108 protein-coding genes, 1 tRNA gene and 4 pseudogenes (1 of these 113 cut by a window edge) are annotated in these 112,583 nt (G+C 65.1%); 40 read left to right on the top strand and 73 right to left on the bottom strand.

Features of this window, described 5'->3' with window-relative positions:
* Positions 1 to 410: 410 nt before the first annotated feature.
* Together HWX53_RS07690 and HWX53_RS07685 are read right to left on the bottom strand one after the other, a co-directional pair.
* Complete coding sequence (locus HWX53_RS07690) at positions 411 to 557, bottom strand: hypothetical protein (RefSeq protein WP_175940177.1); 147 nt, start codon at positions 555 to 557, stop codon at positions 411 to 413.
* A 21-nt stretch (positions 558 to 578) separates the two neighbouring features.
* Positions 579 to 1,976 carry an 8-oxoguanine deaminase gene (locus HWX53_RS07685; RefSeq protein WP_347879151.1) on the bottom strand — a complete coding sequence of 466 codons (1,398 nt, stop codon included), beginning with the start codon at positions 1,974 to 1,976 and terminating at the stop codon, positions 579 to 581.
* 439 nt (positions 1,977 to 2,415) lie between these two features.
* On the opposite strand from HWX53_RS07685, the gene uraH reads away from it, so the two are divergent.
* Together uraH and HWX53_RS07675 are read left to right on the top strand one after the other, a co-directional pair.
* Positions 2,416 to 2,769: a hydroxyisourate hydrolase gene (uraH, locus tag HWX53_RS07680; protein WP_175940175.1), complete on the top strand. Its 354-nt coding sequence runs from the start codon at positions 2,416 to 2,418 to the stop codon at positions 2,767 to 2,769.
* Between the two features lie 90 nt (positions 2,770 to 2,859).
* Complete coding sequence (locus HWX53_RS07675) at positions 2,860 to 4,053, top strand: urate hydroxylase PuuD (RefSeq protein WP_175940174.1); 1,194 nt, start codon at positions 2,860 to 2,862, stop codon at positions 4,051 to 4,053.
* A gap of 54 nt (positions 4,054 to 4,107) precedes the next feature.
* Here HWX53_RS07675 and ltaE read toward each other — a convergent pair whose 3' ends face one another.
* From ltaE to guaB, 23 genes are all read right to left on the bottom strand, one after another.
* Complete coding sequence (gene ltaE, locus HWX53_RS07670) at positions 4,108 to 5,127, bottom strand: low-specificity L-threonine aldolase (protein ID WP_175940173.1); 1,020 nt, start codon at positions 5,125 to 5,127, stop codon at positions 4,108 to 4,110.
* Between the two features lie 118 nt (positions 5,128 to 5,245).
* Entirely contained in the window at positions 5,246 to 5,746 is a 501-nt protein-coding gene (locus tag HWX53_RS07665; protein ID WP_175940643.1) for an ureidoglycolate lyase, read from the bottom strand.
* Positions 5,746 to 6,756 carry an allantoicase gene (alc, locus tag HWX53_RS07660; RefSeq protein ID WP_175940172.1) on the bottom strand — a complete coding sequence of 337 codons (1,011 nt, stop codon included), beginning with the start codon at positions 6,754 to 6,756 and terminating at the stop codon, positions 5,746 to 5,748. The genes HWX53_RS07665 and alc overlap by 1 nt, the downstream gene beginning before the upstream one ends.
* A gap of 31 nt (positions 6,757 to 6,787) precedes the next feature.
* Positions 6,788 to 7,309, bottom strand: a complete 522-nt coding sequence (gene uraD, locus HWX53_RS07655) for a 2-oxo-4-hydroxy-4-carboxy-5-ureidoimidazoline decarboxylase (protein WP_175940171.1) — start codon at positions 7,307 to 7,309, stop codon at positions 6,788 to 6,790.
* Positions 7,306 to 8,262 (bottom strand): allantoinase PuuE, encoded by a 957-nt coding sequence (gene puuE, locus HWX53_RS07650; protein ID WP_175940170.1) that lies wholly within the window; start codon positions 8,260 to 8,262, stop codon positions 7,306 to 7,308. Before puuE ends, uraD begins: the two co-directional genes overlap by 4 nt.
* A 135-nt stretch (positions 8,263 to 8,397) precedes the next feature.
* Complete coding sequence (locus HWX53_RS07645) at positions 8,398 to 9,132, bottom strand: aspartate/glutamate racemase family protein (RefSeq protein ID WP_175940169.1); 735 nt, start codon at positions 9,130 to 9,132, stop codon at positions 8,398 to 8,400.
* Between the two features lie 69 nt (positions 9,133 to 9,201).
* Complete coding sequence (locus HWX53_RS07640; RefSeq protein WP_175940168.1) at positions 9,202 to 10,704, bottom strand: NCS1 family nucleobase:cation symporter-1; 1,503 nt, start codon at positions 10,702 to 10,704, stop codon at positions 9,202 to 9,204.
* Between the two features lie 329 nt (positions 10,705 to 11,033).
* Positions 11,034 to 11,789 carry a GntR family transcriptional regulator gene (locus HWX53_RS07635; RefSeq protein WP_175940167.1) on the bottom strand — a complete coding sequence of 252 codons (756 nt, stop codon included), beginning with the start codon at positions 11,787 to 11,789 and terminating at the stop codon, positions 11,034 to 11,036.
* 298 nt (positions 11,790 to 12,087) lie between these two features.
* Positions 12,088 to 13,011, bottom strand: coding sequence for a muramoyltetrapeptide carboxypeptidase (gene ldcA, locus HWX53_RS07630; protein WP_244140052.1), 924 nt, complete (start codon positions 13,009 to 13,011; stop codon positions 12,088 to 12,090).
* A complete protein-coding gene (gene tadA / locus HWX53_RS07625; RefSeq protein ID WP_175940165.1) occupies positions 13,005 to 13,586 on the bottom strand; it encodes a tRNA adenosine(34) deaminase TadA in 582 nt (193 codons plus the stop codon). Before tadA ends, ldcA begins: the two co-directional genes overlap by 7 nt.
* Positions 13,583 to 13,981, bottom strand: a complete 399-nt coding sequence (locus tag HWX53_RS07620; RefSeq protein WP_175940164.1) for a DnaJ family domain-containing protein — start codon at positions 13,979 to 13,981, stop codon at positions 13,583 to 13,585. Before HWX53_RS07620 ends, tadA begins: the two co-directional genes overlap by 4 nt.
* A gap of 251 nt (positions 13,982 to 14,232) precedes the next feature.
* Complete coding sequence (locus HWX53_RS07615; protein WP_175940163.1) at positions 14,233 to 14,982, bottom strand: ABC transporter ATP-binding protein; 750 nt, start codon at positions 14,980 to 14,982, stop codon at positions 14,233 to 14,235.
* On the bottom strand, positions 14,979 to 15,848 hold the full coding sequence (locus tag HWX53_RS07610) for an ABC transporter ATP-binding protein (protein ID WP_244140013.1): 870 nt from the start codon (positions 15,846 to 15,848) through the stop codon (positions 14,979 to 14,981). The genes HWX53_RS07615 and HWX53_RS07610 overlap by 4 nt, the downstream gene beginning before the upstream one ends.
* Before the next feature lies 1 nt (position 15,849).
* Positions 15,850 to 16,761, bottom strand: coding sequence for a nickel transporter permease (gene nikC / locus HWX53_RS07605; protein WP_175940162.1), 912 nt, complete (start codon positions 16,759 to 16,761; stop codon positions 15,850 to 15,852).
* A gap of 46 nt (positions 16,762 to 16,807) precedes the next feature.
* Positions 16,808 to 17,878 carry an ABC transporter permease gene (locus tag HWX53_RS07600; protein WP_175940161.1) on the bottom strand — a complete coding sequence of 357 codons (1,071 nt, stop codon included), beginning with the start codon at positions 17,876 to 17,878 and terminating at the stop codon, positions 16,808 to 16,810.
* A gap of 4 nt (positions 17,879 to 17,882) precedes the next feature.
* Positions 17,883 to 19,472 carry an ABC transporter substrate-binding protein gene (locus HWX53_RS07595; RefSeq protein WP_175940160.1) on the bottom strand — a complete coding sequence of 530 codons (1,590 nt, stop codon included), beginning with the start codon at positions 19,470 to 19,472 and terminating at the stop codon, positions 17,883 to 17,885.
* A 15-nt stretch (positions 19,473 to 19,487) separates the two neighbouring features.
* Positions 19,488 to 20,051 (bottom strand): D-alanyl-D-alanine dipeptidase, encoded by a 564-nt coding sequence (ddpX, locus tag HWX53_RS07590; protein ID WP_175940159.1) that lies wholly within the window; start codon positions 20,049 to 20,051, stop codon positions 19,488 to 19,490.
* A 96-nt stretch (positions 20,052 to 20,147) separates the two neighbouring features.
* Positions 20,148 to 20,708, bottom strand: coding sequence for an RNA 2',3'-cyclic phosphodiesterase (gene thpR, locus HWX53_RS07585; protein WP_175940158.1), 561 nt, complete (start codon positions 20,706 to 20,708; stop codon positions 20,148 to 20,150).
* Positions 20,709 to 20,883: 175 nt separating this feature from the next.
* Positions 20,884 to 22,131 carry a type II toxin-antitoxin system HipA family toxin gene (locus HWX53_RS07580; protein WP_175940157.1) on the bottom strand — a complete coding sequence of 416 codons (1,248 nt, stop codon included), beginning with the start codon at positions 22,129 to 22,131 and terminating at the stop codon, positions 20,884 to 20,886.
* Positions 22,124 to 22,462, bottom strand: coding sequence for a helix-turn-helix transcriptional regulator (locus HWX53_RS07575; protein ID WP_175940156.1), 339 nt, complete (start codon positions 22,460 to 22,462; stop codon positions 22,124 to 22,126). The genes HWX53_RS07580 and HWX53_RS07575 overlap by 8 nt, the downstream gene beginning before the upstream one ends.
* Before the next feature lie 362 nt (positions 22,463 to 22,824).
* Positions 22,825 to 24,408, bottom strand: a complete 1,584-nt coding sequence (gene guaA / locus HWX53_RS07570; RefSeq protein ID WP_175940155.1) for a glutamine-hydrolyzing GMP synthase — start codon at positions 24,406 to 24,408, stop codon at positions 22,825 to 22,827.
* Positions 24,409 to 24,568: 160 nt separating this feature from the next.
* The gene (locus tag HWX53_RS07565; RefSeq protein WP_175940154.1) at positions 24,569 to 25,399 is read right to left on the bottom strand and encodes a hypothetical protein; all 831 of its coding nucleotides are present in this window, start codon (positions 25,397 to 25,399) and stop codon (positions 24,569 to 24,571) included.
* Positions 25,400 to 25,454: 55 nt separating this feature from the next.
* On the bottom strand, positions 25,455 to 26,915 hold the full coding sequence (gene guaB / locus HWX53_RS07560; RefSeq protein WP_175940153.1) for an IMP dehydrogenase: 1,461 nt from the start codon (positions 26,913 to 26,915) through the stop codon (positions 25,455 to 25,457).
* A gap of 195 nt (positions 26,916 to 27,110) precedes the next feature.
* Here guaB and HWX53_RS07555 point away from each other — a divergent pair, with 195 nt between their 5' ends.
* Positions 27,111 to 28,085 (top strand): DMT family transporter, encoded by a 975-nt coding sequence (locus tag HWX53_RS07555; RefSeq protein WP_175940152.1) that lies wholly within the window; start codon positions 27,111 to 27,113, stop codon positions 28,083 to 28,085.
* Between the two features lie 12 nt (positions 28,086 to 28,097).
* On the opposite strand, the gene HWX53_RS07550 is transcribed toward HWX53_RS07555, so the two are convergent.
* Complete coding sequence (locus tag HWX53_RS07550) at positions 28,098 to 28,427, bottom strand: RnfH family protein (RefSeq protein WP_175940151.1); 330 nt, start codon at positions 28,425 to 28,427, stop codon at positions 28,098 to 28,100.
* Positions 28,424 to 28,861 (bottom strand): type II toxin-antitoxin system RatA family toxin, encoded by a 438-nt coding sequence (locus HWX53_RS07545; RefSeq protein ID WP_175940150.1) that lies wholly within the window; start codon positions 28,859 to 28,861, stop codon positions 28,424 to 28,426. The genes HWX53_RS07550 and HWX53_RS07545 overlap by 4 nt, the downstream gene beginning before the upstream one ends.
* 131 nt (positions 28,862 to 28,992) lie before the next feature.
* Here HWX53_RS07545 and smpB point away from each other — a divergent pair, with 131 nt between their 5' ends.
* Complete coding sequence (smpB, locus tag HWX53_RS07540) at positions 28,993 to 29,442, top strand: SsrA-binding protein SmpB (RefSeq protein WP_175940149.1); 450 nt, start codon at positions 28,993 to 28,995, stop codon at positions 29,440 to 29,442.
* A gap of 51 nt (positions 29,443 to 29,493) precedes the next feature.
* On the opposite strand, the gene HWX53_RS07535 is transcribed toward smpB, so the two are convergent.
* The 3 genes from HWX53_RS07535 to ppsA form a co-directional block, all read right to left on the bottom strand.
* A complete protein-coding gene (locus HWX53_RS07535) occupies positions 29,494 to 30,420 on the bottom strand; it encodes an SPFH domain-containing protein (RefSeq protein ID WP_175940148.1) in 927 nt (308 codons plus the stop codon).
* A gap of 40 nt (positions 30,421 to 30,460) precedes the next feature.
* The gene (locus HWX53_RS07530; protein ID WP_175940147.1) at positions 30,461 to 30,889 is read right to left on the bottom strand and encodes an NfeD family protein; all 429 of its coding nucleotides are present in this window, start codon (positions 30,887 to 30,889) and stop codon (positions 30,461 to 30,463) included.
* Positions 30,890 to 30,982: 93 nt separating this feature from the next.
* Entirely contained in the window at positions 30,983 to 33,400 is a 2,418-nt protein-coding gene (gene ppsA, locus HWX53_RS07525) for a phosphoenolpyruvate synthase (protein ID WP_175940146.1), read from the bottom strand.
* 440 nt (positions 33,401 to 33,840) lie between these two features.
* On the opposite strand from ppsA, the gene HWX53_RS07520 reads away from it, so the two are divergent.
* The gene (locus tag HWX53_RS07520) at positions 33,841 to 34,659 is read left to right on the top strand and encodes a pyruvate, water dikinase regulatory protein (RefSeq protein ID WP_175940145.1); all 819 of its coding nucleotides are present in this window, start codon (positions 33,841 to 33,843) and stop codon (positions 34,657 to 34,659) included.
* 1 nt (position 34,660) lies between these two features.
* Here HWX53_RS07520 and HWX53_RS07515 read toward each other — a convergent pair whose 3' ends face one another.
* The 16 genes from HWX53_RS07515 to rpsB form a co-directional block, all read right to left on the bottom strand.
* Positions 34,661 to 35,437 (bottom strand): RNA methyltransferase, encoded by a 777-nt coding sequence (locus HWX53_RS07515; protein ID WP_175940144.1) that lies wholly within the window; start codon positions 35,435 to 35,437, stop codon positions 34,661 to 34,663.
* A gap of 24 nt (positions 35,438 to 35,461) precedes the next feature.
* Positions 35,462 to 36,166, bottom strand: coding sequence for a ribonuclease HII (rnhB, locus tag HWX53_RS07510; protein ID WP_175940143.1), 705 nt, complete (start codon positions 36,164 to 36,166; stop codon positions 35,462 to 35,464).
* Positions 36,163 to 37,329: a lipid-A-disaccharide synthase gene (gene lpxB / locus HWX53_RS07505; RefSeq protein WP_175940142.1), complete on the bottom strand. Its 1,167-nt coding sequence runs from the start codon at positions 37,327 to 37,329 to the stop codon at positions 36,163 to 36,165. Before lpxB ends, rnhB begins: the two co-directional genes overlap by 4 nt.
* Positions 37,330 to 37,341: 12 nt before the next feature.
* On the bottom strand, positions 37,342 to 38,130 hold the full coding sequence (gene lpxA, locus HWX53_RS07500) for an acyl-ACP--UDP-N-acetylglucosamine O-acyltransferase (RefSeq protein WP_175940141.1): 789 nt from the start codon (positions 38,128 to 38,130) through the stop codon (positions 37,342 to 37,344).
* A gap of 45 nt (positions 38,131 to 38,175) precedes the next feature.
* Entirely contained in the window at positions 38,176 to 38,640 is a 465-nt protein-coding gene (gene fabZ / locus HWX53_RS07495) for a 3-hydroxyacyl-ACP dehydratase FabZ (RefSeq protein WP_175940140.1), read from the bottom strand.
* 119 nt (positions 38,641 to 38,759) lie between these two features.
* Complete coding sequence (gene lpxD / locus HWX53_RS07490; protein ID WP_175940641.1) at positions 38,760 to 39,851, bottom strand: UDP-3-O-(3-hydroxymyristoyl)glucosamine N-acyltransferase; 1,092 nt, start codon at positions 39,849 to 39,851, stop codon at positions 38,760 to 38,762.
* A 30-nt stretch (positions 39,852 to 39,881) separates the two neighbouring features.
* Positions 39,882 to 40,421 carry an OmpH family outer membrane protein gene (locus tag HWX53_RS07485; protein WP_175940139.1) on the bottom strand — a complete coding sequence of 180 codons (540 nt, stop codon included), beginning with the start codon at positions 40,419 to 40,421 and terminating at the stop codon, positions 39,882 to 39,884.
* 73 nt (positions 40,422 to 40,494) lie between these two features.
* On the bottom strand, positions 40,495 to 42,807 hold the full coding sequence (gene bamA / locus HWX53_RS07480) for an outer membrane protein assembly factor BamA (RefSeq protein ID WP_175940138.1): 2,313 nt from the start codon (positions 42,805 to 42,807) through the stop codon (positions 40,495 to 40,497).
* A 77-nt stretch (positions 42,808 to 42,884) separates the two neighbouring features.
* The gene (rseP, locus tag HWX53_RS07475; protein ID WP_175940137.1) at positions 42,885 to 44,267 is read right to left on the bottom strand and encodes an RIP metalloprotease RseP; all 1,383 of its coding nucleotides are present in this window, start codon (positions 44,265 to 44,267) and stop codon (positions 42,885 to 42,887) included.
* A gap of 7 nt (positions 44,268 to 44,274) precedes the next feature.
* Positions 44,275 to 45,492 carry a 1-deoxy-D-xylulose-5-phosphate reductoisomerase gene (locus HWX53_RS07470; RefSeq protein ID WP_175940136.1) on the bottom strand — a complete coding sequence of 406 codons (1,218 nt, stop codon included), beginning with the start codon at positions 45,490 to 45,492 and terminating at the stop codon, positions 44,275 to 44,277.
* Between the two features lie 19 nt (positions 45,493 to 45,511).
* Entirely contained in the window at positions 45,512 to 46,324 is an 813-nt protein-coding gene (locus HWX53_RS07465; protein ID WP_175940135.1) for a phosphatidate cytidylyltransferase, read from the bottom strand.
* Positions 46,318 to 47,100 carry a polyprenyl diphosphate synthase gene (uppS, locus tag HWX53_RS07460; RefSeq protein ID WP_175940134.1) on the bottom strand — a complete coding sequence of 261 codons (783 nt, stop codon included), beginning with the start codon at positions 47,098 to 47,100 and terminating at the stop codon, positions 46,318 to 46,320. Before uppS ends, HWX53_RS07465 begins: the two co-directional genes overlap by 7 nt.
* An 84-nt stretch (positions 47,101 to 47,184) precedes the next feature.
* Positions 47,185 to 47,745: a ribosome recycling factor gene (gene frr, locus HWX53_RS07455; RefSeq protein ID WP_159835988.1), complete on the bottom strand. Its 561-nt coding sequence runs from the start codon at positions 47,743 to 47,745 to the stop codon at positions 47,185 to 47,187.
* Between the two features lie 104 nt (positions 47,746 to 47,849).
* On the bottom strand, positions 47,850 to 48,563 hold the full coding sequence (pyrH, locus tag HWX53_RS07450) for a UMP kinase (protein WP_159835987.1): 714 nt from the start codon (positions 48,561 to 48,563) through the stop codon (positions 47,850 to 47,852).
* A gap of 250 nt (positions 48,564 to 48,813) precedes the next feature.
* Positions 48,814 to 49,695 (bottom strand): translation elongation factor Ts, encoded by an 882-nt coding sequence (tsf, locus tag HWX53_RS07445; RefSeq protein ID WP_175940133.1) that lies wholly within the window; start codon positions 49,693 to 49,695, stop codon positions 48,814 to 48,816.
* Between the two features lie 134 nt (positions 49,696 to 49,829).
* Entirely contained in the window at positions 49,830 to 50,582 is a 753-nt protein-coding gene (gene rpsB, locus HWX53_RS07440) for a 30S ribosomal protein S2 (RefSeq protein ID WP_087043768.1), read from the bottom strand.
* Positions 50,583 to 50,969: 387 nt separating this feature from the next.
* On the opposite strand from rpsB, the gene map reads away from it, so the two are divergent.
* The 5 genes from map (at position 50,970) to HWX53_RS07420 (ending at position 57,308) form a co-directional block, all read left to right on the top strand.
* The gene (map, locus tag HWX53_RS07435) at positions 50,970 to 51,779 is read left to right on the top strand and encodes a type I methionyl aminopeptidase (protein WP_175940132.1); all 810 of its coding nucleotides are present in this window, start codon (positions 50,970 to 50,972) and stop codon (positions 51,777 to 51,779) included.
* Positions 51,780 to 51,869: 90 nt separating this feature from the next.
* Complete coding sequence (locus HWX53_RS07430) at positions 51,870 to 54,455, top strand: [protein-PII] uridylyltransferase (protein ID WP_175940131.1); 2,586 nt, start codon at positions 51,870 to 51,872, stop codon at positions 54,453 to 54,455.
* A 250-nt stretch (positions 54,456 to 54,705) separates the two neighbouring features.
* Positions 54,706 to 56,205, top strand: a complete 1,500-nt coding sequence (locus HWX53_RS28025; RefSeq protein ID WP_347879150.1) for a hypothetical protein — start codon at positions 54,706 to 54,708, stop codon at positions 56,203 to 56,205.
* Positions 56,124 to 56,855, top strand: a complete 732-nt coding sequence (locus tag HWX53_RS28020) for an rRNA pseudouridine synthase (protein ID WP_347879149.1) — start codon at positions 56,124 to 56,126, stop codon at positions 56,853 to 56,855. The genes HWX53_RS28025 and HWX53_RS28020 overlap by 82 nt, the downstream gene beginning before the upstream one ends.
* A gap of 216 nt (positions 56,856 to 57,071) precedes the next feature.
* Positions 57,072 to 57,308 carry a hypothetical protein gene (locus tag HWX53_RS07420; protein ID WP_175940129.1) on the top strand — a complete coding sequence of 79 codons (237 nt, stop codon included), beginning with the start codon at positions 57,072 to 57,074 and terminating at the stop codon, positions 57,306 to 57,308.
* Between the two features lie 61 nt (positions 57,309 to 57,369).
* Here HWX53_RS07420 and def read toward each other — a convergent pair whose 3' ends face one another.
* The 5 genes from def to HWX53_RS07395 form a co-directional block, all read right to left on the bottom strand.
* A complete protein-coding gene (def, locus tag HWX53_RS07415) occupies positions 57,370 to 57,903 on the bottom strand; it encodes a peptide deformylase (protein ID WP_175940128.1) in 534 nt (177 codons plus the stop codon).
* A complete protein-coding gene (gene ligA / locus HWX53_RS07410; RefSeq protein WP_175940127.1) occupies positions 57,900 to 59,978 on the bottom strand; it encodes an NAD-dependent DNA ligase LigA in 2,079 nt (692 codons plus the stop codon). Before ligA ends, def begins: the two co-directional genes overlap by 4 nt.
* Positions 59,979 to 60,156: 178 nt before the next feature.
* A complete protein-coding gene (locus HWX53_RS07405) occupies positions 60,157 to 61,422 on the bottom strand; it encodes a cell division protein ZipA C-terminal FtsZ-binding domain-containing protein (protein WP_175940126.1) in 1,266 nt (421 codons plus the stop codon).
* 125 nt (positions 61,423 to 61,547) lie between these two features.
* Positions 61,548 to 65,063, bottom strand: coding sequence for a chromosome segregation protein SMC (gene smc / locus HWX53_RS07400; protein ID WP_175940125.1), 3,516 nt, complete (start codon positions 65,061 to 65,063; stop codon positions 61,548 to 61,550).
* 123 nt (positions 65,064 to 65,186) lie between these two features.
* Positions 65,187 to 66,143, bottom strand: a complete 957-nt coding sequence (locus HWX53_RS07395; RefSeq protein WP_175940124.1) for a DMT family transporter — start codon at positions 66,141 to 66,143, stop codon at positions 65,187 to 65,189.
* A gap of 203 nt (positions 66,144 to 66,346) precedes the next feature.
* Here HWX53_RS07395 and dapC point away from each other — a divergent pair, with 203 nt between their 5' ends.
* The 6 genes from dapC (at position 66,347) to cls (ending at position 72,629) form a co-directional block, all read left to right on the top strand.
* Positions 66,347 to 67,573, top strand: a complete 1,227-nt coding sequence (gene dapC / locus HWX53_RS07390) for a succinyldiaminopimelate transaminase (protein WP_175940123.1) — start codon at positions 66,347 to 66,349, stop codon at positions 67,571 to 67,573.
* Between the two features lie 48 nt (positions 67,574 to 67,621).
* Entirely contained in the window at positions 67,622 to 68,449 is an 828-nt protein-coding gene (gene dapD, locus HWX53_RS07385; RefSeq protein ID WP_175940122.1) for a 2,3,4,5-tetrahydropyridine-2,6-dicarboxylate N-succinyltransferase, read from the top strand.
* A gap of 2 nt (positions 68,450 to 68,451) precedes the next feature.
* On the top strand, positions 68,452 to 68,823 hold the full coding sequence (locus tag HWX53_RS07380; protein WP_175940121.1) for an ArsC family reductase: 372 nt from the start codon (positions 68,452 to 68,454) through the stop codon (positions 68,821 to 68,823).
* Positions 68,824 to 68,930: 107 nt separating this feature from the next.
* Positions 68,931 to 70,070, top strand: coding sequence for a succinyl-diaminopimelate desuccinylase (dapE, locus tag HWX53_RS07375; protein ID WP_175940120.1), 1,140 nt, complete (start codon positions 68,931 to 68,933; stop codon positions 70,068 to 70,070).
* A gap of 32 nt (positions 70,071 to 70,102) precedes the next feature.
* Positions 70,103 to 70,987: a 50S ribosomal protein L3 N(5)-glutamine methyltransferase gene (gene prmB, locus HWX53_RS07370; protein WP_175940119.1), complete on the top strand. Its 885-nt coding sequence runs from the start codon at positions 70,103 to 70,105 to the stop codon at positions 70,985 to 70,987.
* 148 nt (positions 70,988 to 71,135) lie between these two features.
* Positions 71,136 to 72,629: a cardiolipin synthase gene (gene cls, locus HWX53_RS07365; protein ID WP_175940118.1), complete on the top strand. Its 1,494-nt coding sequence runs from the start codon at positions 71,136 to 71,138 to the stop codon at positions 72,627 to 72,629.
* Positions 72,630 to 72,634: 5 nt separating this feature from the next.
* On the opposite strand, the gene HWX53_RS07360 is transcribed toward cls, so the two are convergent.
* Complete coding sequence (locus HWX53_RS07360) at positions 72,635 to 73,126, bottom strand: glutathione peroxidase (RefSeq protein ID WP_175940117.1); 492 nt, start codon at positions 73,124 to 73,126, stop codon at positions 72,635 to 72,637.
* A gap of 154 nt (positions 73,127 to 73,280) precedes the next feature.
* Between HWX53_RS07360 and HWX53_RS07355 the strand changes: the two genes are divergently transcribed.
* Together HWX53_RS07355 and HWX53_RS07350 are read left to right on the top strand one after the other, a co-directional pair.
* Positions 73,281 to 75,227 carry an ATP-binding cassette domain-containing protein gene (locus tag HWX53_RS07355; RefSeq protein ID WP_175940116.1) on the top strand — a complete coding sequence of 649 codons (1,947 nt, stop codon included), beginning with the start codon at positions 73,281 to 73,283 and terminating at the stop codon, positions 75,225 to 75,227.
* A 21-nt stretch (positions 75,228 to 75,248) separates the two neighbouring features.
* The gene (locus HWX53_RS07350; RefSeq protein ID WP_175940115.1) at positions 75,249 to 76,274 is read left to right on the top strand and encodes a CaiB/BaiF CoA-transferase family protein; all 1,026 of its coding nucleotides are present in this window, start codon (positions 75,249 to 75,251) and stop codon (positions 76,272 to 76,274) included.
* 2 nt (positions 76,275 to 76,276) lie between these two features.
* On the opposite strand, the gene HWX53_RS07345 is transcribed toward HWX53_RS07350, so the two are convergent.
* The 3 genes from HWX53_RS07345 to alr all read right to left on the bottom strand — a co-directional run bounded on the left by HWX53_RS07345 (position 76,277) and on the right by alr (position 79,213).
* Positions 76,277 to 76,540, bottom strand: coding sequence for a DUF2866 domain-containing protein (locus HWX53_RS07345; RefSeq protein WP_241269851.1), 264 nt, complete (start codon positions 76,538 to 76,540; stop codon positions 76,277 to 76,279).
* A gap of 158 nt (positions 76,541 to 76,698) precedes the next feature.
* Complete coding sequence (gene radA, locus HWX53_RS07340; protein ID WP_175940113.1) at positions 76,699 to 78,087, bottom strand: DNA repair protein RadA; 1,389 nt, start codon at positions 78,085 to 78,087, stop codon at positions 76,699 to 76,701.
* 55 nt (positions 78,088 to 78,142) lie between these two features.
* On the bottom strand, positions 78,143 to 79,213 hold the full coding sequence (gene alr, locus HWX53_RS07335; RefSeq protein ID WP_175940112.1) for an alanine racemase: 1,071 nt from the start codon (positions 79,211 to 79,213) through the stop codon (positions 78,143 to 78,145).
* Positions 79,214 to 79,515: 302 nt separating this feature from the next.
* Here alr and lplT point away from each other — a divergent pair, with 302 nt between their 5' ends.
* The 8 genes and pseudogenes from lplT to HWX53_RS07300 form a co-directional block, all read left to right on the top strand.
* Positions 79,516 to 80,823, top strand: a complete 1,308-nt coding sequence (gene lplT, locus HWX53_RS07330) for a lysophospholipid transporter LplT (protein WP_175940111.1) — start codon at positions 79,516 to 79,518, stop codon at positions 80,821 to 80,823.
* Positions 80,824 to 80,887: 64 nt separating this feature from the next.
* The gene (gene thiM, locus HWX53_RS07325; RefSeq protein WP_175940110.1) at positions 80,888 to 81,703 is read left to right on the top strand and encodes a hydroxyethylthiazole kinase; all 816 of its coding nucleotides are present in this window, start codon (positions 80,888 to 80,890) and stop codon (positions 81,701 to 81,703) included.
* Between the two features lie 2 nt (positions 81,704 to 81,705).
* On the top strand, positions 81,706 to 82,353 hold the full coding sequence (thiE, locus tag HWX53_RS07320; protein ID WP_175940640.1) for a thiamine phosphate synthase: 648 nt from the start codon (positions 81,706 to 81,708) through the stop codon (positions 82,351 to 82,353).
* A gap of 8 nt (positions 82,354 to 82,361) precedes the next feature.
* Positions 82,362 to 83,174, top strand: a complete 813-nt coding sequence (gene thiD / locus HWX53_RS07315) for a bifunctional hydroxymethylpyrimidine kinase/phosphomethylpyrimidine kinase (protein ID WP_175940109.1) — start codon at positions 82,362 to 82,364, stop codon at positions 83,172 to 83,174.
* Between the two features lie 80 nt (positions 83,175 to 83,254).
* Positions 83,255 to 83,368, top strand: a pseudogene (locus HWX53_RS07310) (bifunctional hydroxymethylpyrimidine kinase/phosphomethylpyrimidine kinase); the annotation flags it as partial.
* An 86-nt stretch (positions 83,369 to 83,454) separates the two neighbouring features.
* Positions 83,455 to 83,562: pseudogene (locus HWX53_RS27585) on the top strand (bifunctional hydroxymethylpyrimidine kinase/phosphomethylpyrimidine kinase); the annotation flags it as partial.
* Positions 83,563 to 83,628: 66 nt separating this feature from the next.
* A pseudogene (locus HWX53_RS07305) lies at positions 83,629 to 83,739 on the top strand (bifunctional hydroxymethylpyrimidine kinase/phosphomethylpyrimidine kinase); the annotation flags it as partial.
* A 232-nt stretch (positions 83,740 to 83,971) separates the two neighbouring features.
* A pseudogene (locus HWX53_RS07300) lies at positions 83,972 to 84,073 on the top strand (bifunctional hydroxymethylpyrimidine kinase/phosphomethylpyrimidine kinase); the annotation flags it as partial.
* 119 nt (positions 84,074 to 84,192) lie between these two features.
* On the opposite strand, the gene HWX53_RS07295 reads toward HWX53_RS07300, so the two are convergent.
* From HWX53_RS07295 to tsaB, 4 genes are all read right to left on the bottom strand, one after another.
* Complete coding sequence (locus HWX53_RS07295; RefSeq protein ID WP_175940108.1) at positions 84,193 to 85,176, bottom strand: DUF1853 family protein; 984 nt, start codon at positions 85,174 to 85,176, stop codon at positions 84,193 to 84,195.
* The gene (locus HWX53_RS07290) at positions 85,173 to 86,258 is read right to left on the bottom strand and encodes a uracil-DNA glycosylase family protein (RefSeq protein WP_347879153.1); all 1,086 of its coding nucleotides are present in this window, start codon (positions 86,256 to 86,258) and stop codon (positions 85,173 to 85,175) included. Before HWX53_RS07290 ends, HWX53_RS07295 begins: the two co-directional genes overlap by 4 nt.
* A gap of 211 nt (positions 86,259 to 86,469) precedes the next feature.
* Positions 86,470 to 86,961: a ribosomal protein S18-alanine N-acetyltransferase gene (gene rimI / locus HWX53_RS07285; protein WP_175940106.1), complete on the bottom strand. Its 492-nt coding sequence runs from the start codon at positions 86,959 to 86,961 to the stop codon at positions 86,470 to 86,472.
* Positions 86,958 to 87,782, bottom strand: a complete 825-nt coding sequence (gene tsaB, locus HWX53_RS07280) for a tRNA (adenosine(37)-N6)-threonylcarbamoyltransferase complex dimerization subunit type 1 TsaB (protein ID WP_175940105.1) — start codon at positions 87,780 to 87,782, stop codon at positions 86,958 to 86,960. The genes rimI and tsaB overlap by 4 nt, the downstream gene beginning before the upstream one ends.
* A gap of 198 nt (positions 87,783 to 87,980) precedes the next feature.
* Between tsaB and HWX53_RS07275 the strand changes: the two genes are divergently transcribed.
* The 3 genes from HWX53_RS07275 to aceA all read left to right on the top strand — a co-directional run bounded on the left by HWX53_RS07275 (position 87,981) and on the right by aceA (position 92,026).
* Positions 87,981 to 88,250: an acyl-CoA-binding protein gene (locus tag HWX53_RS07275; protein WP_175940104.1), complete on the top strand. Its 270-nt coding sequence runs from the start codon at positions 87,981 to 87,983 to the stop codon at positions 88,248 to 88,250.
* Between the two features lie 438 nt (positions 88,251 to 88,688).
* A complete protein-coding gene (locus HWX53_RS07270) occupies positions 88,689 to 90,335 on the top strand; it encodes a DEAD/DEAH box helicase (RefSeq protein WP_175940103.1) in 1,647 nt (548 codons plus the stop codon).
* A gap of 383 nt (positions 90,336 to 90,718) precedes the next feature.
* The gene (aceA, locus tag HWX53_RS07265) at positions 90,719 to 92,026 is read left to right on the top strand and encodes an isocitrate lyase (protein WP_175940102.1); all 1,308 of its coding nucleotides are present in this window, start codon (positions 90,719 to 90,721) and stop codon (positions 92,024 to 92,026) included.
* Between the two features lie 90 nt (positions 92,027 to 92,116).
* Here the strand turns inward: aceA and HWX53_RS07260 are convergent, their stop codons facing one another.
* Together HWX53_RS07260 and HWX53_RS07255 are read right to left on the bottom strand one after the other, a co-directional pair.
* A complete protein-coding gene (locus HWX53_RS07260) occupies positions 92,117 to 92,551 on the bottom strand; it encodes a universal stress protein (protein WP_175940101.1) in 435 nt (144 codons plus the stop codon).
* Positions 92,552 to 92,653: 102 nt separating this feature from the next.
* Positions 92,654 to 93,568, bottom strand: a complete 915-nt coding sequence (locus HWX53_RS07255; RefSeq protein WP_175940100.1) for a LysR family transcriptional regulator — start codon at positions 93,566 to 93,568, stop codon at positions 92,654 to 92,656.
* A 139-nt stretch (positions 93,569 to 93,707) separates the two neighbouring features.
* On the opposite strand from HWX53_RS07255, the gene HWX53_RS07250 reads away from it, so the two are divergent.
* The 3 genes from HWX53_RS07250 (at position 93,708) to HWX53_RS07240 (ending at position 96,595) form a co-directional block, all read left to right on the top strand.
* Complete coding sequence (locus HWX53_RS07250) at positions 93,708 to 94,517, top strand: haloacid dehalogenase type II (protein WP_175940099.1); 810 nt, start codon at positions 93,708 to 93,710, stop codon at positions 94,515 to 94,517.
* Between the two features lie 42 nt (positions 94,518 to 94,559).
* Positions 94,560 to 96,170, top strand: coding sequence for a malate synthase A (aceB, locus tag HWX53_RS07245; protein WP_175940098.1), 1,611 nt, complete (start codon positions 94,560 to 94,562; stop codon positions 96,168 to 96,170).
* Between the two features lie 164 nt (positions 96,171 to 96,334).
* A complete protein-coding gene (locus HWX53_RS07240; RefSeq protein WP_175940097.1) occupies positions 96,335 to 96,595 on the top strand; it encodes a DNA-binding protein in 261 nt (86 codons plus the stop codon).
* A gap of 6 nt (positions 96,596 to 96,601) precedes the next feature.
* Here the strand turns inward: HWX53_RS07240 and HWX53_RS07235 are convergent, their stop codons facing one another.
* Positions 96,602 to 96,892 carry a putative quinol monooxygenase gene (locus tag HWX53_RS07235; protein ID WP_175940096.1) on the bottom strand — a complete coding sequence of 97 codons (291 nt, stop codon included), beginning with the start codon at positions 96,890 to 96,892 and terminating at the stop codon, positions 96,602 to 96,604.
* Between the two features lie 478 nt (positions 96,893 to 97,370).
* On the bottom strand, positions 97,371 to 98,573 hold the full coding sequence (gene bamC, locus HWX53_RS07230; protein ID WP_175940095.1) for an outer membrane protein assembly factor BamC: 1,203 nt from the start codon (positions 98,571 to 98,573) through the stop codon (positions 97,371 to 97,373).
* A 398-nt stretch (positions 98,574 to 98,971) separates the two neighbouring features.
* Between bamC and HWX53_RS07225 the strand changes: the two genes are divergently transcribed.
* On the top strand, positions 98,972 to 99,430 hold the full coding sequence (locus HWX53_RS07225) for a DUF2844 domain-containing protein (protein WP_175940094.1): 459 nt from the start codon (positions 98,972 to 98,974) through the stop codon (positions 99,428 to 99,430).
* 17 nt (positions 99,431 to 99,447) lie between these two features.
* A complete protein-coding gene (locus tag HWX53_RS07220; RefSeq protein ID WP_175940093.1) occupies positions 99,448 to 100,752 on the top strand; it encodes a DUF3443 domain-containing protein in 1,305 nt (434 codons plus the stop codon).
* Positions 100,753 to 100,809: 57 nt separating this feature from the next.
* Here HWX53_RS07220 and pcaC read toward each other — a convergent pair whose 3' ends face one another.
* From pcaC to HWX53_RS07190, 6 genes are read right to left on the bottom strand one after another with little or no spacing between them, the layout of a single operon-like run.
* Positions 100,810 to 101,202 carry a 4-carboxymuconolactone decarboxylase gene (pcaC, locus tag HWX53_RS07215; RefSeq protein ID WP_175940092.1) on the bottom strand — a complete coding sequence of 131 codons (393 nt, stop codon included), beginning with the start codon at positions 101,200 to 101,202 and terminating at the stop codon, positions 100,810 to 100,812.
* Positions 101,199 to 101,993, bottom strand: a complete 795-nt coding sequence (pcaD, locus tag HWX53_RS07210) for a 3-oxoadipate enol-lactonase (protein ID WP_175940091.1) — start codon at positions 101,991 to 101,993, stop codon at positions 101,199 to 101,201. Before pcaD ends, pcaC begins: the two co-directional genes overlap by 4 nt.
* Positions 101,994 to 101,997: 4 nt before the next feature.
* The gene (locus tag HWX53_RS07205; RefSeq protein ID WP_175940090.1) at positions 101,998 to 103,374 is read right to left on the bottom strand and encodes a 3-carboxy-cis,cis-muconate cycloisomerase; all 1,377 of its coding nucleotides are present in this window, start codon (positions 103,372 to 103,374) and stop codon (positions 101,998 to 102,000) included.
* 5 nt (positions 103,375 to 103,379) lie between these two features.
* Entirely contained in the window at positions 103,380 to 104,582 is a 1,203-nt protein-coding gene (gene pcaF / locus HWX53_RS07200; protein WP_175940089.1) for a 3-oxoadipyl-CoA thiolase, read from the bottom strand.
* 37 nt (positions 104,583 to 104,619) lie between these two features.
* On the bottom strand, positions 104,620 to 105,276 hold the full coding sequence (locus HWX53_RS07195) for a 3-oxoacid CoA-transferase subunit B (RefSeq protein ID WP_175940088.1): 657 nt from the start codon (positions 105,274 to 105,276) through the stop codon (positions 104,620 to 104,622).
* Between the two features lie 12 nt (positions 105,277 to 105,288).
* Positions 105,289 to 105,990, bottom strand: a complete 702-nt coding sequence (locus HWX53_RS07190) for a 3-oxoacid CoA-transferase subunit A (protein WP_175940087.1) — start codon at positions 105,988 to 105,990, stop codon at positions 105,289 to 105,291.
* 219 nt (positions 105,991 to 106,209) lie between these two features.
* Between HWX53_RS07190 and HWX53_RS07185 the strand changes: the two genes are divergently transcribed.
* From HWX53_RS07185 to HWX53_RS07160, 6 genes are all read left to right on the top strand, one after another.
* Positions 106,210 to 107,028, top strand: coding sequence for an IclR family transcriptional regulator (locus HWX53_RS07185; protein WP_175940086.1), 819 nt, complete (start codon positions 106,210 to 106,212; stop codon positions 107,026 to 107,028).
* A 21-nt stretch (positions 107,029 to 107,049) separates the two neighbouring features.
* Positions 107,050 to 107,973: a LysR family transcriptional regulator gene (locus HWX53_RS07180; protein ID WP_175940085.1), complete on the top strand. Its 924-nt coding sequence runs from the start codon at positions 107,050 to 107,052 to the stop codon at positions 107,971 to 107,973.
* Between the two features lie 43 nt (positions 107,974 to 108,016).
* Positions 108,017 to 108,907, top strand: coding sequence for a LysR family transcriptional regulator (locus tag HWX53_RS07175; protein WP_175940084.1), 891 nt, complete (start codon positions 108,017 to 108,019; stop codon positions 108,905 to 108,907).
* Positions 108,908 to 109,010: 103 nt separating this feature from the next.
* A complete protein-coding gene (locus HWX53_RS07170; protein ID WP_175940083.1) occupies positions 109,011 to 109,400 on the top strand; it encodes a hypothetical protein in 390 nt (129 codons plus the stop codon).
* A 95-nt stretch (positions 109,401 to 109,495) separates the two neighbouring features.
* Positions 109,496 to 109,572 (top strand) — tRNA-Pro (locus HWX53_RS07165).
* Between the two features lie 256 nt (positions 109,573 to 109,828).
* Positions 109,829 to 110,086 carry a hypothetical protein gene (locus tag HWX53_RS07160; RefSeq protein ID WP_175940082.1) on the top strand — a complete coding sequence of 86 codons (258 nt, stop codon included), beginning with the start codon at positions 109,829 to 109,831 and terminating at the stop codon, positions 110,084 to 110,086.
* Between the two features lie 6 nt (positions 110,087 to 110,092).
* Here HWX53_RS07160 and HWX53_RS07155 read toward each other — a convergent pair whose 3' ends face one another.
* From HWX53_RS07155 to pheT, 4 genes are all read right to left on the bottom strand, one after another.
* The gene (locus tag HWX53_RS07155) at positions 110,093 to 110,692 is read right to left on the bottom strand and encodes a short chain dehydrogenase (RefSeq protein ID WP_175940081.1); all 600 of its coding nucleotides are present in this window, start codon (positions 110,690 to 110,692) and stop codon (positions 110,093 to 110,095) included.
* A 127-nt stretch (positions 110,693 to 110,819) separates the two neighbouring features.
* Positions 110,820 to 111,203 (bottom strand): MerR family transcriptional regulator, encoded by a 384-nt coding sequence (locus HWX53_RS07150; protein ID WP_175940080.1) that lies wholly within the window; start codon positions 111,201 to 111,203, stop codon positions 110,820 to 110,822.
* Positions 111,204 to 111,286: 83 nt separating this feature from the next.
* On the bottom strand, positions 111,287 to 111,694 hold the full coding sequence (locus HWX53_RS07145; protein WP_159835930.1) for an integration host factor subunit alpha: 408 nt from the start codon (positions 111,692 to 111,694) through the stop codon (positions 111,287 to 111,289).
* Between the two features lie 47 nt (positions 111,695 to 111,741).
* Positions 111,742 to 112,583, bottom strand: the final stretch of a protein-coding gene (pheT, locus tag HWX53_RS07140; protein ID WP_175940079.1) for a phenylalanine--tRNA ligase subunit beta. It continues 1,591 nt past the right edge of the window; 842 of the gene's 2,433 nt are visible here — the last part of the coding sequence; its start codon lies off the right edge, out of view — the gene reads right to left on this strand; its stop codon occupies positions 111,742 to 111,744.

Genomic DNA, 112,583 nt, shown 5'->3' with positions numbered 1-112,583 from the left:
CCCACTTACCCGACGATCACGCTCGTCGCGCACTGCGACGACGCGCCCGTCACCTTGACACGCGCGTCGCGCCTTTAATGTGCCGCATTCGCCAATTCGCCCGCCAGCGCGTTATGCCGCTCGACCGCCGCGCGCAGATCCACCGTCGTCAAGCGCCCTTCCTTCACGACCACTTTTCCGTCGATGACGCTCGTCGCGACTTGCGACGGCGCGCGCCTCGCCTTGAGGCGCGCATTGCGCGTTCAGTGCGCCGCATTCGCCAATTCTCCCGCCAGCGCGTTATGCCGCTCGACGACCGCGCGCAAGTCCACCGTCGTCAGCCGCCCTTCCTTCACGACCACTTTCCCGTCGATCACGCTCGTCGCGACCTGCGACGGCGCGCGCCTCGCCTTGAGGCGCGCATTGCGCGTTCAGTGCGCCGCATTCGCCAGTGCGCCCGCCAGCGCGTTTTGCCGCTCGACGACCCCGCGCAAATCCACCGTCGTCAGCCGTCCTTCCTTCGCGACCACTTCTCCGTCGATCACGCTCGTCGCGCACTGCGACGACGCGCCCGTCACCTTGACACGCGCGTCGCGCCTTTAATGTGCCGCATTCGCCAATTCTCCCGCCAGCGCGTTATGCCGCTCGACCGCCGCGCGCAGATCCACCGTCGTCAGGCGCCCTTCCTTCACGACCACTTTTCCGTCGATGACGCTCGTCGCGACCTGCGACGGCGCGCAGAACACGAGCGCCGCGACGGGATCGTGCAGCGCGCCCGCGAACGCCGGCTGCGACAGGTCGAACGAGACGAAATCCGCCGCCATGCCGGGCGCGAGCGCGCCGATGTCGTCGCGGTTCAGTACCTTCGCCCCGCCGAGCGTCGCGATTTCGAGCGCTTCCCGCGCGGTCATGGCATCCGGTCCAAACCCGACGCGCTGGAGCAAAAGCGCCTGCCGCACTTCGGCGACCATCTGCGCGCCATCGTTCGATGCCGAGCCGTCCACGCCCAAGCCCACCGGCACGCCCGCGTCGCGCATCGCGCGGATCGGCGCGATGCCGGACGCGAGCCGCATGTTCGAACAGGGACAATGCGCCACGCCCGTTCCCGTGCGCGCGAAAAGCTCGATGCCCGGTTTGTCGAGCTGGACACAATGCGCGTGCCATACGTCATGGCCGACCCAGCCTAGGTCTTCGGCATATTCGGCGGGCGTCATGCCGAACTTTTCGCGGCTGTACGCGACATCGTTCACGTTTTCCGCCAGATGCGTGTGCAGCGACACGCCGTACCGACGCGCGAGCGCCGCGGAATCGCGCATCAACTCGCGGCTCACCGAAAACGGCGAGCACGGCGCGACGACCACGCGCAGCATCGCGTAGCGGCCTTCGTCGTGATACGTCTCGATGAGGCGCTGCGAGTCCTTCAGGATCGCGTCTTCTTTTTCGACGACCGAATCCGGCGGCAGCCCGCCGTCTTTCTGGCCGACGCTCATGCTGCCGCGCGCCGCGTGAAAGCGCATGCCGATCTCGCGCGCCGCCGCGATGCTGTCGTCGAGCCGGCTGCCGTTCGGATAGATATACAGGTGATCGCTCGATGTCGTGCAGCCGGAGAGCAGCAGTTCGGCCATCGCGGTCGTCGTGGAGACGGAGATCATCTCGGGCGTCAGATGCGCCCAGATCTTGTAGAGGTTCGTGAGCCAGCCGAAGAGTTCGGCGTTCTGCGCGGCCGGAACCGCCCGCGTCAGGCTCTGATACATATGGTGGTGCGTGTTGACGAGGCCGGGAATGACGAGATGCCCGCGCATGTCGAGCACGTCGTCGGCGGTCTGCGGAAGCTCGCTCGTCGGGCCGACCGCGACGATGCGGTTGCCTTCGATAAAGAGGCCGCCATCGGCGATTTCGCGGCGCTCTGCGTCCATCGTGACGAGCATGTGGGCGTTCTTGACGAGCAGGCTGCGGGGTGTCGCATTCATCGAATGTTCTCCGAAAACGGGTTGCATCAGGGTAAGAGGACCAGTGAAAGCCCCGGTTACCCAGCGTGGAACGCCGTCTTCGGGACGCGGCTCAATTGCGCGCGGTGTCACTGTCGGCAGCCAAAAACATGGCGGCAATCACGTGGGCGTCATAGTCGAGTTCAGCCCGGCGATATATTTGCGAATTTTGGCGCAGGTAGCATCGCAGCGAAAGCCGTGCAGATTGTCCGCGCGCCGTGGCTTTGCGGGAGCGGCGGCGCTCATGCGCCCGGCATTATCTTTCCTATCGCGGACGCACAGCGCGTCTCGAATTTCTACAATGCTGTACACGGCGCGCATCTGAAACGCCGACGGGTATGTAGCCACTGACGTGGAGCCTCGATCCGCCGCCGCCGCACGGTTCCCCACAGTGCGGATTTCGGATCGATGCGCGAGCCGGACATCGCACAACACAAGGAACATGCGAATGGGCAAGCTCACCACCCACGTCCTCGACACCGCGCACGGCCGCCCCGGCGCGAACATCCAAGTCGAGCTCTTCGCGCTATCCGGCGACACCCGGCGCGCAATCAAGACCACCCTGACCAACGACGACGGCCGCTGCGACGCGCCGCTGCTCGAAGGCGCGGAACTCGAAACCGGCGAATACGAACTCGTCTTTCACGCGGGCGATTATTTCGCCGCGCTTGGCGTGAAAGTGCCCGAACCGCGCTTCGTCGATCGCGTCGTGCTGCGCTTCGGCATCGCGGACGCCGCCGCGCACTATCACGTGCCGCTCTTGGTCTCGCCGTGGGCGTACAGCACGTATCGCGGCAGCTAACACGCGGCAGCTAACCCGCGCCAGACATAGCGATCACAGCACGCCGCGCATCGACGGCGTGCGCATAACGAATCGGTAGTGGAGGAGTTCATGGAAGGCTTTATCACCGACTGGCTGAACCTGGTCTTGCGCTGTCTGCACGTGATCGTGGCGATCGCGTGGATCGGCGAGTCGTTCTATTTCGTCGCGCTCGACAACAGCCTGAAACCGCCGCAGGACCCGAACGCGCGCCGGCGCGGCGTGTTCGGCGACTTCTGGCACGTGCACGGCGGCGGCTTCTATCACATGCAGAAGTATTCGGTTGCGCCGCAGGACATGCCGGAGAACCTGCACTGGTCGTTCTGGCCGTCCTACACCACGTGGATGTCCGGCTTCGGCCTCTTCTTCGTGCTGTATCTGCTCTCGCCGAGCACCTATCTGATCGACAAGAACGTGCTCGACATGGGACCGGTCGTTGCGGTGTCGGCGGCGCTCGGCTTTCTGATGGCCGGCTGGATCGTCTACGATTCGCTCTGCCGCCTGCTCGGCCACAACGACAAGCTGCTCGGCATCTGCGTCGGCATCTACGTGCTGATCGCGGCGTTCGTGGCGTGTCACGTATTCTCGGGCCGCGCGGCGTATCTGATCACCGGCGCGATGATCGCGACGATCATGTCCGCGAACGTGTTCTTCGTCATCATTCCGGGACAGCGCAAGATGGTCGCGGCAATGCTCAAGGGCGAGACGCCGAACGCCATCTACGGCAAGCGGGGCAAGCAACGTTCCGTGCACAACACGTACTTCACGCTGCCGGTCGTCTTCGCGATGCTGTCCAACCACTACGCGATGACTTACACGCACAAGTACAACTGGGTGATCCTCGTGCTCATCATGCTGGCGGGCGCGCTGATCCGTCAGTTCTTCGTGATGCGTCATCGCGGGCAGGTGCTGTGGTACATGCCGGTCGCGGGTCTCGTGCTGGTGCTCGGCGCATTCGCGTGGACGATGCCCGCGCCGACGGTGCCGGTCGCGCAGGCCGCTGGTGCGCCGACGATCAAGGTCGCCGACATTCAGCCGATCATCCAGCAGCGTTGCGCGGCGTGCCACTCCGCGCATCCGACGATGATGGGCAGCGCGCCCGCAGGCGTTCTCCTCGACACGCCCGCCGAGATTCGCCAGAACGCGCAGCGCGTGCATCAGCAGGCGGTGACGCTGAAAGCGATGCCGCTTGGCAACGTCACGCAAATGACGGATGCCGAGCGTCAGAAGATCGCTGCATGGTTTGACGGAGGCGCGGTGCAGTAAGCATCGCTGCCGATGCGAGACGGGCCGATCGGTTAGCGCCGATCGGCCCGTTTTTCATTGCGCGGCGAAGTAGGCTTTGACCGCGTCGATGACCGTGTCGATATCTTCGCGCGACACATCGCGATGCGTCACGAACCGCGATGCGTACAGCATCTGCGTGAGAATGCCGCGTTCCTTGAGCCAAGCTTCGAGCGGCGCGCAGTGCTTCGCGGGAATCTGCGCGAACACCATGTTGGTCGCTTGCGACTGAATCACGATTCCGTCGATGCCGGCAAGCCCCGCTGCGAGCCGCGCCGCGTTCTCGTGATCCTGCGCGAGCCCGTCGACATGATGATCGAGCGCGTGAAGGCACGCCGCCGCGAGCACGCCCGCCTGCCGCATGCCGCCGCCGAGCACCTTGCGCCAGCGGTGCGCGACATCGACGAGCGCCTTGCTGCCCACCAGCACCGAACCGACCGGCGCGCCGAGGCCTTTCGAAAAGCAGATGGAGACGGTATCGAACGGCGCGCACAGTTCGCTCACCGGCCGGTCCGACGCCACCACCGCGTTGAAGATGCGCGCGCCGTCCAGATGCGTCGAGAGGCCGCGATCGCGGGCCAGCTTCGTCGCCTGCGCCACGTAGTCGGCCCGCAGCACTTTCCCGCCGATGGTGTTTTCCAGCGCGAGCAGGCGCGAACGCGCGAAGTGGTCATCGATGGGCTTGATCGCCGCCGCGATCTTGTCGAGCGGCAACGAGCCGTCCGGCGCGTTCTCGATAGGCTGCGGCTGAATGCTGCCGAGCACCGCCGCCCCGCCGCCCTCGTACTTATACGTGTGCGCCGCCTGCCCGACGATGTACTCGTCGCCGCGCGCGCAATGCGCCATCAGCGCCGCGAGATTGCTTTGCGTGCCGCTCGGAAAGAACAGGCCCGCTTCTTTGCCGGTGCGCTCCGCGAGCGTGGACTGGAGCTTGAGCACCGTGGGATCGTCGCCCCAGACGTCGTCGCCTACTTCGGCGGCTGACATGGCGGCGAGCATCGCCTGGCTCGGGCGGGTGACGGTATCGCTGCGTAGGTCGATCTGGCGTGCTGGCATCGTGAGTCGCTTGGTCGGAAGTGAGCGGCATAGTGTAGCGCGCAACAAAAAAGACCGGCCATGCTGCGCCGGTCTTTCCGTGACTGCTATGGGCAATACGCGCAATACGCGCGACGACTCAGCGCAGCGCCTCTTGAGTCAGCCACAACGACTCTCTCAGGTCCTGCTCGTTCAGATTCAAGCCTTCCCCGCCGCGATCGACGACGATGAAATCGCTGACCTTATCCAGCGCAATCAGCGGATGATGCCAGACGCCTTTCGCGTAGTTCACGCCCTGCCAGCCGCGCGTGACGAACGCGCGGATCTGCGATTCGTCGAGGTCTCCCGCCGGCGCGACGACCACGAGATACGGCCGCTCATCGAGCGGAATGAACGCCTGCGAGCCGAGCGGATGACGCTCCATCATCTTTACTTCGAACGGCAGCACGCGCGGCTGTCCGCGAAAGAGATTCACGAGCGTGCGGCCGCCCTCATCCGTCACGTCGACCTTGCAGAGATCGTGAAAGCGGATCGTCGTGCCGAGGTTGATCGGGATCTGCTTCGCGCCGTCGAGCTCGATCACATCGCCGAAAGGCTCGAACGCCGCGCGCGTCAACGGTTCGATCGCGAGCGTCTTCATCATGCAAGCGTTCCGAAAAGACGCAGGCGCGACACGCCGCCGTCCGGGTAGATGTTGAAGCGCACGTGCGTGACCGGGCCGAGCGCCGCGAGTTCGGACTCGAAGAAATGCTGCTTGTCCATCTGCAGCTTCTGTTCCGACAACAGCACCGGCCAGAACATGGCCTGCGTGACGAGCGAGCTGTCCGTGCCGCCCTTCACATACGCCGCCTGCAAAGAGCAGCGGTCGGGGAAATTGCCCTTGAAGTGTGCGGTATCCACTTCGACTTTCTTGATAATGCCCGGCTGCGCGAGCGCGACGATACACCAGTCGTTGCCCGGCTCGCGGCGGCGGCGGGTTTCCCAGCCATCGCCCATATTGACGCCGCGGCCCGGCATCAAAAGCGTGGACGCGAGACCGAAGTGCTGGTTGTTCGTGCCGACCATGTACGCGCCGTTTTCCATCGCGGCGAGATCGAACAGTTCATTGCGATCCGCGTTGCGCCAGTCGAGTTGCGGCTGACCGTACACCCGCAAACGCGCGATGCCGCCGTCCGGATAGATGTTCACGCGCAAGTGCGTGAACGGCTCGGCCGAGGCGACATCCAGATAGTGATGGCTATTGCCCTGCAGCGTCGTGGACGGCACGATTTCCGTCCATTGCGTGGACTGGCTCGGCGCGCCGTCGGCGACATGCGCGCCTTCGATCGACGCCGCCGGCGGGAAGTTGCCGGTGAAGTGGCTCGTGTCCAGATCGATGCCCTTGATCACGCCCGGCCGCGCCAGCTTGACGATGCACCAGTCGTAGCCGGTCGTGCGCTTGCGGCGCGTTTCCCAGCCGTCCATCCACTTGCCGTGCTCGTCGTATTTGCCGGGGATGAACACGGCCGGCTCGGGGTTCAGCATGCGTTCCTTCGGCGCGAAGAAATCGTCGCTCGCCTCGAGTGCCTGCGCGCCCAGACGCGGGTCCGCGAGATTCACATAGCGGCGCGTGAAGTCGGGCGCGTTGGGATCGAGTGTCGGAATTGCCATTGTCTTCGTCCTATTGTCGTTGCAAGGGGGATCAGGCGCGGATCAGGTCGTCGAGCCTGAAGCGCGCGATCCGGTAAATCTGGTCGAGACTCGTGCGAAGCTCCTGGTCGCGGTCATGATTCACGCGCGCCTCGAAGTTCGCGATGATGCCGTGACGGTCATAGCCGCGCACCGCGAGAATGAACGGGAAGCCGAACTTCTCGCGATACGCCGTGTTGAGCGACTGGAGCTTGTCGAACTCTTCCTGCGTGCAGAGGTTCAGCCCCGCGCCGCTCTGCTCACGCGTCGATTCAGCCGTCAGTTCGCCGCGCACCGCTGCCTTGCCCGCGAGTTCCGGGTGAGCGTTGATGAGCGCGAGTTGCTTTTCTTCGCCCGCCGTCTCCACCGCTTGCGACATGGTCGCGTGCAATGCGTCGATGCTCGAAAACGGGCGCTTGGCCGCCGCGATCTCCGCAACCCACGGCGAATGCTCGAAGATGCCGGCGAGCACGGTCACGAACGCGTCGGCGGGCATGGTGTTGAGTTGGTCGAGTGTGGTTTGCATCGCCTTCATGCCGCCGTCCCGTTGTCTGCCTGCGTTTGATCGTAAGGGTGATGTTCGCGCCAGTGCCGCGCGATATCGACGCGACGCGTCACCCACACGCGGTCGTGCTTTTCGATGTGATCGAGAAACTTCTGCAGCCCGCGAAGACGCCCCGGCCGGCCGAGCAGCCGGCAGTGCATGCCGATGGACAGCATCTTCGGCGCTTCGTCGCCTTCTTCGTAGAGCACGTCGAACGCGTCGCGCAGGTAGGTGAAGAAGTGGTCGCCCGTATTGAAGCCTTGCGGCGTGGCGAAACGCATGTCGTTGGTATCGAGCGTGTACGGCACGATGAGTTGCGGCGTGCTCTTGCCGTTGCCGAGCTCGACGTCCATCCAGAACGGCAGATCGTCGCCGTAGTAGTCCGAGTCGTACAGAAAGCCGCCGTATTCCGCCACCAGCCGATGCGTGTTCGGACTGTCGCGGCCCGTGTACCAGCCGAGCGGCCGCACGCCCGTCACACGTTCGATGGCTTCCATGCCGAGACGCATATGCTCCGCTTCGCGCTCCGGCGACATGTCCTGATAGTGAATCCAGCGATACCCGTGGCACGCGATCTCATGCCCCAGTTCCACGAACGCCCGCGAAAGCTCGGGATGCCGCTCCATTGCCATGCCGACGCCGAACACGGTCAGCGGCAGGCCGCGCTTCTCGAACTCGCGCAAGATGCGCCAGACGCCTGCGCGCGAGCCGTATTCGTAGATGGACTCCATGCTCATGTGACGCGCCGGATACGACGCCGCGCCGACGATCTCCGACAAGAACTGCTCGGAGCCGGGATCGCCGTGCAGCACGCAGTTTTCGCCGCCTTCTTCGTAATTGAGCACGAATTGCACGGCGACGCGCGCACGCCCCGGCCAGTTCGCCTGCACGGGATGGCGGCCGTAGCCGATCAGGTCGCGTGGATAGTTCGGATCTAGAGACATGGCTGGGTCAGGAAACGGGGCGTTGGAAAGCGGAATGTCGACGATTCAGTGTAGCGAAAACGCCCGGATGCGCCCATACAGCGGCGCAGATATTGCGGGTCACGTCACCGGTATGTGTCGATCGTTTCGGGGCGCTCAGCGCGGGCCGAAATCGGCGAGCACGCCGTCGTAGCGTTTCGGCAGCGGCCGCGCGAAGTCGCCGCGTTTCGCCGTATGCAGCCTGAGCGCGATGAGCGCCTCGGCCCACTTGACCGCCGCCGTCACGCCTTCGACGACCGGCGCGCCGATAGCGTCCTCCACTTCGCGGCAGAATTCCGCCATGCCCGCGCAGCCGAGCACGATGGCGTCCGAGCCGTCTTCGTCGAGCGCGCGCCGGCATTCGTCGATGATCGTCTGCCGCGCCGCCGAGCCCGGCTCGTCCAGTTCGAGCACCGCGACGTCCGTCGCACGCACGTTCTTGCAGAAGCGCGTCATGCCGTAGCGCTCGGCGAGATGCCATGCCATGCCGCACGTGCGCCGCAGCGTCGTCACGACCGAAAAGCCCGGCGCGATGACGCTCGCCGCGTGCATGGCCGCTTCCGCGATGCCGATCACCGGCCCGCGCGCCAGTTCGCGCGCCGCGTACAGCGCCGGGTCGCCGAAACACGCGATCACGTAGCCGTCGAAGCCCTGCCGCTCGCCCGCCTCCACTTCGGCGAGCAGCCCGAGCGAGGCAATGGCTTCGTCGTAATAGCCTTCGATGGAAGGCGGGCCCATCGTCGGGCTCACCGCGACGATTTCCGTGCCCGGCGCGGCGACCTCGCGCGCGCAGCGGGCCATCGATTCCGTCATGCGCTGCGTGGTGTTCGGGTTGATCAGTTTGATGCGCATTGCTGTCTCCTGCTCATTGCGTCTCTCCGTCCGCCGCAACGTGTCGCGGCGGCTCGGGTTCCCTTCACTTCAAGCCGCGTGCTTGCGATCCGCCAGCATCCAGTAGAACAACGCGCCAAGCCCCGCGCCAATGAACCACGAGAAGTTCGCGGCGCCTTCGAGCGAAGGCAGCATCACGCACAGAATCGCGATGACTGCGGCGGGCAAGAGCGCCATCACTGCGCGGCGATTCACGCCCTTCGTGTACCAGTACTTGCCGGTGTCGGACGTCGTGTAGAGGTCGTTCACCGCGAGCTTGCCGCGCTTGAGCAAATAGAAGTCGAGGATCAGCACGCCGTACAACGGTCCGATGAAGCTGCCGAGAATATCCAGCGTGTAGTGGATCACGGCGGGGTTGTTGAAGAGGTTCCACGGCGTGATGAAGATGGACGCGGTCGCGGCCATCATCCCGCCCATGCGCCAGCTGATGAGACGCGGCGCGACGTTGGAGAAGTCGAACGCCGGCGACACGAAGTTCGCCACGATATTGATGCCGATGGTCGCGATGGTGAACGTCAGCGCGCCGAGAATGACGGCCGTCGGATGATCGATGCGGCCCACCGTTTCGACCGGATCGGTAATCAGTTGTCCGAAGACCGGCAAGGTGGCCGCCGTCGTGATGACCGTCACGAGCGAGAACGCGAGGAAGTTGACCGGCAGCCCCCAGAAATTGCCGCGCTTCACGCTGCGAAAGCTCTTGCAGTAGCGCGAGAAGTCGCCGAAGTTCAGCATCGGCCCGGAGAAATAGGACACGACGAGCGAGATCGCGGTGATCATCACCGGCACGACTTCCATGCCGTGATACTTCACGCCGCCGAGGTTCAGCCCGATGTTGTGGATGCCCGCGCGCCACACCATGTATCCGGCGAGCCCGAACATCACGACATAGACGGCAGGTCCCGCGAAGTCGATGAACTTCTTGATCATCTCCATGCCGCGCCAGAACACGACCGCCTGCAACACCCACAGCAGCATGAAACCGGCCCAGCCGAGCGCCGACAGCCCGACGAAGCCGTAGCGATGCACGTCCGCATAAGGCATCAGCGACGGCACGAACTTCAGCACGACGATCACGAGCGCGCTGGAAGCCAGATACGTCTGGATGCCGTACCACGCCACGGCGATCAACCCGCGAATGACGGCGGGAATGTTGGCGCCGAGCACGCCGAACGTCGCGCGGCACGCAACCGGATACGGCACGCCCGCCACCTGACTCGGCTTTGCGATGAGATTGCACAGGAGATTCACGAGCCCGATGCCGATCAGAAGCGACACGAGCACCTGCCAGCTCGTCAGCCCGAGCGCGAAGAGACTGCCCGCGAACACATAGCCGCCGACGCTATGCACGTCCGACATCCAGAACGCGAAGATGTTGTACGCGCCCCACGTCTGATTTCTGAGCGGCGCGAGATCTTCGTTGTACAGACGATCGCCGTAGCCGGCGGGCAAGCCGGTATCGTGTTCGGAAGATTCGTACGGGGTTTCATAGGGCGGCAGTGCTGAACTGCCGGGCGTTGCACTGAACTGAGCCATGACCTCTCCTTGAATGGGCGGCTTGCGTCATGAAAAAGCGGCAATTGCTTGGGATCAAGCGTCGTCGGATACCTTCGCGAACGGGCTCGCCGCCACGCTCGCGCGGTACTCTTCGGATTTGCTCCATCGCCTGCGGCGTAGTGCCGAGAGCGAGCGGGCTTTGGCCCCTCTCGCTCGCCGTCAGGCGTTTTTCATTGCACGCTCATCGATGAGCGTCTCGTTCAGTGCGGCGCATGCTGCGAACGGGGTCGCGCGTGCGTCTCGCCACGCGTCCGCTGCAATCGGCGCGGGCGCGGTTTCCAGTCATGTGTGTTCGTGCTGCGGCTTGCTTACGCGCCGAACGCCTTTTCGCGTTCGCCCGGCCTTGCGAATACTTCCTTCAGATCGACCGCGCCACGGACGGGCCGCTCCAGCATCTTCAGTTCGACATCGCGCAGATGTTGCGCCATCAGATCCGCGGCTTTCGCGGCGTCGCCAGCATCGAGCGCGGCGAGAATCGCTTCGTGATCTTCGAACGAGCACGAACTCTTGCCGAGCGATTCATACAGCGCCGAGATCAGCGTTGAGCGCGCGACGAGTCCGGACAGACAATCGCACAGCACGGCGTTGCCGGTGAGCGCGGCGAGTTCGGTGTGGAACTCGCCCGACAGCCGAATCCATGCGGAAAAGTCGCGGTTCTCGAACGCTCGCCTTTCGCGCCCGATGGTGGCACCGATCGACTTCAGCCGCCGCGTGCCGTGCCCTTTGCAGATGCGCTCGACGACAGCCAGCTCGACGATGCGTCGCATCTCGAACACGTCGTGCACTTCCTGCAGCGACGGACTCGCGACGAACGCGCCGCGATTCGGTTCGAGATCGACGAGCCGCTCGCCTGCCAGTTGCGACAGCGCCTGGCGCACCGGGCCGCGTTTCACGTCGAACACTTCGCACAACTGCGCTTCGGTCAGCTTCGCGCCGGGAGCAAGCCGGTGTTCGAGGATCGCGGCGCGGATGTTCTCGGCGATCGACTCGGGGCTCGCTGCGACGGCTCCGTTCAGAGAATCGGCGGAAGCGTTCGATGCAGCACTCGTTTTACGGTCGGACATGATGTGCTCGCTTGCATGTCGACCATCTTAGAATCGACATAAAGATTGTCAACAATTCAAATGAAAAAATCTTGGTCGAAGACGGCGTCGCGCGAGGTGAGGTTTGCCTGAAGGCCAATACCAACGGGCTGTTCAGGCGATTACGCTACTTTTTGTCGGCATTGCCCGCCGAATTTTGTCGACAATCCGGTGTGCTCGAATGGTGCATCGCGAGTCACGGTGACGCATAACAAAGACGGTTAGTTGCGTCATCAGCGTAACGAAATGGCACTCGAAACGAGTGCCCTCACCCGCAAACTCAAGCCAGATGCGGATAGTCCGACAGCGCCAGCGTGAAACCGCGCTCGTTCGCGACAAGGTGTGCAGTCGCACCAAAAGGCAGCGTGAGCAGATTATCGACGTGCCCGAACTGCAAGCCCGTCACAAACGGCACGCCGGTCGCCGCCCTCATCTGCTCGATCACCGCGTCGAGCGAGAAGCCGTTGTCGTAGTCGGACAGCCGCCCGCCCGAGAACTCGCCCATGATCACCGCTTGCTGCCGACCGAGCACGCCCGCCTGATGCAGCTGATAGATCATCCGCTCGATGCGGAACGGATGCTCGTTCACGTCTTCGATGAAAAGAATGCCGCCATCGACAGGCGGCAGATACGGCGTGCCGACGAGCGCGGCGAGTATCGCGAGGTTGCCGCCCCACAGCATGCCGGTCACGTCCACTGACTGGCGCTGCGGCGTTTGGCTCGTCACGGTGAACTTCGGCTGCGAGATCGCCTGCCAGAAGTGGTGCATGGTGAACGAGCTCAGGTGCTCCGCGCCGAAGTTTCCGGCGAACATCGGGCCGCCGAAGCTCTTCACCGCCGAACGCGCGTACAACGCGCACTGGATGGCCGTGAAATCGCTATGGCCGACGAGCGCCACAGGTTCGTCGGCGAGACGTCGCAGGCCGTCGTAGTCGAGGCCGTGCAGGATGCGCGATGCGCCGTACCCGCCGCGCACCGCCAGCACGATATCGGGCAGCGGCCGCGACGGATCGGCGAGACGGTTCAGATCGGCGGCGCGTTCGCTGTCGGTGCCGCCGAATCGCTGGAAGCGCCGGCGCGTCGCATCGAGATTTTCGAGCCGATGACCCTGCGCCCGCAAACGCCCGATGCCCCGCTCGACAGCGGCGGGATCGTGCGGATAGCCGGAAGGCGCGATGAGGTCGATGGTGCGTGATTTCACGATGTTCGGTTCGTGTTGGTGAAGGAATCGGCTGTTAGGCGCGCGGCGCGCTCTTCCCGCGCGAGAAGCCGCCGCTCGGCGAAGAAGTTCTTGAGCGCGTGGCCGCATTCGTCGGCGAGCACGCCGCCCGTCACGGCCGTGTGATGATTCAGCCGCTCGTTCGCGAACATATCGACGACGCTGCCGCACGCGCCGGTCTTCGGGTCGGCCGCGCCGTACACGACCCGCGCGATGCGCGCGTGCATGATCGCGCCTGCGCACATCACGCACGGCTCCAGCGTCACATACAGCTCGCAGCCCGGCAGCCGATAGTTCCGCAGCGCCTGCGCCGCGGCCCGCAGCGCGACCATTTCCGCGTGAGCGGACGGATCGTGCCCGCGAATCGGATGATTGAAACCCGTGGCGATGACTTCGTCGCCCAGCACGACGACCGCGCCCACCGGCACTTCGCCCGCGCGGCGCGCTTCGTCGGCGGCGCGTTGCGCGAGCGCCATGAAGCGGCGATCGCGGTCGCTGGCGGGAGCGGGATCTTCTGGTGTGTCGGGAGAAGCGCCGGGCGGCGGCTCGGTGAGCGTCAAGGCTGCTCCGGCTCCGTGTCGCCGCGCGCCGCGACGCGCTCGGAGAGCCGCTCCGCGATGCGCCGGCGATATTCGTGCGGCACGCAGCCGCCGCCGCGCAGCGATTCGAGCGCCATGTCGAGCGCGAGCACCTTCACCTGAATGCGGCAGCGGGCGGCAGGATCGGTTACTTTGTCGAGTTCGTCCTGCAGGCCGCGCAGCGCGCGAAGCTGCTCGACGGCGGGCGGAACGAAGCCCGCGTTCTTGAGAATACGGTTGGCGACGCGCACTTCCTCGGGAACGAGAAGATCGTCGTCCAACTGAAGCGGCGCGCCTGCGCCCGGCAAGTTGTTCAACTCGCCGCGAGACACGGCTTCGTTGATCCGCTGTTCTACCAGAGCATCTAGCAATTTCATCGGGGATTACGACCGGCTTTCGAATGACGCCGAAGCGGTCTGTCACGATTTGCGGGGTTAGCGTGAAGTCGGAGCCCGCCGGAACAACGCGCTCGCGCGTGGTTCGGCTCGCTTCGACAATTCATCTCGTATTCTATCAGCGGCGGCCCCGATTGCTTCGGGCGGCGCACGGCCGTTCGCGCGCGCCGGCCGTATAGAGAAGATATGCGGGGTTTTCGCGACATCGCTTGCCGCGCGCCGGCCGTCTGTGCTTACGAGCGCACGGGCTCGCGCGTGTAGCCTTGCGTCGCGAGGAGAAGACGCCGCGTGTACTCGTGCTCGACGTCGTGCGCCCTCACCGCCTCCACGCCGAGTTGCTCGACGACTTCGCCGTTGCGCATGACGGCCACGCGCTGACACAAGAAGCCGACGACCGCGAGATTGTGGCTCACGAGGATCATCGTGAGCTTGCGCTCGCGATGCAGACGCCGCAGCAGGTTCAGAATTTCGGCCTGCACGGAGACATCGAGCGCGGACGTCGGCTCGTCGAGCAGAAGCACGCGCGGCTCGACGATCAGCGCCCGCGCAATCGACACGCGTTGCCGCTGCCCGCCCGACAACTGATGCGGATAGCGAAAGCGGAACGCGGCCCCGAGGCCCACTTCGGCGAGCGCATCCAGAATGCGCGCGTCCTGATTGCCGATGCCGTTGATCGCGAGCGGCTCGCGCAATGTGCGGTCGACGGTGAAGCGCGGATGCAGCGAACCGTACGGGTCCTGAAACACCATCTGCACGTCGCGCTGCGGCCGATGCGCGACGGCCTGCCCGTCGATGCGCATGGCGCCTTCTGCAAGCGGCACGAGGCCCGCGAGCGCGCGCAGCAGCGTCGACTTGCCGCTGCCCGACTCGCCGACGAGACCGAATACTTCGCCATCCTCAACGCGCAAGGACACGTCGCGCACGGCATCGACATGGCCGGTTTTCGTCTTGAAGCGAATGTGCGCGTGGTCGATCTCGATCATCGCGCGGCCTCCTCGATCGTTTCCGCGAGCCACGACGGATCGCGGCGCAGCGTCGGCAATTCGTCGGGCGGATTGGTCAGCGGTGGGCTGGCCGCGAGCAGTCCGCGCGTGTACGGATGCCGCGCGTTGGCGAGTTCACGCGCCGCGCACGTCTCCACGACGCGCCCGCCGTACATCACCGCGACGCGATCGCAGAACGACATGACGAGCGGCAAGTCGTGGCTGATGAACACGAGCCCCGTGCGATGACGCTCGATCATTTCGTCGAGCACGGCGAGCACCTGCATCGACACGAGGACGTCGAGCGCGCTCGTCGGCTCGTCGGCAATCAGAAGGCGCGGACCGGCGCTCACCATCATCGCGATCATCACGCGCTGGCCCATGCCGCCCGACAACTCGTGCGGATACGCGTCCGCCACGCGCTCCGGGTCGCGGATATGCACGGCCGCGAGCGCCTCCACGATGCGCGACCGCATCGCGCGACGGTTCAAGCCGCCGTCCTGACGCGCGATGGTTTCGCGCATCTGCTGCGCGACCGTCATCACCGGATTGAGCGAGTACTTCGGGTCTTGCAGGATCATGCTCATCTGTGTGCCGCAGAGGCGCCGGCGCGCGCTCGGCTTCATCGCGAGCAGGTCGTGGCCGTCGAAGCGCAAAGCCTTCGCGGACCATCGCGCTTCGGGCGGCAAGAGGCCGAGCAGCGCGCGGCCGGTCAGCGACTTCCCCGAGCCCGATTCCCCGACGATGCCGAGCCGCTCGCCGCGCCGCACCGTCAGCGAGACGCCGCGCACGGCGGGCATCGCGACGCCGTCGTGGCCGGCGAAGGCGACTTCGAGACCGTCGATTTCAGCGAGCGCATCTTCCATGTCAGCCTCCATGACGCGGATCGAAGACATCGCGCAAGCCGTCGCCGAGCAGATTGAACGCGAGGCTCACCGCGAGAATCGCGAGGCCGGGAATGGTCGCGACCCACCAGGCGTCGAGCAGCACGTTACGGCCCGAGGCCACCATGTAGCCCCATTCCGGATTCGGCGGCTGCGCGCCCAGCCCGAGAAAGCCGAGCCCCGCGACGGCGAGAATGATGCCGGCCATATCGAGCGTCGCGCGCACGATCACCGACGACGAGCACAACGGCACGATATAGCGCAGCAGAATGCGCGTGTGCGATGCGCCCGCGAGCCGCGCCGCGTGGATGAAATCCGCCTGCGCGAGCCGCAGCGATTCGGCCCGCGCGAGCCGCGCATAAGGCGGCCACGCGGTGATGGAAATGGCGATGACCGCGTTCAGCACGCCCGGCCCGAGCGCCGCCGCGAACGCGAGCGCCAGCACGATCTTCGGGAACGCGAGCGCGACATCGGTCACGCGCATGAGCGCCGTGTCGACGAAGCCGCCGCAATAGCCCGCCAGCGTGCCGATCAGGAGTCCGACCGGCACCACGAGCACGACGACGAGCATCGCGATGGATAGCGTGAGACGCGAGCCATGCACCAGTCTCGACAGAATGTCGCGGCCGAGCTGATCCGTGCCGAACCAGTGCGCGGCGCCCGGCGGCATCAGACGATCGGCGAGCACCTGCCGCAGCGGGTCCTGCGTGACCAGAAGCGGCCCGACAGCCGCCGCCACGACGAGCACGATCAGAATGACGAGGCCCAGCATGCTGAGCGGATTGCCCGAAAACCGCCGCCAGCGCCGGTACGCGCGCCCGAGCGCGGCCTGTCGCGGGGACGCGGGCGTGTCGGTCAGGAGCCGCGCGCGCCACGTGGCTGGCGGAGGTTTCATCGGCGTGCGCTTGGCGGGCGAATGCATGCGGCAGGGTTCTCCTTTGTCAGCGAGCGCGCGGATCGAATACGCGGTACAGGGCATCCGTCAGCAGATTGAGCGCGATGAACGTCGCGCCGATCACGAGCGTGCTGCCGAGCACTGCGTTCATGTCGGCGTTCAGCAGCGCGCCCGTCAGATACGAGCCGATGCCCGGCCATGCGAAGACGATCTCGGTCAGCACCGAGCCTTCCAGCAAATAGCTATACGCGAGCGCGATGACCGTGAGCAACGGCACCGCGATATTGCCGAACGCATGACGCCAGATCACGCGGCGCTCGGGCAAACCCTTTGCGCGCGCGGTCGTCACGTACTCCTGGCTCAGTTGTTCGAGCATGAACGAGCGCGTCATGCGCGAGAGATACGCGATCGAATAGAACGCCAGCACGCCCGCCGGCAGCGCGATATGCGAAAACGCGTTGGCGAACACGTCCCACTCGCGGGCGATGAGCGCATCGATCAGCAGACTGCCGGTGCGCGTATCGACCATGCCGTCATACAGCGGATCGATGCGGCCCGGTCCCGACACCCAATGCAGCCGCGCGTAGAACAGCAGCAGCCCCATTAGCGCGAGCCAGAACACCGGCACCGAACTGCCCGCGAGGCCGATCACGCGCGCGACGTGATCGACCATGCGGTTGTGCCGCACCGCAGCAATGACGCCGAGCGGCACGCCGATCATCACGCCGATGAACGTCGAGAGCGTCGCCAGTTCGAGCGTCGCGGGAAAGACGCGCCGGATGTCGTCGATGACGGGATTCGCCGTCAGCAGCGACACGCCGAGATTACCGTGCAGCACGTCGCGGGCGTAAATCAGGAATTGATCGACGAGCGGCTTGTCGAGCCCGAGTTGCGCGCGCGCCGCGGCATACGCGCTCGCCGATGCGCGGTCGCCGAGAATCGCGAGCACGGGGTCGATCGGGATCTTGCGCCCGATGAAGAACGTGATCGCCAGCAAGCCGGTGAACGTGACGGCGAGCATCGCGATCCAGCGCAAGAGCGCGAGCGCGATCCGCGCGCCGCCGCGATTCGCGTTCGCGGCGCGCAGGCGGTCGAGCACGGTCGGATGCGGCGTCATCGCGTCATTGCTTCTTCAGGTTGCGATACGACACGAGATCGTTGATCGGCCCGACTTCCAGACCGGTCACGCCCGGACGCGCCGCCACTTGCGACACCTTCTGGAACATGATGACAAACGGCGACTTGGCGAGAACTTCGCGCTGCATCTTTTCGTACAACTGCGCGCGTTTCGCGGTCGAACTTTCCGCGAGCGCCGCGTTGGTTTCCTTCGTCAGATCCGGAATATTCCACGCATTGCGCCACGCGAGCATCTTGAAGCTCGACGCGTCCGAGTTGTCCGGATTCCACGCGAAGCCCTGCGCGTTGCTGTGCGGATCGATATAGTCCGCCGACCATTCGCCGATATAGATGTCATGCGCCCGCGCCCGGTAGCGGCCGAGCGTCTGCTTGTTGTCGCTCGGGATGAGCTGCACTCTGATGTTCGCGAGCGCGAGATTCGCCTGCACCGCCTGCGCGATCTCGCTGTACGGATAGTCGTTGCGCACGTCCATCTTCACGGTGAAGCCGTCCGCGAGCCCGGCTTTGGCGAGCAGCGCCTTCGCCTTCGCGACGTCCTGGTGATACGGGTTCTCGTTGAGCGCGCCGAGAAAGCCTTCGGGCAGAAACGTTTCGTGAACCTTGTACGTCGTGCGGATCACGTTCTTCTGAATACCCTGATAGTCGATCAGCCACTTCATTGCTTCCCAGACTTCCGGCTTCGCCAAGTACTGATTCTTGTTGTTCAGGCCGAGATACATGAGCGTCGCCTGCGGCACGGCCGTCGCCTTGATGACGCCGTTCTTCGAGAGCGTGTCGAGGTCGTCGGGGCTCAAATCGCGCGCCACGTCGATATCGCCGTTCTGGATCATCAGACGCTGGCTGGCCGCTTCGGTCACATGGCGCAGCACGATGCGCTTCATCGCGAGCGGCAGGCGATAGCCGTCGAAACGTTGCAGCACGATGCTGTCGTTCGCCGTCCACTTCACGAGCTTGTACGCGCCCGAGCCGGCCTCGTTGGTCTTGAGCCAGTCGTTGCCATAGTCGTTACCTTTGGCATGCGATTCCAGCAGCTTGCGATCCACCACCGACGCCGGCCACGCGCCCAGCACGTTGAGCACGAAAGTCGGCGCGTAGCGTTGATCGGTCGTGACGGACACCGTGCTGTCGTCGATCTTCTTCACGTTCGCGAGCGCGTTGGCCTTCGTGATGCCGATGCCCGCGAGCACCGCCGCCGCGCCCTTGTCGAGCAACGCCGTGCGCTGGATGGACCACGCGACGTCATCCGCCGTGAGCGGATTGCCGGAATGGAACTTGAGGCCGGAGCGGATCTTGAACGTGAACGTGAGCCCGTCCGGGCTGACCGTCCACGACTGCGCGACGTCGCCGTTGAACTTCGACGGGTCTTTCAGATCGACGCGCACCAGACGGTCGTACGTGTTCGCGACGTATTCTTCCGGCACGAGCTCGTAGACTTCGCCCGGATCGAGCGTGGTGAATTCGTCGAGCAGCGTCGCCATGACGAACATGTCCTTCGGCGTCGCCGCGTGCGCTGCACAGGCGAAACTCAACGCCAGCGTCATCGCGACAAGGGCCTTTCGTGCGCTCAGTCTCATGGTTGTTTATCTCGTTCACATCAGCCGCAAGGGGCCGCTTTCTTCGTTGTCGATGAGCGCGAGTTCGCGCGATCCGGGTAACTCGTAATGCCACCATTCGCTCGGAATATGCGCGAAGCCCGCGCCGTGCATGACGCCGAGCAAGAGCGTGCGATTGCGCTGCACGTGAGCCGGCAGACCCGCGTGAAAGTGGCCGGACTCGGGCACCATCGCGTCGAAGCCGGTGCCCATGTCGAACTCGATGCCGTCGCTATCGACGAGCGTCAGGTCCACCGCCGTGCCGCGGCTGTGATTCGAGCCGCGGCCGAGATCGGCGATGAACGTGGGATCGGGCAGGAAGTTCCACAGCACTTCCTGCGCTTGCGGCGGACGGTAGGCGTCGAAGATCTTCAGCGTCGCGCCGAAGCTCTGCGCGATCGTCACCGCTTGGCGCAATGCCGCTTCGGCGGGTTCGAGCAGCAGGCAATGCTGCGTCTTGTAGATGGGCTTGCCGGTGAGATTGCGATCGGTCGCGTAGACGAGGTCGATCTGGACGTGATGCGTTTCAGGCGTGACGGGCAGCAGACGGGATCGAGTCATGTAATCGGAATCCTTGGGTCGAACCCTTGAACCTTAACCCGGACGAAAAATCCGCGAAACAGTTTATTCCGAATGTGCGGCGTCTTATGCGGCGTCTTATGCGTCGAGCGGCCAGCGTTCGATGACCTGATGCTCCGAGCGTCCGAGCAGACTGCGCACGAGGGCGAACTCGCGCACGGTCCATGTGATCGGCTGAACGGCTTGTCGCGCGACGCGATGCTCGTCGTAAAGCAACGTCACGTGCGGGATGAAGCGCGGATGCGATTTGACGAAGATGCCGACTGATTGCAGCGTTTTGTCGAGTTGATCGACGAAAGCGGAGAACGCGTCGCCCGGCTCGCCCGCTATGACGAGCGGCCGCTTGGGACGGCGCGTGGCGAAGGTTTCGACGCGGTCGAGCGTCACGTCGAATGACGGCATGTGAACCGATGAAGCCGCCGCGTGGGTCGCAGCCAGCGTGTCGGCCGGCACGCCCGCGAAAACGCCGAGGTAATGCAGGGTGATGTGCAGGCGGTCGGCGGGAATGGGCCGCGCCTTTAGCGCGTGTTCTGCGCGAAGGCGCGCCGCGTGGTCCCCGATGCGCTCGGCAGCGGCGGCATCGGGGTAGACCGCGAAGAAGAGCGAGTCGGTGGGACGGTCAGGGCGAGGGGTGTTCATGCGTCTTCACAGGTTTGACTCGCGTGCCGATCGTGACGGCTGACGCCGGCACACACCGAATCAGCGCCCATGTTGTTTGGAAAAAAATCCACGAACGTTGGCTGTCTCAGGCGACTTGTCAGCGCCTTACCGTTGTTGATACTGTCAGACGCATTGAAAGGAGGTCGCCATAGCGTCACAACCGCAATGCCGCATCAAGATCATCATGTTCGAAGGCACTTGCCATGCGAGCGATCTCTGCGCGCCGGCAACCGACTTCCTGAGCAACCGCTCGCCATGTACGGGTCACGTCTGCCACCTCGCGGATCGTGGCCCGAGCCTGCTTCAACGACAAACCGAAGAACTCCGCCGCACTTTCTAGCAGGTCGAGCGAACATGTCCCTTCGTCGAGATCGATGTTGGTCGTCAGAATGCGCGCCTTGACGTCGGTTGGCGTGGGGTTGAGGTCATAGGCCGGTGACAACACCCAGCCGTCGCGGCCGGTCCAGAGGAAACCATGGTTACGCAAATGGTCATCGACATTTGAAACCAGTACGTTGAACGTCACACGGCGATACAACTGGGCAGCGTCGGCTCTCGCCCTGGCACCATGTTGTGTCAGTGCATCAACCAGTTCGGGATAGCTGCCGCGTTGGCCGTCCCGAGATCCTGTCATCGACATTGCCGAGAGAAAGGGAATGCGAACACCGCCAGCGCGATCGAAGCGGCGCGACAACAGCACAGGCTTGCCCGCTACCTGAAGCAGCTGGTGATGCGGGGTCGAAATGCCGGCGCGCTCAGCCAATCGCAGGGCGACCTCCTCCCAGGCCTCGATGCTGTATTCGTCGAGTTCCTTTGGAAATTTGGCAATCGACAAATGGCCGTACTGGTCGATGACCGACGCCTTGGGACGCGCGCCACCGAGCGATGATCCAGGCGCGAAGATCAGTTGCAAATCTTCATCCGTTTCCTCGTCTCGCAGGATACGCTCGGTGATTTGAAGCAGCCGGCCCAATTCGATCAGCGCGGGGACACCCGCAGGCACGGGCGCCTGGAATTCACTATCTCCGCCCCAACGGAATCGCAGGGCGCCGAGACGCGTTTCATCCGCCACGCCCAACAAGTAGTCAAGTTCACCAAGCGTCCGGACGCGCCTCCCCTCCCGTTCGGCCTGTCGACGCTCCGCGCGTTGCATGAGTCGCCGTCCCCAGGTATCGGGCGCTGAATCGCCGATTGAACCGAAAATGGACTGATCTGGCGGCGGTGGAAAAACGCCGCGCGTCAACGCCAGCGCCGGCTCAATTGAGAACCGCCCGTCGTCGGCCAGCCATGTCTCGTCGTATTCGAACGTGACCGTTTCTTCTCGACGCGACGCATGACGCCTGAGGAGGCCTACCGGACGCGGCGAGCCATCTAGATCGATGTGCACCTCGACATCAGTCATGATCCCCCTTTCCTCTGCCGCTGCGAGGCAACCTGACGCGCTGAGGCAACGCGGCGGTTGCCAGCGACTGCCCGACGGTGTCCCGCGAGGCGTCGGCGACCTGAGTCAGTCCGTCCAGCAGCCCAAGCGCCTGTAGCACGGCCGCATAGATGCCGATGCTCACCCCCGCATCGCCCGCCTCGACCCGCTGCAAAGTCGCTCTCGACGTGAACGCACGCTCGGCGACCACCGCCATGGTCAGTCGGCGATGGCGGCGGGCGTCGTGAATATCGGCGCCCAATTTGCGCAGCGCGCGCCGGACGGTGGCCGGAGGCGCGTGAGGTGTCGGCATGTTGCTAACTTCGTAAGTCTTTACAGCTCTTAATGTATCACGAAGTCAGCATTCCCCAACCGTTGGAGTCAGAGGGAAATTTGACGTCGGGCGATACTTGAAACGCGTTCTCGTCGAGCCAGGTATTTGACCATCACCAGCCTGTAGCGCGCCGCCGGGTCATAGTCCCCGGCAGGTCTCTTGCACACGGCCCCCGCATACCGTCAGCACTACCGTAGAATCGCGCCCGCTACACGCCGGCACGAATGGATCGACGAAAAATCCTCGTAGCTTTTGATTGGTTGCAAAAGAACCCGCAAGCGATAAACAAGCACCGATTAGTCACCGGTCGCAGCAGCCAATACTGCGACCATTTACTCCCCTCACTCCCACTCGATCGTCGCAGGCGGCTTGCCCGAGATGTCATACACCACCCGATTGATCCCGCGCACTTCGTTGATGATGCGATTGCTCACATGTCCGAGCAATTCATGCGGCAGATGCGCCCAGTGCGCGGTCATGAAGTCCATCGTCTGCACCGCGCGCAGCGCGACGACGTAATCGTAGGTCCGGCCATCGCCCATCACGCCGACGCTCTTCACCGGCAGAAACACCGCGAACGCCTGACTCGTCAGCTCGTACCACGACTTGCCGGTTTCCTTGTCGATGGTATTGCGCAGCGTCTCGATGAAAATCGCGTCCGCGCGGCGCAGCAGATCCGCAAACTCGCGCTTCACTTCGCCAAGAATCCGCACGCCGAGGCCGGGACCGGGGAACGGATGGCGATACACCATCGCGGGCGGCAGGCCCAGCTTCACGCCGAGTTCGCGCACCTCGTCCTTGAACAATTCGCGCAGCGGTTCGAGCAGCTTCAGCTTCAGCGTCTCGGGCAGCCCGCCCACGTTGTGGTGGCTCTTGATCGTATGCGTGCCCTTCTTGCCCTTGCCCGCCGATTCGATCACGTCGGGATAAATGGTGCCCTGCGCGAGCCATTTGGCGTCGGTGAGCTTGTGCGATTCGGCGTCGAACACTTCGATGAACTCCGCGCCGATGATCTTGCGCTTCGCCTCCGGATCGGTCACGCCAGCGAGCTTCTCGAGGAACGCTTCGCTCGCATCGACATGAATGACCTTCACGCCGAGATGATCCGCGAACGTCGACATCACCTGCTCGGCTTCGTTCTCGCGCAAGAGGCCGTGATCGACGAACACGCACGTCAGCTGATTGCCGATCGCGCGATGCAGGAGCGCCGCGGCCACCGACGAATCCACGCCGCCAGACAAACCGAGAATGACGTGCTCGTCGCCGACCTGCGCGCGAATCTTCGCGACGGCTTCGTCGATGTAATGGCCCATCTCCCAATCCGCCTTCGCGCCGCACAGTTCGAGCACGAAGCGGTCGAGCATCGCGCGGCCCTGCACCGTGTGCGTGACTTCCGGGTGCCACTGCACGCCGTAGAAGCGGCGGTCGTCGTCGGCCATCGCGGCGATCGGGCATGCGGGCGTCGAGGCCATCAGCTTGAAGCCGGCCGGCATGTCGGCCACCTTGTCGCCGTGGCTCATCCAGACCTTGAGCATCGACTCGCCTTCGGCGGTCCTGAAGTCTTCGATGCCTTCCAAAAAGCCCGTGTGGTTCAGCGCCTGCACTTCCGCGTAGCCGAACTCGCGCACCTTGCCGAGTTCGACCTTGCCGCCGAGCTGGTCGGCCATCGTCTGCATGCCATAGCAGATGCCGAGCACCGGCACGCCGAGATCGAACACGATCTGCGGGGCGCGCGGCGACTTCGCCTCGGTGACCGAATTCGGGCCGCCCGACAGGATGATGCCTTTCGGCGCGAACTCGCGGATGAACGTCTCGTCGACGTCGTACGGATGGATTTCCGAGTAGACGTGCGACTCGCGGATGCGCCGGGCGATCAGCTGGGTGACTTGGGAGCCGAAATCGAGAATCAGGATTTTGTCGTGCATGGCTGCGGCCAAAGGCTAAGTGAACGAATGGTGTGGGCGGCCGGTCCGGTGCTGCCGGCTCCGGCTGCCAATAAATCGACGGCCGGCGCGAAGGCCGACCGTCCTTGTGTTTGCTTGCTGCGCACGCCGCCGCGCTCGCTTTCGCGCATCTGCGGGCGCCTCAGCGCGGCGTCCCGCTCGCCGGGTCCGGCGCCACGCGGCCCGTCAGCGGATCCACGCGCCGACCGGTCGCCGGATCGATGTCGCTGCCGATCACCGGGTCGATGCGCCTGCCGGTGGCCGGGTCGATCTCGCGGCCCGTTTGCGCATCGAGCGTGCGGCCCGTGACCGGATCGACGACGCCGGCTTCCGTGCGCGTGCGCGCAACCGGTGGCGCGGTATCGGCATCGATCGGACGCCCCGCCGGATCGACCGCGCGGCCGGTGACGGGATCGATGGCAGTCGCTTCGGGCGCGCGCGCGGCGGGACGCGTTGCCGTATCCGACGGCGGCACGGCGGTCGTCGCAGGCGGGCGCGTTTCGTCGCGCTTTTGCGCCGCCTTCTTTTCCGCCCGCTCCGCCGACGCCGCGCCGGCCAGTGCCGCGCGTTCCCGCCGCCGCACCGCGCCCGCGAGCCTCACGCTGCCGAGCCCCAGCACCAGCAACACGATGCCGATCAGCGCCGCGCCGACCTGCCCGAAGCCGTCGACCTCAGGCGTGCGCAGTCCGAGCAGCCAGACCAGCACGACGGTGCCCGACAGCCATTCGACATGGCCCGACGCCCTCGCGGCTGCGGCGGTCAGCGCACCGTCGATGGCCGCGTGCAGCGACAGCCACGCGAAACCGATCAGCGCGATGCCGAGCAGTTGCCCGGCGAACGCCGGTTCCACTCGCATCGCGTCGAGTTGCAGCGCGTCGTAGAGTCCCGCCCACGGCGTCAGCAGAAACAGCACGCCGAACACCAGAAAAATGAGGGCATTGACGACCAGCACGACGCGCAGCAACGGTTTCATGATCAGTCCACGAGTTTATCGGCGCAAAAGCCGGGAGACGGCGCGAGCAAGCCGGTCAGTCGACGTGATAGTTCGGCGCTTCCTTGGTGATCTGCACGTCATGCACGTGCGATTCGCGCATGCCCGCCGCCGTGATCTGAACGAATTCTGCCTTGTCGTGCAGTTCCGCGATGGTGCGGCAGCCGCAATAGCCCATGCTCGCGCGCACGCCGCCGACCACTTGAAACAGGATGGCGTTGACCGAGCCCTTGTAGGCCACGCGGCCTTCGATGCCTTCCGGCACGAGCTTGTCGATGTTCGCCGAGTTGTCCTGGAAGTAGCGATCCGCCGCGCCGTCCTTCATCGCGCCGACCGAGCCCATGCCGCGGTACGCCTTGTATTGACGGCCCTGGAACAGGAACACGTCGCCCGGCGACTCTTCGGTGCCGGCGAGCATGCTGCCCATCATCACGACGTTCGCGCCTGCCGCGAGCGCCTTCGCGACATCGCCCGAGAAGCGCACGCCGCCGTCCGCGATGACCGGCACGCCGCTGCCGCGCAGCGCCTCGGACACGTTCGCGATAGCCGTGATCTGCGGCACGCCCACGCCCGCGACGATACGCGTCGTGCAGATGGAGCCCGGGCCGATGCCGACCTTCACGGCGTCCGCCCCGTACTCGACGAGCGCCTTTGCGGCCGCCGCCGTCGCGATATTGCCGCCGATCACCTGCACGCGCGGATAGTTCTGCTTGACCCAGCGCACGCGCTCCAGCACGCCCTGGCTATGTCCGTGCGCCGTGTCGACGACGATCACGTCCACGCCCGCCTGCGCCAGCAGATCGACACGCTCTTCGTTGTCCGGGCCCACGCCGACCGCCGCGCCGACGCGCAACTTCCCGTCTTCGTCCTTGCAGGCGTCCGGGTTCTCGGTCTGCTTCGTGATGTCCTTCACGGTCATCAGGCCGCGCAGTTCGAATGCGTCGTTGACCACGAGCACGCGTTCCAAGCGATGGCTGTGCATCAGCGCCTTCGCTTCGGCGAGCGACGTGCCTTCCTTGACCGTCACGAGACGCTCGCGCGGCGTCATGATGTTGCGCACCGGTTCGTCGAGCCGCTCTTCGAAACGCAGGTCGCGGTTGGTGACGATGCCGATGAGTTGCGTGCCTTCCACCACCGGGAAGCCCGAGATGCCGTGCTGCTGGGTGAGCGCGATCACGTCGCGCACGCGCATTTGCGGCGGCACGGTGATCGGGTCGCGCACGACGCCGGATTCGAAGCGCTTGACCTTCGCGACTTCGCGCGCCTGTTCCTTCGCGGTGAGATTCTTGTGAACGATGCCGATGCCGCCCATCTGCGCCATAGCGATGGCGAGCCGGCCTTCGGTGACCGTGTCCATGGCGGCGGACACGAGGGGCATATTCAGGGAGATGTTGCGAGTCAGCTGGGATTTCAGGCTGGTATCGCGCGGAAGAACGCTGGAGAACGCAGGCACGAGGAGCACGTCATCGAACGTGAGTGCTTTCTGGATCAGACGCATGGCAAATCCTATGGGCGCAAAAGCAGATTATACCGATAGTTCCCCGCATTTTCACTGCCCGAACAGCAGGTTACGGCCGATCGACGCAAAATGCGGGCCGGCGGCGGCGCGCCATGCGGTGCACGTTTGAACAAGACGCGGGCGGTGCGCCGCGCTACGCTTTCGCGTCATTCGAGTGCAAGTCGGAGTCGGTCAATGCAGCGCGGTGTCGTTTATGGAATGCTGGCGGGAGCCATCTGGGGTTTTATTTTTCTCGCGCCGCGCCTGTTGCCGGACTTTTCGCCGCTCATGCTGAGCATCGGGCGCTACGTGATGTATGGCGCCGTGTCGCTGGCCGCCGCCCTGCCGTTCGCGCGACGGCTCGCCGCAAAGCTCACGCGCGCCGATGTTATTGCGCTCGTGAAGCTCGCGCTCGTCGGCAATCTGCTCTACTACATGCTGCTCGCGAGCGCGGTGCAACTCGTGGGCGTGGCGCCGTCCTCGCTGATCGTCGGCATTCTGCCGGTGACGGTGACGCTGGCAGGCCGGCGCGATCACGGCGCGGTCGAGCTCAAGCGCCTCGCCGCGCCGCTCTTGCTGGTGCTCGCGGGCATCGCGTGCATCAATCTGGACGTGTTCAGCGACGTCTTCACGCATCACGGCGACGCAAGTACGAGCAGCGTGCTCACGCGCCTTGCCGGGCTCGCGTGCGCGGTCGGCGCGCTGGCGTCGTGGACGTGGTATGCGGTCGTCAACGCGCGCTATCTGCAGGCGAACCGCCACTTCGACGGCAACGAGTGGTCCGTGCTGTGGGGCATCGTGACAGGCGTGCTCGGCGCGGTCCTCGGGGCGGTTGTCTGGATGTTGCCCGCCGGCATTGCGCAGGCGAGCGTGCCGGCCGCGCGCTGGCATCTGTTCTGGATCGTGTGCTTCGCGCTGGCGACGGGCGGTTCCTGGCTCGGCAACATGCTGTGGAACGCGGCCGCGAAACGCCTGCCGCTCACGCTTTCCGGGCAGATGATCGCGTTCGAAACGCTCTTCGCCCTGCTCTATGCTTTCGTCTACGACGCCCGCTGGCCGCGCGCGCCGGAGATGCTGGCTATCGTGCTGCTGCTGGCGGGCGTGAGCTGGTCGGTGCGGCAACATACCGTCGAGCCGGCGGCGGCATCGAAGGAAGCGCCCGCGCATTGATGCTGTCCTAGGTCAGCGCGAATCCTTCGACTGCCATTTGCGCCCTTCGATGGACCCCGCCTTGCGCGCCTTGTCCACGCGGCGCTGACGCGCGGTCTTCGGATCGACCTTCAGCGGCCGATAAATCTCGACGCGGTCGAAATCGGCGAGCGCCGCATCGAGCGCTTGCAGCTTGCCGAAGACCCCGACCTTCTGCGTCGTCAAATCGATCTCCGGATGCGCTCGGAGCACGCCGCTCGCCTCGATGGCTTCGCGCACGGTCGCGCCGTCGCGCAGATCGACGCGCGTGAGAAAGCTCTTGCCGTCCGGCAGGCCGTAGCAGACATCGATATGCAGATTCATTTTTTGCCGTACCGCTGATCCGCGCGCTTCACGAACGAATCGACGAACGTGTTCGCGATATGGCTGAACACCGGCCCGATGATCTTCTCGAGAATCAGGTTCGAGAACTCGTAGTGCAACGCGAATTCGATCTTGCACGCGTCCGCGCGCAGCGGCGTGAAGCGCCAGTAGCCCGTGAACTTCTTGAAAGGGCCGCTCAGGAACTCCATATCGATGTTCGTCGGACGCTTCTGCACGTTGCGCGTCGCGAAGTGCTGCTTGATGCCCTTGAAGTTGATGTCGATCTTCGCTTCCATGCCGGTCTCGTCCTGGCGGCCGATCTCGACGCCGCCGCACCAGGGCAGGAAATTGGGGTAGTCGGCGACATCGGTGACGAGGTCGAACATTTCTTCCGCTGAATGGCGGATCAATACGGTTTTCTGGACGTCGGCCATAAGGGCGCAGCGGGTGACTGGATCGGGTGGCGGCGCGCGCGGCTTTAAGCGATGAGCTAGGTCTGCCCATCGTGCGTCGAGCGGCGCGCTGCTAAAATCGTGATTTTAAACGAGTTGGGCACTTTCCATTCATGAGCATCATTGACAACAGAAAAGCCTTCTTCGATTACTTCATCGAAGAACGCTACGAGGCCGGTCTCGTGCTCGAAGGCTGGGAAGTCAAGGCGCTGCGCGAAGGGCGCGGGCAGATCAAGGAAGGCTATGTCGTGATCAAGAACGGCGAGCTGTTCCTGATCGGCACCCACATCAGCCCGCTGCCCGAGGCGTCGAAGTTCGCCAACCTGGACCCGGTGCGCACGCGCAAGCTGCTGTTGCATCGCGAGCAGATCGACAAACTCATCGGCAAGGTGGAGCAGCGCGGCCATACGCTCGTGCCGCTCAACTTCCATTACAAGGAAGGCCGCGTGAAGTGCGAAATCGGTCTGGCAAAGGGCAAGAAGCTGCACGACAAGCGCGAGACCGAGAAGAAGCGCGACTGGGAACGCGAGCGCGCTCGTTTGATGCGCACGGCCGCGCGCTGATCGTTCACGGTTGCATACAACAAGGGGCGCTTCGAAGCGCCCCTTGTTACATCAACTCTTTCTGATGACGCCGCCGCCCTCGCCCTTCACGATGGCAAGCGCCGACGCGATCATCGAACTCATGTCGGACATGTTGCCCGGCACGATCAGCGTGTTGCCGGTCTTCGCGATGTTCGCGAACGCGCCGACATACTGCTCCGCGACCTTGAGGTTCACGGCGTCCATGCCGCCCGCCGACTGAATGGCGGCGCCGATCTTCTCGATGGCCTGGGCGTTCGCCTCGGCCACCGCGAGAATCGCCGACGCCTCGCCCTGCGCCTGATTGATCGCTGCCTGACGTTCGCCCTCGGACTTCTGGATGGCCGCTTCGCGCGCGCCCGAGGCCAGATTGATCTGCTCCTGCTTGCGCCCTTCCGACGCCGCGATCAGCGCGCGCTTCTCGCGCTCGGCGGTGATCTGCGCCTGCATCGCGTGGAGAATCTCCTTCGGCGGCGTCAGGTCCTTGATCTCGTAGCGCAGCACCTTCACGCCCCAGTTGGACGCAGCTTCGTCGAGCGCATTCACGATGCTGTGATTGATGTACTCGCGCTCCTCGAAGGTCTTGTCGAGTTCCAGCTTGCCGATGACCGAACGCAGCGTGGTCTGCGAAAGCTGCGTGATGGCGAGCACGAAATTGCTCGAACCGTACGACGCCTTCATCGGGTCGGTGACCTGAAAGTACAGCACGCCGTCCACCTGAAGCTGCGTGTTGTCGCGCGTGATGCAGATCTGACTCGGCACGTCGAGCGGAATTTCCTTCAGCACGTGCTTGTACGCGATGCGATCGACGAACGGCAACACGATGTTCAGCCCCGGCGTGAGCGTGGCGTGATAGCGGCCGAGGCGTTCCAGCACCCAGGCGTGCTGTTGCGGAACGATCTTGACCGTGTTCACCACGATCACGATTGCGATGACGAGCAGGACGACGGCGATAGTCATGTGGGACTCCTTCAGTTCTTATGCGGCGAGTGTGCGTGCTCTAGCGTTTGGCGGCGACGACGAGCCGGCTTCCGTCGAGCGCGGTGATGCGATACCAGCGCGCGCTTTCCGATTCGCCCGGCGCCAGCTCGACGTCCCACTCCGCGCCGCGGTACATCGCGCGCGCCCGGCGGTCGTGCCATTCGGCGACTTCCAGCGTCGCGCCGATGTCGAGGTTCACGGCGGCATCGCGCGAGGCGTCGCGCCGCTTCCAGCTTCCGAAGCGCGACCGGCGCAGCGCTGCGACAGCGATCAACGCGACGAGCGCCGCGACGCCCAGTTGCACGTGCAGCGCAAGCCCGACGGCGAACGCGATGCCGCCCGCGATCATCCCGAGCGCGATCATCAACAGATAGAACGTGCCGGTGAAAAGCTCGGTGACGATCAGCGCGCCGGCTGCTATCCACCAGATGAGTTCATGGGTCGCCATGCCAGTCTCCAAACGAAAACACCCCGGAAGGTCCGGGGTGTTTTTTATAGCACGCAGCGCCTTCCCGAAAGCATCCGGAAAGGCGTGACCGACTTATTTTGACAATGTGGTCGCGAGTTGCTGCCACGTGTCGATGATCGTGTCCGGGTTCAGCGACATCGACTCGATGCCCTGCTTCGCCAGCCACTCGGCGAGATCCGGATGATCCGACGGCCCCTGGCCGCAAATGCCCACGTACTTGTTCAGTCTCAGGCACGTCTCGATGGCGCGCTTGAGCATGAACTGCACGGCTTCGTCGCGCTCGTCGAAGTCGGCCGCGAGCAGTTCCATGCCGGAGTCACGGTCGAGACCGAGCGTCAACTGCGTCAGGTCGTTCGAGCCGATCGAGAAACCGTCGAAGTATTCGAGGAACTGTTCGGCGAGAATCGCGTTGCTCGGCACTTCGCACATCATCACGAGCTTGAGACCGTTCACGCCACGCTTCAGGCCGAACTTCTCGAGCAGCCCGACCACGCGCTCCGCCTGCTTGAGCGTACGCACGAACGGCACCATGATCTCGACGTTGTCCAGACCCATTTCCTCGCGCACCTTCTTCAGCGCGATGCATTCCATGTGGAACGCCTCGGCGAAGTCTTCCGCGATGTAGCGCGACGCGCCGCGGAAACCGAGCATCGGGTTTTCTTCGTCCGGCTCGTAGCGCGAACCGCCGATCAGCTTCTTGTACTCGTTCGACTTGAAGTCCGACAGGCGCACGATGACGGGCTTCGGATAGAACGCCGCCGCGATCGTGGCGATGCCTTCGGTCAGCTTGTCGACATAGAACGCGCGCGGCGACGCGTGACCACGCGCGACGCTTTCGACCGCTTTCTTGAGATCGGCGTCGACGTTCGGGTACTCCAGAATCGCCTTCGGGTGCACGCCGATGTTGTTGTTGATGATGAACTCGAGCCGCGCGAGGCCGACGCCCGCGTTCGGCAACTGCGCGAAGTCGAACGCGAGCTGCGGATTGCCGACGTTCATCATGATCTTGACCGGAATCTTCGGCAGCTCACCGCGCTGCACTTCGGTCACTTCGGTTTCGAGCAGGCCGTCGTAGATCTTGCCTTCGTCGCCTTCCGCGCACGACACGGTGACGAGCGCGCCGTCCTTCAGCACGTCGGTCGCGTCGCCGCAGCCGACCACCGCCGGCACGCCCAGCTCACGCGCGATGATCGCCGCGTGGCAGGTGCGCCCGCCGCGATTCGTGACGATGGCCGATGCACGCTTCATCACCGGCTCCCAGTTCGGATCGGTCATGTCGGCGACGAGCACGTCGCCCGGCTGCACGCGTTCCATTTCCGACGGATCGTAGATCACGCGCACGGGACCCGCGCCGATCTTCTGGCCGATCGCGCGGCCCGTGGCGAGCACGTTCGACTGGCCCTTCAGCTTGAAGCGCATCTCGGCCTTGCCCGCCGCCTGGCTCTTCACCGTTTCAGGACGCGCCTGAAGGATGAACAGCTTGCCGTCGCGGCCGTCCTTGCCCCACTCGATGTCCATCGGACGCTGATAGTGCTTCTCGATGATGACCGCGTACTTCGCGAGCTCGATCACGTCTTCGTCGGAGATCGAGAAGCGGTTGCGCTGCTCGTGCGGCACGTCGACGGTCTTCACGCGGCCCGGTTCGCCCGGCTGCGTGAACTCCATCTTGATGAGCTTGGAGCCGATGGAACGACGGATGATCGGATACTTGTTTTGCGCTAGCGTGGTCTTGAAGACGTGGAATTCATCCGGATTCACCGCGCCCTGCACCACGGTTTCGCCGAGGCCGTAGCTCGACGTGATGAAGACCGTGTCCTTGAAGCCGGACTCGGTGTCGATGGTGAACATGACGCCCGCGGCGCCGACGTCCGAGCGCACCATGCGCTGCACGCCAGCCGACAGCGCGACTTCCGCGTGCGTGAAGCCCTTGTGGACGCGATACGAGATGGCGCGGTCGTTATACAGCGACGCGAAAACGTGCTTCATGCGATCGAGCACGTCTTCGATGCCGACCACGTTCAGATAGCTTTCCTGCTGCCCCGCGAACGATGCGTCGGGCAGGTCTTCGGCCGTGGCGGACGAGCGCACGGCGAACGACAGCTCTTCGGGCGAGCTCTTTTGCAGGACTTCGAATTGACGGCGGATTTCGTCTTCAAGACGCGGCTGCAGCGGCGCGTCGACGATCCACTGACGGATTTCCTTGCCGGCCTCGGCAAGCGCCTTCACGTCGTCGACGTCGAGCGTCTCGAGACGTTTGGCGATGCGCTCCGTCAGTTCGTTGTGATGGAGGAAGTCGCGGAATGCGAGCGCGGTCGTGGCGAAGCCCGTCGGCACGCTGACGCCGGCTTCGGAAAGCTGGCTGATCATTTCGCCGAGCGACGCATTCTTGCCACCGACGATTTCCACGTCGGTCATTCGCAACTGCTCGAATGGAACTACATACGCTTGATCCTTTGCGACATCGTTCGCAACATTGACTGCGTTGGTCATACAAGCCCCTAAGGTGGATGGAATTCACGATCGCACGAGTGGGCTCGCATGCGGCGGCGCTCATTGGAAGCGCCGGCGCATCTCGTACAACCTGTTTGATAAGCCTTCGCGGCGGTGAGGAACCGCACTCCGGTTTGCCGAAAATCGCGCAGTCATGCGGTGAAAACGCACGAACTACCCGTCAATTGAGGAAGATCAGGCTCAATCTCGACGCAATTGCTTATCGAACAGGTTGCCGCTATTCTACCGTGCCGATTCTCGCATTTGTCCGGGCACGGACAGTAAATCCACGGCAAAATCGAGGTCTTTCACGCCTCTTGGTGCGCCTGCGCACACGTTTGGGCCGCTCAATGTAACACACGCTCAGGCGAGGCCGCCTGACCGCGCACGCTCCGGTTCGAGCGTGCTGTTTTCAACTCGTTCCCACTGGTTCACCGCTGATGCCGCCTTCCGTATTCATCGTTTCCGACGGTACCGGGATCACCGCCGAAACGTTCGCCCATTCGATCCTCGCCCAGTTCGACCAGAAATTCCGGCTCGTGCGCGTGCCGTTCGTCGATTCCATCGACAAGGCGCATGCCACCGTCGAGAAGATCAACGAAGCCGTGTCGCTCGACGGACGCCGTCCGATCGTGTTCACGACGCTCGTGGACAGCGCATCGAACGAGATCGTCAAGCGCTGCAACGCGCTCGTGCTCGACATGTTCCAGACGTTCATCGAGCCGCTCGAACACGAACTGGAAATCAAGTCGACGCACGCGATGGGCCGCGTACACCAAAACGCCGACACCGAGGAATACAAGAACCGCATCGAGGCGATCAACTTCTCGCTCGCGCACGACGACGGCCAGTCCAACCGCAATCTGACCGAAGCGGACGTGATTCTGGTGGGCGTGTCGCGCAGCGGCAAGACGCCGACGAGCCTCTACCTCGCGATGCAATACGGCGTGAAGGCTGCAAACTATCCGCTGATTCCGGAAGACTTCGAACGAGGCAAGCTGCCGACGCCGCTTCTGGAACATCGCGACAAGATGTTCGGCCTGTCTATCGACCCGCAGCGGCTCGCGGAAATTCGCAACGAGCGGCGCCCCGGCAGCAAGTACGCCGCGCTCGAAAATTGCCGCTACGAGATCAACGAAGCCGAGAGCATGATGAAGCGCGAAGGCATCAAGTGGCTGTCCTCGACGCATAAGTCGATCGAGGAAATCGCCACGACGATCCTTCAAGAGATCAAGCCGGAGCGGCCTTCCTATTATTGATTCAGCGCTGCTGGCGGCACTGTTCGAAGAGACAGATGGCCGCCGCAGCCGCCACGTTCAGCGATTCCATGCCGCCCGGCTGCGGAATGGTCACGCGATGCGTCACGGCATCGCGCCAAACCTGCGACACGCCCGCGCCCTCGTTGCCGAACACCCACGCGACGGGCGACGACAGATCGCAATCGTAGATGGCGACGGCGCCGTGCGAATCCGTGATCGTCACCGGCACGTCGAGCCGCGCGATGAGTCCGGCCGGATCGACGTCCTCGAAGATTTCCAGCAGAAAATGCGCGCCCATACCCGAGCGCAGCACCTTCGACGACCACGCGTACGCGGTGCCCGGCGCGCAGAAGACGCGGCCGACGCCCGCCGCCGCCGCGCTGCGCAGAATCGAGCCGACATTGCCCGCGTCTTGAATGCCGTCGAGGATCACGCACGTCTCGCCGACGCGTTCGGGCAACGCCGTTTCGATCTTTTCGACGAGCAGCAACATCCCGACGCCGTGCACGACGCTCGATAGCTGTCCGAAAAGCGCATCCGGCAATACGATCACGCGCTTCTCTTCGATGCGCGCCACGATCTCGCGGGCTTCCGCATGCGCCAACGCGCCTTCGGTGACGACACACGTTTCCGGCTGGCCCGCAGTGTCCAGATAAGCAGCGGCGAGATGCAGACCTTCGAGCAGCGCGTGACCGCTGCGCCGCTGCTGCGCCGTCGAGCCGGCGAGCGCCTTCAGGCGCTTGTAGAGCGGGTTGTCCCGCGAAGTGACGGATTTCACGTTGGAATGGAACGGCAAGGCCGCTCAGAACGGATGCGCTTCGGGATCGGCATTCAGCGCGGCGGTTGCCTGAATGACCTCGGGCGCGATATCGGGCAGCACCGAGCCGAAGCGAAGATGCGCCTCGCGCACCGGCGCGAACGAACGCCGGTGATGCTCGCAAGGCCCGTGTTCGCGCAGCGCGGCAAGATGCTGCGGCGTGCCGTAGCCCGCGTGCACGTTGAAACCGTACATCGGATGCGCCTCGTGCAGTTCGCACAGCACACGGTCGCGCGTGACCTTCGCGAGAATCGACGCCGCCGAGATTTGCTTGACGAGCGCATCGCCGCCGATCACGGCTTCCGCGCGTATCGACAGCACCGGGCAGCGATTGCCGTCCACTTTCACGAGCGTCGGCGCAACCGACAAGCCTTCGACCGCCCGCTTCATTGCGAGCATCGACGCGTGAAGGATGTTGATGGTGTCGATCTCCTCGACGCTCGCCGACGCGATGCAATACGCGAGCGCGCGATCGACGATCTTCTCGTAGAGGTCCTCCCGCTTCTTGGCGGACAAGGCTTTCGAATCGTCCAGCCCGTTGATGCGCGGCTTCGCCGGATCGAAGATCACGGCGGCGGCCACGACCGGCCCCGCGAGCGGGCCGCGCCCCGCTTCGTCGACACCGCAGACGATGTCGAACGGCGAGCTGAAGTCGAGTCCGCGTTGCGCCGACCGGTTCGCAGCCTTCATTGCGGCCTCCGCGTGTCGAGCACTCGCGCCACGGCTTCGGCCGCCCGCTGCGACGTGTTCTGGCGCAGCGCGATGTGCATCTCGGTGAAAATCTCGGTCAGGGTACGGCGGTTCGCGTCGTCGTTCAACTGTTTCAGCGTGGCCTCGGCGAGGGCTTCGGGCGTCGCGAAATGCTGAAGGATCTCCGGCACGACGAAACGGCCCGCGAGAATGTTCGGCAAGCCCACGTACGGCAGGTAGCCCTGCCGCTTCATGATCTGACCCGTGAGCCAGGGCACCTTGTACGAGATGACCATCGGCTTCTTCAGGAGCGCCGCTTCGAGCGTGACCGTGCCGCTTTTCACGAGGATGGCGTCGGCGGCGGTCATCGCGGTCTGCGCGCGGCCGTCCGTAATCGTCAGCGACAGATGCGGATGCGCCTCCACCAACGGTTGCAGCAGCTCGCGCAGCGCCGGATTCGCCGCCGGCATCAGGAAGCGCACGCCCGGCTCGCGAAGCTGCATCAGCTCCATGGCGTCGAAAAACGTCGGGCCGATCAGCGCAATTTCCGAACGGCGGCTGCCCGGCAGCACTGCGATGACCGGTCCGCCTTCCGCGATGCCGAGTTCGCGCCGCGCGGCGGCAGTATCCGGTTCGAGCGGAATTTCGTCGGCGAGCGGATGGCCGACATAGCTTGCCGCAACGCCCGATTTCGCCAGCAGCGCCGTTTCGAACGGAAACACGCAGAGCATGTGATCCACGGCTTTCACGATCTTCTTGATGCGCCCGCCGCGCCATGCCCAGATCGACGGACACACGAAATGCACGGTCGGAATGCCGGCTTCGCGCAGCGGCTGTTCGAGCCCGAAGTTGAAGTCCGGCGCATCCACGCCGATGAACACCGACGGTGGATCCGCCAGCAACTGCCGCTTCAGCTCGTTGCGAATGCCGAGAATCTCGGGGATATGCCGCAGCGCCTCGACGTAGCCGCGCACGGTCAGCTTGTCCATCGGCCAGTGCGCTTCGAAGCCGGCCGCGGTCATGCGCGGGCCGCCGATGCCGCTATAGCGCGTTCCGGCCGGCAGCCGCTCCTGCAAGCCTTTGAGCAGCGAGGCCGCAAGCAGATCGCCGGACGGCTCGCCCGCGACCATCGCGATACGCGGCGCAGTGGTGATAAGCGTCATCGGATGGCGCGATCAGCGGATGATGCCGCGCTGCGACGCCGCGATGAAATCGGTGAACGCCTTGACCGGCGCGTCGCCGTCGCCGCCTGCCGCGCCCAGTTCCTTCAGTTGCGCCTTGGCTTCTTCGAGCGACAGACCGCTCTTGTAGACGATGCGATACGCCTGGCGCAGCGCCGAAATGGCGTCCGGCGTGAAGCCGCGACGACGCAGCCCCTCGACGTTGATGCCGTGCGGTTCCGCCTTGTTGCCGGCCGCGATGACGAACGGGGGCACGTCCTGCACGAGCGCGGACGCGCCGCCGAGCATCGAATGCGCGCCGATGCGCACGAACTGATGCACGCCCGACATGCCGCCGACGATCGCGTGATCGCCCACCGTCACGTGCCCGGCCAGTTGCGCATTGCTCGACATGATGACGTGGTTGCCGAGCGTGCAGTCATGACCGACGTGCACGTACGCCATGATCCAGCAATCGTCGCCGATCGACGTCACGCCGCGGTCCTGCACGGTGCCGGTATGCAGCGTGGTGAATTCGCGAATGGTGTTGCGGTCGCCGATGACGAGACGCGTCGGCTCGTCGCGGTACTTCATGTCCTGCGGCCGTCCGCCGATGGACGCGTAATGCCCGATGCGGTTCTCGCGTCCGATGGTCGTGTGACCTTCGATCACGCTATGCGAGCCGATCGTCGTGCCCGCGCCGATGACGACATGCGCGCCGACGACCGCGTACGGTCCGACTTCGACCGAATCGTCCAGTTGCGCGCCTGGCTCGATGATTGCGGTGGGGTGAATGATGGTCATGCGCCTCGCCTCTGTATGCTGTGTTTCTGCCGTTGTCTGCTGCGCTTAAGCGCCGGCGTCCGTGTTCTTCACGGTGCACATGAGTTCCGCCTCGGCGGCCGTCACGCCGTCCACTTCGGCGCGCGCCTTGAACTTCCAGATGCCCCGCATGTACCGCTCGAAGTTGACGTTGAGAATCAGCTGATCGCCCGGCTCCACCACGCGCTTGAAGCGCGCACCGTCGATGCCGACGAAGTAATAGAGCGTGGTCGTCGGGTCGTGCGGCTCTTCGGCGAACGTGAGCAATGCCGCGGTTTGCGCGAGCGCCTCGAGAATGAGTACGCCGGGCATCACGGGCCGCGTCGGGAAATGACCCTGGAAATACGGCTCATTGATCGACACGTTCTTCAGCGCCTTGATGCTCTTGTGCGGCTCCAGTTCGAGCACGCGGTCCACGAGCAGGATCGGGTACCGATGCGGCAGCAGCGTGAGGATCTTATGGATGTCGAGGTTGATTTTTTCTGTGCTCATGGTGGTTCTGCTCGCGCGCATCTCCTGCGCGGAAATTGACTGCGGGCGTCGTGCGCCCGCTTGGTGAATCTTACTGTGTTGCCGGCGCTCGCCTGCGCGCTCATCCGGCAGCCTTGCGTTTATGCTTCGTCGCCCTGGTCGCCTGCCTTCTGCTGGCTCAGCGCCAATTCCAGCGCCTTGATGCGATCGCGCAGCTTGTCCAGATTGCGCACGAGCGCGGCGCTCTTGTTCCAGTCGGCGTGGTTCACGGCCGGAAATGCGCTCGTGTACATGCCGGGCCGCGTGAGCGACTTCGAGACGCCCGACTGCGCGGTGACGATGACATGATCCGCCAACGTCACGTGGCCCGCGATGCCCACCGCGCCGCCGATCATGCAATGCCGCCCGATGTTCGTGCTGCCCGCGATGCCCGCGCAGCCCGCGATCACCGTGTATGCGCCGATGCGGCAGTTATGGCCGATCTGCACGAGATTGTCGATCTTCACGCATTCTTCGATGACCGTATCGGCCATGGCGCCGCGGTCGATGGTCGTGTTCGCGCCGATCTCCACGTCGTCGCCGATATCGACCGCGCCGACCTGCGGAATCTTCACCCAGCTCCCCGTACGCGCCTCGCCCTCGCCGACGAAATCCGGCGCGAAGCCGAAGCCGTCCGCGCCGATCACCGCGCCCGCATGCACGATCACACGCGCGCCGAGCTTGCAGCCATGATAGACGGTGACATTGGGATACAGATGCACGTCGTCGGCCAGCGTGACGCCCTGACCGACGGACACGCCGGCGTCCAGCCGCACGCGCTCGCCGACGACCGCGCCCGCTTCCACCGTGACATGCGGGCCGATGACCGCGCTCGCGGCCACTTTCGCGGCCGGGTCGATCCACGCGCTCGGATGCACGCCCGGCACCGCCCTCGGCGACGCCAGGTCGATAAACGCCTGCGCGACGCGGGCGAAGTACGCGTAGGGATTCGGCGTGACGATGAAATTACTGCCTTCGCGCGGCGCGGGCAGTTTGTCGAGATCCGCGCGGGAAATCAGTACGGCGCCGGCGCGCGTCGTCTCGACTTGCGGCAAATACTTCTGGTTCGCGAGAAACGCGAGTTGCGCAGGCCCCGCCTTGTCGAGCGGCGCCAGGCCCTCGACGCGATGCGCGCCCTGGCCGACCACCTCGCCGCCAAAGCGCCTGACCAGTTCGTCGAGCGTGATCGCCATGCCTGATGCCATGCCTATGAAAACTCCTCGTCAGTTCGGGCTCGCGCCGCCGTTCTGGCTCGTCGCCGCCAGCGCCTTCAGCACCTGATCCGTGATGTCGATGCGCGGGCTCACGTACACCGCTTCCTGCACGATCAGGTCGTAGTGCTGCTGCTCGGCAATCTGCTTGATGACCTTGTTCGCGCGATCCAGCACCGCCGCCAGTTCTTCGTTGCGGCGCTGGTTCAGGTCTTCGCGGAATTCGCGCTGCTTGCGCTGGAAGTCCGCGTCGAGTTGCGCGAGATCGCGTTGACGCGCGGCGCGGTCGGTGGCGGACATCGAGGCGCCGTTCTTGTCGATGTTGTCCGACATCGACTTGAGCCGCTGCGCCATGTCCTGCAGCGCCTTGTCGCGCTTGGAGAATTCCTGCTCCAGCTTCGACTGAGCGGCCTTCGCCGCCGACGATTCGCGCAGGATGCGGTCCGAATTGACCGCGGCGATGCGCGCTTCCTGAGCGTCCGCTTTCGCGACGGCGCCGAGGCCGAAGACCAGAGACAAAGCCAGCGCCAGCGCCGCATGTTTCGAAAGCATACCGGTTCGCAAAGTGTTCCTCACGTCACGTCGATTTGAAGGAAGTGTCCGTTCGTTCACGTCGGGCCGTCTCTTAGAAGGCCGTACCGATCTGGAACTGGAACTTCTGGTATTGGTCGCCCGTGTGTTTCTGCAGCGGGAAGCCGAGGCTCAGCTTGAGCGGGCCGATCGGCGAAATCCACGCGAGACCCACGCCGTAGCCGTAACGCAGGCCGTTCGCGCCGCTCGTCGTGCCGCCCTGACCCGGATCGCCCCAGACGTTACCGGCGTCGAGGAACGTGAACACGCGCAGCGTGCGGTCGTAGCCGGTGCCCGGCAGCGGGAACGTCAGTTCGATATTGCCGACCGCCATGCGCGAGCCGCCGATCGGATCGTTCGTGGTGGCGTCGCGCGGACCCAGCGAGCTCGGCGAGTAGCCGCGCACCGAACCGATACCGCCCGCGTAGTAGTTCTTGAAGATCGGGAACGTCTGACCGTCGAGACCCTTGCCGTAACCGCCTTGCAGGTTGAAGCCGAGCACGAAGCCGCGAGCGAACGAGTAGTAGTACTGGAACTGCGCGTCGAACTTCGCGTACGTGGTGTTGCCGAGCGGCGTGCCGTATTCCGCGTTCGACTGGATGTAGTAGCCGCGGCTCGGCACGAGCGCGCTGTCGCGGTTGTCGCGGGACCAGCCGACCGTGAGCGGGAAGTTGTTGACCACGCGGCCGAACTCGGCGACGTAGTTCTTGTACGACTGCGGCGTGGACGAGTCCACGTCCATCGTGTTCTGCTCGGCGCCGACGCCGAAGAACACCGTGTCCTGCTCCGAGAACGGAATGCCGAACTTCGTGTCCGCGCCCATCGTCACGATCTTGAAGCTCGAATCCGTCGAGTAGTACAGCGGCTGATACGTGCGGTAGTACGCGTCGGTGATGCGCTTGATGCCGTCGATGGTGAAGTACGGATCGACCTGCGTGACCGTGAGCGTGCGATACGTCTTGGCCGTGTTCACGTTGACGGAAAGGCTCGTGCCGGAGCCGAACACGTTGTCCTGCGACACGCCCGCCGACAGCACCACCTTGTCCGTCGACGAGAAGCCCGCGCCCAACGTGATCGCGCCGGTCGGCTTTTCGGCCACCTTGACGTCGACATCCACCTGGTCGTTCGTGCCTTCCACCGGCGTCGTGGTGACGTCCACGTCGGTGAAGTAGCCGAGACGATTCACGCGGTCCTTCGACAGCGCGAGACGGCTCGAATCGAACCACGAGCTTTCGAGCTGGCGCATTTCGCGGCGCACCACTTCGTCGCGCGTGCGCGTGTTGCCGACGATATTCACGCGGCGCACATAGACGCGGCGGCTCGGATCCACTTGCAGCGTGAGCGCGACCGTGTGATGCGCCTGATCGATTTCCGGCTGCGCATTGACCTGCGCGAACGCGTAGCCGTACTGGCCGAGCTTGTCGACGATCGCCTTGGTCGTTGCCTGCAATTTCTCCGCCGAGAACAGCTGGCCCGGCTTCACGGTGATGAGCTTGTTCAGCTCCGCTTCGCGGTCGAGCAGATTGCCGGCGAGCTTGACGCTCGCGATCTTGTACGGCTCGCCTTCATGCACCGCGATGGTCAGGTACATGTCCTTCTTGTCGGGCGAGATCGACACCTGCGTGGAGTCGATGCTGAATTCGAGGTAGCCGTGGTTCAGGTAGTACGAACGCACGTTCTCGAGGTCGCCCGTCAGCTTTTCCTTCGCGTACAGGTCGCTCTTCGTGTACCACGAGAACCAGTTCGGCGTGGACAGCTGCATTTCGCTCAGCAACGTGCCGCTGCTGACTGCCTTGTTGCCGACGAAGTTGATCTGGCGGATCTTCGCGCTCGGACCTTCGGCCACCGAGAAGAGGATCGACACGCGGTTGCGGTCCACCGGCGTCACCGTGGTGGTGACTTCGGCCGCGTAGTAGCCGCGCGTCAGGTATTGGCGCTTCAGTTCCTGCTCGGCCTTGTCGAGCAGCGACTTGTCGTAAGAGCGGCCCTGCGACAGACCGACCGAGCGCAGCGCCTTGGTGATGGTGTCCTTGTCGAACTCGTGCAGACCGCTGAATTCGATGTTCGAAATGGCCGGCCGCTCCTGCACCTGCACGACCACCACATTGCCTTCGGTTGCGATTTGTACGTCGTTGAAGAAGCCGGTTGCATACAGCGCGCGGATCGCTTCGGAGGCCTTGTCGTCGGTGAATGTGTCGCCTTGCTTGATCGGCAGATAAGCGAATACGGAGCCCGGCTCGATGCGTTGAAGACCTTCGATCCGGATATCCTGCACGACGAACGGCGTGGTGGCGTGTGCCGCCATGCCCGTTGCGGCGAGCGCCGCGGCCACAGCCGACTTAGGAACAAAGCGATGAGGTTTGAACAACGTGCTTCCCCAGTATTTAAAGCTGCATTCGTTCCGGCGGTCGCTTCTCGAGCGCCGCCAGACATTATCAAAGTGGATCAGAAACGGATCAGGCGAGTCAGGTCGTTGAAGAGCGCGATCATCGACAGAGCGACGATGCAGACCAGCCCCGCCCGCTGCAGAACCAGCTGCCAGCGATCGGACACGGCTTTGCCGGTAACGGCTTCAACCAAATAATATAACAGATGCCCACCGTCCAGAACCGGAATCGGTAACAAGTTCAACACACCCAGGCTGATGCTGACGAGCGCCAGGAAAGACACGAACGCGGTCAAACCGAGCCGCGCGCTCTTGCCCGCGTAATCCGCGATGGTGACCGGACCGGACAGGTTTTTCAGCGACGCCTGCCCGACGATCATGCGGCCGAACATGCGCAGCGAATACACGCTGATGTCCCAGGTCCGATTGACGCCGAGCCGCAGGCTTTCGAGCGGACCGTAACGCACGTCGACGGTCGGCAACTGGTTCGCGAGCGCCGCGCCGATGCGACCGATGTCCTTGCCCGTCGCCGCATCGCGTTTCACGTCGGGCACGATCTGGACGGAGGCGCGCTTGGCATCGCTGCCCGCGCCGCGCTCGATCTGAAGCGTCACGGGCTTGCCGCCGTGCGCCTTCACGTAGTCGATGAAGCTCGTCGCGTTGTCGACGGGACGGCCGTCGATCGCGCGCAGCCGGTCGCCGGCGACGAGACCGCTCTTCTGCGCCGCGCTGCCCGGCTCCACGCCCGCGACCGTCAGCGTGCCGCCGCCCGGCGTGAAGCCGAGCTTGTCCATGAAGTCCTGTTCGGCATCCGCGTCCGTGATGCCCGCGACGTTCACCGGAAAGTCGAACGTGCCGTCGTGCGTCTTCGCCATCAGCACGACGCGCCGGTGATCGAACGACGCGTCGAGCAGCTTCCAGCGCAGGTCGGACCACGAGCGGATCGGCTCGGTCTGGCCGCCTTGGGCGTCGCGCATCGACTCGATCTTCTCGCCGCCCTCGAAGCCCGCGCGTGCGGCGGCCGTCGCGGGCGCGGGCGTCGACACGATCGCCTGCGGTTCGGTCACGCCGCCCGCGAACACGGCGGAAAAGAGCGCAATGGCCAGCAGGAAGTTCGCGACCGGCCCGGCGGCGACGATCGCGATGCGCTTGATGACCGGCTGCCGGTTGAATGCGCGCGGCAGATCCTCGGACGGGATGCTGTCTTCCGTTTCGCGCTCGTCGAGCATCTTCACGTAGCCGCCGAGCGGCAGCGCCGCGATCGTCCATTCGACGCCGGTCTTCTTGCTGACCCAGCGCACGAGCGGCTTGCCGAAGCCGACTGAGAACCGCAACACCTTGACGCCGCATAGTCGCGCGACGCTGTAGTGACCGAATTCGTGGACGACGACGAGCACGCCAATCGCAACGACGAAGGCGACGATTTCGGTCAGGAAGTTCATGACGGCCTCAATGGGCGATGGGTTCCGCGCCTGGCGCGCTCGCAGTGAGCTCTGCGACGAAACGGGACGCGAGACGGCGCGCGGTGGCATCGGCGGCGAGCACGTCGTCGAGCGATGCGGCGCTCGTGTTCGGCAAGGCGCTCAGCACGCGCTCGACCACGCCGCCGATCGACATGAAGCCGATGCGCCGCGCGAGAAACGCTTCGACCGCGATCTCGTTCGCCGCGTTCAACGCCGCGCTCGCGATGCCGCCGGCTTCGAGCGCGTCGATGGCGAGCGCGAGACACGGAAAGCGCGCGAAGTCGGGCTTCTCGAAAGTCAGCGACGCGATCTGCGCGAGATCCAGCGGCGCGACACCCGACTCGACGCGATCCGGGAACGCGAGCGCATGCGCGATCGGCGTGCGCATGTCCGGATTGCCGAGTTGCGCGAGCACGGAGCCGTCGGCGTACGACACCATCGAGTGAATCACGCTTTGCGGGTGAATCAGCACTTCGATGCGCGAGCCCGGCAGGTCGAACAGCCAATGCGCCTCGATCACTTCGAGGCCCTTGTTCATCATCGTCGCGGAATCGACGGAAATCTTGCGGCCCATCGCCCAGTTCGGATGCTTGCAGGCTTCGTCAGGCGTGACGTCGACGAGCGTCGCAGGCTCGCGCGTGCGAAACGGTCCGCCGGACGCCGTGAGAATGATCTTCGACACGCCGCCGTGCAGGCGCGCCTCGCTGTCCGCGCAAGGCGGCAGGCACTGGAACACGGCGTTGTGCTCGCTGTCGACCGGCAAGAGCACGGCGCCGTTGTCGCGCACGGCGTCCATGAAGATCTGGCCGGACATGACCAGCGCTTCCTTGTTCGCCAGCAGAATGCGCTTGCCGGCGCGCGCGGCCGCCAGCGTCGGCGCGAGGCCCGCCGCGCCGACGATCGCCGCGACCACGGTATCGCACTGGGCGGCGCGCGCCACGTCGACGAGCGCGTCCGGGCCGTACGTCACTTCGGTCTTGCTGCCGGCGGCGCGCAACGCCGCGGCGACGCGCGCGGCGGTTTCGGCATCGCCTACGACCGCGACTTCGGGCTGAAAACGCAGGCACTGCGCGACGAGTTTGTCGCCGTTACGGTGAGCGGTGAGCGCGTAGACCGAGAACCGGTCCGGGTGCCGCTCCACGACGTCGAGCGTGCTGTCGCCGATCGAGCCCGTGGAGCCGAGCAATGTAAGACGTTTTTGCATGAAATCTTCTCTGGCCGATCTATCCGAGCATGAGCAATGCGATCGGCAATACCGGCAACAATGCATCGATGCGGTCGAGCACGCCGCCGTGGCCCGGCAGCAGACCGCTTGAGTCCTTGACGCCGGCCTGGCGTTTCAGGAGCGATTCGAACAAATCGCCGACCACGCTGAACGCCACCAGCACGGTGAGCGCGACGAGCGCGCGCGCCCAGCCGAGATGTCCGACGAAAGCTGCGAACACGGTCGGCGTATAGACGCCGGTGGCCGCCGCCAGCGAGCCGATCACCATGACGGCCGCCCAGCCGCCGATGGCGCCTTCCCACGTCTTGCCCGGGCTGATGGACGGCGCGAGCTTGTGGCGGCCCAATGCTTTTCCGGCGAAGTATGCGCCTATGTCAGCCAGCCAGACGACTAGGAGAAGCGATAGCACGAACGCGACGCCGACGGTGCGCGCCGCGACGACCGCATGCCAGCACGCGACGAACACGATGATTCCGGCGAAAAGCAGAAACGCGCGCCACGCGCCGCCTGCCAGAACCGGCTTGCGCAAGAGCGCGTACGGTCCCGCGAGCACCCAGAAAATCGCCGCCATCTGGAAGAGCGCCTTCGGCGCGACGCCGAGGTACATACTGAAAATGAGCGCGAGCCCCGCGACCAACGCGTACGCCACGGGCCCTGCGCCGTTGAGCTTCAGCAGGCGTCCCCACTCCCACGCGGCGAACACGACGACGAAACCGATCAGCGCGCCGAATGCGCCGATCGGCGCGAACAGCGTGACCGGCACCAGAACCGCCAGCAGCACGATTGCCGTGATGACACGGGTCTTTAGCATGAAAGGGTGTCGGCCTTCTGCGATTGGGACGCGAGTTGAGCGCTGGTGCGCCCGAAACGGCGCTCACGGCCGCCGTATGACGCAATCGCGCGGTCGAGCGCGTCGGCGTCGAAGTCGGGCCAGTAAGTGTCGGTGAAATAGAACTCGGTGTACGCGAGCTGCCACAGCAGGAAATTGCTGATGCGCTGCTCGCCGCCCGTGCGGATGAAGAGGTCCGGCTCGGGCGCGTAAGCCATGGCGAGATGCTCGGCGAAGGACTCGTCGTCCACGCGGGCGGGCGTGCCCTGTTCGAGCGATTGCGCGATGAGCTTCTTGGTCGCCTGCATGATGTCCCAGCGCCCGCCGTAATTGGCCGCGATGGTCAGCGTGAGGCGCGTGTTGCGCGCGGTCTTGGTTTCGGCGCGCTGAATCAGCGCGCGGATGCGATCGTCGAACATGGAGATGTCGCCGACGACGCGCAGGCGAATGCCGTTGGCGTGCAGCTTGCCGATTTCGCGTTCCAGCGCGGTCACGAACAGGCGCATGAGGAACGACACTTCTTCCGTCGGACGACGCCAGTTTTCGGAACTGAACGCGAACAGCGTGACGAATTCGACGCCGCGCTTGGCGCAGCTTTCGACGGTCGCGCGAACCGCATCGACGCCGCGCGTATGACCGGCGACACGCGGCAGGCGCCGCTCGGTCGCCCAACGGCCGTTGCCGTCCATGATGATCGCGACGTGGCGCGGGACAGCCGCGACATCGGGCACGCGAACGGTAGAGCTGGTATAGGTCATGGCCGCTGAATCTTGTAATCGACGGGAAATGAAAAGCCAGCCTGGGTTTTTCGTCACCCGAGGCTGGCAGGACCGGTTAGGGCCTCACACCGTCATGATTTCGGCTTCTTTCGTCTGAACGAGCTTGTCGATTTCCGCCACGAATTTGTCGGTGAGCTTCTGAACGTCGTCACTGGCGCGGCGCTCGTCGTCTTCCGAGATTTCCTTGTCTTTCACGAGCTTCTTCAGTTGCTCGTTCGCGTCGCGGCGCAGGTTGCGCACCGCGATCTTCGCCGTTTCACCTTCGCTCTTCACGACCTTCGTGAGTTCGCGGCGGCGCTCTTCGGTGAGCGCGGGCATCGGCACGCGGATCAGATCGCCTTGCGTGGCCGGGTTCAGGCCGAGATCCGATTCGCGGATCGCCTTTTCGACGACGGCGACCATCTTCTTTTCCCACGGCTGCACGCCGATCGTGCGGGCGTCGACGAGCGTCATGTTCGCCACTTGCGAGATGGGCACGTTCGAGCCGTAGTAATCAACCTGGATGTGATCCAGCAGGCCGGTGTGCGCGCGGCCCGTGCGGATCTTGGCGAGATCGGCCTTGAATGCTTCGATCGATCGCTGCATCTTCTGATCGACGCCCTTTTTGATGTCAGCCACACTCATTTGAACCTCCAAAACCTGGGTTTACTGGCGATGCGGGCGCCCGCTTCGCCCTCGCCCGGCGCGGTTCACGCCGGGGTGCGCGCGGCGCCCGATTACGCGAGAGTTTACACGTGGACGAGCGTCCCTTCGTCGTCGCCTTGCACGATGCGCTTGAGCGCGCCGGCCTTGGTGATCGAAAACACGCGGATCGGCAGTTTCTGGTCGCGGCACAGGGCGAAAGCCGTGGCGTCCATCACCTGCAGATTGCGGCCGATCGCCTCGTCGAAGCTGATCGTGCTGTAGCGCGTCGCGCTCGGGTCCTTCTTCGGGTCGGCGGAGTATACGCCATCGACCTTCGTCGCCTTCAACACCACTTCGGCGCCGACTTCCGAGCCGCGCAGCGCGGCAGCCGTATCCGTCGTGAAGAACGGATTGCCCGTGCCGGCCGCGAAAATCACGACCTTGCCTTCTTCGAGCTGGCGAATGGCGCGCGGGCGGATATACGGCTCGACCACCTGATCCATGCGCAGCGCGGACTGCACGCGCGCCTCGATACCCGCGTGGCGCATGGCGTCCTGCAGCGCGAGTGCGTTCATCATCGTGGCGAGCATGCCCATGTAGTCGGCCGTCGCACGGTCCATGCCGGCCGCGCCGCCCGCGACGCCGCGAAAGATGTTGCCGCCGCCGATCACGACGGCCAGTTGCGTGCCCATCCGCACCACTTCAGCGACGTCCGCCACCATCCTTTCGATTGTTGCGCGATTGATGCCGAATGCATCGTCGCCCATGAGGGCTTCGCCGGAGAGTTTGAGGAGTACGCGTTTGTAGGCTGTGGGCATATGAGGTTCCGATCGCGCCGAGGAGGGTTGCAACAACGTAGAACTGTAGGGGTGAAACAATAATTACCGCAAGCGGCCCGGATCGGACTGACGGGCGCGGCATGCACGGGTTAACCCGAACCTACCGCGCCCGCCACATGATGCGAACCGGAACGCCTTGAATCTTGCGGCAGACGCGTGCTGCGATCCGCCGCGGGTGTCGCTTCGATGCGGCGCCGCGCCATTTGATCACAGGCGCCGCGAATACCGCTTACGACTGCTTGGCCGCCGCGACTTGCGCCGCCACTTCTGCTGCGAAGTCGTCCTGGCGCTTCTCGATGCCCTCGCCGACGACGAACAGCGCGAACTTCTGCACCGACGCGTTGGCTGCCTTCAGCATCTGCTCGATGGTCTGCTTGTCGTTCTTCACGAACGGCTGGTTCAACAGCGAGACTTCCTTCAGGTACTTCTGGATGCTGCCGTCGACCATCTTCGCGACGATCTCAGCCGGCTTGCCCGACTCGGCGGCCTTCTGCTCGGCGATGCTGCGCTCCTTGGCGATCAGGTCCGCCGGCACTTCGTCCGACGACAGCGACACCGGCTTCATTGCGGCGACGTGCATGGCCACGTCCTTGCCGACTTGCTCGTCCGCGCCCGTGAACTCGACCAGCACGCCGATGCGCGTGCCATGCAGGTACGACGCCAGCTTGTTCGTCGTTTCGAAGCGCACGAAGCGGCGGATCGACAGGTTTTCACCGATCTTGCCGACGAGCGCGAGGCGCACGGCGTCGACCGTGTTGCTTTCGTACGGCAGCGCCGACAGCGCGGCCACGTCAGCCGGGTTGCTCTTCGCGACCAGCGCCGCGATGCCCTTGCCGAAGGTCATGAAGTCGTCGTTCTTCGCGACGAAGTCGGTTTCGCAGTTCAATTCGACGAGCGCGCCCACGCCGCCTTCGACGTGCGCCACCACGATGCCTTCGGCCGTCACGCGCGATGCCGCCTTGCTCGCCTTGTTGCCGAGCTTCACGCGCAGCAGCTCTTCAGCGCGCGCCATGTCGCCGTCGGCTTCGGTCAGCGCCTTTTTGCATTCCATCATCGGCGCATCGGTCTTCGCGCGCAGTTCTGCCACCATGCTTGCGGTAATTGCCGCCATCATTCGCTCCTTGAGTCTGTTTGATACGTGCCGCCGGCGTTTGCGCCCACGGCAAAGATTGGTTCAGCCATCGCGCCGACTAAAAAAAAGGGGCCTTTCGCAAAGCCCCCTTTTTTGTCGGCCACAGGGCTCGATTACGCCTCTGCGTTGACCTCGACGAACTCGTCGCCTTCGCCGTTGCGCACAGCCTGAACGACGTCGTTCACGGCGTTCGCACGGCCTTCGAGGATCGCGTCCGCGACGCCTTCGGCGTACAGGGCCACGGCCTTCGACGCGTCGTCGTTACCCGGGATCACGTAGTCGATGCCTTCCGGCGAGTGGTTCGTGTCGACCACGGCGATGACCGGAATGCCGAGCTTCTTCGCTTCGGTGACGGCGATCTTGTGATAGCCGACGTCGATCACGAAGATCGCGTCCGGAATGCCGCCCATGTCCTTCACGCCGCCGATCGACTTTTGCAGCTTGGCGATTTCGCGTTCGAACAGAAGGGCTTCCTTCTTGCTCATGCGCTCGGTTTCACCCGACTCGACCGCTGCTTCCATGTCCTTCAGGCGCTTGATGGACACTTTGAGCGTCTTGAAGTTCGTCAGCATGCCGCCGAGCCAGCGGGCGTTGACGAAAGGCATACCCGCGCGCTGGGCTTCCTGCGCGATCGTGTCGCGCGACTGGCGCTTCGTGCCGACGAAAAGAATCGTGCCGCGATTCGCTGCCAACTGGCGCACGTACTTCAGCGCGTCGTTGTAGAGCGGCAGCGTCTTTTCAAGGTTGATGATGTGAATCTTGTTGCGATGACCGAAGATGTACGGGGCCATCTTGGGGTTCCAGAAGCGCGTTTGGTGACCGAAGTGGACACCGGCTTCCAGCATTTGACGCATCGTGACTGCCATGAAATTCTCCGCGAGGGTTAGGTCTTAAGCCGGCTGCCGCATCCTGCGCCCGGTTTCAGCGTCTCGCTGACCAGACGCCGGACACCCTGGGTGCGCCGGCTTGAGTTTCGGCTTCAGTTTCGAACAAGCGCCGCCTTGTGAACCGCGAACGCTCTAAGCCCTGCCACTCCAAGTGAACTGAGGAAGTGGACTAAGACTTAGCCCATGAGTATAGCATGTGACGATTACACCGCTCAAGCCGCCGATGCCCGCTAAACCGGCGCGCGAACCGGCGCCGGCGCCCCGCGCGCCGCAGAATCGCCCTGCGGCGCCTTTCCTAAGGTGCGATAATGCCGGCTTCGCGGCTCACGCCCGCCGCCCCGCCAAACCGCGCTTTTAGAGCCCGTCATGTCCATTACGCTGAAAAACGAACACGATATCGCGCACATGCGCGTCGCCTGCCGGCTCGCCAGCGAAGTGCTCGATTTCATCACGCCGCATATTGTGCCCGGCGTGACCACCGAAGAACTCGACCGCCTCTGCCACGAATACATGGTGAAGGAACAGGGCACGGTTCCCGCGCCGCTCAACTATCAGCCGCCCGGCTATCCGCCGTATCCGAAGGCCACCTGCATCTCCGTCAACGACGTGATCTGCCACGGCATTCCCGGCGAGAAGGTGCTGAAGAACGGCGACGCGCTGAACATCGACATCACGGTGATCAAGGACGGCTATTTCGGCGACACGAGCCGCATGTTCATCGTCGGCGAGGGTTCGATTCTCGCGAAACGCCTCGTGCAGACGACCTTCGACTGCATGTGGCTCGGCATCGATCAGGTGCGCCCCGGCGCGCATCTGGGCGACATCGGTCATGCCATTCAGAAGCACGCCGAAGCGCAGGGCTACAGCGTCGTGCGCGAATACTGCGGCCACGGCATCGGCACGGTGTTCCACGAGGAGCCGCAAGTGCTGCATTACGGGCGGCCGGGCACGGGCATCGAATTGCAGCCGGGCATGATCTTCACCGTCGAGCCGATGATCAACGCCGGCCGGCGCGACATCCGCACGATGCCCGACCAGTGGACCGTCAAGACGCGCGACCGCAGTCTCTCGGCGCAATGGGAGCACACGGTGCTCGTCACGCCGACGGGCTATGAAGTGCTGACGGTGTCCGCCGGCACGCAGGCGCCGTCGCAACTGATCGCGGCGACGGCCTAAGCGCCGCGCCAACGCGCTGCGTGCGCCGCGCGAGAGCCGCCTTCCGGTTCCCTCGTCCGCCGTTCCATTCACCTCTCGCTGATCCGTCCCATGAGCGTCACTGCCGTCGTCGCCTCGCCTTGCGAAACGCTGCGCGCCGCCTACAAGGCGGCGAAGGCGGCACTCATCGAACGCTTCAAGACGGCATCGAATGTCGACTCGTTGATGCAGGCGCTCGGCCGCGCCACCGACGACGCGCTCAAAGGCGCCTGGTCTGCGTCCGACATGCCCGCAAACGCCACGCTCGTCGCGGTCGGCGGTTACGGGCGCGGCGAGCTCGCGCCCTACTCCGACGTCGACATTCTCGTGTTGCTGCCGGACGCTGTGCCGCAGGCTGAGGAGGCCGAGCTCAACGAACGCGTCGAGCGGTTTATCGGCATGGCGTGGGATCTCGGGCTGGATATCGGCAGCAGCGTGCGCTCCGTCGAGCAATGCATCGCGGAAGCCGCCAACGATGTGACCGTGCTTACGTCGCTCCTGGAAGCGCGGCGCCTTTGCGGCGACGCGGCGCTCTTCAGTCGCTTCACGGAGCGCTATCGCGAAACGCTCGATCCGCGCGCCTTCTTCCAGGCGAAGGTGCTGGAGATGCGGCAGCGTCACGCCAAATTTCAGGACACGCCGTACAGCCTGGAGCCGAATATCAAGGAAAGCCCGGGCGGGTTGCGCGACCTGCAACTGATTCTCTGGATCACGCGGGCGGCGGGGTTCGGGTCGAGCTGGCGCGAACTGGATGCGCGCGAGCTCATCACCGAGCGCGAGGCGCGCGAACTGCGCCGCAACGAAGCCTTTCTGAAGACGCTGCGCGCCCGCCTGCATGTGATCGCCAAGCGCCGGCAAGACATTCTCGTGTTCGACTTGCAGACGCCGCTCGCCGAGAGCTTCGGCTTCAAGGCGACCGCCGCCAAGCGCGCGAGCGAACAGCTGATGCGCCGCTATTACTGGGCGGCCAAAGCGGTCACGCAACTCGCCACCATCCTGATCCAGAACGTCGAAGCGCAGCTTTTCCCGTCGACGTCGGGCGTCACGCGCGTGCTGTCCGAGCGTTTCGTCGAGAAGCAAGGCATGCTCGAGATCGCCAGCGACGATGTGTTCGAACGCGAACCGCACGCCATTCTCGAAGCCTTCCTGCTTTACGAGCAGACGCGCGGCGTGAAGGGCCTGTCTGCGCGCACGCTGCGGGCGATCTATAACGCCCGCGAACTGATGGACCGCAACTGGCGGCGCGACCCGGAGAACCGGCGTCTTTTCATGGAGATTCTGAAGCAGCCCGAAGGCATCACGCATGCGCTGCGACTCATGAACCAGACGAGCGTGCTCGGGCGCTACCTGCTGAACTTCCGGCGCATCGTCGGGCAGATGCAGCACGACCTCTATCACGTCTACACGGTCGATCAGCACATCCTGATGGTGCTGCGCAATCTGCGCCGCTTCGCCATTGCGGAGCACGCGCACGAATACCCGTTCTGCAGTCAGCTGATGGGCAACTTCGAGCGGCCGTGGGTGCTTTACGTCGCGGCGCTGTTTCACGATATCGCGAAGGGCCGCGGCGGCGATCATTCGACGCTCGGCATGGCGGACGCCCGCCGCTTTTGCCGCGAGCACGAGATGAGCGCGGACGACACGGAACTCGTCGTGTGGCTGGTGCAGCAGCATCTGACGATGAGCCATGTCGCGCAGAAACAGGACACGAGCGATCCGGAAGTCATCAAGCAATTCGCGTCGGTCGTGCAAACCGAGCGGCGTCTGACCGCGCTCTATCTGCTGACCGTGGCGGACATTCGCGGCACGAGCCCGAAGGTCTGGAACAACTGGAAAGGCAAGCTCCTCGAAGACCTGTACCGCGCGACGCTCGCCGTGCTCGGCGGCGCGCGGCCCGACACGCATTCCGAACTCAAGTCGCGCAAAGAAGCCGCGCTTGCGCTTTTGCGCCTCGAAACGGTGCCCGAGCACGCGGAAAAGCGGCTGTGGGATCAGCTCGATGTCGGCTATTTCCTGCGTCACGATCCGGCGGACATCGCCTGGCAGACGCGCGTGCTGTACCGGCACGTGGAAAGCGACGCGCCGATCGTGCGCGCGCGGCCCTCGCCGATCGGCGCGGCGCTGCAGGTGCTCGTCTATCTGCGCGACCGGCCGGATCTTTTCGCCGGCATCTGCGCGTACTTCGACAAGAACGGCCTCTCGGTGCTCGATGCGCGCATCACGACGACGCGCCACGGCTACGCGCTCGACAACTTCCTCGTCGCGCACCCGGATCACGACGGCAGTTATCGCGATATCGCGAATCTCGTCGAGCAGCAACTGAGCGCGCGCTTGACGGACGAAAGCATTCTGCCGGAGCCGTCGAAAGGCCGCGTCTCGCGGCTCGTGCGCACTTTCCCGGTCACGCCGCGCGTGGATTTGCGCCCCGACGAGCGTGGCCAGTACTACATCCTGTCCGTGTCGGCGAACGACCGGCAGGGCCTTCTTTATTCGATCGCGCGCGTGCTCGCGCAACACCGGATCGGCGTGCAGGCGGCGCGCATCAACACGCTCGGCGAACGCGTCGAAGACGTGTTCCTGCTCGATGGCCGAGGCCTGTCGTCGAACCGCACGCAAATCCAGGTCGAAACCGAACTGCTGCGCGCGATCGCAGCCTGAGACTTTATGCGCGTCAAACTGACAGCCAAACATCCGCGTCCCACGTCGGCGACGCGATCGCCGATCCGTTCCGGATCGATCACTGGGCGCAAGCCTGCGCGCGATGCCGCGCCCGAGAAGGCGCTGGTCAAGCGCGGAAAGCCGGCGGAGGCGCGGGCGGGATCGACCGGGCGCGCGGATGCGTCGGGCGAGCGGAGGCCTTTCAAGTCGCGTGATGCGGCTGGGGATCGCGATCGCGATACGCGTGGGGATGAGCGGCGCCCTTTCAAACCGCGTGGCGATGATTCGCGGGCTGCGTTCGGCGATCGTGGTCCGCGTCGGGCGGCTGAAGGACGCGGCGATCGCGATTCGCGTTCCGACGAGCGGCGTCCGTTTAAACCGCGCGGCGATGGTTCGCGGGCTGCCTTCGGTGATCCTGGTCCGCGTCGCACAGCGGAAGGACACGGCGACCGACATTTCCGCAGCGACGAGCGCCGTCCGTTCAAGCCGGGCGGCGATGATTCGCGCCCGGCATTCGGTGATCGTGGCCCGCGTCGGCCGGCGGAAGCGCGCGGAAACAGCGATTCCCGCAGCGACGAACGCCGTCCGTTCAAACCACGCGGCGATGACTCGCGTGCTGTGTTTGGCGATCGCGGTCCGCGTCGGGCGACTGAAGGACGCGGCGACCGCGATTCGCATTCCGACGAGCGGCGTGCTTTTAAGCCGCGCGGCGATGATTCCCGAGCTGCGTTCGGTGATCGTGGTCCGCGTCGAGCGGCCGAAGGACGCAGTGAGCGCGATTCGCGTTCCGACGAGCGGCGTGCTTTCAAACCGCGCGGCGATGATTCGCGTGCTGCTTTTGGCGATCGCGGCCCGCGTCGCACAGCGGAAGGACACGGCGAACGACATTCCCGCAGCGACGAGCGCCGTTCGTTTAAACCGCGCGGCGATGATTCGCGCCCAGCTTTCGGTGATCGTGGTCCGCGTCGGGCCGCTCAAGCGCGCGGCGACCGCGATTCGCGCAGCGACGACCGCCGCCCGTTCAAACCACACGGCGATGATTCGCACTCGGCTTTCGGCGATCGCGGCCCGCGTCGAGCGGCCGAAGCGCGCGCCGACCGCGATTCCCGCAGCGACGAACGGCGTGCCTTCAAACCGCGTGGCGATGATTCCCGCGCTGCGTTTGGCGATCGTGGCCCGCGTCGAACAACTGAAGGACGCGCCGACCGCGATTCCCACAGCGACGAACGCCGTCCCTTCAAACCACGCGGCGATGATTCCCGCCCGACTTTCGGCGATCGCGGCCCGCGTCGCACAGCGGAAGGACACGGCGAACGACATTCCAGCAGCGACGAGCGCCGCCCGTTCAAACCACGCGGCGATGATTCGCGCCCGGCATTCGCCGATCGCGGTCCGCGCAGGCCGACCGAGGGAAGCGAGGCACGCCGAGGCGACGAGCGCCGTGCTTCTAAGCCTCACAGCGACGACTCCCGCCCGTCATTCGACGACCGCGGCCCGCGCAAACCGTCTGAAGCGCGCGATCCCCACACAGACGACCGTCGCCCATCGAAAGCGCGCGGCGACGCTCCGCGAGCGGACTTCACAGCCAACGATGGAGCATCAGCACCAACCGACGCCCCCAAGAAACCCCACGCCCACGGCGACAACCTCGTTCGCCTGTCGAAAGTCATGTCCGAACTCGGCCTGTGTTCCCGCCGCGAGGCCGACGAGTGGATCGAAAAGGGCTGGGTGCTCGTCGATGGCGAAGTGATCGACACGCTCGGCTCGCGCATTCGCCCGGATCAGAACATCGAGATCCTGCCCGCCGCGCGCTCCGCGCAGTCGCAACTGGTGACGATCCTGCTGCACAAGCCCGTCGGCTACGTGTCGGGCCAGGCGGAAGACGGCTACGAGCCCGCCGTGACGCTCATCAACCCGTCGAATCACTGGGACGAAGACCGCTCGGGAATCCGTTTTTCGCCGGGACATCTGCGCACGCTCGCGCCGGCGGGCCGTCTGGATATCGACTCGACCGGCCTGCTCGTGCTGACGCAGGACGGCCGCATCGCGAAGCAACTGATCGGCGGGCACTCCGAAGTCGACAAGGAGTACCTCGTGCGCGTGCGTTACGGCGAGCATACCGTCGACGTCGACCAACACCTGCCCGCCGAAAAACTCGCGCTGCTGCGTCACGGTCTGGAACTCGACGGCGTGCCGCTCAAGACCGCGCAGGTCAGCTGGCAAAACGGCGAGCAGCTTCGCTTCGTGCTGCGCGAAGGCAAGAAACGTCAGATTCGCCGCATGTGCGAACTCGTCGGGCTGGAAGTCGTCGGCCTGAAGCGTATCCGCATGGGACGCGTGACGCTCGGGGCGCTGCCGCCCGGCCAGTGGCGTTATCTCGCACCCAACGAGACCTTCTGATTCGTCACACGTCGCGAAAACGCGACATCCGAAGCCCGAAAACGGCGCGATCGCTTATCGATCGCGCCGTTTTATTTTGTTCACATTTAGGCTAAAGAAAATCGGTCAAATGTCCGTTAGGTACGGAATGTCCGAGAACTTTTGACAGCCCCAACGCGTCGAGGACGGGCATCGGAATAACGGCAATCAGCATCAACGCTTCAAGGAGAAATGGCCATGTCAGTTGAGATCATCGTTCGTGCGACAGAAACCGGTCTTGAAATCGTGAGCGGCCGACGACGGCTCGAAGCCCTGCTCGCCCTGCGCGATGAAGTCGTCGTGACGAGCCCCGGCATCGGAGAGATGGTGTTCGCGCGCCTGCCCGACGGCCGTCTGCAAGGCTCGGCCAATCCCAAGCACGTCGCGCTGTTTCGCCAACCCGACACCACGCGCGATTCCGAAACGTTGGCCTGAACGAAAAAAACCCGCTTGCAGCAAGCGGGTTTTTTCTTGGGCGGCGCGAGAATCAACCGGCTCAGTCGTCGCGCGCCGGGTCGAGGCCCGGAAAGAGCACTTCGGTGAAGCCGAACTTCGAAAAGTCGGTGATGCGCATCGGGTACAGCTTGCCGATCAGATGATCGCACTCGTGCTGCACGACGCGCGCATGGAATCCCTCCGCGAGCCTTTCGATCGCGTTGCCGTACTGATCGAAGCCCTGGTAGCGGATCATCGAGAACCGCTGCACCGCGCCGCGCAGGCCCGGCACCGAAAGACACCCTTCCCAGCCCTCCTCCATGTCGTGCCCGTTGGGCGTGATGATCGGATTGATGAGCACCGTCTCCGGCACGGGCGGAGCGTCCGGATAACGCTCGTTGTGGCCGAAGCCGAAGATGACCACCTGCAGATCGACGCCGATCTGCGGCGCGGCGAGTCCCGCGCCGTTCGCGTCGCGCATCGTGTCGAACATGTCCTGCACGAGCGTGTGCAGTTCCGGCGTGTCGAAGTGTTCGACAGGCTGCGCGATTCGCAAAAGACGCGGATCGCCCATCTTGAGAATTTCCCGGATCATGGAGTGACTCCTTCCAATAGCTTCTTCATGCCGTCTTCGTCGACGACGGGAACCCCGAGTTCCTCCGCCTTCGCGAGTTTGCTGCCCGCTTCGGCGCCCGCCACCACGTAGTCGGTCTTTTTCGAGACGGAACCGGCCACTTTCGCGCCGGCCGCCTCCAGCATTTCCTTCGCTTCATCGCGCGAGAGCGTGGGCAGCGTCCCCGTCAGCACGACCGTCTTGCCGGCCAGCGCCCCCTGCGGCGCTTTCGGCGCGGGCGGCCCTTCCGGCCACGACACCTTGGCGCGCAACTGCTCGATCACGTGCTGGTTATGCGCTTCGCTGAAAAAGTTGTGAATCGCTTCAGCGACGACCGGGCCGACATCATTGACTTCCAACAACTGTTCGACCGATGCCGCCATGATCGGATCCAGCGAGCCGAAGTGCTTCGCGAGATCCTTCGCCGTCGATTCGCCGACATGCCGGATGCCGAGCGCATAGATGAAGCGTGGCAGCGTCGTGTGCCGCGCCTTCTCGAGCGAATCCAGCAGATTCTGCGCTGACTTGTCGGCGAAGCGGTCGAGCGCCGCGAGCGTCGAAAAGCCGAGATTGAACAGATCCGCAGGCGTGCGCACGAGATTCTGCTCCACCAACTGATCGATGATCTTCTCGCCGAGACCGTCGATGTCGAGCGCGCGGCGTTGCGCGAAATGCCACAGCGCCTGTTTGCGCTGCGCCGGACAGAAGAGCCCGCCTGTGCAGCGTGCCACGGCTTCGTCCGGAAGGCGCTCGATTTTCGAGCCGCACACCGGGCATTCCGTCGGCATGACGAACTCGCGAGCGTCGGCAGGACGACGTTCCAGGATCGCGCCGACGACTTCCGGAATCACGTCGCCCGCGCGGCGCACGGTCACTGTATCGCCGATGCGGATGTCCTTGCGGCGCACTTCGTCTTCGTTATGCAGCGTCGCGTTGGTCACCGTCGCGCCGCCGACGAACACCGGCGCGAGCCGCGCCACCGGTGTGATCGCGCCCGTTCTGCCGACTTGCACGTCGATGGCCACGAGTTGCGTCAGCGCCTCCTGCGCCGGGAACTTGTGCGCGAGCGCGAAGCGCGGCGCGCGCGAGACGAAGCCGAGCTTGTCCTGCTCGTCGCGCCGGTTGACCTTGTAGACGACGCCGTCGATGTCGTACGGCAGCTTGTCGCGCTTCTCGCCGGTCTTGCGGAAAAAACCGAGCAAGCCTTCCGCGCCCTCGACCACGCCGCGCTCGGCGTTGACCGGCAGCCCCATCTCACGGTACCAGTCGAGCAGCGCCGCGTGCGTGTCGGGCATCTCGGCGCCTTCGAGCACGCCGATGCCGTACGCGAAGAACGACAACGGCCGCTGCGCCGTCATTTTCGGGTCGAGCTGGCGCAGGCTTCCCGCCGCCGCGTTGCGCGGATTCGCAAACTCGCGCTGTCCGGCCTCGCGCTGGCGGGCGTTCAGGCGGTCGAAGTCGCGCTTGAACATCAGCACTTCACCGCGCACGTCGAGACGCTTCGGCACGTTCGCGCCTTTCAGCGTCAGCGGGATCGAGCGAATGGTCCGCACGTTGGCCGTCACGTCTTCGCCGGTCGCGCCGTCGCCGCGCGTCGAGGCCTGCACGAAGCGGCCGTCGTCGTACCGCAGGGAGATGGCTAGTCCGTCGAATTTCAGCTCGCACGCGTACTGCACCGGCGCATGGCCGAGCGCGTCGGACACGCGTTTGTCGAACGCGGCGATGTCTTCGTCCGCGAAGCCGTTGTTGAGCGACAGCATCGGCACGTCGTGGACGACCGGCGCGAAGCCTTCGGCGACCTGACCGCCCACGCGCTGCGTCGGCGAATCCGGCGTGACGAGTTCCGGATGCGCCGCCTCGATGCCCTGCAATTCCTTGAAGAGCGTGTCGTATTCGGCGTCGGGCAAATCCGGCTGGTCGAGCACGTAGTACGCGTAGTTCGCGCGCTCCAGTTCCGCGCGCAGCCACGCGGCGCGCTCCTCCGGCCGGTCGGCGCTGGGCACGGGCGCGAGCGACTTGGCGGTGGCGGCGGATTCGGCTTTCGTTTTTGCGGACATGCGGCTTTCGAGGAATGAGATGAGTCAGTTGAACCGACCGTTCGATTGTCTCAGAAGAACGGTCGTCGCGGCATCGGCCGAACGGTCTAGGCCATGCGCGCATGTGGCGGCGCGTACCAACGGAAAGCGCCCCAGAACGGGGCGCAATAGCGACACGACATGCAGCTACGACGAGCGCTTACTGGCTGAACAACCTGCGCGTGGCGGGCGACCCGGCAGGCATGCCCGCCTGCTCCAGCTTCGCGTACAGCGTCATCAGTTGTTTCTCGATGGCGAGCAGCGCCGATTCCGGCAACGGCCGTCGCTGATCGTCGACCACGCGCGCGCCGATGCGCTCGGACAGCGACTTCGCGTAATCGCACATCAGGCGGAACGGCAAGATGTCTTCGTCGGCGACGGGCACGTCCAGCACCAGCGTAATCATCTGGCCGCCCTTGTACGTGAGGTCGTCGCGCAAAAAATTGGTGTCGCCGAACTGGAGCATGAACACCGGGTTCTGCTTCGCGTCCAGCTTGACGAAGCGCGTGCCGTCGCGCGAGAGCAGCAAGCCGTCTTGCGAGGCCACCGCCTGAACGTAGTTGGCGGACCACGGCGCGCCGTCGGAAAGAATGTTGATGGACAGCTGCGCGTCGCACTGGGCGGCGAACGCGTCGAGCTCGCGCGCCATGCCGACGGTTTCCATCATGTCGGGGAATTCGGGCGCGCCGTCGATGGCGTCCGCGAGACGCTGCACGCCCGTGACGAACTCCGAGAACTCGAGTTCGTTCAGCGGACCGCCGCGGTTGGCGAGTTGCGCGGCCGCGCGCAATTCTTCGTAGCGCACCCCGTGGCGCAACAGCTCCCACGTGCTCTCGCCTTCGGCCTTGCCTTCGATGGTCACGGGCTTCGTGCCCGCGCGACGCAGCCGCTGCGCGAGCGGAATCACGCGGTCGCCGGCCACGGGCGCGGCGAGCCGGATCGGCACGACGCAGTCGATGCGCCGGTCGACGACCGCGGGCGGCGTCGAAGAGATGGTCGTGGCGGCGGGCATGACCGGCTCGCTGCGCTCGTCTTCTTCGACGACCGCGGGTTCATCGGCGACGCCGTTCGCGGAGGTCGCTTCCGCCTGCAGATCGATGGGCGTATCCGCCGGCGCGACGGCTGGCGTGATCGCCGCAGCCTCGGTCGACACAGGGACGCCGCCGAAGCTGGGTTCGACGCGCGCGTCTTCCTGCGCATCGCCCGCGCCGCCGCCCCCGACAGGCTCGCGCCGCGCCGGGCGCACCGGCTCGATGAACGGCTGCTCGTCGTCGGTTTCCTGGCGCGCGAGCGCATCGGCGGCTTCGTCGGGCATCGGGCGCGGCATCTTGCGCCGCACTTTCGCGCTCTGCCACGCGTTGTACACCACCACGCCGCCGACCACGACAGCTCCCGCTCCGATCAATCCGAGTGTCAACTCGTCCATGCACGCTCCATCATTCTTTTGAGTTACGAAGCGCCGCGCGATCTGTCGCGCGCATCCGATGCACGCCACTCCGCGCCTGCGCGCCTGGCCGGCTCCGCGTCCGGCCTTCATTCATAAAAATCGGGTCAGCCGTTCTGCGCGAATCCCGCGGCGGATTCCATATCCACCGCGACGATGCGCGACACGCCCTGCTCCTGCATCGTGACGCCGATCAGTTGCTGCGCCATCTCCATCGCGATCTTGTTGTGCGAGATGAAGAGGAATTGGGTCTTGCTCGACATGGCCCGCACGAGGTTGGCGAAGCGTTCCGTGTTCGCGTCGTCGAGCGGCGCGTCCACTTCGTCCAGCAGACAGAACGGCGCGGGATTCAGCTGGAACATCGCGAAGACGAGCGCCGTCGCGGTGAGCGCCTTTTCGCCGCCCGAGAGCAGGTGAATCGTCGAGTTCTTCTTGCCGGGCGGCTGCGCCATAACCTGCACGCCCGCGTCGAGAATTTCGTCGCCGGTCATGATGAGCTTCGCCTGCCCGCCGCCGAAAAGACGCGGGAACAGATCGCCGAAGTGGCGGTTCACTTCGTCGAACGTGCCTTGCAGCAAAGCGCGCGTTTCCTGGTCGATCTTCTGGATCGCGTCTTCGAGCGTGCCGATGGCGTCGTTCAGATCGGCCGATTGCGCGTCGAGGAACTGCTTGCGCTCGGTCGCGGCCGCCAGTTCTTCGAGCGCGGCCATGTTGACCGGCCCGAGCGCGATCACCGCGTTGTTCAGGCGCGTGACTTCGCCTTGCAGATACGACGGCTTCATGTCGGGCGTGAGCTTCGCCTGCAATTCGGCTTCGTCGACGCCCGCCGCCTGCAACTGCTCGGCGAACTGCTCGCCGTTGATGCGCGCCGCCTGCTCCTTCAACTGCAATTCGTTGATCTTGTCCCGCAGCGGCTGAAGCGACCGCTCCGTCTGCAGACGCTGCTCGTCGGCCTGACGCAGCCGCGCGGTGAGATCGTCCAGTTCGATGCGCGCCGCGTGCAGCGCCTCTTCGCGTGCCGCGCGCACTTCGAGGGCGTCCTGCAAGCCGGTCTGTGCGGTCTGCGCGTTGATGGTTTCGAGTTCGGCCCGCGCGTCTTCCAGCGCGCCTTCGACGCGTTCGCTCTGCTCGTGCGCCGTGTCGATGCTGCGCTTGTATTCCTCGATCTTCGCCGCGAGGCCGCGCGCCGCGAAGTTCGCGTCGCTGGCCACGCGTTCCAGTTCGCGCAGTTCGTGACGCGCGTTGGTGAGCGCCTCGTCGAGCGATTCGAACGCAAGCTGATTGTCTTCGAAGCGCGCCTGCAATTGCGCGATCTCGGCGTCATGCTGCTCGAACGCAGCTTCCGATTCGGCCCGCAGCGCGCGCTGTTCTTCGATCTGCGCGGCAATTTCTTCGAGTTCCTCGCCGATCTGCGTGCTGCGCTGCGTGTAGCGCTCGTGCGCCTGCGTGAGTTTGAGCACGTCCATCTGCAACGCGTGGACGCGCTGCGTGGCGCGCTCGGCGGCGGCACGCGCATCGGCGAGAACTTGCGATGCCTGCGTGTGAGCCGCGTCGGCGCGCACGGCGTTGGCTTTCGCTTCGTCCGCGAGCAGCGCCTGCGCGCGCACTTGCCGCGCGAGATTCTCGATTTCCTGCGCGCGCGCCAGCATGCCCGACTGCTCGGAATCCGACGCATACAGTTGCACGCCGACGCGCGTGACGATATGCCCCACCTTCACGACGAACGCGCCGCCTTCAGGCAACTGATTGCGCATGGCGAGCGCCTGCGCGATGTCGTCGGCGATGAACGTGTTGCCGAGCCATTCGTTGAGCACGGCGCGAATGCCGGGGTCGTCGATGCGAAGAAGCGAAGTCAACGGCCGCAAGCCCTGCGGCGCGTCCAGCGGCTTGCCCGCGACGGGCGGCGCGAAGAACGCGAGCTTCGCGGGCGGCGCGTCGCTCGCGAACGCCTTGGTCCAGTCGAGATTCGAGACTTCGAGCGCGGCGAGACGCTCGCGCAGCACGGCTTCGAGCGCCGGCTCCCAACCTGCTTCGACGTGCAGCTTCTTCCACAGACGCGGCAGTCCGCCGAGTTCGTGCTTGTCGAGCCACGGCTGGACCTTGCCTTCGGTCTGCACGCTTTCCTGCAACGCTTTCAGCGCGGCAAGGCGTGCTTCGAGCTGATGAATCTGCGCGCTTTCCGCCTGCACGCGCTCTTGCGCGGCGCGTCGCTCGGCGTCGAGACGCGGCACGGTTTCCTGCGCATCGGCAAGACGCGCCTGCGCTTCGGCCAGAATCTCTTCGTTCTCGGCAAGCTGCATGCGCAGTTCTTCGAGTTGCGCTTCGTCGGGAGCGTCGAGGCCGCCCGCTTCGTTCTTCAGGCGTTCCTGGCGCTGCTGCAATTGCTGAAGCTGTTGATCCGCGTTGCGCTGATGCGCGGCTTCGAGCTTCAACGCCTGTTCCGCCCGCGCGATGCCGGCGCGTTCCTCGTTCAGCTGAGCCTGCGCGTCGCGCCAGCGGGCTTCGAGCGCGGGCAGCGCGTCGTGCTTCGCGGCGGCGTTCTCTTGCGCGATCGCAGCCTTCTCTTCGCCTTCGGCCAATGCTTCGGACGCCGTTTCGATTTCGTCGCGCGCCTTTTGCGCCTGCATCTGCCATTGCTCGCGCTGCGCGGCGAGCGCGGCGATCTGCGCCTGCACGCGGTTGCGCGACTCGACGATAAAGCGGATCTCCGCTTCGAGCCGGCTCACTTCAGCATTGGCTTCGTAAAGCGCGCCCTGCGCGCCCTGCATTGCGTCGCTGGCGCTGTAGTGCGCGACGCGCAGCGTTTCCAGTTGCGCTTCCACTTCGCGCAGACGCGCCGTTTGCGCTTCGAGCTCGATCTGCGCGTCGCGAATGGCGCGCTGCTGGCGCTCGGCTTCGTTGCCCGCTTCGTTCTTGCGCAAGAGCCACAGCAGGCGCTGCTTCTCTTCGCCTTCGGTCTGCAAGGCCTTGTATTTCGTCGCGACGATGGCCTGCGCTTCCAGCTTCTCCAGATTGGCCGTCAGCTCGCGCACGATGTCTTCCACGCGCGTCAGATTTTCGCGCGTATCGTGCAGACGATTCTCCGTCTCCCGCCGACGCTCCTTGTACTTCGACACGCCCGCGGCTTCTTCGAGGAACACGCGCAAATCTTCGGGCTTCGCCTCGATGATCCGCGCGATCATGCCCTGCCCGATGATCGCGTAAGCGCGCGGGCCGAGGCCCGTGCCGAGAAAGATGTCCTGAATGTCGCGGCGGCGCGCGGGCAGATTGTTGATGTAGTAACTGGAGGTGCCGTCGCGCGTGAGCACGCGCTTCACCGCAATCTCGCCGTAGGCGCTCCACTGACCGGCGGCGCGGCCGTCGGCGTTATCGAAGATCAGTTCTACGCTCGCGCGGCTGCCCGGCTTGCGCGCGGTGGATCCGTTGAAGATGACGTCCTGCATCGACTCGCCGCGCAATTCGGATGCGCGCGATTCGCCCAGCACCCAGCGCACCGCGTCGATGATGTTGGACTTGCCGCAGCCATTCGGCCCGACGACGCCGACCAGTTGGCCGGGGACCTGGAAATGCGTGGGATCGACGAAGGACTTGAAACCAGCGAGTTTGATCGAAGTCAGACGCACGGCGATATCGCTGTTTGAAGTGAATGACGGAGGATGAACGGCAGACAAGCCGCAGCGCGGCCGGTCGCGGATGAAGATCTCATGCGCGCCGGACGCCGCCTGCCGCGGCGCGAGCGGACACCATCATACCATCGCGCGTGTCGATTTCTTTTCGGGTTCGGCCTCGCCGGGCGGCCGTTGCGATGGCTCGCGGCCCTGCCTGTGCGCCCATGCCGAGAGCACGCACGCAGCCACGATGCACGCGCCGCCCGCCCATTCGCGCGGCCCCGGCACTTCGCCCGCGATGAGCCACGACGACAGCGCCGTCACCACGAGTTCGAACAGCATGATGATGGACGCGCGATTGGCCGGCACCCGCGCGAGCCCGATCTGCACGATCACGTTGTTGACCGCGAGCACCACGCCGAGCGCGATCACGATGAACGCGACCGTGCCCATCTGCGATGCGGCGGGCGGCGCGGGCATCGGCTCGAACAACGTGGCGACCGACGCCACGATCGCCGCGCCGCCGAAGATCACGGCCGTGCGCATCTCCGGCTTCATGTCCGGCATGACACGCGTAATCTTCACGACGAGCACGTTGCTCATCGCGAAGCCCATGCCGCCCATGAGCCCGGCCCATTCGGCAAGATTCGCGGGCAGCGGCACGCCGAGTTCGGGCGACCAGAGCATCGTGACCGCGCCCGCGAGCGACAAGAGCGACAGCGCCGCATCGGCGCGCGTTAAGCGGTCGCGCAAGATGAAATGCGCGAAAACGGCGGTCCACGCGGGCGTCAGATAGAACAGCAGCAGCACGCGCATGACCTGTCCGTGGATCGCGCCCCAGACGAAGCCCACGCTCGTCACGCCCGCCGCCACGCCGAGGCACGCGAGCAGCCAGTGCCACGACACCGTGCGGATCGCGCGGCGCTTGAGCAGCAGCACGAAGAGACATGCGGCGCCGCTCGTCGTCGCGCTGGCGGCGGTGCCGGTGAGTCCCATCGATGCGAGCAGGCGCATCGGATACCAGACGAAGCCCCACACGGAAGCGCCGATCATGATGGCGAGCGTGGGCAGCGCGTCGTGCAGGCGGCGCGTCATTGCGGCGCTCCTCTGCGCGTAGGTTTCGATACGGTTTTGCTACGTGTCATGCGTCTGTCGTCCTTGCCGCCGCGCGCCGTGAAGCGCAAACGCGCGCGGTATAATCGCCCGTTCTCTGATGTCTTTCTCATGCCGCTACATAGACCGCTGCGGCCACATGGCGCATTGCCGCCGCCCGACGTTCATCGCTCAATTGACCCGCCGTGAATCCACTTCTCCAGAAACTCCAGCCGTATCCCTTCGAAAAGCTGCGCGCGCTGTTCAAGGGCATCGAGCCGCGCGCCGGATTCACGCCGATCAGCTTCGGCATCGGCGAGCCGAAGCATGCGACGCCCGCGCTGATCCGCGACGCCGTGATCGACGCGCTCGGCGGCCTCGCCGCCTACCCGGCGACGCTTGGCAGCGAGCCGCTGCGCGAAGCCATCGCCAAATGGGTGAAGGCGCGCTACGGACTCGCTTCGATCGACGCGGCCACTGAAGTGCTGCCCGTTTCCGGCTCGCGCGAAGCCTTGTTCGCGCTCGCGCAGACGGTGATCGACAGCCGCAGCACCCAGGAGCTCGCGGGCGCGAAACCGCCGATCGTACTCTGCCCGAACCCGTTCTACCAAATCTACGAAGGCGCGGCGCTGCTCGCGGGCGCGGAACCGTACTTCGTCAATAGCGATCCCGCGCGCAACTTCGCGTGCGATTACTCGGCCGTGCCAGACGACATCTGGGCGCGCACGCAACTGCTCTACGTCTGCTCGCCCGGCAACCCGACGGGCGCGGTGCTCACGCTCGACAACTGGCGCGAACTCTTCGCGCTCTCGGACAAGCACGGCTTCGTGATCGCCTCCGACGAATGCTATTCCGAGATCTACTTCGACGAAGGGCAGCCGCCGCTCGGCGGTCTGGAAGCCGCGCGTCTGCTGGGCCGCGGCTTCGAGCGCCTCGTGATGCTGTCCAGCCTCTCCAAGCGATCGAACGTGCCGGGCATGCGCTCGGGCTTCGTCGCCGGCGACGCTGCCGTGCTCAAGAGCTTCCTCTTGTATCGCACGTATCACGGCGCGGCGCTCTCGACCGTGTTCCAGCGCGCGAGCATTGCCGCGTGGCAGGACGAAGCGCACGTGCGCGAGAACCGCGCGCTCTACGCGAGCAAGTTCCGCACGGTCACGCCGATGCTCGCCGAGGTGCTGGACGTGCGTCTGCCCGACGCCGCGTTCTATCTCTGGGCGAACGTTTCGCGCACCGGACTCACGGATACCGAGTTCGCCGCGCGCCTGTACGCCGACTATAATGTGACGGTTCTGCCGGGCTCCTATCTCGCTCGTCCCGCGCATGGCACGAATCCCGGCGAAGGGTTCGTGCGTATCGCGCTCGTTGCCGGGACCGAGGAATGTATCGAAGGCGCCCGCCGCATCGTCGAATTCTGCCGCACGCTGAACACCTGAACGGTCCTGAACGCGTTGCCGGTTCCTCTCTCCATCCTTGAAATCACTATGTCGGAACAACTTCAGAGCATCATCGACAACGCCTGGGAAAACCGCGCCGAGCTGTCGGCGAAAGCCGCGCCCGCGGAAGTGCGCGAAGCCGTCTCGCACGCCATCGAGCAACTGGACCGCGGCGCCTTGCGCGTCGCCGAGAAGCGCGACGGCGACTGGGTCGTGAACCAGTGGCTGAAGAAGGCCGTGCTGCTGTCGTTCCGCCTCGAAGACAACGTGCCGATGCCCGCCGGCGGCTACAGCCAGTTCTACGACAAGGTGCCCTCGAAGTTCGCCAACTACACCGCCGAAGACTTCGCAGCGGGCGGCTTTCGCGTGGTGCCGCCGGCCATTGCGCGCCGCGGCTCGTACATCGCGAAGAACGTGGTGCTGATGCCGTCGTACACCAACATCGGCGCTTACGTCGACGAGGGCACGATGGTCGATACTTGGGCCACCGTCGGCTCATGCGCGCAGATCGGCAAGAACGTGCACCTGTCGGGCGGCGTGGGCATCGGCGGCGTGCTGGAGCCGTTGCAGGCGAACCCGGTCATCATCGAGGACAACTGCTTCATCGGCGCACGCTCGGAAGTGGTGGAAGGCGTGATCGTCGAGGAAAACTCGGTCATTTCGATGGGCGTCTACCTCGGCCAGAGCACGAAGATTTATGACCGCGAAACCGGTCAGGTGAGCTACGGCCGCATTCCGGCGGGCTCGGTCGTCGTGGCGGGCAATCTGCCCTCGAAGGACGGCTCGCACAGCCTCTACTGCGCGGTGATCGTGAAGAAGGTCGATGCGAAGACTCGCGCGAAGGTCGGCCTCAACGAACTGCTCCGAGGCGACTGATCGTGGCGCGCGGCCCCAATGCCATGACGGTCGTGTACGGCATTCCGAACTGCGACACGGTGAAGAAGGCGCGCGTGTGGCTGGAAGAGCACGGCGTGCCGTTCGAGTTCCACGACTTCAAGAAGGCCGGCGTGAACGAGAAGCTGCTTCAGGACTGGCTGAAGGACGTGCCGCTGGAACAGCTCATCAACAAGCGCGGCACGACGTGGCGCGGTCTTTCTGACGTGCACAAGGCGGAAGCCGACACGACTTCCGGCGCGATCGCGCTGATGATCCACAAGCCGTCGATCATCAAGCGGCCGGTCGTCGTCGTGAACGGCCGCGTGAAGACGCTCGGCTTCTCGGCCGAGCAGTACGAGACGCTCTTCGCGTGATTGACGTGCGATGGCTCTGAACATCACGCCGTCGCATCACGCTGAACCGCCTGCCGGCCCCGCGCCGGCATTTTTTTACGCTGTCGAAAGAAATGCAGGCTGAAACCATGTCCGGCACCTTGTCCTTAACCGAAGCCCTGATCGAGCGCGCGTCCGTCACGCCCGACGACCGCCATTGCCAGGCGCTGATGATCGAGCGTCTGTCCGCCGTCGGCTTCGAATGCGAAACCATCGAGTCGGGCGGCGTCACGAATCTGTGGGCCGTGAAGCGCGGCACGGACGGCGCGTCGGGCAAGCTGCTCGCGTTCGCCGGACATACCGACGTCGTGCCGACCGGCCCGCTCGATCAATGGACTTCGCCGCCCTTCACGCCGACGCATCGCGACGGCAAGCTCTACGGGCGCGGCGCGGCCGACATGAAAACGTCGCTCGCGGCATTCGTCGTGTCGAGCGAAGAGTTCGTTGCGAAGTATCCGGCGCATCGCGGCTCCGTCGCCTTGCTCATCACGAGCGACGAGGAAGGCCCCGCCACCGACGGCACCGTGAAGGTCGTCGAAGCCTTGAAGGCGCGCGGCGAGCGGCTCGATTACTGCATCGTCGGCGAGCCGACCTCGAACGAAACACTCGGCGACATGGTCAAGAACGGGCGGCGCGGCTCCATGTCCGGCAAGCTCGTCGTGAAGGGCGTGCAGGGGCATATTGCGTATCCGCATCTCGCGCGCAATCCGATTCACCTGCTCGCGCCCGCGCTCGCCGAACTCGTCTCGCAACGCTGGGACGACGGCAACGAGTATTTCCCGCCGACGACCTGGCAAGTGTCCAACCTGCGCTCGGGCACCGGCGCGACGAACGTCATTCCGGGCCACGCCGAGTTGATGTTCAACTTCCGCTTCTCGACGGCGAGCACGGTCGAGGGCCTGCAAAGTCGCGTCCACGCGATCCTCGACAAACACGCGCTCGACTACGATCTCACCTGGACGGTGAGCGGCCTGCCGTTCCTGACGCCGCGCGGCGCGCTCTCCAACGCGCTCGAAAAAGCCATCCACGATGAAACCGGCGTGCGGCCGGAGCTGTCCACCACGGGCGGCACGTCCGATGGCCGCTTTATCGCGCGCATCTGCGAGCAGGTCGTCGAGTTCGGGCCGCCGAACGGCAGCATCCACAAGATCGACGAACATGTCGACGTGCGCTTCATCGAGCCGCTGAAAAACGTGTACCGGCGCGTGCTCGAAGAACTGATCGCGTAAATCTTCACCCGTAAAAAAACAAGGAGCCTTCGATGGCGCTACCCTTCACCACCGTCCGCGACCTGCTGCGCTTCGGCGTCTCGCGCTTCACGGAAGCCGGCCTCTCGTTCGGTCACGGCTCGACCAACGCCTATGACGAAGCCGCGTATCTGATTCTGCATACGCTGCACTTGCCGCTCGACACGCTCGAACCGTTTCTGGACGCCCGCCTGCTCGACACCGAAATCGATGCCGTCATGCAGGTGATCGAGCGCCGTGCCAAGGAACGCGTGCCGGCCGCGTACATCACGCAGGAAGCGTGGATGCACGGCCATCGTTTCTATGTCGACGAGCGCGTGATCGTGCCGCGCTCGTTCATCGGCGAGTTGTTGCAGGACGGGCTGCAACCGTACGTGCCCGATCCGGACCACGTCACGCGCGTGCTCGAACTCTGCACCGGCTCCGGGTGCCTGGCGATTCTCGCGGCGCAAGCGTTCGAAAACGCGGATATCGATGCGGTGGACATCTCCGCCGATGCCCTCGCGGTCGCGCGCCGCAATGTCGACGACTACGGGTTGCAGGACCGCATCGCGCTGCACGAAGGCGACCTGTACGCGCCGCTTTCGCCTGCCCGCTACGAGGTCATCATCACGAACCCGCCGTACGTGAACGCGACCGCGATGAAGGCGCTGCCCGAGGAATACCGTCACGAGCCCGAACTCGCCCTCGCGGGCGGCGCGGACGGCATGGACGTCGTGCGGCGCATCGTGCGCGATGCGGGCAAGTGGCTGACCGAAGACGGCGTGCTCGTCGTCGAGATCGGCAACGAGCGGGCGAACGTCGAGGCCGCGCTCGGCGGGCTCGATCTCGTCTGGCTCTCGACCAGCGCCGGCGATGACAACGTGTTCCTGATTCAGGCGGCGGACCTTCCCGCCTGAGCGGCATTCGCCGCGCAGGTCAGGTTCGGTAAGCAGGTTCGGTAAGCGGGTTCGGTAAGATAAGGCATCGCCGCCGCGGCTCGCGGCGGTGTTCGTCGTCTGGCTTCGCGCCGATTGGCGCGCATCGAGCTCCGAACCGAACGCATCTATGCAAGCAGCAGACTGGCTTCACGTCGGCACGCTCGTGATGGCCGCGCATGTGCTCGGCGTGATCGCGGCCGTCCACGCCATCATAAATACGCGCACCTCGCAAGGCGCGGTCGCGTGGGCGGTGTCGCTCGTCGCGATGCCTTACCTCACGCTCATCCCGTATCTCTTTCTCGGGCGCAGCAAGTTCGCGGGTTACATCGACGAGCGACGGCTCGAAATCGAGATCCTGCGCAACCGCAGAAAGCCGACCGAGTGGGATTCGACCGACCGCAGCGACTCCGCTTCGGCAGGCACGGCGCTCGTCGACGCCTCCGGTGCGCGCGGCGAACTCGACACCGGCCCCGCGCGATACCTCGGCAACCCGACCATCCGCACGTTGCAACGGCTCTCCGGCATGCCGTTTCTGCGCGGCAACGCCGTACGCGTGCTGGTCAATGGCGACGCGACGTTTTCCGCGATCCTCGAGGCCATCGAAGCAGCCGAACAGTATGTCGTCGTGCAATTCTTCATCGTGCGCGCCGACGCGCTCGGCGAGATGCTGAAGGACGCGCTCATCGCGAAAGCGAAAGCCGGCGTGCGCGTCTATTTCCTCTACGACAGCATCGGCAGCTTCGACCTGCCGCATCGCTACGTGCATGCGCTGCGCGCGGGCGGCGTCGAAGCGCATCCGTTCGCGACCAAGCGCAAGTTCGTGCACCGCTTTCAAATCAACTTCCGTAATCATCGGAAGATCGTGGTCGTCGACGGCAAGCGCGCATTCGTCGGCGGGCACAACGTGGGCGTCGAGTATCTCGGCGGCAATCCGCGGCTTTCGCCGTGGCGCGATACGCATGTGGAAGTGCGCGGGCCGGCGATCGCCAGCATCCAGTTTGTCTTCACCGAGGACTGGTATTGGGCGACGCAGCGCCTGCCCGAGCTCGGCCCCGCGTCGCATACGGACGAGAACATGCATTGCATGGTGCTCTCGAGCGGCCCGGCCGACAAACAGGAGACCTGCTCGCTCTTCTTCGTCGAGGCGATCAACGCGGCGCGAGAGCGGATCTGGATCACGTCGCCGTATCTGATTCCCGATGAAGCCGTGTTCTCGGCGCTGCGACTCGCCGTGATGCGCGGCGTGGACGTGCGCATTCTCATTCCGAGCCGGCGCGATCATCGCGTGGTGTTCGCCGCGTCGAGGCTGTACGCATACGATCTCGTGCAGGCGGGCGTGCGCATCTTCCGCTACAAGCCGGGGTTTTTGCACCAGAAGGTCGTGCTCGTCGACGACATCGCCGCGTCGGTTGGCAGCGCCAATCTCGACAATCGCTCGTTCCGCCTGAACTTCGAGATCACGGTGCTGACCGTCGATCACGACTTCGCCCGCGAAGTGGAGAGCATGTTGCTCGTGGACTTCGCGCATGCGTATGAGATCGACGGCAACGACTATCGCGGCGCCGCGTTCTGGCGGCGCATGGCGATGCACGTCGCGCGGCTCTTCTCCCCGATTCTATGAGCGCGTCAGAGCAGCTTTTCGATGTCGTCCGCGATGGACTCGGGCTTCGTGATCGGCGCGTAGCGTTTCACGATGTTCCCGTTGCGGTCGATCAGGAACTTCGTGAAGTTCCATTTGATCGCCTCCAGCCCGAGCACACCCGGCTCTTTCTCCGTCAGATACTTGAAGAGCGGATGCGCGTTCGGCCCGTTGACGTCGATCTTCGCGAACATCGGAAACGTGACGCCATAGTTCGACTCGCAGAAGCTGCTAATCTGCGCCGCGTCGCCCGGCTCCTGCTTGCCGAACTGGTTGCACGGAAAGCCGAGCACCTCGAAGCCGCGCCCTGCGTACAGCGTGTACAACTCCTGTAGGCCCCTGTACTGCGGCGTGAAACCGCATTCGCTCGCGGTGTTCACGATCAGCAGCACCTTGCCGCGGTACGTGTCGAGGCTGACGGTCGTGCCGTCGAGCCGCTCTGCCGTGAAGCCGTAGATGCTGTCGGTGGTCGAATTCATGCCGTGCTCCGCGCTTTGAAGTGGTGAAAGTCAGGCGATCCTACTCCCCTGCGCGCTCGCCCGCCATTAGCCGAACGGACGACCCCTTGCGGCATACGCGCCCGGTCTAAAATAGCGGTTTCCTCCAGTCCGCGCTCTGCCGCCGCCCTCCGACGTGATCCGCTTCAACCAGTTCAGCCTGTCCCGCGGCACCAAGCCGCTCTTCGAAGAGACCAGCTTCACGCTCAATCCGGGCGAGAAAGCCGGTCTCGTCGGCGCGAACGGCGCGGGCAAATCCACGCTCTTTTCCGTGCTGCGCGGCGAGTTGCACGCGGACGGCGGCGATTTCTCGATGCCGCCGTCGTGGCGCATCGCGCATGTCGCGCAGGAAACGCCCGCCGTGGATCGCACCGCGCTCGACTACACGCTCGACGGCGACACGCAGTTGCGCGCAATCGAAGCGCGCATCGCGGCGGCCTCCGCGGCGCACGACGGCGCAGCGGAAGCCGAAGCCCACGCCGCTTTCGCCGATGCCGACGGCTACACCGCGCCCGCCCGCGCGGAAACGCTGCTGCTCGGGCTCGGCTTCACGCTCGAACAGACGCGCGAGCCGGTGGCGAGCTTCTCGGGCGGCTGGCGCATGCGGCTGAACCTCGCGCAAGCGCTGATGTGTCCGTCCGACCTGCTGCTGCTCGACGAACCGACCAACCACTTGGACCTGGACGCCATCGTCTGGCTCGAAGACTGGCTCGGCCGTTATCCGGGCACGCTCGTCGTGATCTCGCACGATCGCGAGTTTCTCGATGCGGTCTGCAACGTCACGCTGCATCTGGAGAACCGCCAGGTGAAGCGTTACGGCGGCAACTACAGCCAGTTCGAAGTGCTGCGCGCGCAACAGCTCGCGTTGCAGCAAAGCGCCTACGAGAAGCAGCAGAAGACGGTGCAGCATCTGCAGAGCTTCATCAACCGCTTCAAGGCGAAGGCCACCAAGGCGAAGCAGGCGCAAAGCCGCGTCAAGGCGCTCGAAAAGATGGAGTTGATCGCGCCGGCGCACGCGAGCTCGCCGTTCACGTTCGAGTTCCGCACGCCGGATGCCGCGCCTAATCCGATGATGGTGATGGAAGACGTGCGCTGCGGTTATCGCACCGAGGACGGCGCCGAGATTCCGATTGTCGAAGGCGTCACGCTGTCGATTCAGAACGGGCAGCGCATCGGTCTGCTCGGCGCGAACGGTCAGGGCAAGTCCACGCTCATCAAGACGCTCGCCGGCACGCTCGACGCCCTCTCGGGTCACGTGCGGCAAGGCAAGGGCTTGCAGATCGGCTATTTCGCGCAGCATCAACTGGAAACGCTGCGCCCGGACGACTCCGCGCTCGCCCATCTCGCGCGCCTCGCGCCCGACACGCGCGAGCAAGAACTGCGCGACTTTCTCGGCAGCTTCAACTTCTCGGGCGACATGGCCACCGCGAAAATCGCGCCGTTCTCCGGCGGCGAAAAGGCCCGGCTCGCGCTCGCGCTCATCATCTGGCAGAAGCCCAATCTGCTGCTGCTCGACGAACCGACCAACCACCTCGACCTAGAAACGCGTCACGCGCTGACCATGGCGCTCGCGCAGTTCGAAGGCACGCTCATTCTCGTGTCGCACGACCGGCATCTGCTGCGCGCCACCACGGACACGTTCATGCTGGTGGCGAAGCACCGGCTGAGTCCGTTCGACGGCGATCTCGACGATTATCGCGACTGGCTTCTGCAACATGCCGCCGACACGCGGGCGGCGGCGAAAGAAGCGAACGGCGGCGCGTCGGCTTCCGGCAATGCGCCGGACAGCGCGGCGAATCGCAAGGAGCAGCGCAGGCAGGAGGCGCAAGAGCGGCAAAAGCTGTCGCATCTGCGCAAGCCGCTGCAATCGCGCATCGCGAAGATCGAGAAAGAAATGGACGCGCTGAATGCGGAAAAAGCGACGCTCGATGCGTTCGTCGCCGATCCCGCGAGCTACGACGCCGCGCTGAAGGCGAAGCTCACCGACACGATTCGCCGTCAGGGCGAAGTCAACGTGCGGCTCGAGACGCTCGAACTGGAGTGGCTCGACGCGCACGAGGAACTCGAACAGCTGAGCTCGTAATTCTTCACGGAGACCGACGACTTGACGACCTCCTCCGCTCTCGCCGGTCTTCGCGTGCTGGATCTGACGCGGCTTCTGCCCGGACCGGTCGCCACGCTGCGCCTCGCCGAACTCGGCGCGGACGTGTTGAAGATCGAGCCACCGGGCGAAGGCGACTACGCCCGCTCGATGCTGCAAAGCGACGCCGACCGCGAGAGCGGCGCGCCGAGCGCGTTCTATCGGATCGTGAATCGCGGCAAGCGGTCGCTCGCGCTCGATCTGAAGACCGATGCCGGGCGAGCAAAGTTAATCGAACTGGCAAGGGATGCGGACGTGCTCGTCGAGAGCTTCCGGCCGACGGTGATGACGCGGCTCGGCGTCGGCTACGACGTGCTGCGGCAGGTCAACCCGAAGCTCGTCTACTGCGCGATCACGGGGTTCGGCAGCGAAGGCCCGTTCGCCGACAAGGCGGGGCACGATCTGAACTACATCGCGTATGCGGGCGTGCTGGATCAGCTTGCCGATGCAGACGGCGCGCCCATAGTGCCCAATTTCCAGCTTGCGGACCTGCTCGGCGGGGCGCTCGCGGCCGTGACGCAAATGCTTGCCGCGCTCTGGCACGTCGCGCGCGGCGGCGATGGCCGCTTTGTCGACGTTTCCATGACGCACGCCGTTCACGCCCACAACGTGATGGCGCACATCGCGCTCGCCAATGCCGACGAGCCCAGCACGCGCGCGGGAGCCGGCCTGCTCAACGGCGGCGTGCCTTGCTACAACGTGTATCGCACCGCGGACGACAAGTTCGTGGCCGTCGGCGCGCTCGAACTGAAGTTCTGGCAGACGCTATGCGGCGCGGTCGGCCACCCGGAATGGGCCGCGCGGCACTGGAGTCTCGGGCAGGCGATCGGCGGCGCGGATGCGAAAGAACTGACCGCGCGCCTCGCCGCGTGCATCCGCGAGCGCACGCGCGACGAATGGATGGCGCTCCTCGAACCGCTCGACTGCTGCGTCGCGCCGGTGCTCACGCCGGCGGAAGCGGCAGCGCATCCGCTCTTTCTCGGCCGATAAAACTAGCGTCGCGGCAAGGTCTGGCGCGGCTGACGCTCGTCGTCCACGAGCACGTGTTTGCGGCCCGTGACGTGACGGCGAATGGTCGCGACGACTTCGGCCTCCGTTACGTCCGCCGACACGACGCGCCGCGAGATCTGCCCTTCGCCGTCGATCCATTCGACGATCCGGCATCCGCTGCCGAACGGCTGTTGCAGAGGCGCCGAGACGCGGCAGCCGCGCAGGTGGAACGCTGGGGCGGGCCGGGCTGTTTTGACATGTTTCAAAGCGTGATCCTCTCGATCCATCCAGTCACTTCGGCGCGGCGGCGCGCGGTGGCTTCATCCGCCGGTCCTGGGTCCCAGAAGGATATGAAAACCGCGCCCGCGCCAGGTTACAGCGGCGCGCGTTTTTCTTACGGCCCGTTACCGAGGGTCCGATCCGTTCACTCGAGATCGCGCACGCGGTCGATGGCTTCTTCGATGCGATCGACCGCGATTACCTTCAGACCGTCCACCGCCTGCTTCGGCGCATTGGCCTTCGGAATCAGCGCGACGGAGAAGCCGAGCTTGGCCGCTTCCTTCAGGCGATCCTGCCCGCGCGGCGATGGCCGGATTTCGCCCGCCAGCCCTACTTCGCCGAACGTGATGAGGCCCTTCGGCAGCGGCTTGTTGCGCATCGACGAGTGAATCGCGAGCAGTACCGCGAGATCGGCGGCGGGTTCGGTGATCTTCACGCCGCCGACCGCGTTCAGGAACACGTCCTGATCGAAACACGCGATGCCCGCATGCCGATGCAGCACCGCGAGCAGCAGCGCGAGCCGGTTCTGCTCCAGCCCGACCGCGAGGCGGCGCGGATTGGGGACATGCGCCGTATCGACGAGCGCCTGCACTTCGACGAGCAGCGGCCGCGAACCTTCCTGCGTGACGAGCACACACGACCCCGCGACGCTCTGCTCATGCTGCGACAAGAAAAGCGCCGACGGATTCGCCACGCCGCGCAAGCCTTTCTCCGTCATCGCGAAGACGCCGAGCTCATTGACCGCGCCGAAGCGGTTCTTGAACGCGCGCACGAGCCGGAAGGACGAGTGCGTGTCGCCTTCGAAGTACAGCACCGTATCGACGATATGCTCCAGCACGCGCGGACCCGCGAGACTGCCTTCCTTGGTCACGTGCCCGACCATGATGATGGCCGTGCCCGTCTGCTTGGCGATGCGCGTCAGTTGCGCCGCGCATTCGCGGACCTGCGCGACGGAACCCGGCGCGGAGGTCAGCGCCTCGGAATAGACGGTTTGGATCGAATCGATGACGGCGACTTCCGGACGCTGCTCGTCGATGGCCGCCTGAATCTTTTCGAGCTGAATTTCGGCGAGCAGCGCGAGGTCCGCCGCCGCGCTCGCGGAGCCGCCGAGCAGCCCGAGCCGCTGCGCGCGCAACGCGATCTGCGCGCCGCTTTCCTCGCCGCTCACGTAGAGCGACGGCCGCTCGCGCGCGATTTCCGCGAGCGATTGCAACAGCAGCGTCGATTTGCCGATGCCCGGATCGCCGCCGATCAGCACCACGCCGCCCGGCACGAGACCGCCGCCGAGCACGCGGTCGAACTCGCCGACGCCAGTCGAAAAGCGCGGCACGTCCGCCGCTTCGATGTCGGCGAGCCGCTGCACCGGCGAGCTCTTCGCGAGCGCCTGGAAGCGATGCGCCGACGGCGCCTGCTCCACCGATTCCACGAGCGTGTTCCACGCCCCGCATGCCGCGCACTGTCCGGTCCACTTCGGCGCTTGTCCGCCGCACTCGCTACAGATGTAAAGCGTCTTTGCCTTCGCTGCTTTTGCCACGTATTGCCTTTAGATATTCATTGCCAACGCGCGAGTCGTGCCGTCCGCGGCGCGTTCATTCCGCGCGGACCGGTACGCGCTGCGCGATCGCGCACATCAGCTCGTAGCCGATGGTGCCGCACGCGCGGGCCACGTCGTCGATCGGCAGGTTCGCGCCCCACAATTCCACGCGCGATCCGATGCCCGCGTTCGGACACGGCGTCAGATCGACGGTGAGCATGTCCATCGAGACGCGGCCGACGAGCGCCGTCCGCACGCCATCGACGATCACCGGCGTGCCTTCGGGCGCGATGCGCGGGTAGCCGTCCGCGTAGCCGCACGCGACCACGCCGATACGCATCGGTCGGTTCGCCGTGTAGGTCGAGCCATAGCCGATGCTGTCGCCCGGCTGCACCGTCTGCACGGCGATCAGCTCGGAAGCGAGTGTCATCGCGGGTTTGAGGCCCGTATCGGCGATATCGGCCGTCACGCCCGACGGCGACGCGCCGTAGAGAATGATGCCCGGGCGCACCCAGTCGAAGTGCGCGTTCGGGTGCCACAGCACGGCCGCCGAGTTCGACAGGCTGCGCGCGCCCGCGATGCCTTCCGCGCCGCGCTCGAACGCCTCGAGCTGATGCGCGATGCCGCGTTCGCTGTCGGCGTCGGAAAAATGGGTCATGAGCGTGATCTGGCCGATGCCGTGGCAGGCGCGGGCCCGCTCCCACGCCGCGCGGAAGCGCTCCGGCGTGTAGCCGAGCCGGTTCATGCCGCTATTCATCTTCAACTGGATGTTGACCGGCTTCGAGAGCCGCGCCATTTCCAGCATGCGCAACTGCTCGTCGCAGTGAATGGCCGTGGTCAGGCTATAACGGTCGATCACGTCGATATCGGTCGGACGAAAGAAGCCTTCGAGCAACAAAATGGGGCCTGCCCAGCCGAGTTCGCGCAACTTCGCTGCTTCTTCGAGGTCGAGAAGACCGAAACCGTCCGTTGCGCGAAGTCCGGGGAACGCTCGCGCAAGACCGTGGCCATACGCATTGGCCTTCACGACGGCCCAGATTTTGGATTTCGGCGCGTACTTGCGCGCAATGGCAAGGTTGTTGGCGAGGGCGGCGGTGTGAATCGTTGCGGAAAGGGGGCGCGGCATGAGTTTTGGTCGGGAATGCGGTTCAAAAGGCGGTTCAGGCGGAAAGGCAAGCATACGCCAACGGGGCGAGCGGCCGGTTCGCCAATCGAGACACCTTGCGAATCAGTACTTTATGACGAAAGACACGTGCGAACGTACCGTCTCGCATGTAATCGAGATTACTGCTAGTCAGAATGCGCCTATTTTCGTGTTATAAAGCCGTGCGCACAACCCATTTCGAACGGCATAAGCCCGAACGCGCGACCGGTATCAGCGGCGGCGTCGGGGGCGGATTCCCGGCAGTGAGGAAAGCTTCGGATCAGATGAAAAAAGGTTTTTACACCATCATGGCCGCGCAGTTTTTCTCGTCGCTGGCCGATAACGCTCTACTGATCGCTGCCATTGCACTGCTGAAAGACCTTCACGCGCCGAACTGGATGACGCCGCTGCTCAAGCTGTTCTTCGTGCTCTCCTATGTGGTGCTCGCGGCGTTCGTCGGCGCTTTCGCGGACTCGCGGCCGAAGGGGCGCGTGATGTTCGTCACCAATTCCATCAAGGTGGTCGGCTGCATCACGATGCTGGCCGGCGCGCATCCGCTTCTGGCTTATGGCATCGTCGGCTTCGGCGCGGCGGCCTATTCGCCTGCGAAGTACGGCATTCTCACGGAACTGCTGCCGCCCGACCGGCTCGTCGCCGCGAACGGCTGGATCGAAGGCACGACGGTCGGCTCGATCATTCTCGGCACCGTCATGGGCGGCGCGCTCATCAGCCCGCATATCGCGAGTCACCTGCTGACGCTGCACATTCCGCGCATCCACACGCCGGCCGAAGCCGCGATGCTCGTCATCATGCTGATGTACGTGGTCGCCGCCGTCTTCAACCTGCGCATTCCCGATACCGGCGCGCGCTATCCGAAGCAGGAACATCGGCCCATCAAGCTCATCACCGATTTCGCCGACTGCTTTCTCACGCTCTGGCGCGACAAGCTCGGCCAGATTTCGCTCGCGGTCACGACGCTCTTCTGGGGCGCGGGCGCGACGCTGCAGTTCATCGTGCTCAAGTGGGCCGAAGTGTCGCTCGGCATGACGCTTTCGCAGGCAGCCATCTTGCAGGCGGTGATCGCAGTCGGCGTGGCGGCCGGCGCGGTGCTCGCGGCGGCGCGCGTGCCGCTCAAGCGTTCGCTGTCCGTGCTGCCGGTGGGCATTGCGATGGGGCTCGCCGTCATGCTGATGGCCTTCTACACGCGGCATCTCTTTCCCGCGCATTGGGGCGTCTATTTCGGCCGGATGCACTTCCCGGGCTATCTGCTGATCGCGTATCTCTTCCTGATGATCGTCGGCGGTCTGTCGGGCTTTTTCGTCGTGCCGATGAACGCGCTTTTGCAGCATCGCGGGCACGTGCTGCTGTCCGCCGGCCATTCGATCGCCGTGCAGAACTTCAACGAGAACCTGTCCGTGCTCATCATGCTGTGCCTGTACGCGGTGCTCGTCTGGCTCGACATGCCGATCCAGTTCGTGATCGTGATGTTCGGCTCGTTCGTGTGTCTGATGATGTACTTCGTCATGCGCCGTCATCAGGCGAACCAGCGCGCGTTCGATTCCGTCGCGCTGATCGGCGAAGCGCGGCACTGACGTTGCCTTCTTGGCTGTTGTTTGGGCCGCGGTCATCGGCCGATCGGGCTAATCTCTCCTCATCATGCTTGCTGCCGATCTTTTCTCGTTCGTCACGCGCGTGCGCGAGCGCGCGCCGCTCGTCCACTGCCTGACGAACCTCGTCGTCACGAACTTCACGGCCAACGTGCTGCTCGCCATCGGCGCGGCGCCGGCGATGGTCGTCGCGCGCGAGGAAGCCGCACAGTTCGCGCCGCTCGCGAATGCGCTTCTCGTCAACCTCGGCACCCTCGACGTGCCGCAAATGCGCGCGATGCGCGCCGCCGTCGATGCCGCCAACAGCGCGGGCACGCCCTGGGTGCTCGATCCGGTCGCAGTCGGCCCGCTCGCGTTCCGCACCGAATTCGCGCTCGAATTGCTCGACGCGAAACCGGCCGTGATTCGCGGGAACGCGTCGGAGATCATCAGCCTCTCGGGCGGCAAAGCGAGCGGACGCGGCGTCGACAGCACCGCCGCCACCGACGCCGCGCTCGACGCCGCGCAGATCCTCGCGCTCAACACGCAGGCCGTCGTCGCCGTCACCGGCGCGACCGACTACATCACCGACGGCCGCCGCGTGATCGCGCTCTCGAACGGCTCGCCGCTGATGACGCGCGTGACCGGCGTCGGCTGCGCGCTCTCGGCGACGGTCGCGGCGTTCGTCGGCGCGGCGCAATCGCGCGATGAACACTGGGCGGCGACGATCGCCGCGATCGCCTATTCGACCGTCGCCGGCGAGCTCGCCGCCCGCGAAGCCGCGCTGCCCGGCAGCTTCGCCGTCGCGTATCTGGACCGGCTGGCCTCGGTCGATTCGCAAGCATTCGACGCGACGCTCGTGCTACGCGAGGTGGCCGTATCGTGAACATGCGGCGCGCGTTCGATCTCTCGCTCTATCTCGTGCTCGACCCGGTGCAGTGCGGCGGCCACGATGCGGCCGTGTCGGTCGCCCGCGCGGCGCTGGACGGCGGCGTGACGCTGTTGCAACTGCGCGCGCCGGAGTGGCACAAGCGCGCGTGGCTCGCGTTGGCGCTCGACTTGTTGCCGTTGACGCGCGCGCGCGGCGTTCCGCTCGTCATCAACGATCACGCGGATGTCGCGCTCGCGGCCGGCGCGGACGGCGTTCACGTCGGCCAGCGGGATCTGCCCGCCGATGTCGCGCGGCGGCTGCTCGGGCCGGATGCGCTGATCGGCCTGTCGGTGTCGGATCTCGCGGAAGTCGCGGATGCGAACCGGCTGGAAGGCGTGATCGACTATGTCGGCGCGGGGCCCGTCTATGCGACGCCGACCAAGACCGACGCCTCCGCGCCCTGCGGCATCGACGGTCTCGCTGCGATGCGCGCGAGTTCGCGCTGGCCGACGGTGGCGATAGGCGGCATCCAGGCGCACAACGCGGCCGACGTCATGCGCGCGAAACCGGCGGGACTCGCAGTCGTTTCCGCGATCTGCAAGGCGGCCGACCCGCGCGATGCGTCGGCCGAACTGCGCGAGATGATCCGTCGCGCTTCATCCTGACTTTTCTCATGTCTTCGACCCAACCCATTCCCAACGTGCTCACCGTCGCCGGTTCCGATTCCGGCGGCGGCGCGGGCATTCAGGCCGATCTCAAGGCGTTCTCCGCGCTCGGCGCGTACGGCGCGAGCGTCATTACGGCGCTGACCGCTCAGAACACGCGCGGCGTCACGGCCGTCCACGCGCCGGAACCCGCGTTCGTCACCGCGCAACTCGATGCCGTGTTCGACGACATCCGCATCGACGCAGTGAAGATCGGGATGCTGGCGAACGCGGGCATCGTGCGCGCGGTCGCGGATGCGCTGAGGCGCCACCGCCCGGCGCATGTCGTGCTCGACACCGTGATGATCTCGAAGAGCAATCACGCGCTGCTCGCGCCCGAAGCGGTGGCCGCGCTGCGCGACGAACTGCTGCCGCTCGCTACGCTCGTCACGCCGAATCTGCCGGAAGCGGCGGCGTTGCTCGGCACGCAGCCCGCAGCAGACGAAGACGCGATGGTGCGTCAGGGCGAGGCGCTGCTTGCCTCGGGCGCGCGAGCCGTGCTGATGAAAGGCGGGCATCTGGCATCGGCGGACAGTCCGGACTGGCTGATCGAAACGACGGGCGCGCTGCGGCTTGCGGGCGCGCGCGTCGCGCTGAAGAACACGCACGGCACGGGCTGCACGCTGTCGGCGGCGATTGCCGCGCTGATCCCGCGGACCGGCGATCTCGCCAGCGCCACTGCGGAGGCGAAGCGGTATCTCAGCGGAGCCATCGAGGCGAGCGCGCGGCTGGACGTCGGGCACGGCGTCGGGCCGGTGCATCATTTTTATCGGTGGTGGTGATCGGGCGGCTGTAGGAAGCGGCGAGTGCTTCGCCGGACGACGTTGTTCGTCTGGAAAGATGAAGCCGCGCGATTCCTCCGGCGGGCGCCGCCGCCGAAGCGAAGCGTTATCTCACCGGCGCGATGGAGGCGAGCGCGCGACTGGACGTCGGGCACGGCGTCGGGCCGGTGCATCACTTTTATCCATGGTGGTGATCGGGTAGCCGTAGGAAGCGGCGAACGCTTCGCCCGACGAGGTTGTTCGCCCGGAAAGACGAATTCGCGCGATTCCTCCGGTGAGCGCCACCGCCAAAGCGAAGCGAGATCTCAGCGGCGCGATCGAGGCGAGCGCGCGGTCGAACCTCGAGCACGGCGTCGGGCCGGTGCATCACTTCTATCGATGGTGGTGATCGCGCAGCCGTAGGAAGCGGCGAATGCTTCGCCTGGAAACATGAAGCCGCGCGATGTCTCCGCTGAGCGCCACCGCCGAAGCGAAGTGGTATCTCAGCGGCGCGATCGAGGCGAGAGCGCGGCCGAACGTCGGCTACGGCGTCGGGCCGGTGCATCACTTCCATCGATGGTGGTGATCAAGCAGCCATAGCAAGCGGCGAACGCTTCGCCCGGAAAGATGAAGCGCGGGAGTCCTCCGGCGAAGCGCTTTCCAGCGGCGCAATCCAGGCGAGCGCGCGACTGGACGTCGGCCACGGCGTCGGGTCGGTGCATCACTTCTATCGATGGTGGTGATGGGGCAGCCGTACGAAGCGGCGAGCGCTTCGCCCGGAAAGATGAAGCCGCGCGATTGCTCCGGTGAGCGGCACCGCCAAAGCGAAGCGGTGTCTCAGCGGCGCGATCGAGGCGAGCGCGCGGCTAGGCGTCGGGCACGTCGTGGGGCCCGTGCATCACTTCTATCGATGGTGGTGATCGGGTAGCCGTAGCAAGCGGCGAACGCTCTGCCCGGAAAGAAGAAGCCGCAAGCGTCCTCCGGCGTGCGCCACCGCCGAAGCGAAGCGCCCAGCGAAATGTCGGTCACCGTCCGATAGTCACGCGGGCGCGGGAAGCTCCGAAGCCGCAAACGCCCTCGCCCGCTCGGGCCAGTCGTCCGGGACGATGAAGCCGCGCGATTCCTCCGCCCAGCCGGTCCCGCCGTCGCGCACGTAGGCAGCGACCATCGTCGGCGCGGCGATGGCGGCGAGACGCGTGTGAATGGCGGCGGCCTCGTCGATCAGCGAATCGGCATCCGGCGCGTTCAGGCGGCGCGGCGCGAGCCACGCAAGCCGCGGCTGCACGACCCATGCGCGATCTTCGCGCCCTTCGTGCGCTCCGTGCTCTCCATGCCGGTCGCGCCATTCCGTCGCCGTCAGCCACCAGCCGCGCACGTGCGCTTCGCCCACTTCCGGCGCGGGCGCGATGCCTTCATCGTGATAAAAGAGCCGCCCCTTGATGAACAACTGCGGGTGCCACGGCCCCTCCAGCCCAAGCGCGGCGAACTCCGCCCGCGACGTCAAGCCGAGTTGATGCGTCAAAAGCCGTGCGTGTTTCAGATCGAAGCGATCCTGGAGATTGGGCCCGACATAGTCCGACAAGCGCGCCGCGCGCTCGACGCCATCGCCGATGTGCAGATAGAACTTCACCGCCAGTTCCCAGTGCAGCCGCGCGCCGGCCGCCGTCTCCAACAGAAAATCGCACTCTCCGATAGTGCGGCGCTGACGCCGCAGCGGCACGTTCGCCGCGATCAGCCGCGCGGCCGGCCCGTGCGCCAAAAAGAATTCGAGCAGGCTTTCGGCGTAGATGCCGAGGCGCGTCGATTTGGGATTGCGCGAGCGCACGTGCAATGCCTCCGGCGCAGCGTCGAGTGAAGCGAGCCACGTGAGCGTGGCGTCGCGCGCATCGGCGGATCCGAACGGCTGCGCGAGCGGCGCGCCGGCCGCGCTTTCGCGCAGAAGGTCGGGGGAGAAAAGCAGCCACGCCAGATCGCGCACCGTCGCGTCCCCGAAGCGATCGACGAGGCGCGACAGGCCGGTCATCCGCGCGCGCCCTTCCCGGCTCCCGGCTCGACGCCGAGCGCGGTGAGCGCATCGGCGTGCGTCTTGCGGGCGAGGCACAGATCAGCCCAGGCCTTCGCCTTGTCGGGCAGGCTGCGCAACAAATACGCCGGGTGATAGGTGACGACGACCGGCACGCCGCGATACTCGTGCACGCGCCCGCGCAACGCCGCGATGCTCGCCTCGCTCTTGAGCAGGCTCTGCGCCGCAAAACGCCCGAGCGCGACGATGATCTTCGGCTTCACGAGTTCGACCTGACGCTGCAGATACGGCTCGCACTGCGCGACTTCGTCGAGTTCCGGATTGCGGTTGCCGGGCGGCCGGCATTTGATGACGTTCGCGATATAGACGTTCGATTCGCGCGAAAGGCCGAGCGCATGCAGCATGTTGTCGAGCAGCTTGCCCGCCTGTCCGACGAACGGCTCGCCCTGTTTGTCCTCGTTCTCGCCAGGCGCTTCGCCGATCAGCATCCAGTCGGCTTCGCGGTCGCCCACGCCGAACACCGCGTTCGTCCGGCGTTCGCAGAGGCGGCACAACTCGCAACCCGTGACGCGATCTTCGAGCGCCGTCCAGTCGAGCGTGCGGACGTCGTCGGGGACGGCGGGCGCGACGGGCGTTGCAGGCGATGGCGCGTCATCGGTCCACGGGAGGTCGTCGTAGGCGTCGAACGGTGGGTAATCCGAGGGTGGCGCGTCGAATTCGGACTGCGGCTCGGTGCGGGGTTTCGCGGATGCGGGTGCCGGCTCCCGGTCGGCGCGAGCGGGAGCCGGAGCGTCGAGGGGCGGTGTGGATGTTTGCGGGCGGCGCACGGCTTCCGCCGGCTCTGCGTGGGGTGCCGTGTGGAGCGTGTCAGCCGCCACCGCCCGCGACGCGTCGAGCGGTGGTGTCAGTGTGTGCGGGCGGCGCACCGCAGACGCCGGGGCGCCGTCCGGTGCCACCGTGTGAGAGCCGTCGAGCGGCGGCGTCGATGTTTGCGGGCGCCTTGTGCCGTCGGCCGGCGCTGAGTTCAACCGCGTGTCCGCAGCATCCGGCGCCGCGCCATGAGAGCCGTCGAGCGGCGGCATCGGCGTTTGCAAGCTGCTCGCGCCGGCTGCCGGCTCCACGTGCGGAGTCGCATTCGCTGCATGCGGGGACACCGCGCGCGACGCCCCGAGCGGCGTCGCTGCCGGCGGAGCACTTGCGGCACGAGCCGTCGCCTCCACCGCGTCCGCACCCGACCCACCCGTCTTCCGCCTCACCCAAACGAACCCGATGCCGAGTTCCTCGACCAGCGTTTCATCGAGCGCCATGCGCACTCTCCTTGAACGACAGACGCATGACGATTGCGTCCTCGCGCGACCGATGCCGCGCGGGGTAATAATTCTTGCGACGCCCGATGGCCGTGAAGCCGAAGCGCTCGTAAAGCTGGATGGCGCGCGCATTCGACGGCCGCACTTCGAGCAGCATCCCTTCGAGCTTTTCGGCACGCGCGACGCGCACGGCTTCGCGCAGCAGCGTCAGCCCCGCGCCGGCGCGTTGGGCGGACGGCGCGACGCAGAGATTCAGCAGATGCATTTCATCGACCACAGGCATCAGCACGCAATAGCCGATGAGCGTGCCGGTCACGTGGCGCAGGCACACGCCGTAGTAGCCGTTGCGCAGCGAATCCTGGAAATTGCCGCGGCTCCACGGAAATTCGTAGGCGAGCTTCTCGACGGCGGCGACTTCGTCGAGGTCCGCTTCGGTCATCGGCGTGAGATACCGATCCGCGAGCAACACGCCGCTCACCGAAGCGCCTCCGCGCCGGCAGACTGCGCGCCGGCCTTCCCCGCAGCGGCGCGCGCTTCGGTGCGCTCGGCTGTCGTCTGCGCGACCTTGTTGCGCACGTAATCCGGCGCGGCGAGTTCCGGCGCGACCGCGCGTCCCGCCCTGAGCGCGCGCAGACCGAGCAGCGCGACCGGCAGCGCGTGCGGCAGCGCATCGCGGTCCACATGCGCGGCGGCGGCAAGCGCGGGCAGGCGATCGCCGAACGCCGCCGCCGCGTTGCCCGCGAGCGCGAACGGCACCGAGGGAAGCCACAACGCGTCGGGACGATCGAGCGACGCGGCGTGCAGTTCGCGCCAGTCGCCGGGCGCAGATTCGCCATTTGATTCGTACTGATATTCGGCCCAGTAGACCTCATCCATGCGCGCATCCAGCGCGACGAGCACCCGATCCGGCAACGACGCGTCGTTGAGACGGGCCGCTTCCGCGCAGGCGAGCAGCGTGCTCACCGGCACCACCGGCACGTTCAGACCGAACGCGAGCCCTTGCGCGACGCCGGTCGCCGTCCGCAGGCCGGTGAACGACCCCGGCCCCGCGCCGAAGGCAATGGCGTTGCAATCGGCGAGCGCGAGCCCTGCTTCGTCCAGCAGCTCGCGCACCGCCGGCAGAAGACGCGTGCTGGAGACCGCGCCCGTCGCTTCGTGGCGAAACCACACCGATGTGTCGCCGCTCGTGTAAGCGGGCGCGGCAACGGACGACGGCTTGGCCGCGGGATCGTCGAGCAGGAGCGCGACGGAGCAGAATTCCGTCGAAGTATCGAGAGCGAGCAGTGCGGTGCGTGTCATAGGCCGTATTGTAATGCGGGAGTGCGCCAGCTTTTGCGGCTCGCGTGACATGCGGCACGCGTTCACGGACTTTTCCGCGCGATGACGCGCCCCGCTCGCCGCGCGATGCCATTTGATTCGATTCGAACAAAGCCTCCAGAGCCAGCATGACTGCGCTTGCTAAGATCTTCGGCATCTCAAATTAAACAGGACGCCCGCATGACCGACATCGATCAGCAATTCGCCCGCGCGCAAGCCGAGGTCACCCAATTGCCGGAACGCCCCGGCAATCTCACGCTCCTGCGTCTCTACGCGCTGTACAAGCAGGCGAGCGTCGGCGACGTGCAAGGCGACGCGCCCGGCTTCACCGATATCGCCGGCAAGTACAAGCACGAAGCATGGGCCGCGCTGAAAGGCACGCCGGCCGATACCGCGAAGGAGCGCTACGTCGAACTGGTCGAGTCGCTCAAACGCGGCGAGGCAGGCTGACCGAGCGACATCTGCCGCGCGCCTTCGATGCCCTCCGATGGCGCGCGAATGCGTCAAACTGTGGCGCGGTGCAGCAATTTCCGATATACTTCTTGTCATGCAGCTTGATTGCGAGGCGCACGCCGCAAGGCAACGTGCCCCGTATCAAAATGCTTCGTAGCGTTTCGCTCCAATCCAGTTTAGAAACTGTCCCTTCCCTGCCAGGCCGTAGCGCATCGTTTGTGCGCTATTCATTTCGCGGCCCGTCATGCACCAGGCTGACGTCAGTGCTTAAGCGCCCTGACGTATCCGATACAGCTTCTAACAACGATGCTCGCCGTCTGTTTGCGCGAGTTGCCCCCGTTTTTCGATTTGCTCGCTGTTTCTTCGCTCGCTGAATCCAACGACCTGGGTATGCCGATTGGCGCCGACGCCTTATTTCCCGTTTCAAGGATCGACATGACTTCGAGCTTTACCCCCAGCCCGTTGGACAACATCGCAGCACAAACGCTTGGCATTTCCCCGGCCGCCGATACGGCCGCACCCGCAGCCTCGGCCGCTGCCTCAGCCGAAACGGCTCCCGCAGCACCCGCCGGCCCCACTTTCGAATCGCTCGGTCTTTCGGCCGATATCGTTTCCGCATTGACCGACGCCGGCTACCAGTCGCCGACGCCCGTGCAGCAGCGCGCGATTCCCGCCGCGCTCGCCGGCCGCGATTTGCTGGTTTCGAGCCCGACCGGCTCCGGCAAGACGGCGGCGTTCATGCTGCCGGCCATCGAAAAATTCGCGCAACTGGAAAAGCTCCAGGCGCAGCAGCCGCGTCAGCCGCGCGACCCGAACGCGCGTCCCGGCCGCCGTCCGCAGCCGATCGCGCGCCCGCAGTTGCTCGTGCTCACGCCGACGCGCGAACTCGCGATGCAAGTGTCCGCCGCCGCGACCACGTATGGCCGCCATCTGCGCCGCCTGCGCACCGTCAGCATCCTCGGTGGCGTCGCGTACGGCCAGCAACTGATGCTGCTCGCGAAGAACCCTGAAATCCTCGTCGCGACGCCGGGCCGGCTGATCGACCACCTGGAGCGCGGCCGCATCGACCTGTCGAACCTCAAGATGCTCGTGCTCGACGAAGCCGACCGCATGCTCGACATGGGCTTCATCGAAGACATCGAAACGATCGTCGCGGCCACGCCGGCCACGCGTCAGACGCTGCTGTTCTCGGCAACCATCGACGGCAAGATCGCGTCGCTGACCGGCCGCCTGTTGAACGACCCGGAGCGCATCGAGATCGTGCAGAAGCTCGAGGCGCGCAGCAACATCGCGCAAACCGTGCATTACGTCGACGACCGCGACCACAAGGATCGCCTGCTCGACCACCTGCTGCGCGATACCGAGCTGGATCAGGCCATCGTCTTCACGGCGACGAAGAGCGACGCCGATCTGATCGCGAATCGTCTGTCGGACGCGGGCTTCGAATCCGCCGCGCTGCACGGCGACCTGCCGCAAGGCGCGCGCAACCGCACCATCCGCGCGCTGCGCGAGCGCCGCGTGCGCGTGCTGGTGGCCACGGACGTCGCGGCGCGCGGCATCGATATTCCGGGCATCACGCACGTCTTCAACTACGACCTGCCGAAGTTCGCCGAAGACTACGTGCACCGCATCGGCCGCACGGGCCGCGCGGGACGCAGCGGCACGGCCGTGAGCCTCGTGCATCACGCCGAAATGGGCGCGCTCAAGCGCATCGAGCGCTTCGTGCACGCGCCGCTGCCGGTGAATGTCGTCGCGGGCTTCGAGCCGCGCAAGTCGCCGCCGAAGGGCGGCTTCGGCGGACGCGGCCGTCCGGGCAGCGGTAACGGCGGCCGGCGCTTCGGCAGCGGCAATGGCGGCGGACGCGGCTACGGCGCGGCCAACGCCAGCGGCTACGGCAACAAGTCGGGCGCCGGTTCGCGCGAAGGCGGCTACCGCGAAGGCGGTTATCGCGGCGGCAACGCCAGCAGCGGCGACCGTGACGGCGGCTATCGCGGCGGCAATCGCGAGGGCGGTTTCGGCCAGCGCGACGGCTACAGCGCGCGCCGCAACGACGGCCCGCGCGCACCGCGCCGCGGCAACTGATGTAAGCGCAGGGACGGCGCGATAACGTCGTCTTTCGCCAGCAGGACAAGAAAACCGATGCCTCGCGCATCGGTTTTTTTTCGCCCGTCTTTGGATTTCATAATGCGCAACGTTTTTTTGCGTCGCAAAAGCGTTGCTGCGCGGCACAACAAGCAGGATTGCAGCATGGGAAAGGACATTGCGCAATACGAAATGAACAACCTAATTGATTGATTCATAACGACATTTCAATCGACCGAAACTCCTTGCGACGGCTTTTTATCGACCACCGACCGGCCTACACTCTTATATAAGAGTTGAGCAAAACCCAGCAGCACTTGCTCAAACGCGATCAAGCATCGACCACGGTTTCGTCGTACAGCCCAATCTCAAGGAGAAACGTCATGACATCACGTCAACAACAAGCCCAGCAACTCCATCAGCAGTGGGAAACCGATCCGCGCTGGAAAGGCATCAAGCGCGGCTACTCGGCCGAGGACGTCGTGCGCCTGCGCGGCTCGGTGCCGGTCGAGCACACGCTCGCGCGACGCGGCGCCGAGAAGCTGTGGTCGCTGATTCAGGAAGAGCCGTTCGTCAACGCGCTGGGCGCGCTGACCGGCAATCAGGCGATGCAGCAGGTCAAGGCGGGCCTCAAGGCCATCTACCTGTCCGGCTGGCAAGTGGCCGGCGACGCCAACATCGCGGGCGAGATGTACCCGGACCAGTCGCTGTATCCGGCCAATTCGGTGCCGCTCGTCGTGAAGCGCATCAACAACACGTTCACGCGCGCCGATCAGATCCAGTGGTCCGAAGGCAAAAATCCGGGCGATGAAGGCTATATCGACTACTTCGCGCCGATCGTCGCCGACGCGGAAGCGGGCTTCGGCGGCGTGCTCAACGCGTTCGAACTGATGAAGGCGATGATCGAAGCCGGCGCGGCGGGCGTTCACTTCGAAGACCAGCTCGCCTCCGTGAAGAAGTGCGGCCACATGGGCGGCAAGGTGCTCGTGCCGACGCGCGAGAACGTCGCGAAACTCGTCGCCGCGCGTCTCGCCGCGGACGTCTGCGGCACGCCGACGCTGCTTGTCGCGCGCACCGACGCCGAAGCCGCCGATCTCGTGACCTCCGACATCGACGAAAACGACAAGCCGTTCCTCACCGGCGAGCGCACCGTGGAAGGCTTCTATCGCACGCGGCCGGGTCTCGAACAGGCCGTGTCGCGCGGTCTCGCGTACGCGCCGTACGCCGATCTCGTCTGGTGCGAAACGGGCAAGCCGGACCTCGAATACGCGAAGAAATTCGCCGAGGCCATCCACAAGCAGTTCCCCGGCAAGCTGCTGTCGTACAACTGCTCGCCGTCGTTCAACTGGAAGAAGAACCTCGACGACGCGACCATCGCCAAGTTCCAGCGCGAACTCGGCGCGATGGGCTACAAGTTCCAGTTCATCACGCTCGCGGGCTTCCACGCGCTGAACTACTCGATGTTCAACCTGGCGCACGGCTATGCGCGCACGCAGATGAGCGCGTTCGTCGAATTGCAGCAGGCCGAGTTCGCCGCCGCCGACAAGGGTTTCACGGCGGTCAAGCATCAGCGCGAAGTGGGCACGGGCTATTTCGATGCGGTCACGCAGACGGTCGAGCGCGAAGCATCGACGACCGCGCTGCACGGATCGACCGAAGACGAGCAGTTCTTCGACAAGAAAGTCGCGTAAAGCATTGCCCGAGGGCAGGCTGAATCAGGGAGAGCGGTAAAGAAAGCGGCGGCCGGGGCGCGCGTGGCAGGCGCGTCGGCCGCCGCGACATCAGCGGTACACGATGACCGGAATGCGCGTGTGCGTCAGCACGCGCTGCGTTTCGCTGCCGATAAGCAGGCTTCCGAGCCCGCGACGACCGTGCGACGCCATCAGAATGACGTCGCAGCCGTTCTGCTCCGCCGCGTCGATGATGCCGATGTACGGCGCCGCCTCGATGCTCGTCACGCTGTCGCACGGCACGCCCGCCTGTTCGGCCGCGCGCTCGACGGCCCGCAGATGCTCGCGCGCCTCGCGTTCGGCGCGGGCGTGGAAGTCGTCGGGCGGCTCGACGGCGACATCCGCGAACGGCGAGTACGGATACTGCGGCAAACACGCATAAGCGGTGATGCGCGCGCCGACGGACTGCGCGAGGTCGATGGCGCCGTCTATGGCTTTCTGCGACAGCTCGGAGCCGTCGGTCGGTACCAGGATGTGCTTGAACATGGCGTCCTCCTTCGAACGGCGGGGCACGCTTTCATTGTAGTCAGGCGGCCGCGCGGCGATGCAGTCGAGATAACGATAAGTAGGAATCCGTAGCGAGTCTCGTTACGAAACGAGAGCCTCCCAGTATCCCGGAGCGGCATAGGTATGCTTGAGCAGATCGAGAAAGAGCCGCACGCGCAACGGCAGGTGCCGGCGCTGCGGGAACACGGCGTGAATGCCGATGGGCGGCGCGGCGAAATCGTCGAGCACGCTGACGAGCCTTCCTGCGCCGATATCCGCGCCCACTTCCCACCACGATCGCCACGCGAGGCCGCGCCCTTCGAGACACCATTCGTGCAGCACGGCGCCGTCCGAGCATTCCATCGTGCCGGACACCTTGATCGTCACGACCTTGCCGTCCTGCTGAAACACCCAGCCGCGCTGCTGATTGGCGGACGCGCCGAGCGCGAGGCAGTTGTGATCGGCGAGCGCGCTCAGCGTGGCGGGTTTGCCGCGCTTTTGCAGGTACTCGGGCGACGCCACGCAGACGCGCCGGTTTTCGGCGAGCTTGAGCGACACGAGCGACGAATCCGGCAACTCGCCGAGCCGCACCGCGCAATCGAAACCTTCGTTGACGAGATCGACCATGCGATCCGTCAGGTCGAGGCTCACGGAGACGTCCGGGTGCAGCGTCGTGAAGGTTGCGACGAGCGGCGCGACGTGCCGCCTGCCGAAGCCCGCGGGCGCCGACACGCGCACGTGCCCGCTCGCCTTCACGCCGCCCGCCGACACGCTCGCCTCCGCGTTCTGCATGTCGTTGATGATGCGCTGACAGTCTTCGAGAAACGCGGAGCCTTCGAACGTGAGCGTGATCTTGCGCGTCGTGCGCACAAGCAGCTTCACGCCGAGACGTTCCTCCAGCGCGTCCAGCCTTCTGCCGATGACCGCCGGCGCGATGCCTTCCGCCTGCGCCGCCGCCGAAAGACTGCCTTTCGCCGCGACGGAGGCGAACGTCTCTATTTGCTTTAACCGATCCATGCGCTTTGCTCTTCAAACCGGGGAATTGGCGCACAGATTAAGTATGGAAAAGTAAAAGATCAAGTGATCTCGCCGGCCTTTTTCCACCTGTTCGATCACCAATAGAATCCACCCCGACCTCTTCATGGAGCGCACGGCTATGTCGGCCACAACGACACACGCATCGTCCACACCCTCGCCTGTTCTTCCCCGCGCTGTCATCTTCGACGCTTACGGCACGCTCTTCGACGTTCACTCGGTCGTCGCCGCCGCCGAGCAGCTTTTTCCCGGCAACGGCCAGGCGCTGTCTCAGCTTTGGCGGCAGAAGCAGATCGAATACACGCAGCTACGCAGCCTCGCCGATCCTTCCGGCAGCCATTACGCGCCGTTCTGGGACATCACCATCGACGCGCTGCGATACGCAGCCGCGCGCCTCGGCCTTACAGACGCGCTCACGGCCGCCGCCGAGAAGCGCCTGATGGACGAATACGCCTGCCTCTCCGCCTTTCCCGACACGCTGCCCGCGCTGAAAACGCTGCGCGAACGTCACGGTCTGCCGCTCGCGATTCTGTCGAACGGCAATCCGCCGATGCTCGACGTTGCCGTCAAAAGCGCCGGCATGACGGGCTTCTTCGATCACGTGTTGTCGGTCGAGCCCGTGCGCGCATTCAAGCCAGCCGCCGCTGCCTATGAACTCGGCCTGCAGGCGTTCGCCGCGGCGGCGCGCGAGATCGTGTTCGTCTCGTCCAACGGATGGGATATCGCCGGCGCGACGTGGTTCGGCTACACCACGTTCTGGCTGGATCGCGCGAGCTTGCCGGTCGAGGAACTCGGCGTCGCGCCGCGCGGGATGGGGCACGACATGAACGACCTCGTCGCGTTTATCGAAGGGGGTTGCGCGCAGCAGCCGATTCCCCTCGCCGCCGATCGCGCGGGCGCGCGAAAGCGCTCGTCATCGCCAAAACAGTAGAACCCAAAAGCAAAACCGTCTGACCGACCAAGGAGAAAACACATGACGCACCCTTCGAACCCGCTCGCGTTGCCGGAAGGCATGGCCATTTCGGCTGAGATCAAGCCCGGCTTCGAAGCCATCCTGACGCCCGAGGCGCTCGCGTTCGTCGCGATGTTGCATCGCCGGTTCGAGCCGCGCCGTCAGGAACTGCTCGCCGCGCGCGTGGAGCGCACCCAGCGCCTCGACGCGGGCGAGCGCCCCGGCTTTCTCGACGAAACGAAGGCCATCCGCGAAGGCGACTGGACCGTCGCGCCGCTGCCGAAGGATCTGCAATGCCGGCGCGTCGAAATCACCGGCCCGGTCGAGCGCAAGATGATCATCAACGCGCTCAACTCCGGCGCGGATTCCTACATGACCGACTTCGAGGATTCGAACGCGCCCGTGTGGGAGAACCAGATCGTCGGCCAGATCAATCTCAAAGAAGCCGTGCGCCGGACGATCTCGCTCGAGCAGAACGGCAAGTCGTACACGCTCAACGACAAGATCGCGACGCTGATCGTGCGTCCGCGCGGCTGGCATCTCGACGAAAAGCACGTGACCATCGACGGCCAGCGCGTGTCGGGCGGCATCTTCGACTTCGCGCTTTATCTCTTTCACAACGCGAAGGAACTGATCGCTCGCGGCAGCGGCCCGTACTTCTATCTGCCGAAGATGGAAAGCCATCTCGAAGCGCGTCTGTGGAACGATATCTTCATCGCGGCGCAGGAAGGCGTCGGCATTCCGCGCGGCACGATTCGCGCGACCGTGCTCGTCGAGACGATTCTCGCCGCGTTCGAAATGGACGAGATTCTCTACGAGCTGCGCGAACATAGTTCCGGCCTCAACGCCGGCCGCTGGGACTACATTTTCTCGGCGATCAAGAAGTTCAAGAACGATCCCGACTTCTGCCTCGCGGACCGTTCGCAGATCACGATGACGGTGCCGTTCATGCGCGCCTACGCGCTCGAATTGCTGAAGACGTGCCACAAGCGCAACGCGCCCGCCATCGGCGGCATGTCCGCGTTGATTCCGATCAAGAACGACCCCGCCGCGAACGACAAGGCAATGGGCGGCGTGCGCTCCGACAAGGCGCGCGACGCCACCGACGGCTACGACGGCGGCTGGGTCGCGCATCCGGGGCTCGTGCCCGTCGCGATGGAAGAGTTCGTCAAGGTGCTCGGCGACAAGCCGAATCAGATCGAGAAGCAGCGCCCCGACGTGCAAGTGACCGCGCACGATCTGCTCGACTTCCGCCCGGAAGCGCCGATCACCGAAGCGGGCCTGCGCAACAACGTGAACGTGGGCATCCATTACCTCGGATCGTGGCTCGCGGGCAATGGCTGCGTGCCGATTCACAACCTGATGGAAGACGCCGCCACGGCAGAAATCTCGCGCTCGCAAGTCTGGCAGTGGATTCGTTCGCCGAAGGGCAAGCTCGAAGACGGCCGCAAGGTCACGGCCGCGATGGTGCGCGAGATTATCATCGACGAACTGGAGAAGGTGAAGCAAAGCGTGGGCGGCGCGGGCAGCGATACGAAGCCGTATGAACGCGCCGCGAAGATCTTCGAAACCATGTCGACCTCGGAGCAGTTCACCGAATTTCTGACGCTCCCGCTGTACGAAGAAATCTGAAACCCGCGTCGTAGATTGCCGCATGAAAAACGGCCCGCGGGTTCGCGCCCGCGGGCCGTTCGCATATGCGAGGCGCGTCACGGGGAACGCATGGCGTGTGCTACATTGCGCATCGTCTTTTTCAACGATTCAACCGTGGAGCGCACTCGCGTGCGAACGACAGCATGAGCAATATTCAACTCGACATCGAATGGACGGAAGCGGCATCGCGCAAGATCGAGAAACTGATGCCGCGCAACGCCAACAAGGACGCGTTTCTGGCGCTGCCGCCGGTCGAATGCCTGCCGATGGAAGGCGACGTGCTGTTTCTCGGGCCGGCAGGCAAGCAGCAGCCGTTTATCGTGGCGGAGCGTCAGTATCACCATGACGGCGAAGCGGACTGGACCATCATCCTGATTCTCGACATCCCGCACGAAACGCACTGATGCCGCTTAAAGCAGCTTGCTCGCGACGTGCACATCGCCCTGTTCGCACAGTTCGGGCGCCTTCGCCCTGAACGCCTGGATGTGCGCGGTCTGGCCGTGGTCCGCGAGCGCGGCCTCACTTTCCCACCGTTCGACGAAGATAAAGCGGCGCGGCTCCTTGATGTCGCGGTGCAGATCGTACTGAAGCGCGCCGCGTTCCTGGCGCGTCGGCGCGACGTTGGCTTCCAGCACTTGCCGCAACTCTTCTTCCCTGCCCGGCTTGGCCACGAAAATGGCGACGACGGCGACTTCTGACATACGCTTTTTCTCCTATCTTCAATAAACGATTAAAAGCGAAGCATAAACGCGCGGCACAAATCTCGCCGAAAGCGATTTAAACGCGCAAAGAAAAAACCCGCGTTCCGGGTGGAACGCGGGCAAAAGCCGTCGCCCTACGAGGATAGGCGACGGGGCCATCGGGACTCGCTGCCGCGAGCCGTTATCGGGTAATGTCTGCGAGTAACTTGCTGCTCTGAATCGAGCGGCGGCGCGTCAATCACGCCATGGACGCAATGTACTGTCCCCCGAGAATTTTTTATAAGCTATTGCGCACATTGAACGGTGAAAAGAATCCTCTGCGCAATATAAGCATGCTCTTCGCATGCAATTCGTCTGGCGGCGCACTTTGCATTCGGCGCGAGAAGCACGTTATTCGCGTCCACGCGGGCAAAAAAAACCGCCTCGTGAAGAGGCGGTTCTCATAGCACTGAGCGATTAGTGCGGTTCAGACGCTGCGTCAGCTGATCTGATCGGCGAGCAATGCCATGATCTGCCGCGCTTGCGGAGACGAATCCACCTGGCCGTTGTCATCGACGATCGCGACGCGCGTTTCGCCTTCGGTAATGGCGCGCACGTTGACCTGATACTGCTTCACGGCGATTTCCTTGCGGCCGTGGAAAACCTGACTCCAGAAGCCTTGCTCGCGCGCCGACTTGTCGTTCGGGTCCGCATAACGCACGAAGTAGACGCCGCGCGCCCGATCCCGATCGTCCACCGTGAAGTTCGCCCGGTCGAGCGCGATGCCCACGCGCAGCCACGCGCGGTCGTACGCTTCGGGCAAGGTCAGTTGCGCCGAGTCGGCGTGCGGCACGGTCTCGTTGCGAATCGGGCTATTGCCGGCGTTCGCGACGTTCTGCGCGGCCGTGGCGGCCGCCTTGCTGTCGCCGCCCTTCGCGGGCTGCGCGTTCGCGGACGCTGTGGTGTCCGCTGCGCCCGCGACGCCCGCCGCCTGACGCGAATCAGCGACGGCGAGCGACGACATGAGCCGCTTCAGATATTCGCTTTCGAGCGCCGGATCGTTCGGACGCGCCTGCCACTGGCTCGTGTCGTTGTTCACGCCGGTCAGCGCCTCGCGCATGCCCTTCTGGCTGATGAACACGTACGTGCCGCCGTTCGATCCCGCTTCCAGACGCGTGCGGTACTTGTTGCGCTCGGCGGTCACGTAGGAGTTGCCGGTCGCCTTCGCGAGCGTGTCGCGAATGAGGCCATCCGAGATCTGCGGATGGGTTTCGTTCCAGTCGGTTTCCATCACGCCCTTGTCGCGCGAATCCACGACGAGCAGGAAGCCCTGCTCCTGCCAGAAGCGGCGGATTTGCGGCCAGACCTGATCGGGCGATTTGTTGTCGATGACGAGCCAGCGTTCCGCGCCGTCGCGCTGGATATGCATGCCGGAAACCGGCGGCACCACGGTCGGCGCGCTCGGCGCGACTTTCTGAACCTGCTGGAGATCCGAGAGCGACGCCTGGCCGCCTTGCGGCGGCAACGAACGCTGGTCGACCGCTTCGTCGAGAAGGTTCGGCGGAACGGCGAGCGACGATTGCTTCGAGCGTTGGTCGCTCTTGTAGTTGATCGCGGTGGGCGATGAGGTGCCGCAACCCGCCACGATTCCGGCCACCGCGAAAAGCGCAGCCATCCGCTTGGTTACACGAAAATCTGTCATGTCTGGAAAGTCCTTCCGCTACGCCACGGGGTCGTCCGTGGATCAACCCGGCATTTTACCGGTCCGGCGCAACGCCGTGCAAAAAGAGGGGTAAGCGACTCGCGCAGCAAGCTCGAAGGTCGCAGTCAGATCGCGGACCGCCGTCCGTCATCCGGCCCGCCGAGATCGCATCGGGCGCCATCGGCATTCGACCGCTCCTCACACATTTGACAATTTATGACATCCGCGCAAATCGTCAATGGGCAGCGCCGGCTCTGCGCAAGGTCTTGTTTTTTCAGATTTATCTGTCTCATTTCTTCAGTTTCCGAGTAAACCGCGTCCGGTATCGCCCTGCTCCGCATTCATCTTAAAATTCGATCCCAAAAATAGGACTGCTCCTAAAACGATCGGAGAGAACGATGCGGAACTTAAGACATCCTCAGTACCTCGCTGCGGCCCTGTGTTTCTCGCTCGGCATCAGCACGCTGTGTCATGCGCAGCTCGGCGCCACGAAACGCACGTCGGATGCTTCGGACGGCGCGGTCGTCCACCGGGCGCAGAGCGGGCTCGTGACCTACCGCGAGACGAGCGATCCGCACGGGATCGTCGTGCGCGAATACGTCGATGCGGCCGGCACCGTGTACGCCGTGTCGTGGCGCGGACCGGCGATGCCGAACGTCGAAGCGCTGCTCGGCGCTTACTTCTCGCGCTTTCGGGACGGCGCGAGCGCAACGGCGGGCGATGCCGGACTGCACACGGCGCGCGTCTCGGACGCGGATCTGAGGGTCGAGAACCGAACGCGATTGCGCGAATTCACCGGACGCGCATGGCTCGCGAGCGCGTTGCCCCCGGGCGTATCGGCAGCCGATATTCAATAAAGCGCGAGAGACCAGCCATGACCATCCGCACGCTTTGCCGCCTGCCCGTGATCGCCGTCTGCCTGCTGCTTCATGCATGCGGCGGCGGTGGCTCGGGGAGCACGGCCGCCTCGCCAGCCACGCCCGCGCCGACGGCCGCAAGCACGCCCGCGCCGGCCAGCACGCCGGTTGCCGCGAGCGCGCCGCCCGCCGCGAGCGCACCGAGCGCCGAGAGCAACGTCGTCGTTCAATCGACGACGCCCAACGTGCAGCCGATTCGGGTGACGCGCATTCCCACCGGCACGCGCAACATGCTGCAAACGAGCGTCACGCTCTGCGTGCCCGGCACGAACACGTGCCAGACCATCGACAACATTCAGGTCGATACCGGCTCGCAAGGCTTGCGCGTGCTCGCTTCCGCGCTCGATCCGTCGATTGCGTTGCCTCTGGTGGCGGGCAAGGCGGGCAGCTCGGGCAATTCGGCGGTCGCGGAATGCGCGGTGTTCGGCTCCGGCTACACGTGGGGCGCGGTCCGCCAGGCCGATGTGCGCCTCGCCGGCCAGGTGGCGAGCGCGACCTCCGTTCAGTTGATCGCGGATTCGGCCGTCCCCGCCGCCGCCACGGATTGCAGCCAGTCCGGTCTGCCGATGCTCACTGCGTCGAACCTGCGCGGCAACGGCATTCTCGGCGTCGGGCCGTTCACCGCCGATTGCGGCGGCGGTTGCGCGGCATCCGCGATGCCGCGCTGGTACTACGACTGCACGCCGAGCGCGTGTTCGGCGACCACGGTTGCCGTCGCGCAGCAAGTGACGAATCCGGTCGCGCGCTTCGCCACGGACAACAACGGCGTGCTGATCGAATTGCCGGCCGTGCCGCCTGAAGGCGCGTCCGCGGTCGCGGGAACGATGACCTTCGGCATCGGATCGCAGGCGAATAATCTGTTGGGCTCCGCGACGGTGCTCAAGTCCAACTCGATCACAGGCTACGTCTCGACGAACTTCGGCGGCAGCGACTACGGCTCCAGCTTCATCGACAGCGGATCGAACGGCCTCTTCTTTCCGTCGACCACGCTCACGTCGTGCGGCGTCTGGTACTGCCCAGCGACGACGCAAACGCTCAACGCCACGCTCAGTTCCGCGACCGGCGCGTCGGCCGGCGTGTCGTTTTCCGTCGCCAAAGCGACGACGCTCCTGTCGAGCGGCAACAACGCGTTCAGCAATCTGGCGGGGCCGGCGAGCGGCTTCTTCGACTGGGGCCTGCCGTTCTTCTACGGCCGGCGCGTGTTCACCGCGCTCGAAGGCCGCGCGACGCCAGCGGGCAACGGGCCGTACTACGCGTTCTAAAAGCGCAAAAGCCGTCTCCGGCATCGCGGAGACGGCTTTTTTCCGAAAGTGACCCGTTTACTGCCCGCCCGACCGCGCTTCCTCCTCGAAGATTTTCTGCGCGAGGTGGAACGCCGAATTCGCCGCGGGCACGCCGCAATAGACCGCGGTCTGCATCAGCACTTCCTTGATCTCGTCCTGCGTCACGCCATTGTTTTTCGCGGCGCGCAGGTGCAGCGCGAGTTCTTCGCTGCGGTTGAGCGCCACCATCATCGCGATGGTGATGAGACTGCGCGTGTGCCGCGGCAAGCCTTCGCGCGTCCAGATCTCGCCCCACGCGTAACGCGTGATGAAGTTCTGAAACTCGGTCGTGAGGTCCGTGCGGTTGGCAAGCGACCGGTCCACGTGCGCGTCGGACAACACCGCGCGGCGCACCTTCATGCCGGCTTCGTAGCGTTCGTCGTCGGTCATTGCTGTTCTCCGAGGAAGTCGAGCACGGCGTGCGTATAGGCGTCGTGCTTCTCGATGTTCGACAGATGCGCGGCATCCAGTTCGACGTAGCGCGATCCGCCGATGACGCCCGCGAGTTCGCGGCCCTGCTCGGCCGTCGTCGACATGTCGTGCGTGCCCGCAATCACGAGCACCGGCAGCGCGATGGCCTTCGCTTCTTCCCGAAGGTCGGCGTCGCGGATCGCCTCGCAGTTGGACGCGTAGCCGTCGCCCGAGGTATGGCGGAACACATCGCGGATATTCGCGAGCACGAGCCGCTCCCGCTCGATGAACGGTTCCGTGAACCAGCGCGCGATGACGCTGTCGGTGAGCGCGGCCATGCCGCCCGTCTCGCGCGCTTTCGCGGCGCGCGGCGTCCAGACGGCGTCCGAACCGATCTTCGCGGCCGTGTTGGACAGCACGACGCGCGAGAACCGCTCGGGATGACGCGCGGCGAGGCCGATGCCGGTCAGGCCGCCCATCGAGAGGCCGCAATAGTTCGCGCGCTCGATGCCGAGATGATCCATCAGCGCGACGACGTCGCCGATCAGCTGATCGACGGTGTACGGGCCGGGCGGCACATCCGAATGGCCGTGACCGCGCGTGTCGTAGCGCAGCACGCGGTAGTGTTTCGCGAACGCCTCGACCTGCGGGGTCCACATCGACACGTCCGCGCCGAGCGAATTCGAGAGTACGAGCCACGGCGCGTCGTTGCCGGCGGTGGCGTCGATCCGGTAGTGAATCCGGGTTTGATTGATAGCGGCGAAAGGCATGCTGTTATTGCTCCGTATCTTGATCTTGATACTGGCGATGCTGCGCGAGCGCGGCATCGACGAACGCCTGAGCCTGACCGACGTAGTTCGCCGGATCGAGCAGTTCCTTGAGACGCGCTTGCGACAGATGCGCGCTGACCGTTTCGTTCGCGGCGAGCACGTCGAAGAGCGACTGACCGCTCGCGACCGCCGCCTTCGACGCGCCTTCGACGAGCTTGTGCGCGTCGAGCCGGCCGATGGCGTCGCCGAGCGCGAGCATCACGGCTTCGCCGAGCACGAGGCCGTTCGTCGCGTTCAGGTTCGCCGCGAGCCGCCCGACGTTCACTTCGAGGCCCGGCACGATGTCTTTCACGTTGGCGAGCGCGCCCGCCGTCAGCCGCGCGAGGTCCGGCAACGCTTCCCACTCGGCTTGCCAGCCGCCGAGCGCGCGCTCGTGTTCCTGCACCATGCCCGCGAAGATCGTCGCGACGAGATTCGGCGCGCGCGTGGCCGCCGTGAGCACGGCCGCGCAGCCGACCGGGTTGCGCTTGTGCGGCATCGTCGACGAGCCGCCCTTGCCCGCCGCCGACGGCTCGGCCACTTCGCCGAGCTCCGTCTGCATCATGAGCGAAATGTCCCGCGCGATCTTGCCGAGCGTGCCCGTCAGCATGCCGAAGAACGACGCCGCTTCCGCGATCCGATCGCGCTGCGTGTGCCACGGCAGCGCGGGCAGCGCGAGGCGCAGGTCATCGGCGAGCGCGTGCGCCGTCGGCAGCGCCTTGTCGCGCAGGCTCGCCAGCGTGCCCGCCGCGCCGCCGAACTGGAGCACGAGCGCGCGTTCGCGCACATCGGCGAGACGCGCGCGATGACGCGTCACCGCGTCCAGCCATTGCGCGAACTTCAGGCCGAGCGTGATCGGCAGCGCTTGTTGCAGCCACGTGCGGCCGATCATCGGCGTCGCGCGATGCTTGTCCGCCTGATTCGCAAGCGCGTTTGCGAGCGCTTGCAGATCAGCGTCGATGAGATCGAGCGCCGCGCGCAATTGCAGCACGACGCCCGTGTCGATGATGTCCTGGCTCGTCGCGCCCCAATGCACGTACTTCGCGGCTTCGGCGTCGCGCGCCTTGACGACGGCGGTCAGTTGCTTGACGAGCGGAATCGCGAGATTGCCGCCCGCCGCCGCGCCCGACATGAGCGCCGCGGCGTCGATGTTGTCGGCGTCGCACGCGGCGACGATCGCATCGACGGCGCTCGCGGGAATCACGCCCGCTTTCGCCGACGCGCGCGCGAGCGCCGCTTCGACATCGAGCATGGCCTGCACGGTGGCGCGCGGCGACCAGACCGCGTTGGCCGCTTCGCTGCCGCAGATGAGGTCGGTCAGGCGTCCGGTGGAGTCGAACATGCTCGTCAGACGCGTTCGATGACCATCGCGATGCCCTGCCCCACGCCGATGCACATGGTGCACAGCGCGAAGCGGCCGCCGGTGCGTTCCAGCTGATACGTCGCCGCAGTGACGAGCCGCGCGCCGCTCGCGCCGAGCGGATGCCCGAGCGCGATCGCGCCGCCATTCGGATTGACGCGCGGATCGTCGTCGCCGACGCCGAGCATGCGCAGCACCGCGAGGCCCTGCGAGGCGAACGCTTCGTTCAGCTCGATCACGTCCATCTGGTCGATGGTCATGCCAAGACGCGCGAGCAGCTTCTGCGACGCGGGGCCGGGCCCGATGCCCATCACGCGCGGCGGCACGCCTGCGGTCGCCATGCCGAGAATGCGCGCGCGCGGCGTGAGGCCGTGGCGCTTCGCGCTGTCCTCGTCGGCGATCAGAAGCGCGCAGGCGCCGTCGTTCACGCCCGATGCGTTGCCCGCCGTCACGCTGCCGTCCGGGCGCACGACGCCCTTGAGCTTCGCCAGCGCTTCGAGGCTCGTTTCGCGCGGATGCTCGTCGCGATCGACGACGATGGCATCGCCCTTTTTCTGCGGGATCGTGACCGGCGTGATTTCCTGCGCGAGCGAGCCGTCCTTCTGCGCGCGCGCCGCCTTCTGCTGGCTGCGCAGCGCGAACGCGTCCTGATCTTCGCGGCTCACCTTGTAGTCGTCCGCGACGTTCTCGGCGGTTTCGGGCATCGAGTCGACGCCGTACTGCTTCTTCATCAGCGGATTGACGAAACGCCAGCCGATGGTCGTATCGTAGATATCGGCCTGACGCGAGAACGCGCTCGTCGCCTTGCCCATCACGAACGGCGCGCGGCTCATGCTTTCGACGCCGCCCGCGACGAGCAGCCCCGCCTCGCCCGACTTGATGGCGCGCGCCGCGATGCCGATGGCGTCCATGCCCGAACCGCAGAGCCGATTCACCGTGGAGCCCGGCACGCCGACCGGCAAGCCCGCGAGCAGCGCGGACATGCGCGCGACGTTGCGGTTGTCTTCGCCCGCCTGATTCGCGCAGCCGTAGATGACTTCCTCGACCGCTTCCCAGTCCACTTCCTTGTTGCGCTCCATCAGCGCGCGCAGCGGCACGGCGCCCAGATCGTCCGCGCGCACCGATGACAACGAGCCGGCGTAGCGGCCGAACGGCGTGCGGATCGCGTCACATACGAATGCATCTTTCATCGCTTGCTCCAGTTCTGTTTGTCTCTGCCTATGTCTCTCAGGCTGCCTCGGATACCGGCGTGTACTGAAGCGGCACGTTCGCCAGCTTCTGCAATTCCTCGAACGACAGACCGTCGACGATCTCGCGCACCGCGAAGCCATCGGGCGTGACGTCGAACACGGCGAGGTCCGTGTAGACGCGGTCCACGCACTGCACGCCCGTCACCGGATACGAACACTCGGCCACGAGCTTGCTTTCGCCCTGCTTCGTGAGCAGTTCCATCATCACGTAAACCTGCTTTGCGCCGATGGCGAGGTCCATCGCGCCGCCGACAGCCGGAATCGCGTCGGGCGCGCCGGTGTGCCAGTTGGCGAGATCGCCTTTCGCCGACACTTGGAACGCGCCCAGCACGCAGAAGTCGAGATGTCCGCCGCGCATCATCGCGAACGAATCCGCGTGATGGAAGAACGCGCCGCCCGTCAAGAGCGTGACGTGCTGTTTGCCCGCGTTGATGAGTTCGTCGTCTTCTTCGCCTTTCGCGGGCGCCGGGCCCATGCCGAGCAGTCCGTTTTCGCTGTGCAGGAAGATCTCGCGGTCCGCCGCGAGATGGTTGGCGACGAGCGTCGGCACGCCGATGCCCAGATTCACATAAGCGCCTTCGGGAATGTCCGCGGCCACGCGCTTGGCCATTTCGTCACGAGTCAGTTTCTTCATGGCATTGATCCTTTATGCGGCTTCGGCGGCGAGTTCGGCGGCATGCACCGCTTGCGGCACTTCCACGACGCGCTGCACGAATATGCCGGGCGTCACGATGTGTTCCGGGTCGAGTTCGCCGAGCGGCACGACTTTCGACACCTGCACGATGGCCGTCTTTGCGGCGCTCGCCATGATCGGCCCGAAGTTGCGCGCCGTCTTACGATAGACCAGATTGCCCCAGCGGTCGCCCTTGAACGCCTTCACGAGCGCGAAGTCTGCATGCAGCGGCGATTCCAGCACGTAATGCTTGCCGTCGATTTCGCGTGTTTCCTTGCCTTCCGCGAGTTTCGTGCCGTAGCCGGTCGGCGTGAAGAAGCCGCCGATGCCCGCGCCCGCCGCGCGAATGCGCTCCGCGAGATTGCCCTGCGGCACGAGTTCCAGCTCGATCTCGCCGGCGCGGTAGAGGGCGTCGAATACATGCGAATCCGTCTGCCGGGGGAACGAGCAGATGATCTTGCGCACGCGCTTTGCCTTCAGGAGCGCGGCGAGCCCGGTGTCGCCGTTGCCCGCGTTATTGTTCACGATGGTCAGCTCGCGCGCGCCCTGCTCGATGAGCGCGTCGATCAGTTCGGACGGCATGCCCGCCGTGCCGAATCCGCCGATCATGATGGTCGCTCCGTCGTGAACATCCGCCACCGCGGACGCGAGCGATTCGAAAATCTTGTTGATCATTGCCGTTCTTCTCCGGTCCCGTTCGGCGCGCGCAGACACTGCGCGCTGCGTTGAACTTCGGGTTTACCTGCGCGTCGATGACGCTTGCGTGAGGTTGTTCGATATGCGAACATCGATTCGTTTAGCGAACAACCGAATGGTAGTCCCGCGTTCGTTGCAGTGTCAACGAAACCCGCGCAATTCGCGGGTTTGTACGGAGCCAGAGCCGTCGAGAATGTCATGAACAAGCTTCCAACGCCCTCCTTCGATACCGACGTGCAGGACGCGCCCTCGCGTCCCGGCGACGCCTACGTGCAGTCGTTCGCGCGCGGCCTGGCCGTGATTCGTTCGTTCGATGCGAGCCGCCCCGCGCAGACGCTCACCGATGTCGCCGCCGCCACGGGCCTCACGCGCGCCGGCGCGCGGCGCATTCTGCTCACGTTGCAGTCGCTCGGCTATGTGGAAGCCGACGGCCGGCTCTTTCAACTGACGCCGAAGATTCTCGATCTCGGCTTCGCCTATCTCACGTCGATGCCGTTCTGGAATCTGGCCGAGCCCGTCATGGAGGATCTCGTCGAGCAGGTTCACGAGAGCTGTTCGGCGGCCGTGCTGAACGGCGCCGAGATCGTCTATGTGCTGCGCGTGCCGACGCACAAGATCATCACGCAGAATCTGTCCATCGGCAGCCGTCTGCCCGCGTTCTGTACGTCGATGGGCCGCGTGCTGCTTTCGGCGCTCGACGACGCGCGGCTCGACGCGGTGCTCGACGCCAGCGACATCGTCGCGAGAACGCCGCATACGATCACCGACCGCAATGCGTTGAAAGACGCGATCGCGCTCGTGCGCCGTCAGGGCTGGGCGATTGTCGATCAGGAACTGGAGGAAGGGCTGATTTCGATGTCCGCGCCGATCCGCGACCGGCAAGGCCGCGTGATTGCGGCGCTCAATATCAGCGGCAACGCGCAGCGAAAGAACGCGAAGCAGATGGTCAAGGCATTTCTCGACCCGCTGCAAAGCGCGGCGCAACGCGTGTCTGAACTGGTCGCGCGACGCGGCTGACGGCGGCCCGCGGTCCACATCATGAACGACCTCGACCTGAACCTGATTCCGTTTCTCGTCGCCATCGAGGAGACGCGCAACGTGAGCCGCGCAGCCGAACGGCTCGGCGTGAGTCAGCCGCGTGTCTCGACGGCGCTCGGGCGGCTGCGCGAGTATTTCAACGATCCGCTCTTCGTGCGCACGTCGCGCGGCATGGAACCGACGCCGCGCGCGCTCGCGCTCGTGCCCGCGGCGCGCGAGGCGCTGAGCCGCATCGAGCGCGGCCTGCTCGACACGCAGCATTTCGATCCGTCTTCGAGCACCGACACGTTCGCGATCGCGCTCTCGGATGTCGGCGAGATCGTGTTTCTGCCGCGTCTGTTGCAGGCGTTCGCGAAGGAAGCGCCGCACGCGAATCTGCGCTCGGTGTCCGCATCGCACGGCGAAGTCGAGCGCGGGCTCGCGTCCGGCGACATCGATCTGGCCGTCGGTTATTTCCCCGACCTGCACGGCAACAACTTCTTCCAGCAGCGGCTTTTCTCACATCGCTTCATCTGCCTGATGCGGCGCGATCATCCATTTGCGAATGCGCCGCTCACGCTCGAACGCTTCGTCGAATGCGGTCACGCGGTCGTGCGCGCCGAAGGTCGCAGCCAGGAAATCCTTGAGAATTATCTGGACAAAGAGCGCGTGCGGCGCCGCGCCGTGCTGGAGACTCCGCACTTTATGAGCCTGCCGTTCATTCTCTCGCGCACGGATCTGATCGCGACGGTGCCGCATGCGATCGGCTTCGCGTATGTCGCCGAGCACGCGTCGATCACGCTTGCCGAGCCGCCGCTCCCGTTGCCGCGCTTCGACTTGAAGCAGCACTGGCATCGCAAGTATCACAACGATCCGCGCACGACCTGGCTGCGCGGCGTCGTCGCCTCGCTCTTCAACGACGCGCTCGATGAATGGCCGAAGTGATCCGGCTAAGATCGCGCTTTCCCTTTCCCGCGGACTCTGAACGATGGATGCGCTCACCAGCCTGCGCGTGTTTCGCGAAGTGGTCGAAGCCGGCAGCTTCGTGAAGGCAGCCGAGCGCCTCGACATGTCGACGGCGATGACGAGCAAGCATGTCGCGAATCTCGAACGTCAACTCGGCGTGCGGCTCCTGAACCGCACGACACGGCGCCTGAGCCTGACCGAAGCCGGCAGCGTCTATTACGAGCAGTCCCGCGAGGCGCTCGATATATTGCAGGCGGCCGAGGCGGCGGTCGGCGCGCAGACCGCCGAGCCGAAGGGCGTGCTGAAGGTGACGGCGCCGGGCTGGTTCGCAAATCGGCGGTTCGCGGATCTGCTCGTCGCGTATCAGGCGCGTTATCCCGGCGTGCTGGTCGACTTGCGGCTGGAGAACCGCTTCGTCGATCTCGTCGAAGAAGGCTACGACATGGCATTGCGCGCGACGTCGGAGCCTTCGCCCTCGCTGATCGTGCGGCCGCTGTGCACGATGCCGTTCGTGCTGGCTGGCTCGCGCGCTTACCTCGAACGTCACGGCGAGCCTCGCCATCCCGATGATCTCGCGCGGCATCGCATGGTCTTGCCGACATATACGAACATCGAGTCCGTCACGCTGTCCGGCCCGGACGGCGCTTTCACCGTCAAAAATCAAGCCGTGTTGAAAACAAACGACACTTCGATGGCGCTACAACTGGTGAAAGCCGGCATCGGCCTCGCATATTTTCCGCTGTGGATCGTCGAAGCGGAGTTGGCATCGGGCGCGCTCGTGCGCGTCTTGCCGAGCTACGCGGCCTTTGCGCCAGCCGTCTACGCGGTGTACACGAGCCGCAAGTACATGACGACGAAGGTGCGCACGTTCATCGACTTTCTCTCCGGCGCGCTGGCGGATCGGCCAAACTGATTAGGAATACTCTTATTCAAGCGAAACGGGGCTGCGTGTGAAGATCGCGCCCGGCGTCCGGTTGGCGGACTGCCGATCTCTTCAGCGCATGAGGCATCCGCACATGGACTTCCCCTGGGTTCCGTTGCTTTTCAATCTGTTACTGCTGGGCGCCGTGCTCTTCGCGTGCCGCACGGCCAACGCGGCGATCGGCAAACCGGTCTGGAACGGCGCGCTCATCTACTGCGTCTTTTGCGTGCTGGCCATGGTGCTCGACTTCACGCTGACGATGGTGTTCGCGTCCGCGGGCTTTCATGCGCATACGCGGTACGAGGCCGTCGGATCGCGCACGGCGTGGAGCGCGCGCGTGCTCGGCTATCTCGTTCCGTGCGCGGTGTCGCTGGTGCTGGCGCTGCGGTTCCGGCAGCGGCAACGGAGCGCCCAGCCGCGCGTCGTGGAGGAGAAGATGCCGGACATGGTGGAAGCCGAAGCCACCTCGGCAGCGGCGTCGTAACGCATGAGCGGCAGGAGTGGATTCTTCGACGTTTGCCGTAAAAATCGCCGAAGCAGTTCTACTATCCGTTTCGCTCTGATATACTTTCGCTCTTTCGGGGCGTAGCGCAGCCTGGTAGCGTACCTGCATGGGGTGCAGGTGGTCGGAGGTTCAAATCCTCTCGCCCCGACCAAAATTCAAAAGGCTCTCCGGCTTCTGGCCGGAGAGCCTTTTGTCTAATGCGGCAACGGTTTCCTCTCTTTGCCGCGACGAAGCTCCGCGTCGAGCGCGTGTCTCGAAACCGCTGCAGCGCGCGAGAATTCACTTGCGTAACAGCCACTTAAGCTCTAATGTTCGACTGACACATAAGGAGCGGCACCGCAATGCCTCTGTCCGCTTGCGCGCCTGTCGATCACAGGCGCGCCCAGCCCGATCCCATCGCATCCTCGTTGCGCAGTGAGATCGCCAGAAGGTTCGACGCGCGAAGTGCTGCGCGCGTCGCGCGCTTCGGCCGCATCTATCCCGGCGGAAGCCGCTATGTCTGTGTCAGCGCGCCCGACACAATACGCGGCGGCTTCTACGCGCTCTATTTCTTTCACCACGGCGCGAACGACTGGCGCATTTACCCACCCCGCGGTATCGGGCCCAGCATCGTCTATTGGTCGGTCGCGGGATCGGAGAAAAGCGTCAAAGCCGCACCGGGCTGACGCTGTTCATCCCTTGGCGACGAGCAGCACTTCTCCGGTCATCGCTTCGTCGATCGTGCGCTTGTATGCCCGCGCCACATCGGCGGCCGGGATGCCGCTCGACGGATCCTTGCCCATCGACTGAAGCGTCTCCGCGACCCACCCCGGACTCACCGCGTTGACGCGCATTTTCGCCTGCAACTCCAGCGCCGCCGCACGCGCGAATCCTTCGACGCCCGCGTTGACGATACTCACGGCCGCGCTGCCGATCATCGGCTGTTGAGCGAGCGTGCCGCTCGTCAGCGTGATGCAGCCGCCCTCGTTCACATGGCCGATCGCGCAGCGCACGAGGTTGACCTGTCCCATCAGCTTGTTGGCGAGACTGAACGCGAAGTCGTCGTCGGAAAGCGCGTCGAGCGGCGCGAACTTCGCCGTTCCGCCGACGCATAGCACCGCGCTCACGTTGCCGACCTTCGAGTACATGGCCGCGATGCTCGCCTTGTCCGACAAATCCACGGCGACATCCGAGCCTTTGCGGCTCGCCGTTATGACATCGTGCTCGGGCGCAAGAATCCGCGCGATCTCCGTGCCCAGCAATCCCGTCGCGCCCACGATCAACACACGCATAAAGCCTCCCTGAAAAGAACGAGAAAGACACGCGGGTATCGTACAGCCGGCGCTCCATGCACGCTCGATACAAACGAAAAAGCCGCGATACGCGATCGCGGCTTTTTCGTATTCATGGCACCGGCGCTTACCCGCCGAGCAGATCGATCACCTGCATGATCTCCTTGCGAAGCTGGTCCACGTCGACCGCCGGCTGCTGCGCCTCTCCCGCGCCGGGCGTCTCGGCAGACATGGCATCGTCGCCATTGGCGCGCCCTTGCGCGTCGAGCCGATTACGCGCGCCGTTGATCGTGAAGCCCTGCTCGTAAAGCAGTTCGCGAATCCGCCGGATCAGCAGTACTTCGTGATGCTGATAGTACCGGCGATTGCCGCGCCGCTTGACGGGCCTGAGCTGCGTGAACTCCTGTTCCCAATAGCGCAGCACGTGCGGCTTGACGCCGCACAACTCGCTGACTTCGCCAATCGTGAAATAACGCTTGGCCGGGATCGGAGGCAAGACGACTTTTTCCATCGTCGATCAACCATCGTGGTGAGTGATGTCGATGAAGCGCGGCGGTCGGACAGCGGGATGCGCCCTCAGGCGCGAGATACGCGTCAGCGAGTCAGACTCGTCTCCGCTCCCGTTTCGACCAGCGCCTTCAGCTTCTGGCTCGCATGAAACGTGACGACCCGCCGCGCCGCGATGGGAATGGCTTCGCCAGTCTTCGGATTGCGTCCCGGACGCTGCGGCTTGTCGCGCAACTGGAAGTTGCCGAAGCCCGACAGCTTGACGCTGTCGCCGCTTTCGAGCGCGTCGCGGATGACCTCGAAGAACGCTTCGACCATGTCCTTCGCTTCGCGCTTGTTCAGACCGACGTGGTCGAACAGCATTTCCGCCAGTTCGGCTTTGGTGAGCGTCGGCGTGTCGTTCGACAACGCGCCCGAAGTGGTGTTGTCGCGAGTCATGGCGCTACGCTGCGCCGAAAGAAGGGCTTCGAAATCACTCGAGTTCATTTGGTTCATATCGGTAAAACGGCAAATGCGATTGAGACGGAGGGGCCAACTGCAGGCTATCCGCGCAACCGCGCGCCGTGTACTCGAGCCAGGCGATCCACCAGCGTGTTGATGGCCGTGTCGACCGTTTCGTCCTGAAGCGTGCCGCCAGTATCTTGCAACGTTACACGGAAGGCAAGACTTTTCTCATGCGCTCCCAAACCGCCGGAAGTGTTTGATTTTGGACGGAATTCGTCGAAAAGCACAACCCGCGTGACGTACTTGCAGGCGGGCTCGGAACGGGCGTTTTCGAGCTCGTCGAGAAGCGCCTGCACGGGCACATTCTGGTCCACGACGACGGCGATATCACGGCGCACCGGCGGGAATTTCGATACCTCGGACGGCGTCGGCAGCGCGCGTTCCATGAGCGCCTCCGCATCGATTTCGAAGAGAATCGGCGCGTGCGGCAGGTCGTACTTCTGCATCCAGCGCGGATGCAATTCGCCGATCCACCCGACCGCGCGCCCCGCGACGTCGATGCGCGCGCTGCGTCCCGGATGCAGCGCCGGATGCTCGGCCTTGACGAAGCGCGGCACGACCGGCGCGAACAGCGCCTCGACATCGCCCTTCACGTCGAAGAAGTCGACTTGGCGCGACGCCACGCCCCACTGCTCTTCGAGCGCGGGACCATACGCGAGACCGCCGATGCGCTTTGGCTGCGCGAAGCCTTCCACGGCGAGTTCGCCCGCCTTCACCGATGCATCGCGCAGAAACACGCGCCCTGCTTCGAACACGCGGATGCGGTCCGCGCGGCGGTTCAGGTTGTAGCGCAGCACGTCGATCAGACTGCCGAAGAGCGTCGTGCGCATGACCGAAAGCTGGCTCGCGATCGGGTTGATGAGCCTGACCGGATTGTCGT

The sequence above is a fragment of the Caballeronia sp. BCC1704 genome (assembly GCF_902833455.1).
Classification (GTDB): domain Bacteria; phylum Pseudomonadota; class Gammaproteobacteria; order Burkholderiales; family Burkholderiaceae; genus Caballeronia.
This window is presented reverse-complemented; position numbering and strand designations above follow the sequence as displayed.

Coding starts and splice junctions, on each gene's coding strand:
- HWX53_RS07685 (WP_347879151.1), bottom strand. CDS start 1,976: ATGCAACCCGTTTTCGGAGAACATTCGATGAATGCGACACCCCGCAGC.
- uraH (WP_175940175.1), top strand. CDS start 2,416: ATGGGCAAGCTCACCACCCACGTCCTCGACACCGCGCACGGCCGCCCC.
- HWX53_RS07675 (WP_175940174.1), top strand. CDS start 2,860: ATGGAAGGCTTTATCACCGACTGGCTGAACCTGGTCTTGCGCTGTCTG.
- ltaE (WP_175940173.1), bottom strand. CDS start 5,127: ATGCCAGCACGCCAGATCGACCTACGCAGCGATACCGTCACCCGCCCG.
- HWX53_RS07665 (WP_175940643.1), bottom strand. CDS start 5,746: ATGAAGACGCTCGCGATCGAACCGTTGACGCGCGCGGCGTTCGAGCCT.
- alc (WP_175940172.1), bottom strand. CDS start 6,756: ATGGCAATTCCGACACTCGATCCCAACGCGCCCGACTTCACGCGCCGC.
- uraD (WP_175940171.1), bottom strand. CDS start 7,309: ATGAAGGCGATGCAAACCACACTCGACCAACTCAACACCATGCCCGCC.
- puuE (WP_175940170.1), bottom strand. CDS start 8,262: ATGTCTCTAGATCCGAACTATCCACGCGACCTGATCGGCTACGGCCGC.
- HWX53_RS07645 (WP_175940169.1), bottom strand. CDS start 9,132: ATGCGCATCAAACTGATCAACCCGAACACCACGCAGCGCATGACGGAA.
- HWX53_RS07640 (WP_175940168.1), bottom strand. CDS start 10,704: ATGGCTCAGTTCAGTGCAACGCCCGGCAGTTCAGCACTGCCGCCCTAT.
- HWX53_RS07635 (WP_175940167.1), bottom strand. CDS start 11,789: ATGTCCGACCGTAAAACGAGTGCTGCATCGAACGCTTCCGCCGATTCT.
- HWX53_RS07620 (WP_175940164.1), bottom strand. CDS start 13,981: ATGAAATTGCTAGATGCTCTGGTAGAACAGCGGATCAACGAAGCCGTG.
- HWX53_RS07615 (WP_175940163.1), bottom strand. CDS start 14,982: ATGATCGAGATCGACCACGCGCACATTCGCTTCAAGACGAAAACCGGC.
- HWX53_RS07610 (WP_244140013.1), bottom strand. CDS start 15,848: ATGGAAGATGCGCTCGCTGAAATCGACGGTCTCGAAGTCGCCTTCGCC.
- nikC (WP_175940162.1), bottom strand. CDS start 16,761: ATGAAACCTCCGCCAGCCACGTGGCGCGCGCGGCTCCTGACCGACACG.
- HWX53_RS07600 (WP_175940161.1), bottom strand. CDS start 17,878: ATGACGCCGCATCCGACCGTGCTCGACCGCCTGCGCGCCGCGAACGCG.
- HWX53_RS07595 (WP_175940160.1), bottom strand. CDS start 19,472: ATGAGACTGAGCGCACGAAAGGCCCTTGTCGCGATGACGCTGGCGTTG.
- ddpX (WP_175940159.1), bottom strand. CDS start 20,051: ATGACTCGATCCCGTCTGCTGCCCGTCACGCCTGAAACGCATCACGTC.
- thpR (WP_175940158.1), bottom strand. CDS start 20,708: ATGAACACCCCTCGCCCTGACCGTCCCACCGACTCGCTCTTCTTCGCG.
- HWX53_RS07580 (WP_175940157.1), bottom strand. CDS start 22,131: ATGACTGATGTCGAGGTGCACATCGATCTAGATGGCTCGCCGCGTCCG.
- HWX53_RS07575 (WP_175940156.1), bottom strand. CDS start 22,462: ATGCCGACACCTCACGCGCCTCCGGCCACCGTCCGGCGCGCGCTGCGC.
- guaA (WP_175940155.1), bottom strand. CDS start 24,408: ATGCACGACAAAATCCTGATTCTCGATTTCGGCTCCCAAGTCACCCAG.
- HWX53_RS07565 (WP_175940154.1), bottom strand. CDS start 25,399: ATGAAACCGTTGCTGCGCGTCGTGCTGGTCGTCAATGCCCTCATTTTT.
- guaB (WP_175940153.1), bottom strand. CDS start 26,915: ATGCGTCTGATCCAGAAAGCACTCACGTTCGATGACGTGCTCCTCGTG.
- HWX53_RS07555 (WP_175940152.1), top strand. CDS start 27,111: ATGCAGCGCGGTGTCGTTTATGGAATGCTGGCGGGAGCCATCTGGGGT.
- HWX53_RS07550 (WP_175940151.1), bottom strand. CDS start 28,427: ATGAATCTGCATATCGATGTCTGCTACGGCCTGCCGGACGGCAAGAGC.
- HWX53_RS07545 (WP_175940150.1), bottom strand. CDS start 28,861: ATGGCCGACGTCCAGAAAACCGTATTGATCCGCCATTCAGCGGAAGAA.
- smpB (WP_175940149.1), top strand. CDS start 28,993: ATGAGCATCATTGACAACAGAAAAGCCTTCTTCGATTACTTCATCGAA.
- HWX53_RS07535 (WP_175940148.1), bottom strand. CDS start 30,420: ATGACTATCGCCGTCGTCCTGCTCGTCATCGCAATCGTGATCGTGGTG.
- HWX53_RS07530 (WP_175940147.1), bottom strand. CDS start 30,889: ATGGCGACCCATGAACTCATCTGGTGGATAGCAGCCGGCGCGCTGATC.
- ppsA (WP_175940146.1), bottom strand. CDS start 33,400: ATGACCAACGCAGTCAATGTTGCGAACGATGTCGCAAAGGATCAAGCG.
- HWX53_RS07520 (WP_175940145.1), top strand. CDS start 33,841: ATGCCGCCTTCCGTATTCATCGTTTCCGACGGTACCGGGATCACCGCC.
- rnhB (WP_175940143.1), bottom strand. CDS start 36,166: ATGAAGGCTGCGAACCGGTCGGCGCAACGCGGACTCGACTTCAGCTCG.
- lpxB (WP_175940142.1), bottom strand. CDS start 37,329: ATGACGCTTATCACCACTGCGCCGCGTATCGCGATGGTCGCGGGCGAG.
- lpxA (WP_175940141.1), bottom strand. CDS start 38,130: ATGACCATCATTCACCCCACCGCAATCATCGAGCCAGGCGCGCAACTG.
- fabZ (WP_175940140.1), bottom strand. CDS start 38,640: ATGAGCACAGAAAAAATCAACCTCGACATCCATAAGATCCTCACGCTG.
- lpxD (WP_175940641.1), bottom strand. CDS start 39,851: ATGGCGATCACGCTCGACGAACTGGTCAGGCGCTTTGGCGGCGAGGTG.
- HWX53_RS07485 (WP_175940139.1), bottom strand. CDS start 40,421: ATGCTTTCGAAACATGCGGCGCTGGCGCTGGCTTTGTCTCTGGTCTTC.
- rseP (WP_175940137.1), bottom strand. CDS start 44,267: ATGAACTTCCTGACCGAAATCGTCGCCTTCGTCGTTGCGATTGGCGTG.
- HWX53_RS07470 (WP_175940136.1), bottom strand. CDS start 45,492: ATGCAAAAACGTCTTACATTGCTCGGCTCCACGGGCTCGATCGGCGAC.
- HWX53_RS07465 (WP_175940135.1), bottom strand. CDS start 46,324: ATGCTAAAGACCCGTGTCATCACGGCAATCGTGCTGCTGGCGGTTCTG.
- uppS (WP_175940134.1), bottom strand. CDS start 47,100: ATGACCTATACCAGCTCTACCGTTCGCGTGCCCGATGTCGCGGCTGTC.
- frr (WP_159835988.1), bottom strand. CDS start 47,745: ATGAGTGTGGCTGACATCAAAAAGGGCGTCGATCAGAAGATGCAGCGA.
- pyrH (WP_159835987.1), bottom strand. CDS start 48,563: ATGCCCACAGCCTACAAACGCGTACTCCTCAAACTCTCCGGCGAAGCC.
- tsf (WP_175940133.1), bottom strand. CDS start 49,695: ATGGCGGCAATTACCGCAAGCATGGTGGCAGAACTGCGCGCGAAGACC.
- rpsB (WP_087043768.1), bottom strand. CDS start 50,582: ATGGCAGTCACGATGCGTCAAATGCTGGAAGCCGGTGTCCACTTCGGT.
- map (WP_175940132.1), top strand. CDS start 50,970: ATGTCCATTACGCTGAAAAACGAACACGATATCGCGCACATGCGCGTC.
- HWX53_RS07430 (WP_175940131.1), top strand. CDS start 51,870: ATGAGCGTCACTGCCGTCGTCGCCTCGCCTTGCGAAACGCTGCGCGCC.
- HWX53_RS28025 (WP_347879150.1), top strand. CDS start 54,706: ATGAGCGGCGCCCTTTCAAACCGCGTGGCGATGATTCGCGGGCTGCGT.
- HWX53_RS28020 (WP_347879149.1), top strand. CDS start 56,124: ATGTCCGAACTCGGCCTGTGTTCCCGCCGCGAGGCCGACGAGTGGATC.
- HWX53_RS07420 (WP_175940129.1), top strand. CDS start 57,072: ATGTCAGTTGAGATCATCGTTCGTGCGACAGAAACCGGTCTTGAAATC.
- def (WP_175940128.1), bottom strand. CDS start 57,903: ATGATCCGGGAAATTCTCAAGATGGGCGATCCGCGTCTTTTGCGAATC.
- ligA (WP_175940127.1), bottom strand. CDS start 59,978: ATGTCCGCAAAAACGAAAGCCGAATCCGCCGCCACCGCCAAGTCGCTC.
- HWX53_RS07405 (WP_175940126.1), bottom strand. CDS start 61,422: ATGGACGAGTTGACACTCGGATTGATCGGAGCGGGAGCTGTCGTGGTC.
- HWX53_RS07395 (WP_175940124.1), bottom strand. CDS start 66,143: ATGACGCGCCGCCTGCACGACGCGCTGCCCACGCTCGCCATCATGATC.
- dapD (WP_175940122.1), top strand. CDS start 67,622: ATGTCGGAACAACTTCAGAGCATCATCGACAACGCCTGGGAAAACCGC.
- dapE (WP_175940120.1), top strand. CDS start 68,931: ATGTCCGGCACCTTGTCCTTAACCGAAGCCCTGATCGAGCGCGCGTCC.
- prmB (WP_175940119.1), top strand. CDS start 70,103: ATGGCGCTACCCTTCACCACCGTCCGCGACCTGCTGCGCTTCGGCGTC.
- cls (WP_175940118.1), top strand. CDS start 71,136: ATGCAAGCAGCAGACTGGCTTCACGTCGGCACGCTCGTGATGGCCGCG.
- HWX53_RS07360 (WP_175940117.1), bottom strand. CDS start 73,126: ATGAATTCGACCACCGACAGCATCTACGGCTTCACGGCAGAGCGGCTC.
- alr (WP_175940112.1), bottom strand. CDS start 79,213: ATGCCGCGCCCCCTTTCCGCAACGATTCACACCGCCGCCCTCGCCAAC.
- lplT (WP_175940111.1), top strand. CDS start 79,516: ATGAAAAAAGGTTTTTACACCATCATGGCCGCGCAGTTTTTCTCGTCG.
- thiM (WP_175940110.1), top strand. CDS start 80,888: ATGCTTGCTGCCGATCTTTTCTCGTTCGTCACGCGCGTGCGCGAGCGC.
- thiE (WP_175940640.1), top strand. CDS start 81,706: ATGCGGCGCGCGTTCGATCTCTCGCTCTATCTCGTGCTCGACCCGGTG.
- thiD (WP_175940109.1), top strand. CDS start 82,362: ATGTCTTCGACCCAACCCATTCCCAACGTGCTCACCGTCGCCGGTTCC.
- HWX53_RS07295 (WP_175940108.1), bottom strand. CDS start 85,176: ATGACCGGCCTGTCGCGCCTCGTCGATCGCTTCGGGGACGCGACGGTG.
- HWX53_RS07290 (WP_347879153.1), bottom strand. CDS start 86,258: ATGCCGCCGCTCGACGGCTCTCATGGCGCGGCGCCGGATGCTGCGGAC.
- tsaB (WP_175940105.1), bottom strand. CDS start 87,782: ATGACACGCACCGCACTGCTCGCTCTCGATACTTCGACGGAATTCTGC.
- HWX53_RS07275 (WP_175940104.1), top strand. CDS start 87,981: ATGACCGACATCGATCAGCAATTCGCCCGCGCGCAAGCCGAGGTCACC.
- HWX53_RS07270 (WP_175940103.1), top strand. CDS start 88,689: ATGACTTCGAGCTTTACCCCCAGCCCGTTGGACAACATCGCAGCACAA.
- aceA (WP_175940102.1), top strand. CDS start 90,719: ATGACATCACGTCAACAACAAGCCCAGCAACTCCATCAGCAGTGGGAA.
- HWX53_RS07260 (WP_175940101.1), bottom strand. CDS start 92,551: ATGTTCAAGCACATCCTGGTACCGACCGACGGCTCCGAGCTGTCGCAG.
- HWX53_RS07255 (WP_175940100.1), bottom strand. CDS start 93,568: ATGGATCGGTTAAAGCAAATAGAGACGTTCGCCTCCGTCGCGGCGAAA.
- HWX53_RS07250 (WP_175940099.1), top strand. CDS start 93,708: ATGTCGGCCACAACGACACACGCATCGTCCACACCCTCGCCTGTTCTT.
- aceB (WP_175940098.1), top strand. CDS start 94,560: ATGACGCACCCTTCGAACCCGCTCGCGTTGCCGGAAGGCATGGCCATT.
- HWX53_RS07240 (WP_175940097.1), top strand. CDS start 96,335: ATGAGCAATATTCAACTCGACATCGAATGGACGGAAGCGGCATCGCGC.
- HWX53_RS07235 (WP_175940096.1), bottom strand. CDS start 96,892: ATGTCAGAAGTCGCCGTCGTCGCCATTTTCGTGGCCAAGCCGGGCAGG.
- bamC (WP_175940095.1), bottom strand. CDS start 98,573: ATGACAGATTTTCGTGTAACCAAGCGGATGGCTGCGCTTTTCGCGGTG.
- HWX53_RS07225 (WP_175940094.1), top strand. CDS start 98,972: ATGCGGAACTTAAGACATCCTCAGTACCTCGCTGCGGCCCTGTGTTTC.
- HWX53_RS07220 (WP_175940093.1), top strand. CDS start 99,448: ATGACCATCCGCACGCTTTGCCGCCTGCCCGTGATCGCCGTCTGCCTG.
- pcaC (WP_175940092.1), bottom strand. CDS start 101,202: ATGACCGACGACGAACGCTACGAAGCCGGCATGAAGGTGCGCCGCGCG.
- pcaD (WP_175940091.1), bottom strand. CDS start 101,993: ATGCCTTTCGCCGCTATCAATCAAACCCGGATTCACTACCGGATCGAC.
- HWX53_RS07205 (WP_175940090.1), bottom strand. CDS start 103,374: ATGTTCGACTCCACCGGACGCCTGACCGACCTCATCTGCGGCAGCGAA.
- pcaF (WP_175940089.1), bottom strand. CDS start 104,582: ATGAAAGATGCATTCGTATGTGACGCGATCCGCACGCCGTTCGGCCGC.
- HWX53_RS07195 (WP_175940088.1), bottom strand. CDS start 105,276: ATGAAGAAACTGACTCGTGACGAAATGGCCAAGCGCGTGGCCGCGGAC.
- HWX53_RS07190 (WP_175940087.1), bottom strand. CDS start 105,990: ATGATCAACAAGATTTTCGAATCGCTCGCGTCCGCGGTGGCGGATGTT.
- HWX53_RS07185 (WP_175940086.1), top strand. CDS start 106,210: ATGAACAAGCTTCCAACGCCCTCCTTCGATACCGACGTGCAGGACGCG.
- HWX53_RS07180 (WP_175940085.1), top strand. CDS start 107,050: ATGAACGACCTCGACCTGAACCTGATTCCGTTTCTCGTCGCCATCGAG.
- HWX53_RS07175 (WP_175940084.1), top strand. CDS start 108,017: ATGGATGCGCTCACCAGCCTGCGCGTGTTTCGCGAAGTGGTCGAAGCC.
- HWX53_RS07170 (WP_175940083.1), top strand. CDS start 109,011: ATGGACTTCCCCTGGGTTCCGTTGCTTTTCAATCTGTTACTGCTGGGC.
- HWX53_RS07155 (WP_175940081.1), bottom strand. CDS start 110,692: ATGCGTGTGTTGATCGTGGGCGCGACGGGATTGCTGGGCACGGAGATC.
- HWX53_RS07150 (WP_175940080.1), bottom strand. CDS start 111,203: ATGGAAAAAGTCGTCTTGCCTCCGATCCCGGCCAAGCGTTATTTCACG.
- HWX53_RS07145 (WP_159835930.1), bottom strand. CDS start 111,694: ATGAACCAAATGAACTCGAGTGATTTCGAAGCCCTTCTTTCGGCGCAG.